The organism is Nocardioides jishulii (assembly GCF_006007965.1).
Lineage (GTDB): Bacteria > Actinomycetota > Actinomycetes > Propionibacteriales > Nocardioidaceae > Nocardioides > Nocardioides jishulii.
Window position 1 is genome coordinate 1,191,660 of sequence record NZ_CP040748.1, and the last position, 112,753, is coordinate 1,304,412.

Here is a 112,753-nt window from a genome sequence, read left to right on the forward strand (position 1 = left end):
GTGCCGATCGGGGTGTGGGTCCGCGGGCCGCGACTGCTTCCTGCGTGGCGCTCCTGCGTCGCCGTGGTCGGGGCGAGGTCAGCGACGACGTACGGCACCCGGGTGGCGGCGGAGCTGGGCGCCGAGCTCGCCTCGACGGGTCGCACCGTGGTCTCGGGGGCGGCCCTGGGCATCGACCTCGCCGCCCACCGCGGGGCACTGGCGGTGGAGGGGCCCACCCTCGCCGTGCTCGCCTGCGGCGTCGACCGGGTCTACCCGGCGGCCAACCGAGGCCTGGTCGAGCACCTGCGCGAGGTCGGGACGCTGGTCTCCGAAGCGCCCTTGGGTGGGGCTCCGATGCGGGTCAGGTTCCTCGCCCGCAACCGGCTGATCGCAGCGTTGTCCGGCGGCACGGTCGTGGTGGAGGCGGCGCTTCGCTCGGGAGCCCTGAGCTCCGCAGCGTGGGCCGAGCGACTGGGTCGCCCTGTCATGGGCGTACCGGGCCCCGTCACCAGCGCACAGTCCCAGGGAGTGCACGAACGGCTCCGCACCGGTGGGGCGCACCTGGTCACGTGCGCCGAGGACGTCGCCGAGCTGCTCGCCGAGGCGGGGGAGGGCCTGCTGGAGGACCGGCGGGAGGCCGCAACGCCCCGCGACCGCCTCACCCTGCGTCAACGGCAGGTGCTCGATGCCGTCGGCGTCTCGACGGCGCGGCGAGCCGACCGGATCGCCGCCGTCGCCGGCGTCGGGCTGCGTGAGGTCCAGTCGGCGCTGGACGCGCTGGAGTCCCGTGGCTGGGTGCGTCAGGACGGCGACGCGTGGGTGCTGGAACGCGCGTCGGTTCCCTGAGGTTGACCAGCTCGCGGCCTAGCATGGCGGCCATGTGCTCCCGTCCGTCCTCCCGTGCGGGCTGGCCCCGTGGGTGACCGGTCCGGGACCCCGTCCTCCGAGGAGGGGGCGGCGCCCGAGGAGCAGGCCCTGCTGCCCGAGGCGATGGCACGGGTGCTGGGGGAGTACGAGCGGCACCTGGTCAACGAGCGGAACCTGTCGCAGCACTCGGTCCGGGCCTACCTGGGCGACGTGGCCGGGATGCTCGAGCACGCGCGGCGCCTGGGCATGGTGTCGGTCGAGGAGATCGACCTGCGCACCCTGCGCAGCTGGCTCGCGCAGCTGCAGAGCCGGGGGAAGTCACGCGCGACGGTGGCGCGCCGGGCCAGTGCCGTGCGGGTCTTCACGACCTGGCTCGCCCGGACGGGGCGAACACCCACTGACGCCGGAGCCCTGCTGCTCTCGCCCAAGCTGGCGAAGACGCTGCCCTCGGTGCTGCGCGTCGAGGAGGCCAGCGACCTCATCGGCGCCGCGACCGCCAGGGCGCAGGACGGGAGCCCGGTCGGCCTGCGCGACGTGGCCATCCTCGAGCTCCTGTACGCGACGGGCGTCCGTGTCGGCGAGCTCGTCGGCCTCGACGTCGACGACGTGGACCGCGAACGACGCGTCGTACGAGTCCTGGGCAAGGGCCGCAAGGAGCGCAGCGTGCCGTTCGGCCTCCCTGCGGCCCGAGCCGTCGAGCAGTGGCTGCGGGAGGGGCGGCCCGCGGTCGCGACGGAGGCGTCGGGCCCCGCCCTCCTGCTCGGTGCTCGTGGTGGGCGGATCGATCCGCGGGTGGTGCGCGACATGGTGCACCGTCGCCTGGCCGAGGTGCCCGGTGCTCCGGACATGGGTCCGCACGGTCTTCGACACACCGCCGCCACGCACCTGCTGGAGGGCGGGGCGGACCTGCGCACCGTCCAGGAGCTGCTCGGTCACTCCTCCCTGTCGACCACTCAGCTCTACACGCACGTGAGCACCGACCGGCTCCGCGCCGCCTACCGCCAGGCCCACCCGCGGGCGTGAGTCGGCCGGGGCAGGAGGCCGAGGGGCGCCAACCCGTTCGCCACCCAGGTCGGCACCGACCAGCCACCGGGAGCGGGCTCCTCCCGCCAGAGCGGCAGCAGGCGTACCGGCCCGCCGCCCACGATCGTCAGCGGGTCGAGGTACTCCTCGCCGCGTCGCCATCCCCAGTGCAGGCAGGCGGCCGGGGCGCAGTGCGACCCCGTCGGGTGCAACCACCCGAGGAGCTCTCCGGCTGCGACCGTGTCACCCTTCGCCACCGCCGCGAGCACCGGCTCGTAGGTGGTGCGGGTCTCCCCGTGCGAGACGACGACGACGCCGCGACCGGCGATCCGACCGACGAAGGCCACCGTGCCCTCCAGCGCGGCCTTCACCTGTTGGGCCGGGGTGCCGGCCAGGTCGACGCCGCGGTGCCCGCGTCCCCAGCGTTCGTCGGGCGGCGTGAAGCCCTGGACCACCCGGGTCTCGCCGTCCAGGGGCCAGACGCCCCGGGGAGTGACGGCAGGACCCTCGATCGCGGCCTCGGCAGGAGCCGCCGGGAGAAGCGACAGGGCGACCGGCAGGAGGAGTGACAGGGCCAGCAGCCTCGTCGCCAGCCTCCTGGCACGAGGTCGTTCGGCGCTGGTGGCGGCGGGGGAGCAGGGGTGCTTCATCGCGCCACCTTCACGCCTGACGATCCTCGCTCGGGAGGCTCGCGGGCGGGGCTGTGGACCGCCGACGTACGACGCTCCCTGTGCACGCCGGAGGGCGTTGCTGCTGATTCGCCGGGGGCCCCGCAGGTGCCGTAGGGTGTCCGGAGCAGTCCTCACGGGCTGACTTCGCACGCCCACGTGCTGCGACGAGGTCGAGTCAGGCTTCGAACCATCGTGGGCGCGGCCCTCAGTTCCTCCTCGGAGGATCGGGTCGCGCGTGGGCGTCAGGGCTTCCGGCACCAGCCGGCGGCGACGAACTGAAAACCCGCGCAGGCCGCTCCGAGAGATCGGGGCGGATCGTCCTGCGTCCGACACAGGAGAATCATCATGGCAGTCGTGACCATGCGCCAGCTGCTCGAGAGCGGCGTCCACTTCGGACACCAGACCCGCCGCTGGAACCCGAAGATGAAGCGCTTCATCCTCACCGAGCGCAACGGCATCTACATCATCGACCTCCAGCAGTCGCTGGGCTACATCGACCGCTCGTACGCCTTCATCAAGGAGACCGTCGCCAAGGGCGGCACCGTGATGTTCGTCGGCACGAAGAAGCAGGCGCAGGAGGCGATCGCCGAGCAGGCGACCCGCGTGGGCATGCCCTACGTCAACCAGCGCTGGCTCGGCGGCATGCTGACCAACTTCCAGACGGTCCACCAGCGGATCAACCGTCTCAAGGAGCTCGACGAGATCAACTTCGACGAGTCCTCCAGCAGCCGCACCAAGAAGGAGCTGCTGCAGATGCGTCGCGAGCGCGACAAGCTCAACAAGTCGCTCGGCGGCATCCGCGAGATGACCCGCACCCCCTCGGCCATCTGGATCGTCGACACCAACAAGGAGCACCTCGCCGTCGAGGAGGCCCGCAAGCTGCGGATCCCGATCATCGGCATCCTGGACTCCAACTGCGACCCCGACCAGGTCGACTTCCCGATCCCGGGCAACGACGACGCGATCCGCGCCGTCGGCCTGCTGACCCGCGTGGTGGCCGACGCCGTGGCCGAGGGCCTCGTCGCCCGCTCCGGCGCCAAGTCGTCCGGTGGCACCGCCGAGCCGCTCGCCGAGTGGGAGCGCGAGATCCTCGCCGGTGACGCCGAGGCTGCTGCGACCGAGGCTCCCGCCGAGGCCGCCGCTGAGGCCCCCGCTGCTGAGGCTGCGACCGAGGCCCCCGCCGCTGAGGCTGCGACCGAGGCTCCCGCCGAGGCTGCTGCTGAGACCGAGGCGCCCGCCGCCGAGGCCGCCGCGGACGAGGCCCCCGCCGCCGAGACCAACTGACCTCCGTCAGTCTCAGCGAACCGACTACTTCGAGGAAGAGGATTCATGTCCAACTTCACCGCTGCCGACGTCAAGAAGCTCCGTGAGCTCACCAGCGCCGGCATGATGGACTGCAAGAAGGCGCTCACGGAGACGGACGGCGACTTCGACAAGGCCGTCGACCTGCTCCGCGTCAAGGGCACCGCCAAGGCTGCCGCCCGTGCCGCCGAGCGTGAGGCCTCCTCCGGCCTGGTCGTCACCTCCGGTGGCGCCCTGGTCGAGCTGAAGTCGGAGACCGACTTCGTCGCCAAGAACGCCGACTTCATCGCCACCGCCGAGAAGATCGCCGCGGCGGCCGACGCCAACAAGACCACCGACGCCGAGGCCCTCAAGGCCGTCGAGCTCGACGGCAAGACCGTCGGCGAGATCGTCGAGGGTCTGGCCGTCACCATCGGTGAGAAGATCGAGCTGGGCCAGGTCGCCTACTTCGACGGCAACACGGTCACCTACATGCACAAGCGTGCCGCTGACCTCCCCGCCGCCGTCGGCGTCCTCGTCGAGTACGAGGGTGACGAGGCTGCCGCCAAGGCTGCTGCCATGCAGGTGGCCGCCATGAAGGCGCAGTTCCTGACTCGCGACGAGGTCGACGCCGACGTCGTCGCCCGCGAGAAGGACGTCCTGACGGCCAAGACGCTGGAGGAGGGCAAGCCGGAGGCTGCCGTCGCCAAGATCGTCGAGGGTCGTCTGGGTGCCTTCTTCAAGGAGATCGTCCTGCTCGAGCAGGAGTCGATCGTCGAGTCGAAGAAGTCGGTCAAGCAGGTCCTGGACGCTGCCGGCACCACCGTGAAGCGCTTCGTCCGCTTCGAGGTCGGCGCCTGAGAACCTGACAGGTTCTGATCAAGCACCATCATTCGAGGAGGCCGGTTCGGTGGATCACACGATGACCATCGAGCCGGCCTTTCTCGCACCCGCACCACGCCTGCACGCCCAGCTGTTGTTCGAAAGGATCTGACGTGACCGCTTACACCCGCGTCCTGCTCAAGCTCTCCGGCGAGGTCTTCGGAGGCGGGAGCGTCGGCGTCGACCCCGACGTCGTCTCCAAGGTGGCCCGTCAGATCGCCGAGGTCGTCCGCGCCGGCGTGAACGTCAGCATCGTCGTCGGCGGTGGCAACTTCTTCCGCGGCGCCGAGATGCAGCAGCGGGGGATGGACCGGGCACGCGCCGACTACATGGGCATGCTCGGCACGGTCATGAACTGCCTCGCCCTCCAGGACTTCCTGGAGAAGGAGGGCATCGAGACCCGCGTGCAGACCGCCATCACCATGGGCCAGGTCGCCGAGCCCTACATCCCGCGCAAGGCGATCCGTCACATGGAGAAGGGCCGCGTCGTGATCTTCGGCGCCGGCGCCGGCATGCCGTTCTTCTCCACTGACACCGTCGCGGCCCAGCGTGCGCTCGAGACCCGCTCCGAGGTCGTGCTGATGGCGAAGCAGGGCGTCGACGGCGTCTACACCGCCGACCCGGCGAAGGACCCCACCGCCACCAAGCTCGACACCCTGACCTTCCAGGAGGCCCTGACCCGAGGCCTCAAGGTGGCCGACGCCACCGCCTTCGCGCTGTGCATGGAGAACGACATGCCCCTCATCGTCTTCGGCATGGAGGACGAGGGTGCGATCCTGCGGATCGTGCAGGGTGAGAAGATCGGGACGTTGGTCAGCTCGCACGGCTGACCGACCCGCGTACTCCGCCGCACTGCGGCGCCGCACCACCAGCAGGACACTGGCACCAACCCAGAGCATTCACGAACGAGAGAAGGCAGCCGTGATCAACGACATCCTCCGCGAAGCCGGTCAGAAGATGGACAAGTCGGTCGAGTCGACCCGTGAGGATTTCACCACCATCCGCGCCGGGCGCATCAGCCCGACGGTCTTCAACAAGATCGTGGTGGAGTACTACGGCACGCCGACCCCGCTCCAGCAGCTGGCGACCTTCACCTCGCAGGACGCTCGCACGATCCTGATCCAGCCCTTCGACCAGAGCGCGGTCGACAGCGTCGAGCGGGCCGTGCGTGACTCCGACCTGGGCGTGAACCCCTCGAGCGACGGTCGCGTGCTGCGGTGCGTCTTCCCCGAGCTCACCGAGGAGCGCCGCAAGGAGTACATCAAGCTCGCCCGCGGCAAGTCCGAGGACGGCCGCGTCTCGGTGCGCAACGTACGCCGCCAGGCCAAGCAGGCCCTCGAGAAGCTCGAGAAGGACGGCGAGGTCGGCAAGGACGACGTCACCGGTGCCGAGAAGAAGCTCGACGCCATGACCAAGGACCACACTGACGCCATCGACGAGATGCTGAAGAAGAAGGAAGCAGAGCTGCTCGAAGTCTGAGCAGCCAGCACACAGAGATGACGACCCCCTCACTCCCGGCGCCGGCGCCCAAGAAGGACCACGGCCGTGCCGGCCGCAACCTGCCCGCAGCCATCACGTCAGCGGTGGTGCTCCTGTCGGTGATCGCTGCGGCCCTGTACTTCTGGAAGACCGCGTTCATCGCGGTGGTCGCCGTCGCGGTGGTCATCGGCATCTGGGAGCTCGGACGTGGCCTGCGGGCCAAGGAGATCGACGTCCCCGAGCAGCCGCTGATGATCGGCGCCGTGGTGATGGTGGTCGTCGCCTACTTCTCCGGACCGGCGGCGCTGGTCACCGCCACGGCGGTGACCGCGCTGGTGACCATGCTCTGGTTGCTGCGCCGGGGGGTGGACGGTTTCGTCAAGAACGCGACCGCCTCCGTCTTCGTGCTCGTCTACCTGCCCTTCCTGGCCTCCTTCGTCAGCCTGATGCTCCGTGAGGGCGGGGCGACCGGGTTCGAGCGCCTCGACGACGGCGTACGCGGCATCGTCGTCTTCGTGCTGGTCACCGTCGCCTCCGACACCGGGGGCTACGTCGCAGGTGTGCTCTTCGGCAAGCACCCGATGGCTCCGGTCATCTCGCCCAAGAAGTCCTGGGAGGGCTTCGCCGGCTCGGCAGTCGCGTGCATCGCGGCTGGCTGGTTCCTGGTCACCACCCTGCTCGACGCCGAGCCCTGGGTGGGCGTGCTGCTCGGCATGATCGTCGTGGTGATGGCCACCCTGGGCGACCTCGTCGAGTCGGTCATCAAGCGCGACCTGGGCGTCAAGGACATGTCCCACGTGATCCCCGGCCACGGGGGCATCATGGACCGCCTCGACTCGCTGCTCGCCACCATCGCCCCGGTCTGGCTGCTGCTGCACTACCTCGCCTTCTGAGGTCCTTGCCGGGGCAGGACTTGCGGCGCGCCGACGGTCCCCTGGACGCGGGGCGCCCTCGTCCGCCTAGGATTCCCGCATGAGGGAGACTCAGGAGCAGGCCCAGGTCGAGGCGCAGCCTGCGCCGACGTCCGACGTCCCGACCACGGACTGGTGGCACCGGGACCACCCGACCTTCACCGCGCTGTCGGGGTTCTTCACCGGCATGCTCTTCGTCACGGCGGTGCCGGGTGGATTCGCCGGGCTGCTGCGCCTGCTGCTGTCCTACCAGAGCGCTGAGCGGTGGTTCCCGCTCGTGGCGCTCACCCTCGTCGTGCCGCTCGGCCTGCTGCTCGCCCCGCGTACGCGGCGCTTCGGGACCTACATGGTCATCGGCATGGTGCTGACCCTGCTGGTGGTGCTCGGCGTCGCCTCGTTGGTCCTCTGGTACATGGTCGAGTTCGACGCCTGAGGTTTTCGCGCCGTTGGCGCAACGGTGGGAGGATGGACCTGATGTCTGAGAATCCTGCCCTCCTGCCCCTGGTGTTCGACGAGCCTCGCGGCCGCAAGAAGCCGCCGCGCCACCTCGCCGACCTCGACGAGGCCGGCCGCAAGGAACTGCTCGTCGAGGCCGGCCTGCCCGGCTTCCGGGCCAAGCAGCTCTCGAACCACTACTTCGGCCGTCTCGTCACCGACCCCGACGAGATGACCGACCTCCCGGCGGGCCAGCGCGACGCGCTCGCCAACGCCCTCCTGCCCAAGCTGATGGACCCGATCCGCGTCCAGACCGCCGACAGGGGCACCACCGTGAAGACGCTGTGGAAGCTCTTCGACGGTGCCCTCGTCGAGTCCGTCCTGATGCGTTACAAGACGCGCGCCACGGTCTGCGTCTCCAGCCAGGCCGGGTGCGGCATGGCCTGCCCGTTCTGCGCCACCGGCCAGGGCGGCCTGCAGCGCAACATGTCGACCGCCGAGATCGTCGAGCAGGTCGTCTCCGCCAACCGCACCATCGGCAGCGGCGAGATCCCCGGAGGCCCCGGCCGCATCTCCAACGTGGTCTTCATGGGCATGGGCGAACCGCTCGCGAACTACAAGGCGGTCGTGGGTGCGGTCCGCCGCCTCACCGACCCCTCGCCGGCCGGCCTGGGCATGAGTGCCCGCGGCGTCACCGTCTCCACCGTCGGCCTGGTCCCGCGCATCAACCAGCTGGCCGAGGAGGGCATCCCCTGCACCCTCGCGCTGTCGTTGCACGCGCCCGACGACGAGCTGCGCAATGAGCTCGTCCCGATCAACAACCGCTTCTCGGTCGCCGAGACCGTCGAGGCCGCGTGGAACTACGCCCGAGTCACCAAGCGCCGGGTCTCCATCGAGTACGCGATGATGCGCGACATCAACGACCAGGCGCACCGTGCCGACCTGCTCGCCGACGTGCTGAACTCGTACGGCGACTGGGCGTGGGTCCACGTCAACCTGATCCCGCTCAACGAGGTCCCGGGCTCCAAGTACACGCGTTCGCGCGACGAGGACATGGCCGAGTTCGTCCGCCGGCTCGAGGCCAAGGGGATCAGCACCACCATCCGGGACACCCGTGGCGACGAGATCGACGCCGCCTGCGGCCAGCTCGCTGCCGCTGAGTGACCCCGGAGCGGTGACCTTCCGGGCCACCGTCGACCCTGCCTAGGCAGTGGGGCTGCGTACGAGCGCAGCGGCCTCCTCGATCGTGTCGACGAGGTGCACGTGTGGCTCCATGGCCCGCCCGCGCGCCAGGGTGGTGAGCAGCTGCCAGGCCGGGACCGTGTCGGTCCAGTGCTCGCGGCCGACCAGGATCATCGGGGCGATCGCGGACTCGTCGGCGTAGTAGTTCTCGCAGGCGTCCTGGAACACCTCCTGCAGGGTGCCGGCCGCGCCGGGCAGGAAGACGATGCCGCGCTCGCAGATCTCGAGCAGGATCGCCTCGCGGGTGGCGTTGCGGAAGTACTTGGCGATCCTGGTGGCGAACGGGTTGGGCGGCTCGTGGCCGTAGTGCCACGTGGGGATGCCCAGGGTGTCGGTGCCGTGCGGGTGCTCGCGCAGCACCGCGAAGGCCGCGTCGACCCAGGCCCCGACGTCCGGCGTGAACGACGGGACCCGCCCGAGCACCTCGAGGGCCTCGGTCAGGGCCTCCTCCGGCTCGTGGGCGAGGTACGCGCCGAGGTTGGCCGCCTCCATCGCGCCCGGTCCTCCGCCGGTGGTGACCACGTGCGTCCGGCCCAGCGCCCGGCCGAGCCGGGCCGCGTAGGCGTACTCCGCACCTCCCCGCTGCAGTGAGTGCCCACCCATGACGCCGACCAGGTGACGGCCCTTGACCCACTCGTCCAGCGCCTCGTCGATCGCGTGGTCGTGCAACGCCGCCGCGAGGTCGGGGTCGTTCCCCGAGCTCGCCCACGCGTAGGCACGGGCGTCGAGCGAGGTCTGGTAGTCGGCGGTGTCGTAGAGCTCCGGCGGCGTGTAGAGCCGGCTGCGGTAGACCTCCACCGGAACGTCCGGCAACCGGGGGAAGACGATGGCGCCGCGACGGCGTACGTCGTCGTCCCCGCCGTCGGCGAAGGTGCACCCCAGGAAGAGGGCGCCGGTGACGTCGGCGGCGGCCAGCTGCCGGGCACGACCCGAGAGGTCGAGGCCGCGCACCCGCCAGCCGTTGAGCGAGCCGGCGCCCCGGGCCAGGCGGCGGTCGAACTCGGTGAGGCGGTCAACCTCGACGATGCGTCCACGGGTGCGTTTCACGTCGAGAACCTAACGCAGGCGCCCGGGTCCACAGCTCCCACGCGGGATCACCAGGCGCGCGTCACCACGTCGGCGAAGAGTTCCTCGGCGTCCACCTCCAGACCTCGCGAGGTGAACCACGCGGCCATGTTCGTGCAGTCGCGGCGCAGGAACTCGCCTGCCCGGGAGTTCCCGGCGAGGTCGACGACCTGCGGCAGGTCGATGACCACCAGCCGATCGCCGGCAGCGAGCACGTTGTAGGGCGAGAGGTCGCCGTGGACGAGTCCCGCCCCGGCCAGGGTGTGGAGCACGTCGCGGACCTGGGCGTACCACTCGTCGAGCAACGTCCGGTCGGGCCGGAGCCCGGTCAGGCGCGGGGCGGTCTCCCCGTCGTGCTGGATCCACTCCATGAGGATCTCGGTCCCGTCGCACTGCACCGGGTAGGGCACCGGGAGGCCCAGCTCCCAGCACCGCAGGAGCGCGCTCCACTCCGAGACGGCCCACTCCGTAGCAGCGACGGTGCGCCCCCACGTGGACCTGCGGTCAAGGGCTCGCTGGTCGCGTGAGCGTTTGACCGAGCGTCCCTCGGTGTAGGCGGCGGCGCGGTGGAAGTTGCGGTGCCCAGAGGCGCGGTAGCGCTTGGCGGCCATCACCACGGCGTCGTCAGGGTGCAGCAGGTCCTGTCGTTCCAGGAGGAAGACGTCGGCCTCCTTGCCGCCCTTCAGGACGCCGAGGTCGGTGTCGACGGCACCCGACGCAGTCACCACCCAGTCGGGCAGCGGTGCGGGGCCGCGCATCAGGGGCTCCACCGCTGGCCAGGTGGACCAGCGTTGCCCGGCGTCGAGGTGGTCGGGCAGGGCCACGAAGTCGAAGGAGAAGTCAGGGGAGCCGTTCTCGGGCTCCTCGTCGGATGACGGGTGGTGGAAGGACATGCCAGCTCCGATGGGTCGGACGAACGATGCAGGGCGCGGTGGAACGGGTGGTCACCGTCATGGCTCCTCCTCACGTGCGTACGACCCCGGGACGTCGGGGTCCCTCCAGTCTGGCGACGAGCGAGGACGGCGCAACTGGTTTTCCTGCGTGGGCACGCGCCGCTTCGCCGCGCACACAGCGGCGGCCCAGAGGTACCTTCAGGGCATGAACGACGGGGGACATGGGGGTCGTGCGTCCCGACGTACGCGCGCGCGCCGGTGGCTGAGCGCGGTCATCACCGCCCTGGTGCTGGGCCTCGTCGCCGGCACGGCGGGCCTCGTCGCACCGACCGCGGGGGAGACCAGCCCCGCTGTGGGCAGCCGCGGCATCGGCGACGCCTACTTCCCGCTCGACGGCAACGGCGGCTACGACGTGCGCCACTACGACGTCCGGGTCCGCTATGACTTCGCTCGCCGCCACCTGGGTGGGACGGCGACGCTCATGCTGGTGCCGTCGGCCCCGCTGAAGAGGTTCAACCTCGACCTGCTGCTCAAGGCCTCCTCGGTGAAGGTCGACGGGGTGAAGGCGACGTTCCGCAAGGACGGCGCCCACGAGCTGGTCGTGACGCCGAGGAAGGTCCTGAAGGCAGGCCGTGCCGTCAAGGTCACCGTCCGCTACTCCGGCTTCCCCGACCGGCAGCGCTACCAGGGGCAGAGCAACTGGCTGGCCAGCCGTCACGAGGTCCTCACCATCAACCAGCCCCACATGGCTCCGTGGTGGTTCCCCGCCAACGACCACCCCAGCGACAAGGCCACCTTCCGGGTCGCCGTCACGGTGCCCAAGGGCAAGCGCGTCATCTCCAACGGCCGCCTGCTCAGCCGGGTGAAGAAGGGACGCACCCAGACGTGGCACTGGGCTGCGCGCGACCCGATGGCGACCTACCTGGCGTTCTTCGCCGCCGGTGACTTCGTGGTCGAGCGCGGCACCACCGACGGGTTGCCCTGGTACAACGCGGTCTCCGCGCGCCTCGGAAAGCGTGAGCAGCGCCGGTCGCTGACCCAGCTGCGGCGCAGCGCCCGCCTCGTGCGCCAGATGGAGCGTGACCTCGGCCCCTACCCGTTCGAGACGACCGGGGGAGTGGTGACCTCGCTGATGGCGGGCTTCGCCCTGGAGAACCAGACCCGGCCCACCTACTGGTCCCTCGACTCCAGCAGCACCTGGCTCCTCGTCCACGAGCTGGCCCACCAGTGGTTCGGTGACGCGGTCTCGGTCGACCGGTGGCGTGACATCTGGCTCAACGAGGGCGCCGCGACCTTCATGGAGGCGCGTCACGTCGAGCGGTCCGGGGGACCGACCGCGGCGCAGTGGCTGCGGGAGCAGTACGACGCGTTCGCGCCGCAGGACACCTTCTGGCAGGTCACGATCGGTCGACCCGGCGCCAAGCACCTGTTCGACGACGCGGTGTACCAGCGTGGAGGCATGACGATGCAGGCCCTGCGTCAGCGGATCGGCGAGGACGACTTCTGGGCGCTGCTGCGGCGCTGGCTCGCCACGCACGACGGCGGCACCGTCACCTCCGCGCAGTTCGAGGCCCTGGCGGCCGAGGTGAGCGGCGAGGACCTGCGGAGCTTCTTCACCGCGTGGCTGCGTACGCCCGGCAAGCCGGCCGCGAACCGCGACAACGGTCTGTGACGACGCGACCGCCGAGCGGCTGAATCCTGCCGCTCGTCGGCGCGACGAGCCGCTGCCGGGACCGGGGGTGTCGTGCGTCTCACGTCCACGGCACCATGTCTGTCATGAGCTACCGCGAGGCCCACCGGCAGTCCATCACCAGCCCTGAGGAGTTCTGGGGCGAGCAGGCCGCGCTCGTCGACTGGTTCCGCAAGCCGCGCCAGATCCTGGACTCATCCAGGGCGCCCTTCCACCGCTGGTACCCCGACGGCACGCTCAACACCTGCTACAACGCGCTCGACCGGCACGTCATCCGGGGCGGAGCCGAGCGCACGGCGCTGATCTACGACTCGCCGGTCACCGGTTCCAGGCGCACCTACTCCTACGCCGAGCTCCTCACCGAGGTCGCGGCCTTCGCCGGTGCGCTCCAGCAGCTCGGCGTCGAGAAGGGCGACCGGGTGGTCGTCTACATGCCGATGATCCCCGAGGCCGTCGTCGCGATGCTGGCCTGCGCCCGGATCGGGGCGGTGCACTCCGTCGTCTTCGGTGGCTTCGCCCCTGCGGAGCTGGCGATCCGCATCGACGACGCGACCCCGAAGGTCGTCGTCAGCGCGAGCTGCGGGATCGAGCCCTCACGCACGATCGCCTACAAGCCGATGCTGGACGAGGCGCTCCGGCTGGCCTCCCACGCCCCGGAGACGGTGATCGTCAAGCAGCGCCCCGAGCTGCCCGCCGACCTGGCGGAGGAGCGGGACCTGGACTGGGACGTGGCCATGACCGCCGGCCGCGTGCAGCCGGCAGGCTGCGTCGAGGTGGCGGCCACCGACCCGCTCTACGTGCTCTACACCTCCGGCACGACCGGCAGGCCCAAGGGCATCGTGCGCGACAACGGGGGTCACGCCGTGGCCATGGCGTGGTCCTTCCCGAACGTCTACGGCTGCGACGCGGGTGACGTGTGGTGGGCAGCCTCCGACGTGGGCTGGGTCGTGGGCCACTCCTACATCGTCTACGGGCCCCTGATCAGCGGTGCCACCACGGTCCTGTACGAGGGCAAGCCGGTCGGCACCCCCGACGCCGGCGCCTTCTGGCGCGTCGTCTCGGAGTACGGGGTGAAGGCACTCTTCACCGCTCCGACCGCCATCCGCGCCATCAAGAAGGAGGACCCCGAGGGGCGCCTGGTCAAGGAGTACGACCTCTCCACCCTCCAGACGCTCTTCCTCGCTGGCGAGCGCCTCGACCCCGACACCTGGGAGTGGGCCAGCGAGAAGCTCGGCGTCCCGGTGGTCGACAACTGGTGGCAGACCGAGACGGGGTGGGCGATCGCCTCCAACCTCCGCGGCCTCGAGCCGATGGAGATCAAGCCGGGCTCCCCGTCGGTGCCCGTCCCCGGCTTCGACGTACGGGTGCTCGACGGGTCGGGCCACGAGGTGCCGGCCGGGGCGGAGGGCGCCATCTGCCTCAAGCTCCCGCTGCCCCCGGGCACCCTCACCACCTTGTGGGGTGACGACCAGCGCTACGTCGACTCCTACCTGTCGGCCTTCGACGGCTACTACCTCTCCGGCGACGGCGGCCACGTCGACGAGGACGGCTACGTCTACGTGATGGGTCGCACCGACGACGTGATCAACGTGGCCGGCCACCGGCTCTCCACCGGCGCCATGGAGGAGGTCATCTCGCGCCACCCCGCGGTCGCCGAGTGCGCGGTCATCGGCGTCGCCGACCCGATGAAGGGCCAGCTGCCCCGCGGGTTCGTCGTGCTGAAGAGCGGCGTCGAGGCCGACCCCGACGAGATCCGTGACGAGCTCGTGGCTCGGGTCCGCGCCGAGATCGGCGCCGTGGCTGCCTTCAAGGAGGTGGTCGTCGTGGGTGGCCTGCCCAAGACCCGCAGCGGCAAGATCCTGCGACGCACGATGCGCGAGATTGCCGACGGCAAGGACGTCCCCGTGCCCAGCACCATCGAGGACGCCGACGTGCTCGACACGTTGCGGCCGGTGCTGCGCCAGGACTGACGATCGGGAGCGTCGGGGCCACCTGGTAGCCCCAGCGCTCCCCGACGACCCTGCAGGCGAAGTTCTCCACAGGAGCTGGGGCGGCGAGCCTTGAAGGTCCGCCATGCTGCATGGCATGGCATGGCGGGACGTGGCTCGGGCGCAGGACGGGATCGTCACCCGTGCTCAGCTCCGGAACGACGAACTCCAGCCGCACGACGTCAAGCGGCTCGTGCGAAGGCGTGACCTGGTCCCGGTGCACCGCGCGGTCTACGCCACCCACACGGGCGTCCTGACCTGGCGGCAACGCGCGTGGGCGGGTGCCCTCGCTCTCCGGCCAGCAGCGCTGTGGGGGCCTTCCGCGCTGGCTGTCCTGGAGTCTCGTGAGCCCATGAGCGATGCGCCCCTGCACCTGGCGGTCGACCATGACCGTCGTGTCACCCAGCTGCCCGGAGTGGTGCTGCATCGGGTCGTGGGCCTCGGACCAAGGGTGCGCTGGAGTGCTTCCCCGCCGCGGATGTACGTCGAGGAGGCCGCGCTGGACGTGGCCGCGACCGCCCCGGACGAGTTTGCAGCCGTCGCAGCGCTCGCCGACGTCGTACAACGACGGCTCACGACGGCCGCACGACTGTCCGCGGCCCTGGAGACCCGCGTACGCGCACCCCGGCGTCGTTGGCTGGCAGAGGTGCTCGACGATCTCGAGCAGGGGAGCGACTCCGTCCTCGAGCACCGGTACCTCGTTCGGGTGGAGCGGCGTCACGGACTCCCACGAGGTCGCCGTCAGGCGAGGTTGCCCGGAGCGACGGCGGTGCATGACGTGCTCTACGAGGCCGCCCGGGTGATCGTGGAGCTCGATGGTCGGGCGCACCATTCGCTCGTGCGCGACCGGTTCGCCGACCTCGACCGGGACGCCACAGCGCTGCTCGTGGGGCACGTGACCGTGCGGCTGGGGTGGGGGCAGGTGGTCGGTCAGCCGTGTCGTACGGCGACCCAGATTGCGGCTCTGCTCTCCCTGCGAGGGTGGGAGGGCGCGCTCCGCCCCTGCCCAGACTGCTGATCGGGGAGCGTTGGGGCCACCTGGTGGACCTAGGACTCCCGGGCGAGAATCAGAGCCGCGCCAACGCCTGCTCGAGGTCAGCGACGAGGTCGCGGGCGTCCTCGAGGCCGACGGAGAAGCGGACGGTGCCGTCGGTGATGCCGGCGGCAGCGCGACCCTCGGGGCCGATGCGGCGGTGGGTCGTGGTGGCGGGGTGGGTCACCAGTGACTTGGCGTCGCCGAGGTTGTTGGAGATGTCGAAGATCTCCAGCGCGTCCATGAACCGGAACGCCTCGTCCTGGCCGCCCTCGAGCTTGATCGCCACGACCGTGCCGCCACCCGTGAGCTGCTTGTCGGCCAGCTCCTTCTGCGGGAAGGAGTCGAGCGTCGGGTAGATCGTGGTGGCCACCTTGGGGTGCGACTCCAGGAAGCGCGCCACGGCCTCGGCGTTCTCGGCCATGCGTCGCACCCGCAGGTCCAACGTCTCCAGGCCCTTGAGCAGCACCCAGGCGTTGAAGGCCGACAGCGTCGGGCCGAGGTTGCGGAGCAGGGTGACGATCTCGGCGACGTAGTCGCTGCGGCCGAGCACGGCGCCGCCGAGCACGCGGCCCTGGCCGTCGATGTGCTTGGTGGCCGAGTAGACGACGACGTCGGCGCCCTGCTGCAGCGGCTTCGAGAAGACCGGGGTGGCAAAGACGTTGTCGACGATGACGGTGGCTCCGGCAGCGTGCGCGAGCGCGGAGACCTCCTCGATGTCGACCATGGCGAGCAGCGGGTTGGACGGGCTCTCGAAGAGCACCGCCTTGGTCGGCACCGACAGCGCCTCCGCCCAGGCGTCCAGGTCGGTCGGGTCGACGAGCACCGTCTCGACGCCCCACCGCGGGAAGAACTCGTTGACCACGTAGATGATGGCGCCGAACATCGACCGGGACGCCACGACCCGGTCACCGTTCTCGAGCAGCGCGGCCAGCGAGCAGAAGATCGCGGCCATTCCCGACGACGTGGCGGCGCACGCCTCGGCGCCCTCGAGGGAGGCCAGACGCTCCTCGAACATTCGCACCGTGGGGTTGGTGTAGCGCGAGTAGACGTCGTGGACGAGGTCGCCGGCGAAGGTGTCGGCGGCGTCCTGCGCGGAGGAGAAGACGTAGCCGCTGGTGAGGAAGAGAGCCTCGGAGGTCTCGTCGAACTCACTGCGCGCGAGGCCGGCGCGCACTGCCTGGGTCGCCGGGTGCCAGGAGGGGGAGTCGGGGGTCGTGCTCATGCAACGAGGTTGCCACACCGCAGCGGCGTGTCGTGGCGGCGGTCTCGGGGGTGAGAGTCACGCCACGCCCGGGCCGACGACGTACGCCTGACAGACTGACGGGCGTGAAGCGACGCGACGTGGTCATCCTCGGCAGCACCGGAAGCATCGGCACCCAGGCCCTCGACATCGTCCGGGCCAACCCCGACCGGTTCCGGGTCCTCGGCCTGACGGCCGGCGGCAGCAACCCGGAGCTCTTCGAGCAGCAGGTGGCGGAGTTCTCCCCGGCCCGCTCGGGCCTGGGGGAGGACGCCTCCGTCGAGGCCGCCGGGATGGAGGCCGACGTGGTCCTCAACGGGATCACCGGCGCCGTGGGCCTGCGCCCGACGCTCGCGGCCCTCGAGGCCGGGAGCGTCCTCGCGCTGGCCAACAAGGAGTCGCTGATCATGGGGGGCGAGGTCGTCACCCGCGCCGCCCGGCCCGGCCAGATCGTCCCGGTCGACTCCGAGCACTCGGCGCTCGCCCAGTGCCTGCGCTCGGGCAGCGAGGCCGAGGTGCGCCAGCTGGTCCTGACAGCCTCGGGCGGCCCGTTCCGCGGGCGTACGCGTGACGAGCTGTCGCAGGTGACGCCTGCCGAGGCGCTCAACCACCCGACCTGGGCCATGGGGCCGGTGATCACCATCAACTCGGCCACCCTGGTCAACAAGGGGCTCGAGGTGATCGAGGCCCACCTGCTCTTCGACATCCCCTTCGACCGCATCGAGGTCGTGGTGCACCCGACCAGCGTCGTGCACTCGATGGTGGAGTTCGTCGACGGTTCGACGCTCGCCCAGGCCAGCCCGCCCACCATGCACATCCCGATCGCGCTGGGCATGGCGTGGCCCGACCGGGTGCCCGACGCCGCCCCCGCGGTCGACTGGACCACGGCGCAGACCTGGGAGTTCTTCCCGCTCGACGACGAGGCGTTCCCGGCGGTCCGGCTCGCCCGCGAGGCCGGTGCGACCGGGCGTACCGCTCCTGCGGTCTACAACGCCGCCAACGAGGTGTGCGTGCAGGCGTTCCGCGAGGGACGACTGGGTTTCACCGACATCGTCGACGTAGTGGCTGCGACGGTGACCGCTCACGACGTAGGCTCGACGGCGCAGCCGCTCGAACTGGACGACGTGCTGGCTGCCGACGCGTGGGCCCGCCTCGAGGCCGAGCGACGTGTGACTGCCCTGAAGTCGTCCACCACACGGGGAACTGACCGCTCATGACCGTTCTGCTCTACACGCTCGGGGTGCTGCTCTTCGCCCTCGCCCTGGTGGTCTCCATCGCCCTGCACGAGGTCGGCCACATGACCTTCGCCAAGAAGTTCGGTGGCAAGGTCACGCAGTACTTCGTCGGGTTCGGCCCGACCGTGTGGAGCAAGCAGATCGGCGAGACCGAGTACGGTCTCAAGGCGATCCCGCTGGGTGGCTTCGTGAAGATCGTCGGCATGCTTCCGCCCGGCGCGGAGGAGATCACCGAGCCCGCCGGCGTGGACGAGCACGGCAACCCCGTGCACCGCATCCGCAAGTCGAACACCGGCATGTTCACCCAACTGGTCTCCGACGCCCGCGCGGCCGAGTGGGAGACCATCTCGGCCGAGGACGAGCCGCGGCTCTTCTACCGGATGGCCTGGTGGAAGAAGGTCACCGTGATGGCCGCCGGCCCGGCGGTCAACCTGCTCATCGCCTTCGCGATCTTCGTCCCGCTCTTCGCGACCTACGGCAACATGGCCGACGTCCGGATCACCCCGGTCGTCGCCGACGTCTCCGCCTGCGTGGTCCCGGCCAGCGAGGACCAGCGCCTGTGCACCGACAAGGACCCGGTGGCGCCGGCGAAGGCCGCCGGCATCGAGGTCGGCGACGAGATCGTCTCCTTCAACGGGGTCCCCGCCACCGACTGGGACACGGTGCAGAAGGCGATCCGTGAGAACTCCGACGGCCGCGCCGAGATCGTGGTGCGTCGCGACGGCGCCGAGCGCACCCTCGTCACCAACACCACCGTGACCGCCCGTCCGAGCGGCGACTCGAACGAGCCCCTGAAGCAGGTCGGCTTCCTCGGTGTCACGCCGACCGCGGCGCCGCAGACCGGCGGGGTGCTCTACACGCTCGACCAGATGGGCGACATGACCGTGCGCACGCTGGAGGCGTTGGTCCAGCTGCCCCAGAAGGTGTGGGGCGTGGCCATGGCGATCATCGGGGTGGAGGACCGTGATCCCCTCGGGCCGGTCTCGATCGTGGGCGGTGGCCGCCTGGCTGGCGAGACCGTCTCCCACGAGGTCATCCCCGGCGCCGACAAGGCCGCCTACCTGCTGATGCTGATCGCGGGCTTCAACTTCTTCATCGGGATGTTCAACTTCGTCCCGCTGCTCCCGCTCGACGGGGGCCACATCGCCGGCGCCCTGTACGAGGCGGTGCGCCGTGGCTTCGCGAAGGTGTTCCGCCGCCCCGACCCCGGCTACTTCGACGTGGCGAAGCTGCTCCCGGTGGCCTACGTCGTCGGACTGGCGATGCTCGTGATGGGCGTGGTGCTCATCGTGGGCGACCTGGTCGTCCCGGTCCGTCTGGCGGGCTGATCCGGCCCGGTCGGGACTCCGACCCACGGACCAGTAATCTTGCGAGCATGACTTCCATCGGTCTGGGCATGCCCGCACTTCCGCCCCCGGTCCTCGCGCCGCGCCGTCCGACCCGCCAGATCCAGGTCGGTTCCGTAGGGGTGGGCAGCGACCACCCGATCTCGGTCCAGTCGATGACCACCACGTTGACGTCCGACGTCAACTCGACGCTCCAGCAGATCGCCGAGCTCACCGCCGCCGGCTGTGACATCGTGCGCGTGGCCTGCCCCAGTGCCGACGACGCCGAGGCACTGCCGGGCATCGCGAAGAAGTCGCAGATCCCGGTGATCGCCGACATCCACTTCCAGCCCAAGTACGTCTTCGCGGCGATCGAGGCTGGCTGCGCGGCAGTCCGCGTCAACCCCGGCAACATCAAGAAGTTCGACGACCAGGTGAAGGAGATCGCCCGGGCGGCGGCCGACCACGGCACGTCGATCCGCATCGGTGTCAACGCCGGGTCGCTCGACAAGCGCCTGCTGGAGAAGTACGGCAAGGCCACCCCCGAGGCCCTCGTGGAGTCCGCGGTGTGGGAGGCCAGCCTCTTCGAGGAGCACGGCTTCCGCGACTTCAAGATCTCGGTCAAGCACAACGACCCCGTCGTCATGGTGCGTGCCTACGAGCTGCTGGCCGAGGCCGGCGACTGGCCGCTGCACCTCGGCGTCACCGAGGCCGGCCCCGCCTTCCAGGGCACGATCAAGTCCGCGACCGCGTTCGGTGCGCTGCTGAGCCGAGGGATCGGCGACACGATCCGCGTCTCGCTCTCCGCGCCGCCGGTCGAGGAGGTCAAGGTCGGCATCCAGATCCTCCAGTCGCTCAACCTGCGCGAGCGCAAGCTGGAGATCGTCTCGTGCCCCTCCTGCGGCCGCGCCCAGGTCGACGTCTACACGCTCGCCGAGCAGGTGACCGCCGGACTCGAGGGCATGGAGGTGCCGCTGCGCGTCGCCGTCATGGGGTGCGTCGTCAACGGTCCCGGCGAGGCCCGTGAGGCCGACCTCGGCGTCGCCTCGGGCAACGGCAAGGGCCAGATCTTCGTCAAGGGCGAGGTCATCAAGTCCGTGCCGGAGTCGATGATCGTGGAGACCCTCATCGAGGAGGCCATGCGGATCGCCGAGGGGATGGAGCCCGTGGAGGGCGCCACCGCGGAGGTCCAGGTCTCCTGAGGCCGCGACGGCGGCGAGGTCTGGCGTGAGCTCCGGCGGCGTACGCGTCCTGGGGCGCGACGACCTGCCTGCGTTCCTGGCCCTCTGCGCCCAGGACCCGGTCGTCAACGTCTTCGCCGAGCACCGCGCCCGCACCACGGGACTCGATCCCCGGTGGCTCGGCGGTGAGGTCTGGGGCCGGTTCGACGGCCGCACGCTGGTGTCCGCCTGCCACGTCGCGGCCAACGTCGTGCCCGTCGGGTGCGACGAGGACGACGTCCGGGTCTTCGCCCGTCATGCGCTGGCGCTCGGGCGACGGGCCAGCACGCTGGTGGGCCCCGCCCACCTCGTCGTGGCCTTCCGCGAGGAGCTCGGCTCCAGCTGGGGGAGTCCGCGGGAGGAACGCTGGTCCCAACCGCACCTGGAGTACGCCGGCCCGCCGTCCGTGCCGCCGGACCCGGCGGTGCGCGCCAGTGTGCTGACCGACGTCGACCGGCTCTACCCGGCCTGCGTGGCGATGTACACCGAGGAGGTCGGCGTCTCGCCCGAGGCCGGCGGGGGCGGTGAGCTCTACCGGGCACGCGTGGTGCAGCTCGTCGCGAGGGGCTGGTCCTTCGCCCGCTTCGACGGTGACGGCCGCGTGGAGTTCAAGGCCGAGGTCGCCTGCGCCTCGCCGTCCGCAGCCCAGGTGCAGGGCGTCTGGGTGCGCCCCGACCTGCGGGGGCAGGGGCTGGCCACGTCCGGGATGGCGGCCGTCGCCGAGAAGGTCCGCCAGGAGGTGGCGCCGGTGGTCTCCCTCTACGTCAACGACTGGAACGTGGGCGCCCGGGCGGTCTACGAGAAGGTGGGCTTCGTGGAGACCGCGCGTTTCGCCACCGTCATGTGGTGACCTCCTGTGACGGGTGAGTCACGCCTGCGGCCCGGCGGGGTCGCGCTTCACGGGTCGGGGCCGCTCGCCAGTAGCCTGCTCCCATGATCATGCGGATGTCCCAGCTCTTCGTACGCACGCTCCGTGACGACCCGGCCGACGCCGAGGTCCCGAGCCACAGGCTGCTGGTCCGGGCGGGCTACATCCGCCGCGCCGCTCCGGGCGTCTACACCTGGCTGCCGCTGGGCCTGAAGGTGCTGCGCAACATCGAGAGCATCATCCGCGAGGAGATGAACGCCATCGGTGCGCAGGAGATGCTCTTCCCGGCGCTGCTGCCCAAGGAGCCCTACGAGGCGACCGGTCGCTGGGAGGGCTACGGCGACAACATCTTCCGCCTCAAGGACCGCAAGGACGCCGACTACCTGCTCGGTCCCACGCACGAGGAGATGTTCACCCTCGTGGTCAAGGACCTGTACTCGTCCTACAAGGACCTGCCGCTGTCGATCTACCAGATCCAGACGAAGTACCGCGACGAGGCGCGTCCGCGCGCCGGCATCCTGCGTGGACGCGAGTTCACGATGAAGGACTCCTACTCCTTCGACATCGACCAGGCCGGCCTGCAGGCGAGCTACGACGCGCACCGCGCCGCGTACATCCGCATCTTCGACCGCCTCGGCTTCGAGTACGCGATCGTCCGTGCGACCGCCGGAGCCATGGGCGGCTCGGCGAGCGAGGAGTTCCTGGCCAAGGCCGACGTCGGCGAGGACACCTTCGTCCGCTGCTCGCACTGCGACTACGCCGCCAACGTGGAGGCCGTCACGACCCGACGGCCGGCCGAGGTCGACGCCGCAGGCGCGCCGGTCGCCCACGCCGAGGCCACCCCGGCCACCCCCACCATCGAGACGCTGGTGGCCCACCTCAACGCCGAGTTCCCGCGCAGTGACCGGCCCTGGGCTGCGGGCGACACCCTGAAGAACGTGCTCGTCATGCTGAAGCACCCCGACGGCACCCGCGAGCCGTTGGCCATCGGCGTGCCCGGCGACCGGGAGGTCGACGCGAAGCGCCTCGAGGGACAGCTCGAGCCGATCGAGGTCGAGCCCATGGACGAGGCCGAGCTGCGCAAGTACCCCGCGCTGGTGAAGGGCTACATCGGGCCCGCCGTGCTGGGCGAGGAGTCAGACTCCGGCATCCGCTACGTGGTCGATCCCCGCGTCGTCGCCGGCACCCGCTGGGTCACCGGCGCCAACGTCGAGGGCCAGCACGTCCTCGACCTCGTCGTCGGGCGGGACTTCACGCCCGACGGCACCATCGAGGCAGCAGAGGTCCGCGACGGGGACGAGTGCCCGAACTGCGCGGAGGGCTCGCTGAAGGCGGCCCGCGGCATCGAGATGGGGCACATCTTCCAGCTCGGCACCAAGTACGCCGAGGCGCTGGGCCTGCAGGTGCTCGACGAGAACGGCAAGCTGGTCACGGTGACCATGGGCTCGTACGGCATCGGTCCCTCCCGTGCCGTCGGCGCCATCGCCGAGAACACCCTCGACGAGATCGGTCTGTGCTGGCCGCGCGAGGTCGCTCCTGCCGACGTCCACATCGTGGCGGCGGGCAAGGACCCGGCTCTCTTCGCCGAGGCCGAGCGGATCGCTGGTGAGCTCGACGCCGCGGGCGTCGAGGTCCTCTACGACGACCGCGCCGGCAAGGTCAGCCCGGGAGTGAAGTTCAAGGACGCCGAGCTCATCGGCGTGCCCACCATCCTCACCGTCGGGCGCGGGCTCGCCGACGGCGTGGTGGAGGTCAAGGACCGGGCGACGGGGGAGAAGGTCGAGGTGCCCGTGGCGGACGCCGTGACCCACCTCATCGGGGTCGTGCGCGGCTGACTTCTCCACCTCGCGCCACGCGTTTCTCCGCAGCAGCCCGCCCTTTCTTGGGGCGGGCTGTCCTGCTTTGTGGCGCGGCCCTTGACGGCGCGCATGTTTGCGCGTTTGCGCACTGCAAGAATATGCAGTTGGGAAGTGCTTCCATCCGATCAGCCCGTGCTGCACACTCATGTCAGTGGCAGGAATCCTCGACCCAGGTTCTGACCACAGGGGTTGTTGCTGACCAACCCCGTTGCGGCCCGGCGGCCCACCCGCTGGGGGAGATCTCGGGACTCCCCCAGTAGGAAGTGGCCCCGGGCCGCCCTCCATTTCGGGTGGCCGCAGCGCGGTCAATGCGGGCAGCTGGCAGCGGGCAGCGGGCAGCTGGCAGCGGGCAGCGGGCAGCTGGCAGCTGGCAGCAGGCAGGCAGCAGGTGCCGTCGGTGGGCGGGCGTACGCCCGGCGCGTCAGTCCTGGAGCTCGGGAGCGCCGGGGAAGGCCGTCGGCGGGTTGCCCCAGCTCACCAGTGCCCCCGCCGACTCGGCGAGCGCCTCGATCGCCCAGGCGCGGAGCTCGGCGGTGCTGGCGGCGACCAGCGTGGCGTACCTCTGCAGACAGCGATCCTCCGTGCGGGCGCCCTCCTCGCGGACCACGACCGGATCGCCCAGGTCGTCGGGCAGGGCGTACGCCGCCGCGGCCGGCACCGGGGTCTCCCCGAGGCCGCGCAGGGTCACCGTGAGGAACTCGCGGCGCTCGCGGTGGCGCCGGTGACGAGCCACGAGGAGGAGGTGGAGTCCGGGGTCGGCGGTGGCCGAGAGGGCGCCTCCGAAGGCTCCGAGCAGCTGGACCGCGGCATGCTCGGCGGCCAAGGTGTCCTGGAGTGCCTCGACCTGGCTCGCGGAGGTGCTCATGCGTCGTCTCCCTCGACGAGCGCCGGCAGGTGCATGCCGACGCCGGCTGCCATGGAGGCCAGCAACCGGGCCAGGGCGCCGGACTCCGCGACGCCGGCCTCGGCGGTGAGCGTGGTGACGTGGGTCCGCTCGAGCGCCGCCAGGGACTTCACGCTGACGTCTGCACTGACGGTGGGGCTCGCGGTGGGGCTCGTGGCGGGGGAGGGCGTCGCCTCCACCTCGTCCGAGGGGCTGAGCACCGCGAGGTGGGCGCGGTGGCACTCCTCGAGGGCCGCCACGGCCGGGGACGGGTGGGCGAGGCCGACCGAGACGGTGAGCGCGACGAGCTCGCGCACCTGGGCCGTGACCGTCTCGACGCGGCGCAGGTCGGGGTCGACGCGGGGCGAGTCCGTCTCGTCGGAGGAGGGCACCGGGAGGAGGTCGCAGGCGCTGGTCGCGGCGGCCAACGTCAGCGCGCCACCCGCGGCGAGGACGCCGCGTCGCGTGAGACTGGTGGAAGAGCGCATGGCGCGAGCCTAGAGGCCCGACCGCCAATGGCCCCCACGGGTCTGCAGCGATAGGGTGGCCGCGACAACAGAACAGGAGGTCCACCCAGTGAGCAACGCCAGGACAGACGCCACCAGGGAGCGGGTCGAGGCAGCATTGATCGAACCCCTCAGTGAGCTGGGATTGGACGTGGAGGCCGTCGAGCTCTCCGCGGCCGGCAAGCGCCGGGTCCTCCGGGTCGCCGTCGACAAGGACGGTGGCGTGACCCTCGACGACGTCGCTGAGGCGACGCGCGCCGTCGACGGCGTGCTGGAGGACTCCGACGTCATGGGCGAGATGCCCTACCTCCTCGAGGTGACGTCACGAGGAGTCGACCGTCCCCTCACGCTGCCGCGCCACTGGCGCCGCAACGCCGGACGCCTGGTCAAGGTGGTCATGGTCGAGGGTGGCGAGGTGACCGGGCGGATCGGCGCCAGTGACGACGCGACCGTCACCCTCGAGGTGGACGGTCAGGACCACGAGGTGGTCTACACCGACGTCGCGAAGGCGCTGGTGCAGGTCGAGTTCAACCGCAGGACCAAGGACGAGGACGAGAACTGATGGACATCGACCTGAGCATCCTCCGGATGCTGGAGCGCGAGAAGGAGATCTCCTTCGACGTGCTCGTCGAGGCGATCGAGCAGGCCCTGCTGATGGCGTACCACAAGACGCCCGGCGCCCAGTCGCGTGCGCGCGTCGAGGTCAACCGCAAGAGCGGCCACGTCGCCGTCATGGTCCCCGAGCTGGACGACGACGGCACCCAGATCGGGGAGTACGACGACACCCCCGACGGCTTCGGGCGGATCGCGGCCACGACGGCCAAGCAGGTCATGCTGCAGCGCCTGCGCGACGCCGAGGACGAGCTGCGCTTCGGCGAGTTCTCCGGCAAGGAGGGCGACATCGTCTCGGGCGTGATCCAGCAGGGTCGCAACGCCGACGACGTGATGGTCGACCTGGGCAAGCTGGAGGGCGTGCTGCCCGTCAGCGAGCGCGTCCCCGGTGAGGACTACAGCCACGGCACGCGCATCAAGTGCCTGGTGGTCTCCGTCCGCAAGGGCATGCGCGGGCCGCAGATCACCCTCTCCCGCACGCACCCGAGCCTGGTGAAGAAGCTCTTCGCCCTCGAGGTGCCGGAGATCGCCGACGGAACGGTCGAGATCGCCGCCATCGCCCGCGAGGCCGGCCACCGGACGAAGATCGCCGTGCACTCCCGGGTCTCGGGCGTCAACGCCAAGGGCGCCTGCATCGGTCCGATGGGGTCGCGCGTGCGCAACGTCATGTCGGAGCTGAGCGGCGAGAAGATCGACATCGTGGACTTCTCCGAGGACCCGGCCGAGCTCGTCGCGCACGCGCTCTCGCCGGCGCGGGTGACGTCGGTCGAGATCCTCGACGCGGCAGCCAAGGCCTGTCGTGTCGTCGTGCCCGACTTCCAGCTCTCGCTGGCGATCGGCAAGGAGGGCCAGAACGCCCGCCTCGCTGCCCGCCTCACCGGTTGGCGCATCGACATCCGCTCCGACGAGGAGACCGACTCGCAGTGACGCGCTGAACGGGACCGCACCACGTCCGGGGCGCCCACCTCCTTCGGGAGGCGGGCGCCCCGGCGGCGTTCCCGAGGGGATGGGCGGGGCCCACGCGGGGGTGGTGCAGACAACCCAGTTCGGTTTCGTGGGCCCGACGCGGTAATGTGGCTCCGGTGGCTCGTGCAGCGATCAACCCGTACGTGGGTCCAGTCAGGACATGCGTCGGGTGTCGTCAGCGGGCCGCCAAGAGTGAGTTGTTGCGTGTGGTGGTCGGTCCCGGGTCCGACGGTCGACCGGCTGTCGTCCCCGATCCTGCCTCCACCGCACCTGGCCGTGGGGCGCACCTGCACCCGACAGTCGAGTGCTACGAGCTCGCCGTGCGCCGTCGGGCGTTCTCCCGGGCCCTCAGGGTCAAGGAAGGACTCCCAGCAGTTCCGGTGGGGGAGCACCTCACCACTCGTGCAACCGATCAGTAATCAACCGACCAGAAACTGGAGCAGCAGCTCATGAGCACTCGATGAGTACTTTCCGATGAGCCAGCACCACCACTAAACGGTCCGGGATCACCCCATTGACAGGGGCTCGGGCCAGAAGGAGCAACGTTCTACGTGGCCAAGACCCGAGTCCACGAACTCGCCAAGGAGTTCGGAGTCGAGAGCAAGTTTGTTCTCGAGAAGTTGAAGGAGATGGGGGAGTTCGTCAAGTCGGCATCGTCGACCGTCGAGCCTCCCGTCGAGATGCGTTTCAAGAAGCAGTTCGGCGCCGAGCTGCGCGCCGCTGGCGCCGCATCGCCCGCCGAGGCGGAGCAGAAGCCGGCCGCCAAGCCGTCCGCCCCAGGCCCCAGGCCCTCGGCCCCCAAGGCTGCTGAGCCTGCGCCGGCCGAGCCGGCCGCAGCCCCCAAGGCTGCTGAGCCTGCCGCCCCGGCAGCTCCCGCTGCTGAGCCTGCCGCTCCCGCGGCTCCGGCCGCTGAGCCGTCCGCACCGTCCGCTCCGCGTCCGGGCCCCAAGCCCGCGCCGAAGCCCGCCGCCAAGCCGGCTGCCGCCCAGGCTCCTGCCGAGGCTCCCGCCGAGGCAGCACCTGCCGCACCGGCGAAGCCGTCCGCCCCGGCCCCGAAGCCGAGTGGTGGCGCGCCGCGTCCGGGTGCCCCGAAGGCTCCCGCCCCGCGTCCCGTCGGCAAGCCGGGCGCCCCGCGTCCCGGCAACAACCCGTTCGCCCCGAGCCAGGGCATGGGACGCCGTTCGTCGGCGCCCGCCCCGGGCGGCAGCGACGAGAACCGTCCTCCGCGTCCCCCGTCCTCGCGTGACGGTGGCGCACCCGCGCCGCGTCCCGGCGGTGGCGGCGGCATGCCTCGCCCCAACCCGGCGATGATGCCGAAGTCCCCGGCTGCGTTCGGTCGTGGCCCCAGTGGTGCCCCCGCTCGCGGTGGTGCCCCCGGTCGCGGCGGCGCTCCGGGCCGTCCCGGTCCCGGTGGTCGTCCCGGCGGTCCCGGTGCTGGCGCTGGTGCCGGTCGTCCCGGTGGCGGTCCCGGTGGATTCGGTGGTGGCCCCGGCCGCCCCGGTGGCGGCGGCAACCGTCCCGGCCAGCGCGGCCAGACCCAGGGTGCCTTCGGTCGCCCCGGTGGTCCGTCGCGTCGCGGTCGCAAGTCGAAGCGGGCGCGTCGTCAGGAGTTCGAGGCCATGCAGGCCCCGACCATCGGCGGCGTGCGTGTCCGCAAGGGTGACGGCGAGACCATCCGCCTGGCCCGCGGCGCCTCGCTGACGGACTTCGCGGAGAAGATCAACGTCGACGCCGCTGCCCTCGTGCAGATGCTCTTCTCGCTCGGCGAGATGGTGACCGCCACCCAGTCCGTGGGTGACGAGACCCTGGAGCTCCTCGGTGACGAGCTGAACTACAACGTCCAGGTCGTCTCGCCCCGAGGACGAGGACCGCGAGCTGCTCGAGTCGTTCGACCTCGAGTTCGGTGCCGACGAGGGCGACGAGAGCGACCTGGTCGTCCGTCCCCCGGTCGTCACGGTCATGGGTCACGTCGACCACGGAAAGACCAAGCTCCTCGACGCCCTGCGCAACGCCAACGTGGGCGCCAAGGAGGCCGGTGGCATCACGCAGCACATCGGTGCCTACCAGGTCGCCACCGAGGTCGACGGCACCGAGCGTCGCATCACCTTCATCGACACCCCGGGTCACGAGGCGTTCACCGCCATGCGTGCCCGTGGTGCCCAGGCCACCGACATCGCGATCCTCGTGGTGGCGGCGGACGACGGCGTCATGCCGCAGACGGTCGAGGCGCTCAACCACGCCAAGGCCGCCGGCGTGCCGATCGTGGTCGCGGTCAACAAGATCGACAAGCCGGACGCCGACCCGACCAAGGTCCGTGGCCAGCTGACCGAGTACGGCCTGATCCCTGAGGAGTACGGCGGCGACGCGATGTTCGTCGACGTCTCGGCCAAGTCCGAGCTCAACCTCGACAAGCTGCTCGAGGCCGTGATCCTGACCGCGGACGCCTCGCTCGACCTGCGGGCCAACCCGACGCAGGACGCGCAGGGTCTCGTCGTGGAGGCGCACCTCGACCGCGGTCGCGGCCCGGTCGCCACGATCCTCGTCCAGCGTGGAACGCTCCACGTCGGCGACTCGATCGTCGCGGGCCCGGCCCACGGCCGTGTCCGGGCGATGCTCGACGAGTTCGGCAACGAGCTCACCGAGGCCACCCCGTCGCGTCCGGCGATGGTTCTGGGTCTGAGCGCCGTCCCCGGTGCCGGTCAGAACTTCATCGTGGTCGAGGACGACCGGATGGCTCGCCAGATCGCCGAGAAGCGCGAGGCGCGCGAGCGTGCGGCCATGCAGGCCAAGCGTCGCGTCCGTCGCACCCTCGAGGACTTCATGGCCTCCATGGAGAAGGGCGAGAGCCAGGAGCTCAACCTCATCCTCAAGGGCGACGTGTCCGGTTCGGTCGAGGCCCTCGAGGACTCGCTGGCCCAGATCGACGTCGGCGACGAGGTCACCCTCCGGGTCATCGACCGCGGCGTCGGTGCGATCACCGAGACCAACGTCGACCTGGCTGCTGCCTCCGACGCGATCATCATCGGCTTCAACGTCCGCCCCCAGGGCAAGGCTGCCCAGATGGCCGACAAGGAAGGCGTGGAGATCCGGTACTACTCGGTCATCTACCAGGCGATCGAGGAGATCGAGGCTGCCCTCAAGGGCATGCTCAAGCCGGAGTACGAAGAGGTCACCCTGGGCCAGGCGGAGATCCGCGAGATCTTCCGCTCGTCCAAGACCGGCAACATCGCCGGTTGCATGGTCACCTCGGGCACGGTTCGCCGCAACGCCAAGGTCCGTGTGCTCCGCGACAACAACATCGTCGCGGACAACCTCGACCTGGCCTCGCTGCGCCGCGAGAAGGACGACGCTTCCGAGGTCCGCGAGGGCTTCGAGTGTGGTCTGGTGCTGAAGAACTTCCAGGACATCAAGATCGGCGATGTCGTGGAGTCCTTCGAGATGCGCGAGATCCCGCGCGCCTGACACACCCCCAGTGGAGTCGGCGCCCGCCTCACGGCTGGCGCCGACTCCCATTTCCACCGAGAGTAGGAACCATGAGCAGCCCCCGAGTGCGCAAGATCGCCGACCGGATCCACGTGGTCGTGGCCGAGATGCTCGAGCGCCGGATCAAGGACCCGCGCCTGGGCTTCGTCACCGTGACGGACGTCCGCGTGACGGGCGACTCCCAGCACGCCAGCATCTTCTACACCGTCCTCGGCGAGGAGGACTCGTTGGCGGACACCGCCGCCGCACTCGAGTCGGCCAAGGGCCTCATTCGCTCCGAGGTCGGCAAGCAGCTCCAGATGCGGACGGTCCCGACGTTGGAGTTCTTCCACGACGCCCTGCCCGAGACCGCACGCCAGCTCGACGAGGTCCTGGCCAAGGCGCGGCAGCAGGACGAGGCCGTGGCCGCCCAGCGCCTGAACGCCACGTACGCCTCCGAGGAGGACCCGTACAAGAAGCCGCGCGAGGTCGGCCAGGACGACGAGGCGGACGACGAGGAGTGAGCTCCTCGTCCCCGGTCTCCGGGCTCGTCGTCGTCGACAAGCCCGGGGGCATCACCTCCCACGGGGTGGTCTCCCGGGTGCGCCGTCTGGCGGGTACCCGCAAGGTCGGCCACGCCGGCACGCTCGACCCGATGGCCACCGGCGTCCTCGTCCTGGGGACCAACCGGGCCACGCGCCTGCTGGGGCACCTGATGCTCACGCGCAAGGCGTACGACGCCACCATCGTGCTCGGGGTCTCCACGACCACTGACGACGCCGAGGGAGAAGTCACCGCGACCCGGTCGGCGGCCCACGTCGACGAGGCCCAGGTGCGCGAGGCGCTGAAGGCCTTCGTCGGTGACATCGAGCAGGTGCCCACGGCCGTCTCGGCCATCAAGGTCGACGGCAAGAGGGCCTACGCGCGGGTCCGCGACGGTGAGGAGGTCGTGCTCAAGGCGCGCCCCGTCACCATCGACTCCATCGACGTGCACCGCGTGGAGACCGTCGGCGAGACGGTCGAGGTCGACGTCTCGGTCCGCTGCTCCAGCGGGACCTACATCCGTGCCATCGCCCGGGACCTCGGCGCCGCCCTGGACGTCGGGGGACACCTGGGCGCCCTGCGTCGCACCGCGGTGGGTGGCTTTGACCTCGCCCGCGCGCGGACGTTGGAGCAGCTCGAGGAGTCGTTCGAGGTGGTCCCGTTGGAGGACGCCGCCCGGGCCACCTTCCCCACGCTCGACCTGGACGCCGAGCAGGCCGCCGACGTGCGGTTCGGTCGCCGCCTCTCGGTCGAGGTGGAGGCGATCACGGCCGTCTTCTCACCCGAGGGCGAGTTCCTGGCTCTCTACGAGCCCGCCGGCGCGGTGGCCAAGCCGCTCGCCGTCTTCGTCCAGTGATGCCACACGCCACCGATTCCTCCGGCGACCCGGCGGTTGCCGACGAGGGGTCGCGCAGGCCTGAGGAAGGGGCCGAGGTGCACGAGCACGACCGGAAGTGGCACAGTTCTCGCGTGCATGTCTGGCGTCAGTTCAACGAGGTTCCCAGCGACCTGGGCCCCACCGTGGTGAGCATCGGCAACTTCGACGGTGTCCATCGCGGCCACCAGCACGTCCTGCGTCAGGCGCGTACAGCGGCCGACGAGCTCGGGCTGGAGAAGGTCGTCGTGGTGACCTTCGACCCCCACCCGATCGCCGTGCTGCGCCCCGAGCACGCTCCGCCCACCTTGACCTCCATCGACACCCGGGTGGCACTGCTGGCCGAGCAGGGCGTCGACGCGGTGCTCGTGGTGCCCTTCGACCGCGAGATCGCCGCCTGGAGCCCCGACGAGTTCGTCGAGCGTGTCCTGGTGAGCTCGCTCGCCGCCAAGGCGGTCGTGGTCGGTGCCAACTTCCGCTACGGCAGCCGCGCCGCCGGTGACGTCGCCACGCTGCGCGAGTCCGGCGTCGAGCACGGGTTCGGCGTGGACGGCGTCCCCCTCGACGGTGGACCGCAGGTGTGGTCGTCGACCTACGTCCGCCAGTGCCTCGCCACGGGCGACGTGGCCGGTGCCGCTGAGGCACTGGGGCGCGCTTTCACCGTGCGCGGTGAGGTGGTCCGCGGTGACCAGCGCGGACGTGAGCTGGGCTACCCGACGGCCAACGTGCCCACCCCGCACGCCGAGGCTGCTCCCGCCGACGGCGTCTACGCCGGTTGGCTGACCCGCCGCGACACCGGCGAGCGCTATCCCGCCGGCATCTCGGTGGGCACGAACCCCACGTTCTCCGGTGAGCGCGCGCGACGCGTGGAGTCGTACGTCCTCGACCGCGACGACCTCGAGCTGTACGGCGTGGAGGTGGAGGTCGCCTTCGTCGACCGGTTGCGCGGGATGGTCCGCTTCGACAGCGTCGAGACGTTGGTCGAGCAGATGCACGACGACGTGGAGCGGGCCCGCCAGCTGCTGGCCTGACGTTCACCCCGGTCCCCACACGACCGGCACCACACGAACGAGGGCCCCGCGACCATCACGGTAGCGGGGCCCTCGTCGTGCGTCGGGTCGTCAGGCGTCGAGGTCCTGGGCCAGCAGGTCGGCGATCTGGGCCACGGCGGCCTCGTCGCTGCCGGCGACCTCGACGCTGTCGCCGCACTTGGCGCCCAGCGTCATCAGCATCAGCGACGAGGAGGCGTCGACACCGTTGACGGTGACGTCCGAGCCGAGCGCCTCGGCCGCCTCGGCGACGATCGCGGCAGGACGGGCGTGGAGGCCGACGGAGGATCCGATGGTCACGTTCTGGGTGGGCATGCGAGCTCCTTGAGGTGGGCGGGTGGTGACGGGTGGGCAGGTGGTGAGGGGTGTCAGACGGTGGCGCTGGTGGCGGGGGCAGGGGCGGGGGTGCGACGCCAGCTCTTCGCGAGCACGACCAGGACGGCGGAGAGCAGCGTCCCGGCCACCAGTGCGATCAGGAAGCCGACGACGTTGTCGACCGCGAAGAGGACGAAGATGCCTCCGTGCGGCGCGCGCAGCTGGACGTCGAGGCCCATGGCCAGTGCGCCGGTCAAGGCACTGCCGGCCATGATCGGGGGGATCACGCGCAGCGGGTCGGCGGCGGCGAAGGGGATCGCGCCCTCGGTGATGAACGAGGCGCCCATCAACCACGCGGCCTTGCCGTTCTCGCGCTCGGCGGGGCTGAAGAGGGTTGGTCGCACCAGCGTGGCCAGAGCCAGCGCCAGCGGGGGCACCATGCCGCTCAGCATCACGGCGGCCATCACCTTGAGCTCGGGAGCCTCGGTGGCGGTCGCGGCGGCGCCGAGGCCCGCGGTGGCGAAGGCGTACGCGGTCTTGTTGAGCGGACCGCCCATGTCGAAGGCCATCATCAGCCCGAGCAGGGCACCGAGCAGGACGGCCGAGCCGCCCGACATGCTGTTGAGGCCGTCGGTGAGCGAGCTCATCAGCAGCGACAGCGGCCGACCGAGCAGCACGATCATCACGAAGCCGGAGATGAGCGTGGCGAGCAGCGGGATGACCAGCACCGGCATCAGGCCACGGGTCCAGACCGGGACCTTCCACGACGACACCCAGTGCGCTGCCACGCCAGCCAGGACTCCGCCGACGATGCCGCCGAGGAAGCCCGAGTTGGTGAAGCCGGCGACGGCACCCATCACGAAGCCGGGAGCGATGCCGGGGCGGTCCGCGATGGCGTACGCGATGTAGCCCGCCAGGGCCGGCACCAGGAAGTCGAACGCGGTCGACCCGAGCATGAACATCAACGCACCGAGGTAGGCCATCAGGCCGGAGTCGAACGGGACGTGCTCGAGCTCCAACGCGGCCGGGTCAGGCAGGTTGAAGAGGGTGTTGCCGGTGACGATGTCCGCCGCCGGGCCGGTGATCTCGTAACCGCCGAGCAGGAATCCGAGGGCGATGAGCAGGCCGCCCGCCGCGACGAACGGGATCATGTAGGAGACGCCGGTCATCAGGACCCGGCGGGTCCGGGCACCCCACGACTCGGAGTCGGTCGCGGTGTCCTCGGCGGCGGCGCTGCCCTCGACGCGGGGTGAGGAGTCGGGCGCTGCCGCGTAGGCGAGCGCCTCGGAGATCATCGCGTCGGCCTCGTCGATCGGCCGCTTCACGCCCGAGACGACGACCGGCTTGCCCGCGAAGCGTCCGCGGTCGCGCACGCCCACGTCGGCGGCGAAGATGACCGCGCCCGCAGCAGCGATCTGCTCGCGGCGCAGGGGAGTGGACCCTGCGGATCCCTGGGTCTCCACGGCGATCTCGACGCCCGCGCGGGCGGCGGCCGCCTCCAGCGCCTCGGCGGCCATGTACGTGTGCGCGATGCCGGTGGGACACGAGGTGACCGCGACCAGTGAGGGCTTTGCGGCGCTGGCCTCCGGCGCGGCGGGCAGCTGCAGCCGAACGGGGCGGCAGCCGGGGCCGTTGGGGCCGCCGCCGGGGCCGCCGGGGCTGTCGGGGCATCGCCCTGGGGCGTCGCCGGGCCGAGCCCGAGTGCTTCGCGGACGATGCCTTCGGCCTCGGTGGGGCTGGCAGCCTCCCGCAGGGAAGTGGTGAACTCGGGACGGACCAGCGACCGAGCGAGCTGGGTGAGCAGCTCCAGGTGGGTGGCGTCGCCGCCGGCGGGAGCGGCGATCAGGAAGGCCAGGTCGGCGGGGCCGTCCTTCGCGCCGAAGTCGACCCGCGGAGCGAGCCGGGCGAAGGCCAGCGTGGGCTCCGCGACGCCGGTGGTGCGGCAGTGGGGGATGGCGATGCCACCCGGCAGCCCGGTCGAGGAGGTTGCCTCGCGGGCCAACGCGTCCTCGACCAGCTGGTCGACGTCCGTCGCCCGGCCATTGTCGGCGACGACACCGGCGAGCGCCCGGATGACGTCGTGCTTGTCCTCACCCCAGTCGACGTCCAGTCGTACGAGGTCAGCAGTGATCAGCTCTGACATGTCATCCTCCGAGCACGGTGACGGTGACCAGGTCGGGGTTGACCTGGTCGGGGGTGGGAACGGTGGTGCCGGGCAGAGCGGCGGCGGCGCTGCCGTAGGCGACGGCCATGGCGAGCCGGCCGGGTGCGTCGAGGCCCCGCTGGTCGGCCAGCAGGTAGCCGAAGAGGGACGAGTCGCCCGCGCCGACCGTGCTGACGACCGTGGTCGGTGGGGGAGTGGCGTGCCACGATCCCTCGGCCGTGGCCAGGACTGCCCCGTTCGCGCCGAGCGAGGCGAGCACGGCGCCGGCTCCGCGGCGTACGAGGGCCTGGGCGGCGGCGGCGACGGCGAGGGGGTCGGCCTCCAGCGCCACCGGGTCGACGCCGGTCAGGGAGGCGAGCTCCTCGCCGTTGGGCTTCATGAGGTCGGGGGCGGCGACCGGGAGGGCGGCGGCCAGTGAGGCCAGCGCGGCGCCGCTCGTGTCGACGGCGACCTTGGTGGGGGTCGGGTGGAGGCGCTGGGCCGCGTCTGCGTAGAAGGTCGACTCGGCACCGGGCGGCAGGGATCCGGCCAGCACGGTCCAGGCGCTGTGCGGCGCCAGGTCGGTCACGGCCCGCGCCATCGCCTCCGTGTGCTCGGGGGTGACCCGGGCGCCGGGGGTGTTCACCTTGGTCGTGGTGCCGTCGGGCTCGGTGATCGTGATGTTGGTGCGGATCGGGCCGGCCGGGGGGACGGGGCGGCACTCGACGCCGCTGTGGCGCAGGCCGACGACGAAGGGATCCTCCTCGTGGGCCGGCAGGACGGCGACGGTGGAGAGGCCGGCCGCGAGGCAGGCACGGGAGATGTTGACGCCCTTGCCGCCGTGCTGGTCACCCGTGGAGGTGGCCTTCTGGACGCCTCCGCGACGCAGCGGGCCGCCGAGGGTGATCGTCCGGTCGATGCTCGGGTTCGGGGTGAGGGTCACGATCATGCGACCACCACCTCCACCCCGGCGCGCTCGAGTGCTGTGCGCTCGTGCCTGTCGATCCCGTCGTCGGTGACGAGGGCGGAGACCTGGTCGAGGGTGGCGAAGCGTTGGGCCATCTCCACTCCGATCTTGCTCGAGTCGGCCAGGACGACCACGCGCCGGGCCGAGGCCACGATGGCCCGCTTGGTGGCCGCCTCGTCGCGGTCCGGCGTGGTGAGCCCGTGGTCGACGCTGAGGCCGTTGGTGGCGACGAAGGCGACGTCGGCCCGCAGGTCGGCCAGGGCTGCCACCGTGTCGGCGCCGACGGCGGCGTGGGTGGTGGCGCGCACGCGTCCGGGGAGCAGGTACAGGTCGATGTGGGGCGACCCGGCCAGTCGAGCGGCCACCGGCACGGCGTGGGTCACGACGTGCAGGCGGTGGTCGCGGGGCAGCGCCGTGGCCAGCCGGGTGGTGGTGGTGCCGGCGTCGAGCACGACCACCGAGTCGGGCGGGGGCAGGAAGATCAGGGCGGCCTGCGCGATCGCGTCCTTGGCGGCGGTGTTGGCCCGTTCGCGCTCGCCGACGACCGACTCCATGATCCGCAGTGAGCTGGCCGGGACGGCGCCGCCGTGCACCCGCTTCACCAGCCCCATCCGCTCCAGCGTCGAGAGGTCGCGCCGCACGGTCTCGGTGGTGACGGCGTACTCCTGCGCGAGGTCGGCGACCGCCAGCCGCCCTGTGCGGCTGATCAGCTGTGCCATCGACTGCTGCCGTTCCTCGGCGTACACCGGACCTCCTGGTGGGACGACCCCAAATGTGGATCTGCGTATCTGTTGTTTTAGTCCCGAATGTGTTGAGAGTCAAGAGATTCGTGGCATACGGTGTGACCATGACCACTGAGACCCCCTCCGGATCCGACCCGGGCGCCCACTCGCTCTCCGGTACGCCGGTCGTCGCGGGGATCGCGGCCGGCCCTGCCGTGCACGTGACCACGGACGTGTCGCCCGAGGCCGTCGCCCGCTTCGGCGACGGTGGCTTCGCGACCGAGGACGAGGCGCTCGCCGCCTACGACGAGGCGGTTGCCTTCGTTGCCGAGACCTTCACCGAGAAGGCCGCGGTGGCGCACGGGCCGGCCGCCGAGGTGTTGACGGCGAGCGCCGGGCTGGTGCGCGACAAGGGCCTGCGCTCAGCGGTCGCCAAGGCGCTGGGGTCCGGCGGGGGACCCGTCGCCGCGGTGCATGCGGCGGTCGAGCAGTTCGTCACCGTCTTCACCACCATGGGTGGGCTGATGGCCGAGCGGGCCACCGACCTGCGCGACATCGAGCGACGGCTGGTGGCCCGGCTCGTGGGCGAGCCCGCGCCCGGGGTCCCGACACCCCTGGTGCCCTCGGTGCTCGTCGCCTCCGACCTCGCTCCCAGCGACACCTCGGGTCTCGACGCCGACCAGGTCGTCGCGCTGGTCACCGAGCGCGGCGGCCCGACCAGCCACACCGCGATCATCGCCCGTCAGCTCGGGATCCCGTGCGTGGTCGGGGTCCCTGGGGTCACCGACGTGGTGGAGGGGGAGTACGTCCTCGTCGATGGTGAGGCCGGCACGGTCGTCCGCGGCGCCGACCCGGACGAGGCCCGGGGCCTGGTCGAGGCCAGCCGCGCCGAGCGTGAGCTGCTCCAGGCCTGGGCCGGTCCTGCGGCGACCGCTGACGGCGTACGCCTGCAGCTGCTCGCCAACGTCGCCGACGGGCGGTCGTCGCAGCGGGCCAGCGACGAGCCGGTCGATGGGGTGGGTCTCTTCCGTACCGAGCTCTGCTTCCTCGACCGGGCCGAGGAGCCTGGCGTCGACGAGCAGGCCGACATCTACGCGCAGGTCCTGAACCCGTTCCGGGACCGCGGCCACGTCGTGGTCCGCACCCTGGACGCGGGTTCGGACAAGCCGATCGCCTTCGCCACCCACGAGGGGGAGGAGAACCCGGCCCTCGGCGTGCGGGGCCTGCGCCTCGCCTTCGGCAACCCGGGGCTGCTGGAGCGACAGCTCGACGCGATCGCCCTGGCGGCCGGGCGCACCGGCGCCGACGCCTGGGTGATGGCGCCGATGGTGGCCACGGTCGCGGAGGCCGAGCAGTTCGCCGCCGTGGTGCGCAGTCGTGGGCTCAAGCCCGGGGTCATGGTGGAGGTGCCCAGTGCCGCGTTGCTCGCCCACCAGATGCTCGAGGTCGTCGACTTCCTCTCGATCGGCACCAACGACCTGACCCAGTACACGATGGCCGCCGATCGGACGGCCGCCGACCTGGCCCACCTCACCGACCCCTGGCAGCCGGCCGTGCTCCAGCTCATCGCGATCACCGCCCATGCAGGCGCCGAGGTCGGCAAGCCGGTGGGCGTCTGCGGGGAGGCAGCCGCCGACCCGTTGCTCGCGACCGCTCTGGTCGGGATGGGGGTGACCTCGTTGTCGATGGCCGCCCGGGCCGTCCGCAGCGTCGGCTCCCAGCTGTCCCGTGTCACCATGGGCGCGTGCGAGGCGGCCGCCGAGGCGGCCCTCTCCGCGCGCGACCCCCGGGCCGCCCGCGAGGCCGTACGCCGCGCGCTCGTCTGAGTCACGCCGGCGCTGGCGGACCCTGCTTCGCTGCACCCGCGTGCACGTTTTGGGTCCCTCCGCGCCGGTGGGGTAACTTTGTCCGGTTGCCGTGAAACGGCCGCGGATCCACAGTGCCCCGGTGAACAGGCCCGGGCGCGCCGCGCAACGAACCGAAGGGAGCCCCGCATGTCGATCGGAACTGACGCGGAGACCAAGAAGAAGATCATCGCCGAGTACGCCACGACCGAGGGTGACACCGGTTCGCCCGAGGTGCAGATCGCTCTCCTGAGCCACCGCATCTCGCACCTGACCGAGCACCTCAAGCAGCACAAGCACGACCACCACAGCCGTCGTGGTCTGCTCCTGCTCGTCGGCCAGCGCCGTCGTCTGCTCAACTACCTGCAGAAGACCGAGATCGCGCGCTACCGCTCGATCGTCGAGCGCCTCGGCCTCCGACGCTGAACGATGCGAAAGGGCTCACCCCGCGCGGGGTGGGCCCTTTCGCACATTTCTCGGTAGGATTCGATCGGTGAGTCGCGACATCAGCTCGCGCCCCCCGTACAACTGAAAAGACAACCATCAGGAGCGACCCGCGAATCGGCCCGGTCCTCGGTAGTGGCTTGCAGGCGACACACGTCGGCTGCGGGTCTCGATCGAAGACCGGCCCACGTCCCCGTCGGGGACAGGTCATCGCCGGGGCTCCGCGTACAGAAAGGGACCACCCCACACAGTGGAACCCATCATCTCTGCCGTCGAGACCACTCTCGACAACGGAAAGTTCGGCAAGCGCACCGTCAAGTTCGAGACCGGCCTGCTGGCCCGTCAGGCCGCCGGTGCCGTCACGGCCTACCTGGACGACGAGACCATGCTTCTCTCGGCCACCACGGTCGGCAAGCAGCCGAAGGACCACTTCGACTTCTTCCCCCTCACGATCGACGTCGAGGAGCGCATGTACGCCGTGGGTCAGATCCCCGGCTCGTTCTTCCGTTCCGAGGGTCGCCCGGGCGAGGACGCCATCCTCACCTGCCGCCTCATCGACCGCCCGCTGCGCCCGACCTTCAAGAAGGGTCTGCGCAACGAGGTCCAGGTCGTCATCACCGTCATGTCGCTCGACCCCAACCAGCCCTACGACGTGCTGGCCATCAACGCTGCGTCGATGTCGACCCAGCTCTCCGGCCTGCCCTTCTCCGGTCCCGTCGGCGCCACCCGCGTGGCCCTGATCGACGGCCAGTGGGTGGCCTTCCCGACCCACGCCCAGCTCGAGGACGCCGTCTTCGACATGGTCGTCGCCGGTCGTGTCACCGACACCGGTGACGTCGCGATCATGATGGTCGAGGCCGAGGCGACCGAGCGCACCTTCGAGCTCGTCGGCAACGGCGCCACCGCGCCCACCGAGGCCGTCGTGGCCGGTGGCCTCGAGGCGTCCAAGCCCTTCATCAAGCAGCTCGTCGAGGCCCAGGTCGAGCTCGCCAAGACCGCCGCCAAGCCGGTCCAGGAGTTCCCGATCTTCCTCGACTACGAGGACGACGTCTACGCAGCCGTCGAGGCCGCCGTCTCCGACGCCACCGCCCAGGCGCTCACCATCGCCGGCAAGCAGGAGCGCGAGGAGCGCCTCGACGAGATCAAGGCCGAGCTGCTGGAGAAGGTCGCCGGTGACTTCGAGGGTCGCGAGAAGGAGATCGGCGCGGCCTTCCGCGCGCTGAACAAGGCTCTCGTGCGCCAGCGCGTCCTGCGCGACAAGGTCCGCATCGACGGCCGTGGCCTGGCGGACATCCGCCCGCTGCACTCCGAGGTCGGCGTCGTCCCGCGCGTGCACGGCTCGGCGCTCTTCGAGCGCGGCGAGACCCAGATCCTGGGTGTCACGACGCTCGACATGCTCAAGATGGAGCAGCAGCTCGACACGCTCTCCCCGGAGAAGCACCGTCGCTACATGCACAAGTACGTCTTCGCCCCGTTCTCCACGGGTGAGACGGGCCGCGTCGGCTCGCCGAAGCGTCGCGAGGTCGGTCACGGTGCGCTCGCGCGCCGCGCCATCCTGCCGGTGCTCCCGAGCCGCGAGGAGTTCCCCTACGCGATCCGCCAGATCTCGGAGTGCATGGGCTCCAACGGCTCCACCTCGATGGGTTCGGTCTGCGCCTCGACGCTGGCCCTGCTCGCCGCCGGTGTGCCGCTGAAGGCTCCCGTGGCCGGCATCGCCATGGGTCTCATCTCCGACGAGGTCGACGGCAAGACCGAGTACGTCGCGCTGACCGACATCCTCGGTGCCGAGGACGCCTACGGCGACATGGACTTCAAGGTCGCCGGCACCTCGGAGTTCATCACCGCGCTCCAGCTCGACACCAAGCTCGACGGCATCCCGGCCGAGGTCCTCGGCAAGGCGCTCAACCAGGCCAAGGACGCCCGCTCGGCGATCCTGGAGGTCATGGCGGAGGCCATCGACGGTCCTGACGAGATGTCGGAGTTCGCTCCGCGCATCATCACCGTGAAGGTGCCGGTCGACAAGATCGGCGAGGTCATCGGTCCCAAGGGCAAGATCATCAACCAGCTCCAGGACGACACCGGCGCCTCGATCTCCATCGAGGACGACGGCACCGTCTACATCGGCGCCACCAGCGGTTCGGCTGCCGAGGCTGCGAAGGCCGCGATCAACGCGATCGCGAACCCGACCATGCCGGAGATCGGTGAGCGCTACCTGGGCACGGTCGTCAAGACGACCAACTTCGGTGCCTTCGTCTCGCTCATGCCGGGCAAGGACGGCCTGCTGCACATCACGAAGCTGAAGGCCCTCAACGGCGGCAAGCGCATCGAGAACGTCGAGGACGTCGTCTCGGTCGGCCAGAAGATCCAGGTGGCGATCGCCGAGATCGACGACCGCGGCAAGCTCTCGCTGGTCCCCGTCGTCGAGGGTGACGACGCGGCTGCCGAGGACGCCGAGGGATCCGACTCCGAGTGACCCACGCGAACCACCGACCGACCGGCCAGCAGGATTCTGCTGGCCGGTCGGCCGTTTCCAGTGACGCCCAGCCCGCCCCTGCGCCCCAGCAGGCGGGCACCACCGAGACCCTGCAGACCGTGCGTGACGCCGACGGCCAGGTGACCTCGGTCGTACGCCGCACGCTGCTCCCCGGCGGGCTGCGGATCCTCAGCGAGCAGATGGCCGGGGTGCGTTCGGCCAGCGTGGGTGTGTGGATCGCGGTCGGCTCGCGCGATGAGGAAGGGGCGCTGCACGGCGCCTCCCACTTCCTCGAGCACCTGCTCTTCAAGGGCACCCGGGAGCGCTCCGCCATGGACATCTCCGTGGCCCTCGACGAGGTCGGCGGTGAGTTCAACGCCTTCACCGCCAAGGAGTACACCTGCTTCCATGCACGGGTCCTGGACACCGACATGGCGCTCGCCGTCGACGTCATCGGCGACATGGTGACCAACTCGGTGATCACCGACGAGGACGTCGAGGCCGAGCGTGAGGTGATCCTCGACGAGATCGCCATGCACGACGACGACCCGGACGACGTCGTGCACAACCTCTTCGCCCTCCAGGCGTGGGGGGACTCGCCGTTGGGCCGCCCGATCGCCGGCTCGGTGGAGTCCATCGAGTCGATGACGCGCGAGCAGATCCTCGACTTCTACGAGACCCACTACCGGCCGGCCACCATGGTGGTCACGGTGGCGGGCAACGTCGACCACGACGCCGTGGTCCGGGCGGCCGAGGCGGCGTTCAACCGCAACGGCTTCCTGGAGCGAACCGGCACGCCCGTCCTTCCGACGATCACCGACGCCGCCGACCCGGTCACCCCGGGCAGCCGTACGGTCACCCGGTCGCTGGAGCAGGTCAACCTGGTGCTGGGCGTGCGCGGACTGACGCGCAACGACCCGCGGCGCTTCGTGCTGGGGGTGCTCAACACCGCCCTCGGTGGTGGCACCTCCTCCCGGCTCTTCCAGGAGGTGCGGGAGAAGCGCGGGCTCGCCTACTCGGTCTACTCGTTCTCCTCCCACCACGACGTGGCCGGCCTGGTCGGTGTCGGGGTCGCCTGCCTGCCTGCCAAGGTCGAGGACACCCTGACCGTGGTCCGAGCTGAGCTCGCCCGGCTGGCGGCCGAGGGGATCACCCCCGAGGAGCTGGCCCGCGGCAAGGGGCAGCTGCGCGGTGGGCTGGTGCTGGGCCTCGAGGACAGCGCCGCTCGGATGTCACGCCTCGGCAAGGCCGAGCTGGTCTACGACCGCCTGATGAGCATCGACGAGGTGCTCGAGGCCATCGACGCCGTGACCCTCGAGCAGGTCAACGCACTGGCCGCCGAGCTCTTCGTCCAGCCGGAGGTCCTGGCCACCGTCGGTCCCTGAGGCGGACGCGCAACCGCAGACGCACAACGTTAGGAGGGCCCCGACACCGTGGTGGTGTCGGGGCCCTCGTACGTCAGAGGGCCAGCAGGGCCAGTCCGGCGCAGGCACAGGCCCACAGGACGCTCACGAAGGTCCCGATCAGGAAGCGTTCGGCGATGCCCGTGCGCTCTTCGTTGCGCAGCTCGGGATAGCGCCCCAGCCCTTTGAGAGCAAGCGTGAGCGCCAGGCCTTCGGGCCACCCGCTGAGCAGGGCCGCGAAGATCGCGACCCGTTCGAGGGCCCCGATCCAGGCGCCGCCACGCAGCACCTCGGCGGCCCGGCGGGTCGACCCGGCGGCCGGGGCGCCGGGCCCGTCAACGAGGCGGAAGGTGGCTGCGGTCACGGGTCCGCCACCGAAGACGGCGAGCAGGCCCAGGGCCGCGACGACGGAGAGGTCGGCGAACCCGGAGCCGAGGTCGGGGTCGGCGCCCTGCAGGACGACAGCGAGCACTGCCACGACGGCGACGAGGCCACCGGCCACGAGTCGACTCCCGTGCAGGCGCCAGCCGCAGGCCGCGAGGACGAGGGCGGCGGCGAGCAGGGCGCTGGTGGTGAGGGCAGCGGCGGTCGTCATGCGGTCTCCAGGGCGTGGGCGGTCAGGAAGGTGGCCAGGTCGGCGGCGCGTCCAGCCTCCACCACACCTGCCGCGGCGGCCCGCTGACTCACCGCCGACTGGCTGATGCCCAGGGTCGCGCCGACGTGCTCGTACGTCGTGCCTGCGGCCAGGAGGTCGACGACTTCCCAGCCTTTGGGGGAGCGGCGTTCCAGCACGCCTGCCCAGAGCCACAGGGCCGACTCGAGGTGGCGGCACCACGCGTTGTCGCCCTCGACCCGGAGGTGGTGCGGGGCCGTGCGGGCGGCCCCGACGGCGGCGCGTGCGGCGACGTACGCCTCGCCGCGCCCGGCGCGCGTCGAGTCCGGGAGAGGGGCCTCGATCCCGCCGATCCCGACACCGACGTGCCAGCGTCCGTCGCGGACGAGCCTCTCGATCGCCGCCGTCACGGAGGCGGGGGAGTCGAGGACGGCCTGCATCTCGTCTCCTGCGGTCCGCTCCCAGGGGCGCAGGACCTCCACGTCCGCCAGCAGCGCGAGGGCGGCCGGCACGGCGTCGTCGGAGCGACGGCTTCCGCGCTGGTCGACGGTCAGCACGACCGCTCGGAGCGAAGCAGGACTCATGCCGACCAGTATTAGGTCAAACCCTTATGGACGCAAGGCATAAGGGAAAAACCTTCAGCGGCGGGCGATCAGGCCGATCACGGCCGGGGCCTTGTTCTCCACGATCGAGACCCGGAAGCCGCCGTCCACCAACGACTTGGACGCCTTCTTCACGATGTTGGGCACGAGCTCGGGGCGGTTGGCCTCGTAGAAGAGGTAGACCGCTCCGCCGGGCACCACGCGCTCGTGCAGCAGCGCCACCTCGTCGGGACAGTCGCGCACCCAGAAGAGGTTGACGTTGAAGGCGAAGACCTTCGTCAGCCGCTTCACGGGCACGCGCAGCGTGGCGAGGTCGATCTGGCGCACCGTCAGCCGCCCGGCCTCCACGTGCTGGACGTTGCGTCGCTTCGTGCGGTCGACGCCCGACTCGGACCGGTCGATCGCGAACAGCTTGCCGCCCTGGAGGCGCGAGCAGATGAGCTCGGCGCCGGCGCCGTTGCCGCAGCCGATCTCGAGCACCTGGTCGGTGGGCTGCACGTCCATCACGTCCACCGCCCACTTGATCCTGGGCGGAATCGTCTGCAGAGCCATGGGGTACAGCCTGCCACTACTGCGGAACCTAGTCAGGCACCGCCACCCGATGGAAACGCCGAGGACGCTAAGTTGTGCCTCGTGAACACCGCGACCCACGCTGCCACCTCTGAGCTCCGAGTCGCCGTCCTGGGGGCGCGCGGCAAGGTCGGCAGGGAGATCTGCCGAGCCGTCGAGGACGCCGAGGGGATGACCCTCGTGGCCGAGGTCGACGCGGGCGACAGCATCGAGGTCCTCGTCGAGGCCGGGGCGCAGGCAGTCGTGGACTTCACCCACCCCGACGTCGTCATGGGCAACCTGGAGTACTGCATCGACCACGGCATCCACGCCGTCGTCGGCACCACCGGCTTCGACGACGACCGCCTCGCGCAGCTGCGTACGTGGTTGGAGGGGGCGCCGAGCACGGGCGTGCTCATCGCTCCCAACTTCTCCATCGGCGCCATCCTCATGATGCGTTTCGCCGCCCAGGCGGCGCCCTTCTTCGACTCCGTCGAGATCGTCGAGCTCCACCACCCGACCAAGGCCGACGCGCCCTCCGGCACGGCCCGGCGCACCGCCGAGCTGGTGGCCGAGGCACGCCGCGCCGCAGGCTCCGCAGCGATGCCCGACGCCACCAGCACCGCCCTCGCCGGTGCCCGCGGAGCCGACGTCGAGGGGATCCCGGTCCACTCGGTGCGCGTCCGCGGCCTGGTCGCACACCAGGAGGTCATCCTCGGAGAGCTGGGGGAGACCCTCACGATCCGTCACGACTCGCTCGACCGCGCCGGGTTCGGCCCGGGCGTGCTCGCTGGCCTGCGCGCCATCGAGGACCACCCCGGCCTCACCGTGGGCCTCGAGCACTTCCTCGACCTGCCACGCTGAGCCCGCCGGCGTACGCAGCTCAGAGCAGGCGGACGAGCGCGGCGGTGAGCGCCGCGCCGAAGACCACGACCAGGAACGGCGCGCGGAGCACGAGCGCCACCACGGCGAAGGCGAGCCCGGCCAGGCGTGCGTCCAGCGTGAGCGTGCTGCCCGAGGTGAAGACCTGGACCGCGATCAGGGAGGCCAGCAGCGCCACCGGGATCAGGTCGGCCACCCGACGGACGACCGGGTGGGCGAGCACGGCCGGGGGCAGTGACATGCCGGCGAGCTTGAGCAGGTAGCAGGAGACGCCCGCGACTGCCACGGCGACCCAAGTCATCGCACCGCTCCGGGGCCGTCCGGGGCAGCCGGTCGCAGCAGGCCGGCGAGCAGGGCGACGCCTCCGGCTGCGAGCACGGGGACCCCAGCTCCTGTGAAGGGGGCCAGTCCGAGTGCCACGACGGCGGCGAGCAGGCCGATCGCCTGGTTGCTGCGTGAGGCGAGGCGCGGCCACAGCAGGGCGAGGAACGCCGCCCCCACCGCCGCATCGAGCCCGTAGACCCGTGGGTCACCGATGTGGTCGCCCGCGACCGCGCCGACGAGCGTGGCCAGGTTCCACAGCAGGAAGATGGAGCCGCCGGTGTGCCAGAACCCCACGCGGGCCTGCTCGGGGGTGTCGCGGGTCACCGCCATGGCGGTCGACTCGTCGATGACGAGGTGGGCTGCCAGCCAACGGCGCTGCCCCTTCAGGCCCAGGGTCGGGGCGAGCTTGAGTCCGTAGAGGGTGTTGCGCGTGCCGAGGAGGGTCGCGGTCAGAGCCGCTGACCACGGACTCGCGCCTGCCGCCACGACGCCGACGAAGGCGAACTGCGAGGCGCCCGTGAACATCACCAGCGACAGTGCGCAGGTCTGCAGGACCGACAGGCCGGCCGCGACCGAGATGGCGCCGAACGAGACGCCGTACACGCCGGTGGCGATGCCGACCCCCCACGAGTCACGCACCAGGGCGCTGCGCCACGGAGGCCCACCGTCGGTGGTCGGGCTGGGCGTCGGCACGCGCAGACCCTAGCCCACGTCCTTCGCGGGCCAGGAGTCAGCGACGGCGCTGCGTACGCAGGAGCGCCGCGCGCTCACGACGGCTCTCGTGCACCGTCAACCACGCCAGGGCAGCACCGACCACGATGCCGAGGACCACGCCGGCGGAGGTGACGACCGGCACCTGGGGGTTGGCCCCCACCCACACGCCGACCACGACGCTGACGGCGAGCAGGGTGCCGGCAATGACGAGACGGTGGAACCGCGGCAGGGGTCCGAACATGACGGCCGCTCCTTCGACGCTGGCACGTCGACAGTGACGTGCACCACTCCATGGTGCCGCGCGCGGCCAGGAAATCAAGAGGCCGTGCCGCCGCGTGAGGCGGGGCGCCGTCAGCCGATGGCGGTGTGCAGCCGCACCTGTCGTACGCCCGTGGCGGCGTCCTCGTCGAGTGCGAGCTCGCGGTGCGCGCCGTCGGCGTCCCATCCTGCGTCGGTGAGGAAGGTGCGCAGCGCGTCGTCGCGGCTCCCCACCCACGTGACGGCGGTGGTGAACTGGTCCGCCACGAGTGTGTCGACGGCGGCCTGCAGCAGCCGGGATCCGTGCCCTGCGCCGCGTTCGCCCGGCTCCACCGTCAGGTCCGTCATCTCGCCGACCACCACCTGGTCGCAGTCCGGGTCGGTGGCGGGACCGGTCAGCACGAACCCGACCAGGCGGTCGCGCTCGAGTGCCACCAGCACGCGTCGCCGGGCGTCGCCGGGGGAGACAAGTGCCGTGCGCCAGACGGGCTCCAGCACCCGAGGGTCGTCCGGCAGGCGGTCGGCGGGAACGGTCCCGGCCCAGTCGGACTGCCAGGCCCGGACCTGCACGGCAGCGATGGCCGGGGCGTCGTCGGCCCAGGCCACGCGAACGCTGACATCGGCGGAGGGAGCACTCATGCCCTCATCCTGCCGGGTCAGGCCCTCCCGCGGGTCAGCGGTAGGTGTCGGGAAGCTGCTCGCCGATCTTGCGGGTCGGCTTGGGCAGGCGCATGAACTTCATCTGCATGGCGCGCATCACCGCGTAGTAGGTCGTGCCCTTCAGGGGCTCGCCCGGGAAGCGCTGCGTGAGCTCGCGGCGCAGACGCATCCGCAGCCACACCATGTCCATGACGATGAAGACCATGGCGCCCAGCAGGACGACCTCGCTGAGGTTCATCAGGTAGGCGTTGCCGGTCCATCCCAGGATCAGGCTGATGACCATGATCGGGATCAGCAGCTCGATGAAGGAGAAGCGCACGTCGACGTAGTCGCGGATGAAGCGACGCACGGGACCACGGTCGCGTGCCGGGAGGAAGCGCTCGTCACCGGTCTTGAGCGCTTCGCGGGTGCGCTGGGTCGACTCGGCGCGGGCCGCGCGCTGGGCTGCGGCCATCTCCTTGCGGGTGCGCGGGGTCTTCGCGCGGGCCCTGGCTGCGGCCTCGGCCTCCTTGCGGCTGGGCGTCGGACGTCCCTTGCCACCGGGCTTGGGGGGAGCGGTGGTCTCCGGGGCGGAGGGGGCGGGCTGGTTGCGACGGAACAACGCGGACGACCTTCGTGACGACGTGGCGGGGACCCGCTGGCTCGGGCACTGCGATTCTACCGGGACGTGGGGGGGAGGACGTGCCTTGGTGAATGTCCTAGGGTTGGGACACCGTCGAAGCTCGCAGGACACCGACCCGCACGAGGAGGGGCACGCCCCCATGAGTCTCATGAAGCGCATCAGCCTGATCTTCCGTTCCAAGGCCAACCGAGCCCTGGACCGGGCCGAGGACCCCCGCGAGACCTTGGACTACAGCTACCAGCGTCAGCTCGAGCTGCTCAACAAGGTGCGGCGCGGCGTGGCCGACGTGGCCACGAGCCGCAAGCGGGTCGAGCTGCAGCTCAACCAGCTCGAGCAGCAGCAGGCCAAGCTGTCCGGCCAGGCGCAGAAGGCCATCGACATGGGCCGCGAGGACCTCGCCCGTGAGGCGCTGACCCGCAAGTCCGGCCTCTCCGCGCAGATCAACGACCTCACGGCGCAGCACGCCCAGCTCCAGGGTGAGGAGGAGAAGCTCGTCCTGGCGCAGCAGCGTCTGCAGGCGAAGGTCGAGGCCTTCCGCACCCGCAAGGAGACCATCAAGGCGAACTACTCCGCCGCCGAGGCCCAGACGCGCATCGGCGAGGCGATGTCCGGCATCGGCGAGGAGATGGGTGACGTGGGCATGGCCATCCAGCGCGCCGAGGACAAGACCGCCAACATGCAGGCGCGGGCGGGTGCCATCGACGACCTCCTGGCATCTGGCGCCCTCGACGACGTGACCGCGATCGGCGGAGGCGACGACATCACCCGCGAGCTCGACGCGATGAGCTCCGCCTCCGACGTCGAGGCAGAGCTCGCCGCGTTGAAGTCGGGCAAGTCCGGGACGCAGGCCATCGAGGCCCCGGAGGGCACCGACGTGCTCTCCACCGACGAGGCCCGTGAGCGCACGGAGGGGAACGCCTGATGATCATCCGTATCCTGGGCGAAGGTCAGTACGACGTCCCCGAGGCAGCGGTCGCCGAGCTCAACGCCCTCGACGCGGTCGTGGACAGTGCCGTCCGGGCGGGCAACGAAGCGGCCTTCGCCGACGCCTTGCGAGAGCTGCTGGCGGGCGTACGCCGCGTCGGCACGCTGCACGCGGTCGACAGCCTCGACGCCTCCGACCTGATCCTTCCCATGGAGGACGCCACGCTGCTGGAGGTCCAGGACCTGCTGGCCGACGACGGCCTCATCCCGGGCTGACCATGGCGCACTCCCGTTTCATCAAGGACACCGGGCTGACGGTCCGTATGACGTTGGTGCTCTTCCTGCTGGGCGCGCTCTTCGTCACGCTGGTGGGGGTGCTGATGGCGCTGTTCCCCAACTACGCGATCGTCATCGCCGTCATCGGCATCGGCATCGCCTTCTACCAGTGGTGGACCTCCGACAAGGTGGCGATGAGGGCGATGCGCGCCCGTGAGGTGAGCCCTGCTGAGGCGCCCGAGCTGCACGCCATGATCGACCGCCTCTGCGCGGTCGCCGACATGCCCAAGCCCCGCGTCGGCATTGCCGACATGGCGATCCCCAACGCCTTCGCGACGGGGCGTTCCCCGGACCGCTCCGTCGTCTGCGTCACCACCGGGATCCTCGGCATGCTCACCGCCGAGGAGCTCGAGGGCGTGCTCGCCCACGAGCTGGCCCACGTCGCCCACCGTGACGTGCTGGTGATGACGTTGGCCGCCTCCGCCGGCATCCTGGCTGGTCTGCTGACGCGCGGTGCCCAGTACGGCGGCCTGGCTCGGGGGCGCAGCAACAACAACAACGGCGGTGCTGCTGCAGCCTTCGTCCTCACGCTGGTGGTCAGCCTGGTCGTCTACGCGATCAGCTTCCTCCTCATCCGGCTGCTGTCGCGCTACCGCGAGCTCTCCGCCGACCGGGCCGGCGCCTACCTGACCATGAAGCCGGGAGCCCTGGGATCGGCGCTCCAGAAGATCAGCGGCGGCATGGCAGCCATCCCGGACCGTGACCTGCGCAGCGCGCAGGCCATGAACGCGTTCTTCATCACCCCGGCGGCCAAGGGCTCGGGGATGGCTGGCCTCGCGAGCACCCACCCGCCCCTGGAGCAGCGGCTGGCCCAGCTCGCGCGTATCCAGACCGAGCTCGGACGGACGGCCGGCTGACCGTGGGCTTCTTCGACGCGATCATGGGGCGCTCGCGTCCTGCCCCGCCGCGCCTCGACGCCCTCTTCAGCATTCCCAGCGCCGCGCTGACGTTGGAGTCGTCGCTGGGTCTGCGTCCGACCGGCCTCGGGTCGGTCTGCTACCGCGCAGCTGACGGGGCCGCCTTCGCCGAGATCTCCCAGGAGATCGACACGCTCATCGAGTCGGGTGCGGACGCCCCCGACGTCTCGACCAGCGTGGACGGCTACGGCTACACGTGGCTGACCGTTCGGGGCGAGGCGTCCGACCTCTCCTCCCTCTGCACCAACCTCCACGTCGTCAACAGCACGCTGGAGGCCCAGGGGTTCGGGTACGGCCTGCTCTGCACGATGGTGCCCTTCGAGGGGCACGACGGTCGCCGAGTGGGACTGGTCTACCTCTACAAGCAGGGCACCTTCTACCCGTTCGCGCCCATGCGCGGGGAGCAGAAGCGTGACAACGTGCTCGAGCTCCAGGTGCGTGACCAGTTGGTGGGCGAGCTCAGCATGGAGAAAGATCTGCAGCGCTGGCTCGCGCTGTGGAATGCTCCCGGACTGTGAGCGAGCACACCTCAGGCGACCCCTCCGTGTCCGACGCCGCGGCTCTTCTCGAGCGCTACGGGATCGTGCCCGGCGTCCCCTCCGGGCCACTGGTGGCGCAGTGCCGCCTGGCCCGGGTGGCCACCGGTGCCGCCGCTGTCGCGGTGCACCTGGACGGTCTCGCTGAACCGGTCGCCTCCGACGGCGACCCGGCACAGGCGCCTGCGGTGGCCTCCGCCGGCCTGCTCGACGAGGACGGCGGTGTGCTCGGCCGCCTCGTCGCGTACGCCGACCGGCCGGTCGACGCCGGCCTGCTGGAGGTGGCCGCCGGGGGTGTCGCCGCTCTGCTGGAGGCGGAGGTCGCCCGAGACCGGATCTTCGACCTGGAGGAGGCGGTGGCACGCTCCGACGACCAGCTGGCCCAGGCGTCAGGTCAGATCGTGCACGACCTCAACAATCCGCTGGCAGCGATCGCCATGTGCCTGGAGATCGCGCGGGAGCAGGTGCCCGACGGCGACCTGCTCGCGTCGCTGCTCGACCGCGCCGCGGGCAGCGCTGCCCGGATGAAGCGGATGACCGTGGCGCTCAATGACTACGGGCAACGCATCACCCAGGGCTCCACCGACCTGGCCGTCGAGGTCCCTGCGCTGCTGAGGGAGTTCGAGCCGCTGCTCGACGAGGTCGTCGAGGTGGTGGAACCCTTGCCGGTCGTGGCGATGTCGCCCGGCGACGTACGCACCGTGCTCACCGCCCTGTGGGAGAACGCCACCAAGTTCCGCGACGACGAGGTCGACCTCGAGGTCGTCGTCGACGCCGAGCAGGTGGGCGAGGCCTGGCGCGTCCGGGTCACGGACAACGGGCGCGGCATCGGCCAGGCGGAGCTCGAACGGATCTTCGCCCCCACCGTGCGGCTCGACAAGCGCATCCCCGGCATGGGCCTGGGGCTGGCCACCGTGCGCCGCATCGTCGCCGCTGCCGGTGGCCGGGTCGGCGCTGAGCAGGCGCACGGGGGTGGCACGCGGATCTGGTTCGAGGTGCCGGCTGCGGGTCCGTCAGGGCACGCAGGGGCCGGGCGGCAGGTCAGCCCCGACTAGGATCTCGGGCATGACGACGATCGACCTGCCGCTGCTGCCCCTGGGCAAGGGCCGTGACCTCGACTCCGAGCGTGGGGTGGAGTGCCCCGGGGACCTGCCCGCTGCCTCCGACCCGGACCTGGTGGCGCGGGCGCTGGCGGCCAAGGAGGCGCTGGGTGAGCGGCTCTTCGTCCTGGGGCACCACTACCAGCGTGACGAGGTCATCCAGTTCGCCGACGTCACCGGAGACTCCTTCAAGCTCGCCCGTGAGGCGGCTGCCCGTCCGGCCGCCGAGTTCATCGTCTTCTGCGGCGTCCACTTCATGGCGGAGTCGGCTGACATCCTGACGGCCGACACGCAGAAGGTCGTCCTGCCCGACCTGGCCGCCGGTTGCTCGATGGCCGACATGGCCCGTCTGGGTCAGGTCGAGGACGCCTGGGACGCGCTCGCCGAGGCCGGCATCCAGGACGCCGTCGTCCCGATCACCTACATGAACTCGTCGGCCGACATCAAGGCCTTCTGCGGTCGCAACGGCGGCGCGGTCTGCACCTCGTCCAACGCCGAGGTCGCCCTGGAGTGGGCCTTCGCCCAGAAGCCCGAGGTCGAGGGCGGTGCGAAGGTCTTCTTCTTCCCCGACCAGCACCTCGGACGCAACACCGCCGTCCTGCAGATGGGCTACTCCCTCGAGGACTGCGTGGTCTGGAACCCGCACCTGCCCAACGGAGGCCTCACGGTGCAGCAGCTGCGTGACGCCAAGATGATCCTCTGGCGCGGGCACTGCTCCGTCCACGGCCGTTTCCGTCCCGAGGTCATCGACGAGCTGCGCGCTGCGCACCCCGGCCTCAACGTCATCGTCCACCCGGAGTGCACCCACGAGGTGGTCACCAAGGCCGACCTCGTCGGATCGACCGAGTTCATCATCAAGACCATCGAAGCGGCCGCCCCCGGGACCACGTGGGCGATCGGCACCGAGCTCAACCTGGTCAAGCGTCTGGCCGATGCCCACCCCGACAAGAACATCGTCTTCCTCGACCGCAACGTCTGCTACTGCTCGACGATGAACCGGATCGACCTCCCGCACCTCGTCTGGGCGCTGGAGAACCTCGTGGCCGGCAACGTCGTCAACCAGATCTCCGTGGACCCCGCCACCGAGGAGTGGGCCCAGGTCGCGCTCCAGCGCATGCTCGACCTGCCGGGGCGCACGGCCAAGGACTGACCCCGGCGCTGCGTCACAGCCCCTGCGCGGTCACGACGCTGCCCGTGACGACGCTGCCCGTCACAACAACGCGCGGTGGTGCAGGTAGGGCGACGGGGGCTTCATCCCGGCCAGGCACAGGTAGCCCTGGGCCCGTAGGGAGAGACCGGCCGCCATCCCCACGTCGATCGCCCACTGGTTGGCCGCGGTCACGTGCGCCTGGCGTACGTCGGCCCCCACCGCGCCGCTGAGGGCGTCGGTGAGCAGGTCCGTGGCCGTACGCCGGTCACTGGCCGCGAGCAGCTCCACGGTCGAGTCCGGGGCCAGGTAGGCGTACCCACGCCGGTGGGGCCGGTCGATGACGCGCAGCGGGTGCAACGCCGAGAGGAGGGTGTGGTCCTCCCCGCGCCCCGCACCGCGCAGGCCCCGGTCGAGGGAGTCCATCCACTCGTGGTCGCTCGGACGTCCGTCGCGCACGTGGAGCGGCAGCTCCATGGCGGTGGCGCCGACCGTGCCCTCCAGGACCATCGTCGGGTGCAGGTCGAGCCCTGCCGACCGGTAGCGGCGCAACGCCTTGGGATCGGTGGTGGCACCGACCATGCGGCGCAGGGCCCCGCGGCCGTGGTGGGCCGCGGCGTCGAGCAGCGCGCGCCCGATGCCGCGCGCCTGCCAGGACGGGTGCACGGCGTACGTCGCCAGGATCCACAGGCCCTCGCGTCGCAACGAGGTGGCGAAGCCGACCATCGTGCCGTCGGCGTCTGCCACCCAGCAGCCGGCGCCGTCACGGCTGACCAGGTGGGCGGTGCGCACCTGCCAGGCGGCGGCGCGTTCGGGTGGCCGGGTGAGGTCGCTGTTTCCCTCGAGCACCGCGAAGGCGAGGGCGGAGAGGCGCTCGGCCTCGGCGACGTCGTCCACCCTCATCGGGCGCAGGATCACCGCGCCTGAGCGTCCCACGGCTGTCGGATCCATGGCGTCACCCTAGGTGAGGGTCTGCCGTCGTCCTGCCGAGTCCTGCTGCCGTGCCTGCTCGCGCCCGACGCCGGGCGCTCCACCGGCACACGGCAGGATGTGCGCCATGCGCGTCCTCCTCGCCCCCGACAAGTTCGCCGGCACCCTCACCGCGGTCGAGGCAGCCGAGGCCATGGCGACGGGGTGGCGACGCCACGACCCGCGGGTGGAGTTCGACCTCGCGCCCATGGCTGACGGCGGCCCCGGCTTCGTCGACGTCCTGCACACCTCGTTGGGGGGCGAGGTCGTGGAGACGATGGTCTCCGGCCCGCACGGCCGCCCGACGCCCGGGCGTGTGCTGGTGGTCTCCGACGTCGCGTACGTCGAGTCGGCGCAGGCCTGCGGGCTGCACCTGTCGGGGGAGGGGGAGCCTCGGAGCGCCACGACGTACGGGGTGGGGGAGCTGGTCCGGGTTGCCCTCGCCGCCGGCGTGCGCCGCATCGTCCTCGGCGCCGGCGGCTCTGGCACGACTGACGGGGGAGCGGGCCTGCTGGCTGCCCTCGGTGCCACGGCCGACGTCCCGCTCGAACGTGGCCCGGCAGGACTCGAGGGAGTCAGTCGCGTGGACCTCGCGCCGGCTCGTACGGCGCTCGGTGACGTGGAGCTCGTGCTGGCCAGCGACGTCGACAACCCCCTCACCGGTCTCTTCGGTGCCGCCAAGGTCTACGGTCCCCAGAAGGGCCTGGGCGAGGAAGAGCTGCCTGAGGTCGACCGGCTCCTCGAGGCGTTCGCGGTGGCCTGTGACCGCCGTACGTCACTCGAGAAGGGTGCAGGCGCCGCGGGCGGACTGGGTTTCGCCGCCCTGCTCCTGGGGGCGCAGCGCCGTCCGGGACTGGACGTCGTCGCCGAGGCCGTGAGCCTGGCGGAGCGTCTGCGTGCCGCCGACCTGGTGGTCACCGGCGAGGGCGCCTTCGACTTCTCCAGCCGTTCGGGCAAGGTCCCCTACGGCGTCGCCCAGTGGGCAGGGGAGGCGTTGCGCCCCTGCATCACCCTGGCCGGGCAGGTGCTCGTGGGTGCACGGGAGATGCGGGCCCTGGGGATGGATGCCGCCTACTCGATGGTCGAGATGGTGGGGGAGGAGCGTTCGTTCGCCGATCCGGCCGGTGCGCTGGCGGACCTCGCCGAGCGGGTCGCCCGTAGTTGGACGGTCGGGGAATAACCCTCGGTGTGAGACGATTGAGGTCGGTAACAACCACGAGCCACCCATGGGAGTTCAGATGACCGACCAGGTCGAGACCACCGAAGAGCGCCGCACCGACCAGATCAACCTGAGCGGGGTCGCTGCTGCCAAGGTGAAGAGCCTCCTGGAGCAGGAAGGTCGCGATGACCTCGCGCTCCGCATCTCGGTGCAGCCGGGTGGCTGCTCGGGCCTGCGTTACCAGCTGTTCTTCGACGAGCGCACCCTTGACGGTGACGTCGTCACCGACTTCGACGGCGTGAGCGTCGTCGTCGACCGCATGAGCGTCCCCTACCTGAACGGTGCGCAGATCGACTTCGTCGACTCCATCGAGAAGCAGGGCTTCACCATCGACAACCCCAACGCCACCGGCTCCTGCGCCTGCGGCGACTCGTTCCACTGAGCCTGCGGCGACCCCGGCCGGCGTGAGCCCGGCGGCGAGGTCCGCGCCGGGCCCCCGGAACAAGGAAGAAGCCCCCACCTGAGCAATGGGGGCTTCTCCATGTCCGCACGGTGGCGGACGGGCCGGTGTCAGTCCATGTGCAGGTGCAGAGCGTTGGCGATCCGGGCGGCTGCCGCGCTCACCCGGATCTCGTTCTTCACCACCTCGCGGGGGTAGTCCTCGAAGCGGATGCTCGGCGCCTCCTGGCTGACGGCCTTGACCACGCGCTCCAAGCGGAGGGAGGACACGACCTCGCGGCAGTCGGCGACCAGTTCAGGAGTGGCCGACAACTCGTCGTGGGTCAGGTGTGAGCTTGCAGTGCTGATGGTCATGTCAAGGACCGTAGGCGTTACCGATTGGTACCGAAAGCGGTACTCGCAGGTAGTGTGTCGGAACATGTCGCTGCTCATCGCCGGGTCCATCGCCACTGACCACCTGATGTCCTTCGGCGGTCGTTTTGCCGACTCGCTCGTGGTGGACCAGCTGGACAAGCTGTCCGTCTCGTTCCTCGTCGACGACCTCGAGGTCAGGCGTGGGGGCTGCGCCGCCAACATCTGCTTCGGCCTCGGCAGCCTGGGGCTCAACCCGGTGCTGGTGGGCGCCGTGGGCGAGGACTTCGCCGACTACCGTGCCTGGCTGGAGCGCCACAACGTGGACTGCGACTCCATCCACGTCTCCGAGACCCGGCACACGGCCCGTTTCGTGTGCACCAACGACACCTCGATGGCACAGATCGCCTCGTTCTACCCGGGCGCCATGAGTGAGTCCCGCGAGATCGAGCTCAAGCCGATCGTCGACCGCGTCGGCGGCCCCGACTTCGTGCTCGTCGGTCCGGACGACCCCGAGGGCATGCTCCGCCACACCGAGGAGTGTCGCCAGCGCGGCTACCGCTTCGTGGCCGACCCCTCCCAGCAGCTCGCCTTCGGCGACGGCGACCTGATCCGTCAGCTGGTTGACGGGGCCGACATCCTCTTCTCCAACGAGTACGAAGCCTCCCTGATCACCCAGAAGACCGGGTGGAGCGACCAGGACGTCCTCGACCGGGTCGGCACCTGGGTCATCACCCTGGGGGCAGCCGGCGTGAAGGTCGTCGCCAACGGTGCCGAGACCATCGAGGTCGCGGCCCTGTCGGAGGTGGTGGCCGTCGAGCCCACCGGCGTGGGGGACGCCTTCCGTGCCGGCTTCCTCGCAGCGCTGGCCTGGGGCCTGGAGCACCGCCACGCTGCAGAGCTCGGGTGCCTGCTCGCCGCCCACGTCGTGGAGCAGGTCGGCACCCAGGAGTACACGCTCAACCGGGAGAAGTTCCTGGCGCGGTGCGAGACGGCGTACGGCCCGGAGTCGGCGGCCGTCCTCGCGCCGCACCTGCACACCCTGCGCTGACGGGCTCGGTCGCGGCGTCCTGCCCCGATCTGCTCTTTCGCGAGGCCAGGGGCGGCGTCAGGAGAGACGGCGTACGAGGTGGCGCGGCGCCCCGTCGTCAGCCGCGTCCTCGCCGACGTACTCCTGCCCGCGCATCCGGCACCAGGCCGGGACGTCGGTGCGTGCGGCGACGTCGTGCGTCACGACGCCCACCACTTCTCCCAGCGGGACCCGGTCGAAGGCTTTCGCCAGCTCGATCACGGGCAGGGGGCAGAGCATGGCCCGACAGTCGAGCTCGAGGTCCGGGGTCACCAGCCGATCCTCTCGCGCAACGAGGTGACGACGCCGGGAAGCGCCGCCAGGAAGGCGTCGACGTCCGCCTCGGTCGTGGTGCGCTGCAGGGACAGCCGTACGTTGCCGTGCGTGAGCGCGCCCATCGCCGCGAGGACGTGCGACGGGGTCAGCGTCGACGACGTGCAGGCTGACCCGCTGGCGACGCCGAAGCCGAGCCGGTCGAGCTCGGTCACCAGCGCCTCGCCGTCCAGGTAGAGGCACGAGAAGGTCACCAGGTGGGGGAGTCGTCGTTCGGCGTCGCCCACCACCTCCACGTCCGGCAGCGTCGCGACCTCGCGCCGGATCCGGTCGACGAGGGCGTGCTGACGACGAGCGAGCTCCTCGGCCTCGTCGCCCACGGCCTGGAGGGCCGCAGCGGCGGCCAGCGCGGCGGGGACGTTCTCGAAGCCGGTGGCGCGCTCGTCGCCGCGGTCGTCGCCCGGGAAGGGCTGGCGCCAGCGGACGCCCTTGCGCACGAGCAGGAGGCCGACGCCCGCCGGGCCTCCCCACTTGTGGGCGGAGGCGGCGGCGGCGCTCCAGCCCGGGGGGAGGGGGAGACGTCCGGCGCTGGCGCAGGCGTCCATGAAGAGCGGTACGTCGCCGGCAGCGCGGGCGATCGCTGCGACGTCGTGGAGGGTGCCGACCTCGTGGTTGGCACTCTGCACGGCCAGCACCGAGACCGAGCCCTCCGCCGTTGCGACTGCCCGGGCCGCGGCTTCCGGCAGCACCTCGCCGGTGGGCGTCACGGGCACCTCGACGACCGTCTCCCCGGTCCACCTGGCGGCGTGCAGCACGGAGGAGTGCTCCACCGCGGACACGACGACGGTGCGCCCCGCGCGTGACCGGGCGCCATGGAGGCCCAGGAGCCCTCGGTGGACGGCGTCGGTGCCCGACGGCGTGAAGGTGACCTCGTCGGGGCGTACGGCCAGCTGGTCCGCGACCACCTCGCGCGCGTTGTCGAGGAGCAGTCGCGCGCGACGGCCCTCGTGGTGCAGCCGACGCGGGTCGGCCCACCCGGCGTCGAGAGCGGCAAGGAGGACCTCACGGGCCCGCGGGTGGAGGGCCTCGGAGGAGGCGGCGTCGAGCGGGCGTCGCGCGTCCGGAGGGTGCGGTGTCACGCCCCAGAACCTAGCCCGTGGAGCCGTGGAGCCGCCCTCTGGACTCGGACAGCGACCCAGAACAGGGCGCCCGGTTCGACCCTCCCTGCACCATCGGGAGCCGTTCGGATACTGTTGTGGCCTATACGTGACTGCCCAAGAGAGAGAGGCTCGTTCGTGGGTCTGCAACTCCCCTCGCGCGCAGCGGCACACCTGAAGAAGGGTGTGCGAGGCGCTGTGCTGGGTCTCGGCCTGCTCGCCCTCGGTGCGTGCTCTGCTGAGGACAAAGATCAGCTCGGACGACTTGCCATGCCGGCACCGGCATCGGACAGGGCGCCCGCCATCTTCGAACTGTGGAAGGGGGCCTGGATCGCCGCCGCGGCTGTTGGCGTGCTCACCTGGGGCCTCATGTTCTACGCCGCGTGGCGATACCGCCGTCGCAGCACGAACCTTGTCCCGGTCCAGACGCGCTACAACCTGCCGCTCGAGATCTTCTACACGATCGCTCCCATCCTGATGGTGATCGTCTTCTTCTTCCACACGGTCAACACGCAGAACACCGTGCTGGAGACGAAGGACGACCCTGACCTGGTGATCGACGTGGTCGGCCAGCAGTGGTCCTGGACGTTCAACTACTCGGAGCAGGGCGAGGGCGGCACCACGCCGTACGTCGTCGGCACGACGAACGAGCTGCCCAAGCTGGTCCTCCCGGTCGACCGCACGGTGGAGTTCCGACTCCACTCGCCGGACGTCATCCACTCCTTCCAGGTCGACGCGTTCCTCATGAAGATGGACGTGATCCCCGGCCGTGTGAACGAGTTCCAGGTGACGCCGACCAAGATCGGTGACTTCCGCGGCAAGTGCTTCGAGCTCTGCGGCGTGTACCACTCGCGCATGCTCTTCGACGTCGAGGTGGTCTCGGGTGCTGACTACGACGCCTACCTGGCGGAGCTCCAGCAGGACCCCGACAACGTCGCCAAGGCTCCGGTTCTCGGTGGCTCGAACGTCAACACGCAGCCGGGTCTCGACCCCTTCACTCCCGAAGGAGAAAACCAGTGAGCGCCACGGTGACCACCGACCGGGGCGCGCAGCCCCTCGGTGACCAGACGGTGACCCCCAACCCGGGCGCCAAGCCGCTCGGCGAGCAGGTGGTACGCCTGCTCACCACCACTGACCACAAGCTCATCGGCAAGATGTACCTGGTCACGTCGTTCGTCTGGTTCATCCTGGGCGGCCTGATGGCCATGCTGATCCGTGCGGAGCTCGCGTTCCCCGGTCAGCAGGTCGTCAACGACGAGCTCTACAACCAGCTCTTCACGATGCACGGCACGATCATGCTGCTGCTCTTCGCGACGCCGCTGTTCTTCGGGTTCGCCAACGTGATCATGCCGGTGCAGATCGGTGCGCCCGACGTGGCGTTCCCGCGACTGAACATGTTCAGCTACTGGCTGTACCTCTTCGGCGGCCTGATCGCCGCTTCCGGCTTCCTCACCCCCACGGGTGCGGCCGACTTCGGTTGGTTCGCCTACACCCCGCTCTCCGACGCGATCCGTTCGCCCGGAGTGGGTGGAGACCTGTGGATCATGGGTCTGTGGATGGCCGGTCTGGGAACGATCCTCGGTGCGGTCAACTTCATCACCACGATCATCTGCCTGCGTGCCCCCGGCATGACGATGTTCCGGATGTCGATCTTCACCTGGAACACGCTCATCACGTCGATCCTGGTGCTGCTTGCCTTCCCGATCCTGGCTGGCGCGCTGCTCTCGCTCGAGGCCGACCGCCTGCTGGGCGCCCACATCTTCGACCCGTCGCACGGCGGACCGATCCTGTGGCAGCACCTGTTCTGGTTCTTCGGGCACCCAGAGGTGTACATCATCGCGCTGCCGTTCTTCGGCATCGTGTCGGAGATCCTGCCGGTCTTCTCGCGCAAGCCGATCTTCGGCTACGTGGGTCTGGTCGGCGCGACGCTGGCCATCGCGATCCTGTCGATCGCCGTGTGGGCCCACCACATGTTCGTCACCGGCGCGGTCAACCTGCCGTTCTTCTCCGGAATGACGTTCTTGATCGCGGTGCCAACAGGAGTGAAGTTCTTCAACTGGATCGGCACCATGTGGGGTGGGTCCGTCTCGATGGACACCCCGATGCTGTGGACCATGGGTTTCCTCACCACCTTCCTGTTCGGTGGTCTGACCGGTGTCATCCTGGCCAGCCCCCCGCTGGACTTCCACGTGTCGGACTCCTACTTCGTGGTGGCTCACTTCCACTACGTGGTCTTCGGAACCGTCGTCTTCGCCATGTTCGCCGGCTTCCACTTCTGGTGGCCGAAGTTCACCGGGCGGATGCTCGACGAGCGACTGGGCAAGATCCACTTCTGGCTCCTGTTCTTCGGCTTCCACACCACGTTCCTGGTCCAGCACTGGCTGGGCGTCGAGGGCATGCCGCGTCGCTACGCCGACTACCTGCCCGACGACGGCTTCACCACGCTGAACCAGATCTCCACGGTGGGTGCCTTCCTGACGGCGATCTCCACGCTTCCGTTCCTCTGGAACGTCTACAAGACGTCCAAGACGGAGCCGGTCAACGTCGACGACCCGTGGGGCTGGGGCCGCTCGCTCGAGTGGGCGACCTCCTCCCCGCCGCCGCGTCAGAACTTCCACTCCCTGCCGCGCATCCGCTCCGAGTCCCCGGCCTTCGACCTCCACCACCCGGAGCTCGCAGCCAACGACGACGAGCCCGTCGCACAGACCACCGCAACTACGAAGAAGGGTTGACGCCTGATGAAGATCGAAGCTTGGCTCTTCGGCGTGTGTGGCATCTTCTTCGCCCTGGTCACGCCTGCCTACTGGGTCATCACGCATGACTGGACCGGCACCTCGGCCCTCACCATGTCGACCTTCCTGGCCCTCATGGTCGCGGCCTACCTGGGCTTCCACGCGAGCCGCATGGACGCCCGACTGGAGGACCGCAAGGAGGCCGAGATCGCGGAAGGCGCCGGCGAGTACGGCTTCTTCCCGCCCTACTCGTGGTGGCCCCTGTGGTGCTCCCTGCCGATGGGTCTGGGTGTCTACGGCATCGCGATCGGTGCATGGTGGCTCTTCATCATGGCCTTCGCGCTGGGCATGATCGCCGCCTGCGGTTGGATCTACGAGTACTACCGCGGGGAGCACGCCCACTGAGGGTGTGACACCGCCAGGACGGGCGGGGAGAACTTCGGTTCTCTCCGCCCGTCCTGCATTTCACGGGTTCGTCGTTTCGGGCGGCACGCTGTGCCCGCAGGCTGGGCGTAGCCACCCCGGGCCATGGGTCTCAGTCGTCGGCGAGCAGACGCCGTACGCGGGGTGCCACCTCTTCGCCGTAGAGGCGTACGCACTCCATCAGCTGGGAGTGTGGCAGGGGACCGTTGCTGTACTTCAGGTCGAAGCGCTGGAGACCCAGAGCCCTGACCGTGTCCGCAATCTTGTGCGCGACCGTGTCGGGCGAGCCGACGTACAGGGCGCCGTGGCGGACCTCCTGGTCGAACTCGATCCGGCTGGTGGGGGGCCATCCCCGTTCGGCGCCGATGCGGTCCCTGTTGGCCTTGAAGTGGGGGAAGAGCAGTTCCTGGGCGTCGGAGTCAGTCGCGGCCACGAACCCCGGCGAGTGCACGCCGACGGCGAGGTCGCCGGTCCCGAACTGGGTCGTGGCCCTGCGGTAGAGGTCGACGAACGGGGCGAAGCGCTGGGCCTGCCCGCCGATGATGGCCAGCATCATCGGGAAGCCGTGCCGCGCAGCTCGGACCACGGACTCCGGGGAGCCGCCGACGCCCACCCAGGCCGGCAGGGAGCCAGCAGCCGTGTGCGGATGCACCTGGGTGGGCTGGAGCGGTGCCCGGGTGGTCCCGGAGAAGCTGACCGGTCCCTCGCGGCGCAGCGCGGCGAAGAGCTCGAGCTTCTCCTCGAAGAGGACCTCGTAGTCGGCCAGGTCCAGGCCGAACAGGGGGAAGGACTCGGTGAAGGAACCTCGGCCCAGCGTCACCTCGGCGCGCCCGTTCGAGAGGGCGTCGAGCGTGGCGAACCGCTGGTAGACCCGGATCGGGTCGTCACTGCTCAGCACGGTCACGGCAGTCCCCAGCTTGATCCGCGCGGTGCGTGAGGCCGCAGCGGCCAGCACGATGTCCGGTGCTGCGATGGCGAAGTCGTCGCGGTGGTGCTCGCCGACGTTGAACACGTCCACACCGACCTGGTCGGCGAGCACGGCCTCCTCCAGCACGTCGCGGATGACCTGGTGGTGGGGCAGGGGAGTACCGGACTCGTCGACCGTCACGTCGCCGAAGGTGTCGAGGCCGAGCTCAGGCGTCACGTTCGTCATGGACGCATCCTCTCAGGCGACGCCGGTGGCGTCGGCCATCCGGAGGTAGGGGAGTGCATCCTCGGCGTGGCCGGCGCGCTCGAGGCTACGACCGAGCAGCAGCAGGAGGTAGGTGTTGCCCGGGTCGGCCGCCAGCGCGGCCCTCGCAGCCTCGGCAGCCTTGCCGAGGCGGGCCGAGTGGTAGTAGGCCCGCACCAGGAGCTCACGGACCTGGGCGAGGTCGCGCTCGTCCACCTCGGGGTGGACCAGAAGACTCTCGAGCGTCGTGGCTGCCCCGAGGTAGTCGCGGGTGGAGAAGAGCTCCTCCGCCCAGCGCCACAGGTCGTAGGGGGAGCGGGGGAGCAGGCGAATCGCCGTCATGGGAACTCCTTGATTGGGTCACACCCCAACCACGGCGGGTCGCCGAGTGTTCCCGGGTACGCAGAAGGCCCGGCCCCGTGAGGGGACCGGGCCTTCAGCACGTCAGGTGCTGACCGAGGTCAGTGCAGCTCCTTGGAGCTCTCACCCTCCACCGCGTGGTCGTCACCGTGGTGGTGTGCCTGCTCGAAGTCCTCGACCGTGGGCTTCTGCACGTTGTGGCCGTACCACCACTTGCGCAGCTTGAGCCGCAGCTTGCTGGCCCGACCGTCGGGAGCCGGCACGCCGTTGGCGTCCTCGGCACTGGCCAGGGGCAGGATCTCGTCGCGGTCGCGAGCGGTGAGGGTGTACTGCTTCTCCTCCGAGTAGGGGAGGTGCAGCTCGGAGAAACCACCCTCGGCCGAACGGCTCACCACGCCGGTCTCGTAGCCGTGCAGCAGACGCTCGTTGTCGTGACGCTGGAGCGAGATGCACCAGCGGCGCGTGATGATGAACGCGACCAGCGGGCCGATGAACACAGCGCCACGCATGAAGTACGTGATGGCGTTGATGCTCATGTCGAACCGGATGGCGATGATGTCGTTGCCACCAGCGGCCCAGAGCAGGCCGTAGAAGGTCATGAAGGAGACCATCAGGGCGGTGCGGGTCGGGGCGTTGCGCGGACGCTGGAGCAGGTGGTGCTCCCGCTTGTCTCCGGTGATCCAGGCCTCGATGAACGGCAGCATCATGACGAGCAGCCAGAAGGCGATCGGCAGGATCAGGATCGGGAGGAGGATGTTCCACGACAGGGTGACGCCCCAGAAGGACGACTCCCAGCCGGGGATGATGCGCAGGGCGCCGTCCGGCCAACCCATGTACCAGTCGGGCTGGGAGCCCGCAGTCACCTTGGACGGGTCGTACGGTCCGTACTTCCACACCGGGTTGATGGTCATCAGACCACCCATGAGCGCCGTGGCGCCGAAGACGATGAAGAAGAAGCCGCCGGCCTTGGCCGCGTAGACGGGGAGCATCGGGTAGCCCACGACGTTGCCCTCGGTGCGACCGGGGCCAGGCCACTGCGTGTGCTTGTGGTAGACGACCAGCATCATGTGCGCCGCGATCAGGGCGAGAAGCAGGCCCGGGATCAGCAGCACGTGGATGATGTAGAGGCGGGGGATGATCGCCTCGCCGGGGAACTCGCCTCCGAAGAGGAAGAACGACATGTAGGTGCCCACGACCGGGGCGGCCTTCATGAAGCCGTCGGCCGCACGGACGCCGGTGCCGGAGAGCAGGTCGTCAGGCAGCGAGTAGCCGGTGAAGCCCTCGAGGGTGCCGAGGAGCAGCAGCAGCGAGCCGATGACCCAGTTGACCTCGCGGGGCTTGCGGAACGCGCCGGTGAAGTAGACGCGCATCAGGTGGATCATCATCGAGCCGATGAAGAGCATCGCGGCCCAGTGGTGCATCTGGCGCAGCAGCAGGCCGCCGCGGATGTCGAACGAGATGTTCAGCGACGACACCATCGCCTCGGACATGTAGATGCCGCGGAGCTGGTCGTACGAACCCTGGTACTGGACCTCGGACATGCTGGGCACGAACCACAGGGTCAGCAGGACGCCCGTGATCAGCAGGACCACGAAGCTCCACAGGGCGATCTCGCCCAGCATGAAGGACCAGTGGTCGGGGAACACCTTGCGGATGTTCTTCTTCAGCACGCCGCCGAGGCCCAGGCGCTCGTCCGCCCACGTGGCAGCGCCAGCGAGCTTGGAGGGCTTGGCCGGGGAAGCGGCCGTCGTGGCATTGGTCTTCGCCACCTTGGTGGTGTCGACACTCACTTCGAGTCACGCTCCCAGTAGCTCGGACCGACGGGTTCGGTGAAGTCGCTCTGCGCGATGAGGTAACCCTCGGAGTCCACTGCGATGGGCAGCTGGGGGAGGGCACGGGCCGCCGGACCGAAGACGACGCGACCGGAGTCGGCGAGGTCGAAGGTCGACTGGTGGCACGGGCAGAGCAGGTGGTGGGTGGTTCGCTCGTTGAGCGAGATCGGGCAACCGACGTGGGTGCAGATCTTGGAGTAGGCGACGATGCCGTCGACGCTCCAGTTCTCGCGGCCCTTGCCGGGCTTGATGTCCTCGGGCTCCATGCGGAGCAGGATCAGCGAGGCCTTCGCCTTGCCGACCTGGACGTCGACGCCGTGCAGGACGTGGTTGCCGTTCTCGTCGGTGGCCAGGAGGATCTCGGGCTGGCAGTTCACCAGGTCACCGACCTCGAGGTCGGAGACCAGGATCGGGGTACCGACGACGTCGCGGACGATGCGCTCGCCCTTCTTCCACAAGGTGTGCTCCAGGCCCTTGCCGTTCTCCGGGTCGACGACCTGGCTCGGCAGCGGACCGAGGTCGCGCAGGAGCAGGATGGGGAGCAGGGTGAAGGCACCCACGGCGCCGAGCAGCGTGTTGCGGACGAGGGGACGGCGGGCGATGCCCGAGTCCTCCAGACCCTGCTGCAACGCCTCGACGGCGACGGCGCGGTCCTCCTCGGAGGAGGCGATGGGGTGACGCTGCTCGACGAGCTCGACGTCACTCATCAGCTTGCGGGCCCAGTGGATGATGCCGATGCCGATGAAGAGGAGGCAGAGGCCCATGGTGACGCCGAGGGCGACGTTGGACGCGCCCATGTTGCCGATGGTGTCCCAGTCCTCGCCGATGTCGAACACGAAGTACGACACGACGAACAGGATGGCCATCACGATGGAGGCGATGAAGAAGCCGGCGACCTGGCGCTCGGCGCGCTTCTCGGCCTTCTCGTCGACGTCGGTGGGACGCCACGTGTGGGCCGGGAGGCCCGGGTCGGCGATGGGTTCCGCCGCCGGGAGGGCCTCGTGGGGGTTGGTCTCGATGCTCACGCTTCCACCTTGTCCTTCTTGGAGCGCGTCGTGTGAGCCGCGATCCACACTGCGAATCCGACCATGCCGCCGATGCCGATGATCCAGGCGTACATGCCTTCGGAGACGGGGCCGAGACCGCCGAGCGTGAAGCCGCCGTACTCCGGCTGCTCCTCGATCGAGCGCAGGTACGCGATCACGTCGCGCTTCTGGTCGGGGGAGATGTTGCCGTCGGAGAAGACGTCCATCGTCTGGGGGCCGGTCAGCATGGCCTCGTAGATGTGCTTGGAGTCGACACCCTTCAGCGACGGGGCGTAGCCGCCGTGGGGCATGGCGCCACCCTGGCCGTTGAAGTTGTGGCAGGCGGTGCAGTTGGTCAGGAAGATCTGGCCACCGCGGACGATCGCAGCCTCACGCTCGGCCTCGGTCATGCCGTCGACGCTGTAGTCGGTCTCGTTGGGGATCGCCGGGCCGGGGCCGAGGCTCGCGACGAAGGCCGACAGAGCAGCGGTCTCCTGCTCGTCGAACGCACGCTCCTTGCGCTTGGCCTGCTGGCCGGGCTGCGACATGGGCATGCGACCGGTGCCGACCTGGAAGTCGACGGCGGCGGCGCCCACACCGATGAGCGACGGGCCGTACACGTTGCCGTCACGCTGGGTGGGGATGCCCTCGCCATTGAGGCCGTGGCACGACGAACAGCCCACGAGGAAGAGCTCGCGCCCCTGCTCGATCAGCTCCGCGTCGGTCTTGGTGTCCTGCGCGGTGGCAGGTGAGAACGCCGCGTACAGCCCGCCGGTCATCAGGAGACCGATCAGGAGCACGGAAAGTCCCGCGAGCGGACCCCGGCGATGCCGGGAGAGCCGACCAGCGGTTCGGTTCAGGAAACGCAATTGTCTAAATCCTCTTCAGATCCGGATCGGGACTTCACTGGATGAGGTAGATCGCCGCGAAGAGCGCGATCCACACGACGTCGACGAAGTGCCAGTAGTAGGACACGACGATCGCGCTGACCGCCTGCTCGTGCGTGAAGCGCCTTGCCATGTAGGTCCGTCCGAGGACGAACAGGAAGGCGATCAGGCCGCCGATCACATGGATTCCGTGGAAACCGGTGGCCAGGTAGAAGGCCGAACCGTAGGCGGAGTCCTGGAGCGTCACGCCGTGGTGCACGAGCTCGACGTACTCCAACGCCTGGCCGGCGACGAAGATGGCACCCATGATGTAGGTCAGGATGAACCACTCGCGCAGGCCCCAGGCCTTGATGTTGAAGAGTGAGCCCGTGCGGCCAACCTGGCCGCGCTCAGCCGCGAAGACACCCATCTGGCACGCCACGGACGACAACACGAGGATGGTCGTGTTGGTCGCCGCGAACGGCACGTTGAGTAGTGCTGTCTCCTGGGCCCAGAGCTCGGGGCTCACCGCGCGAATCGTGAAGTACGCCGCGAACAGAGCCGCGAAGAACATCAACTCGCTGGAGAGCCAGACGATCGTGCCCACGCTGACCATGCTGGGTCGGTCGTGATGCCCGTGAAGTCGGGATGCCGGAATAGCCGTCGTTGCTGTCGCCACGCACTCATTATGGACGTAGCCGGGGGCGAGGGCACCCCCACCCCCGGAGTTTGGGCGTTCGGGGTCTCGGGGCGTGTGTTTCCGCGGCGCTCGCACGCCTGCGCGAGGGCAGGTGAATGCGAGGGCGTACTGATCGGTGGACGCCTCGCCGACCCGCGCGCCCGGGTCGGCGGTAGAGTCGCGAGCGTGACTGACACGACTGCCTCGAAGCCCTCCTCGCTGAAGGTCCTCGTCTACTCGGACGACATCGACATCCGTCAGCAGGTCATCCTGGCCCTGGGCCGGCGCCCGCACCCGGACCTCCCCGAGCTCGAGTACGTCGAGGTGGCGACCGAGCCGGTCGTGGTCCAGCACATGGACGCCGGAGGCATCGACCTCGCCATCCTCGACGGCGAGGCCGTCCCCGCGGGTGGCATGGGGATCGCGAAGCAGCTCAAGGACGAGGTGCACCAGTGCCCGCCGATCCTCGTGCTGACCGGACGCCCCCAGGACGCCTGGCTCGCGACGTGGTCCCGGGCCGACGCCGCGGTCTCGCACCCGCTGGACCCGATCGAGCTTGCCGAGACGGTCACCGCGCTCCTCGCGGCGCGCGTTCCCGCGACCGCCTGAGCGCGTGTCCAGCACCTGGCCCGAGGTCCTCACCACGCTCGTCGGCCGCTCCGACCTGTCCGTGGCGCAGGCCTCGTGGGCGATGAACGAAATCCTGGAGGGTCTTGCCACGCCGGCACAGATCGCCGGGTTCGCCGTGGCGTTGCGCGCCAAGGGGGAGAGCGTCGACGAGGTCCAAGGGCTCTCCGACGCCATGCTCGCGGCTGGCAACCCGATCTCTGTGGAGGGGCGCCTCCTCGACATCGTCGGTACCGGTGGCGACCGGTCGATGTCGGTCAACATCTCGACGATGTCGGCCATCGTCGCCGCGGCCGCGGGCGCCAAGGTCGTCAAGCACGGCAGCCGTTCGGCCTCCTCGGAGTGCGGTTCGGCAGACGTCCTCGAGGCTCTTGGCATCCGGTTGGACCTGCCCATCGAGCGGGTGGCGCAGGTCGCCGACGAGGTCGGCATCACCTTCTGCTTCGCCGCGGCCTTCCATCCCGCCATGCGCCACGCCGCCGTGCCGCGGCGCGAGCTGGGGATCGGCACCACCTTCAACTTCCTCGGACCGCTCTCGAACCCGGCGCGGCCTGCAGCCCAGGCGATCGGGTGCGCCGACGCCCGGATGGCCCCGGTCATGGCCGAGATCTTCGCCCGTCGGGGTCTCGACGCCTGGGTCTTCCGCGGTGACGACGGCCTCGACGAGCTGACGACCACCACGACCTCGTCGCTGTGGGCAGCGCGTGACGGCGTCGTCACCCAGCACGTGGTCGACCCCCGTGAGCACGGCATCGACTACAGCCCGGCGGAGGCGCTTCGCGGTGGCAGCCCTGCCTTCAACGCCGACGTCGTACGCCGTCTGCTCGCCGGGGAGCGGGGGCCCGTGCGTGACGCCGTCGTCCTGAACGCCGGTGCGGCGCTGGCGGTGCACGCCCCCTCGGAGGCGCCGCTCGACGAGCGTCTGGCTGGCGGCATCGTCCGGGCCTCGGACGTGCTCGACGACGGCAGCGGGGCTGCGTTGCTCGAGCGTTGGGTTGCCGCGACGGCCTGAGGCTGCGCGGCGACCCGGGACGCGCTGGGCGGCCAGGGAGTCCCGGGGCGCTCCACGGTCGAGGTGCCGTTCGCCACACCTCAGCGTTTGTCCCGCCGAACCGCCGTCCGGGGAAGCAGGCACGCACGGTGCACCGATCTAGGCTGTCGTCGTGGTTCAGCACCCCGACATCGACCAGACGCCGCCCGCGTACCCCGAGCCGGGCACCGTTCCTCGGGACATCCCCGCGGGCGTCACCGGGCCCCAGGCCCCGTCGGCCAGCGACGACGTGACCTCGGCTGCGCCGAAGCGCGGCGCGGTCGCGCGCCAGGTCGTCGCCCGGATCCTCTTCGTGCTGGGGGCGTCCTTCGCGCTCACGGCGGTCGTGACCGGCATGCTGGAGGCCTCGCTCCGCGCCAAGTCGGACGAGCCGACGCTGGTCGGCCCCGCGTTGCTCGGCTTCGCCATCCTGTGGATCCTGGTGCTCGGCGTCGTCGGCCTCCTGGGCAGCCTGAGGGCCGCCACGGTGGTCGTGGTGACCCTCGGCCTCGTGCTGGCGGCGGTCAACGTCGTCCGCATGGACATCCTGCGGCTCCCGCTGTCGTTCCGCGACGTGGTCTTCCTCAAGGACCCGGCCTTCCTGGTCGAGATGGTGCCCGTGCGGGACCTCGTGAAGGGCGCCGTGGCCGTGCTGGCCGTGGCAGCGGCCCTCACCTGGCTGGTCTCCCGGGCCGGGCGCCGCCGTCCGCGCTGGCGCCGTGGGCGCCCCGGCTGGTGGGGATGGATGGCCTTCCGTGGGGTCGCGGTGGCGCTGGCGGTCACGCTCGTCCTGCTGGCCGCGGGCTTCAACACGCCGGGCAACGTCGTGCGCGACGCGTACGACCGCAACGGCGCTGACTGGCGGCCCTGGGCGCAGTCGCGCAACTACCTGCTGAACGGCTTCGTGGGTGGAGTCCTCTCCAACCTCCCCACGGACCCGATGAATGTGCCCCCCGGCTATGACGAGGCCACCATGGAGGAGGTCGCCCAGCGGTGGACGAAGGTGGCTGCCGTGCGCAACCGCGGCACTGACCCGTCGCTGCTGGAGAAGACCAACGTCGTCATCGTGCTGAGTGAGTCGATGGGGGACACCGCCGCCCTCGAGCACGCCACCTTCGCCGAGGATCCGATGCCTGAGATCCACGGCCTGATGCGCGCCGGCGGCGCCCGGATGGTCTCGAACTTCTACGGCACCGGCACCTCGTCGATGGAGTTCGCGGTCCTGACCGGGCAGAACACGACGCTCTTCAAGCCGCAGATCTCCTCGCCCTACCAACAGTTCGTCACCGACTACCCCGGCTACCCGAACGCCGTGGGGTGGCTGAAGCAGATGGGTCACGGCGCGGTCGCGATCCACCCCTACACGCCGCACATGTACCAGCGCCCCGACGTCTACAAGAACTTCGGCTTCGACGAGTTCATCGACCGTGACTCGATGACGGAGCGCGCGCGTCTCGGCAACGGAGGCTTCATCTCCGACCGGTCGGGCTACCGCGAGGTGCTGAGGGAGCTGCGCGAGAACGACGACCCGATGGTGGTCCAGCTGGTCTCCATGCAGAACCACCTGCCCTACCAGGGGCGCTACGACGACCCGATCGAGGTGACGAGCGACAAGCCCCTGCGCCAGGCCGTGGGCCAGTGGGCGCGCGGCGTCAAGGGCACCGACGAGGCCGTCGCCGAGTTCCTGCGTGAGCTCAGCACCCAGGGGGAGAGGACCATCGTCATCCAGTACGGCGACCACTTCCCGGGCATCTTCTCCGACGCGCAGGTGAAGGCCGAGGGCCTGAACATCTTCCGTACGCCCTTCTTCGTCTGGGACAGCGCGAACCCGGAGGGGACCGGTCCGAAGAACGGGGGCCTCGTGGGCAACCCGTCCGGCGGCGACGTCGCGCCCAACGCCGCCATGCAGCTCGCGCTCCAGCAGGTCGGCGCCCCCCTGCCTCCGTACTTCACCCTGCTGGCCGAGGTGCAGGAGAAGGTCGGCGTCGTCCGGGGCCGCAAGATCCTGACTCCTGACGGTGAGGAGATCACCGTGCAGGACCTGTCGGCCGATCAGAAGGCACTGCTGCGTGACCTGCGGTTGGTGCAGTACGACTTCTCCATCGGTGAGCGGTACGCACTCGAGGAGATGTGGTACCCGTCGGGGGAGTGACTCCTCGGGTCACCGCTGACGAGTGCCCGTGGCCACGTGCCAAGCACGTGACCAGACGGGCCAAGGACGACGAAGGCCCCACTCCTCGACCAGGAGTGGGGCCTTCGCGTCAGGTAGGGGTCAGGTGATCTTCAGGACGATGACCTTCGACCGGGAGGCCGCGACCTGACCGGTGCCCTTGTAGCGCAGCTGGATCTTGTGCTTGCCCTTCTTCCACTTCTTCGGCAGCACGAAGGTCACCTTGCCCTTCTTGCTCACGGCGAGCTTGATGGTCTTGATCGTCTTCCCGTTGCGGTGGACGGTGACCGCACCGGTCGGAGCAGTGACGCCGCTGACCTGGACCGTGCCGGAGAGCGTGACCTTGGCGCCACGCTTCACCTTCGTCTTCGACAGGGCCATCGACGTGGTCGAGGACGCCTTCGGGACGCTGACGGACGATGAGGTGCTCGTGCCGTCGCGCATGCCCGGCAGCGTGCCGGTCACGCGCAGTGAGATCAGCTTCGCGACATCAGCCATGGTGACGGTGTAGGTCTTGCCTGTCGCCCCGGCGATGGGGGAGCCGTTGCGCAGCCACTGGTAGGACAGCTTGGCCTTCGCCGGCCAGCTGCCGGGGGTGGAGCCCAGCTTCTGTCCCACTGCTGCCTTGCCGGTCACGGTGGGTGGGGCGGTGGCGATGACGGCGCCTCCGGCACCGATCGTGACCGCCTGGCTCGTGACTGCAGTGGAGGTGTATGAGGGCAGGGAGCCGGTGACGCGCACAGTGATCGACCGGTTGTAGTCAGCGGTCGTGGCGAGGTACTTGTTCGTCGTCGCACCCTTGATGGTCGCTCCGTCGCGCAGCCACTGGTAGGACTCCGTGACACCGTCGCGGTTCCACGCCAGCGGGGCGACGGAGAGCTCGCTGCCCACCTCGGGCCGCTCGGTGTCGTAGCCCACGACCGGCGTCGCCCCGGGGACCAGGCTCGTGTCGACGGTGAAGACGTCCGAGCTGGGCGGGGCCATGGTGGCGCCGTCGTTGCTCCTGGCGGTGACCGACCATGTGTGGCGGCCGGCCGCAAGAGACCCGAAGAGGGTGTAGGCGGTCGCGGGGGTGGAGCGGGACTCGATCACCTTGCCGCTGGAGTCCTTGACCTCGAAGAGGTAGGTGGCCGCGCCCCTGACCGGCTCCCACGAGAACGAGGGACCGTTCGGGAGCTGGAGGCTGCCCGTGCCCGGTCCGATGAGACGGACCGAGTCGGAGACGACACGGAAGGGCACGGGGGTGCTCCAGGCGCCCTGGTTGCCCGACGAGTCGATGCGGCGCACCCGGTAGTAGTACGGGTCGGCACTCACCGGGATCGGTTTGGTCCAGGTGTAGGCCGTGGTCCACACCTTGGTGAGGAAGAGTCGGTTCGTCGACGAGAACAGCGCGTCGTTGCGCGAGACCTCGAGCTCGTACTGGCCGCTGTAGGCCTGCGGGGACCAGCGGAAGGGCGTCGTACCCAGCACCGAGGCGTTGGCGCGCGGCGAGATGGTCTCGACGGCCGGGCTCGTCTTCGTGAACGTGCGCGTCTCCGAGGAGCTCAACTCGTTGCCGTTGGTGTCGAGAGCAGACACACGCCAGTAGACGGGGCCTTCGGGGTACAGCTTGCCCGTGGCGGTGAACGTGGTCTGGTCGACCGTGGCTGTCTCGATCACGTCCGCGAACAACGGGTCCTTCGCGATGCGGACCCGGTAGCGGGCTGCGCTCTGGTTGCTGAGGTCGCTGGGGTTGATGGGTCCGTTCCGCGGGCCGTCGCTGCGGTAGGTGGCGGTCCACGACGGGGCACCGTCGCGGGTGACGAGATGGGTCTGGTTCGTGTCGTGGTAGTCGCGCCACGTGAAGGTGACCTCGCTGGTGGAGACCACGTCGTCGGTGGGGTGCGTCTCCACGCGCGGCGAGACCTTCTTGAAGGCGTGCTTGGCGAGTCCGGTCGCGGAGGAGACAGGATCTGGTGCGCAGATGCCGGCGGCCTTGCAGGGCCGGATGTGCCAGTAGTAGGGCACGCCGGATGTGTTGTCAGCCAGCGTCAGCATGTCGTAGGCGTACATGGTGCCGAGTGAGGCCGGGATGTTGGTCTCGGTCAGGTTCGTGAAGTTCTGGTCGTAGGAGACGTAGACGCCGTAGAAGGCGATGCCCTCCTGCGGCTCCCAGGAGAGCACCGGAGTCGTGGGCACCTCCGGGCAGGTGGAGACGTTGCTGACCAGGTCCATGGGCAGGGCACAGCCACCTCCGGCAGCGAGCTTCGCGCCGTCGAGAGCGATGGTCTGCCCGGTGACCTCCTCGAACCCTGCCACCGTGGCGATGTTCGAGGCGGAGGTCGCGACCAGCTGGCCGTCGTCGCTGAAGGCGCGGACGCGCCAGCGGTAACGGCCCGGCGTCATGATGCGGGTGCCGGTGTCGGTGAAGGTGGTGTACGCAGTCTCCTTGCCGAACGACTCGCCGCCGGCCGGCACCAGCCAGCTCGTGAGGTCGGCGTGGCCGAAGTCCACGACGTAGTGGCTGGCCCTGGGGTGGGGCGTCCAGGACATCGTGGGTGCGCGCATGGTGGGCGAGTCGGACTCACGCGCGGACAGCGCGGTCAAGGGGGGCAGGGAATCGGTGCCGGGATCGACCGCGGGGGTCGGGGTGAGATCGAATGATCGGTTGCGGATGAGCGACGGGGTGCCGTCGGCCGAGAAGGCCGTGATCTCCCACGTGAACGGACCCTTGGTGCGATCAATCTCGTTGCCGACCGGCGTCCAGGTGTTGGCACGAGTGGTGCCGGAAGCGACCCGGCTGCCGGTGTTGTCGTAGACGACGATGCGGTACTCATCGGCGGCCACGGCCGACTTCCAGCTGAAGATGGGCTGGGAGATGGTGGCGTTGTGGGCCGGCTTCAGCTCGGTGAACCACTCCGGCTCCCAGACGAACTTCTGGGTCGGGGAGTAGATGCCCTCCACGGTGAAGGGACGGTCCATGGGCCGCACGCGCCAGTAGTAGCGAGTACCTTCCTTGACCTGGCAGCCGTGGTCGAGGCCGCCCTTCGGGAAGCTGGCGTTGGTCGGCGTGAAGGTGGTGCCAGCGATGCTGCACGTCTTCGTGTTCGTCGAGACGAAGGCAGGGGTGCTGGAGAGCTGGAGCTCGTAGTGGCTCGCGTGCTGGACCGGTGTCCACTGCAGGTAGGGGGACCGGTCGGTCAGTGTCGCGATCGGCAGGTCCTCCGGGTCGTGGTTCTTGACGTACGCCCCGTAGAAGGGGTGGTCCTTGTGCGAGGGGGCACTGGTGTCGAAGTCTGCGGGATAGGCAGGGAAACCGGGCTGGACGGGAGCGACCGGCCAGGGGCGGTCGGGCCAGTGACGCTTGAAGTTGTTGGGCGACTCCGACCAGGCGGACGGGGAGCCAGCTGCGTCGACGGCACGCACGCGCCAGTAGTACTGGTCGTTGTCGTAACCACCGGGCGGCGAGTAGCTCGTCCCGGTGATGCCCTTGAGGTCGGTGATCAGGTCGCCGGCCTCGAAGCCGTCGTTGGTCGCCACCTGGAGGGCGTAGGTCTTGGCGCCGCGTACGGGGGCCCAGTCCAGGACGACGTCCTCGACCTCCTCGTCCGGACTGTTGACGGGGGAGACCAGCTCGGGAGCCGGAAGTGCCGCGATCGTGAAGGCGGACGGGGCCGAAGGGACGCTGACCTGGCCGCTTGCGTCAGTGGCCGTGACGCGCCAGAACCAGGCGCCCAGCGGGAGGGGGGCGCTGGGGGTGACTGACGTGGTGCTGGTGGTGAGGCGTGATGACCCGATGAAGTCCGGGGCGTCGTCGACCTCGACGGTGTAGGACTTGGCTCCCGGCACCTCCGACCACTCGAGGAGCGGGGGCTCGTCGGGCTGGGCCAGGGTCGCGCCGTCCACGGGAGAGACCGCCGAGGGCACCATCGGGTTGGGCCGGTTGAACGTGGAGGTCGTCCACTCGCTGTTGACGTTGGACGCCGAGATCGAGCGCACCCGCCAGTGGTTGAGCCCTGCCTTCAGCGCGGTGTGGGGGACGGCTGACACGTTCGTGGTGACCTGGTTGAACTCAGGACTCCCGAACGACTCGTCGTTGTCCACCTGCACCGTGTACTTCGCAGCCTGGGGCTCGCGGTCCCAGGACAGCACCGTGGTGGTGGTGTTGGGCGACGAGACCTCCAGCCCGTAGGGCGCCGGCGTCGACGCCGAGGCCGCGGGCAGGACCGTGGCCGTGGCGGCGAGGACCGCGAGGGCGGCTCCCGCGCTGGCGGTGGCGGTTCGTACTCCGGTCGGTGGCATGCGAGTCTCCCTAGTCAGCCCACTGAACATGCCGAGGCTAGGCACGCGCGCTGGTCGGCACGGGTGAATCAGGACGAGATGGTCCGTTGTGACTAGGTGGGGCAGCCGAACAGACGAGGGGGCGCCGAACGAGGTGGCGCGCAGCCCGGTTCGCTAGCGTGTCCCCATGATCACCGCCATCGTCTTCGTGAAGGCCGACGTCGCCCGTATCCCCGAGGTCGCCCAGTCGATCGCGGCCCTGGAGGGCGTGAGCGAGGTGTATTCCGTCACCGGACAGATCGACCTGATCGCGCTCGTCCGTGTGCGCAGCCACGACGAGGTGGCCGAGGTCGTCGCCGACCGCCTCAACAAGGTCTCCGGGGTGACCGAGACCGAGACGCACATCGCGTTCCGGGCGTACTCACAGCACGACCTGGAGTCGGCGTTCTCCCTCGGCCTGGACTGACGCCCACGCCGACCCGTCGCTGCGGGGTCAGTCCTCCGCGTCGGCGCCGGTGGCCCAGTCGGCCGGTGCGCGCAGGTGCACCAGTGGAGCTTCCTCGACGACGACCTCCCAGCCCAGCGCCTCGCGCAGGGCGTAGGCGATCTTGCCGTCAGCGTCAACGAGGGCCTCGGTGACCTCCAGCTCGCGCAAGGTGTCGATCCAACCCGGCTCGAGTCGGACGAAGTCGTAGTTCCGCTGGATCTCGGTCGCGGTGAACATGTCGCCGTAGCCGTGCATGACGGGGTCGAGATGCGGGTGGCGCCACAGCAAGTGGCCTCCGTCCTTCCACTCGTTGAGCACTCCTGTGCCGTCCGCCAGCGTGTGTACCGACGCCTCGGCGCGGTTGTCCGGGTTGATCGGGTCGGCCGATGTCTGCGCGACGATCAGGGCGAGGCTGACCAGCGCCAGGACGAAGCCGCCCAGGATCACCGGCAGCTCCAGCCGCCACCCGGCACGACGAGGCACGACGCGGCCGAGCCGCGCGGCCAGCAGCGGGACCAGCATGGTGACCGCCACCGGCACCGTGCGGACGGAGTAGACCAGCCATGCTCCCGCCAGGAGGAGCAGCATGAACTCCAGCCACGGCACCGGGCCGGAGCGCAGGGCGAGGCCCAGCACCGCCACCAGCATCAAGGCGGCGACGGCGGCGTGCGGGAGGGTGAACTGCGTCGGCCCCCACTCGGCGAAGTACTTCGAGATCGCGCCGACGCGCGCCGACGAGGTGAAGATCCCCAGCCCCATGGGGGTCAGGCTGGCGGCCACCACGGACCCGACCGGCACCACAAGCATGCGCAGCACGGCGCCTCGAGGCGTACGCCGCTCAAGAGCGATTCCCAGCACCGCGATCAGGCTGATCAGCACCCCGATGGACCACATGCCGTGGACCATCGCCCACAGCCAGGTCACCGGGATGATCCACCACGGCACCCGGCCGTTGCGCCCGGCCGCCATCCAGGCTGCCGTGACCAGCGCGATGATGAGGTAGCTCGCCACCTGTGGGCGGCCGGACAGGTTGGGAGAGGCAGCGACCACGGCAACGGGCACGATGAACGACGCAACCACCAAGGAGCTCCGGCGCCGCGCCACCAGGAAGAGCACGAGGGCGAACGTGAGCACCATGGCTCCTGAGAGCCAGACGGCACCGGGCAGGCCGAACCACTCCTCGAACTTGGCCAACCCCATCTGCCCCAGCCACTGCGTGGGCAGCCAGTCCGCGGTGGCGAAGCGGGTGACACTCCCCGGGTCGCGCGGTGACCAGCCCTCGAGGAACTCGCGACCCAGCCTCAGGTGGAAGTAGGTGTCGGCGTTGTCGATCGGTTTCGCCATCTTCTGGACGATGACCGCGAAGGCACCCAGCACGAGGATCAACGGCAGGGCGACCAGCCCGAAGGGGGCAGGGGCCGCAGCGGCAGGGGATTCCGGTGCGGGAGATGCCGGGACCGGCGTCTCGGGTGCGCGTGCTGCGGTGGCGGGCATGGTGTGGTCGACGGGAAAAGGCACCCCCGGAGCCTCCCATGATCCGAGGCGACGGGAGGCCTGAATCGACAACCTCGACCGCGACGGAGTTGGTGATTCTCCGGGCCGCCCGCACCCGACTCCCGTAGCCTCGCGGGCGTGAGTGCCACGTCCATCCCGGCAGACGGAACCGTTGCCACGAAAGATGACGCTGGCCCGACGGTCACCGCCACTGGTGCCGCACAGCGAGGGGTCGGCAACCGGATCGCGTGGGCGTTGGTCGTGACCGCGGCCTCCGCGGTTCTGTGCGACCTGGCCCTGGCGATGTCGTTGCGCCTCGGGGGGCAGGCGCCGCTCAAGCCCGGTCCGGCCCTGGTGGGGATGGCCCTGCTCTGGGTACTGCTCCTGGGCCTCGTGGGGCTGACCGGTCGCGTACGTCGCGGCCTCCAGGTCGGTTTCCTCGTCGTCGCCTTCCTCGCTGCCGTCAACGCGGCGCGGATGGACGTGCTCCAGTCCCCGCTCGTCCCGTCCGACGTGGCCTACCTGCGCGCGCCGGCCTTCCTCATCGACATGGTCGGTGTCCCGGCACTCCTGCTCGGGGTGTGCGCTCTGGGGGCCCTCCTGCTGCTCCTCCTCTGGCTGGGCCGGGTGGCTGGGCGATCGCGGCCGGCGCCACCGCGGCGTGGCCAGAGAGGCTGGGAGGCCTGGATCCTGTTCCGTGCCGTCGGTGTCGGCACCGCCATCACGCTCGCCTGGCTCTCGGCAGGGTTCAACACGCCGGGCAACCCTGTACGAGCGATCTACGACGCCGCCGGGGCGCAGTGGCTGGCGTGGTCGCCGACGACCAACTACCAGGGCAACGGATTCGTCGGTGGGACGCTCTTCAGCCTGCCGGCAGAACCGATGGAGCAACCGCCCTCCTACTCAGCCGACCGGATGGCAGAGATCAGCAAGAAGTGGGTGAGGCTGGCGGCCGAGCGCAACCGGGGCGCCGACGCGGACGTGTTGGCCAGGACCAACGTCGTCGTGGTGCTGAGCGAGTCGATGGGTGATCCCTCGGCACTGGAACGCACCCGCCTCGCGGAGGACGCCCTCCCCGGTGTCCGCCGGCTCATGGCGCAGGGCGGGGGGCACATGTTTGCCGCCCACTACGGCACCGGAACTTCGCTCATGGAGTTCGGTGTGCTCACCGGCCAGAGCCCCGGGCTCTTCGGCCCGCACATCGTGTCGCCCTACCAGCAGTTCGTCGCGGACCAGGAGGACTATCCCTCCGCCGTCGGCTGGCTGGGCACGGTCGGACACCGTGTCGTCGCCCTCCATCCCTTCCGGCCGGAGCTGTACGCCCGCACCGAGGTCTATGACCGGCTGGGCTTTGACGAGTTCGTCGACGAGGCGCACATGGCGAACGCCTCCGCCGTCGTCCCGGGCGGCTTCGTCTCGGATGCGTCCGCCTACGCCGAGGTCGTGCAGCAGCTCGAGGAGAGTGACTCCCCGGCCCTGGTCCACCTGGTCTCCATGCAGAACCACGTCCCCTTCTCGGGGCTGTACGACGACCCCGTGGAGGTCGAGAGTGCCGCGTGCTGCGAGGAGGAGATCGGACAGTGGGCACGTGGCCTCGCGATCTCCGACGCCGCGGTGCAAGGGTTCCTCGCCTCCCTCGAGGAGCTGGACGAGCCGACCGTGGTGCTGCACTTCGGGGACCACTTCCCGGGGATCTTCGACGCTTCCGACACGCGGGCCGAGGGACTCAACCTGCACCGAACGCCGTGGTTCGTCTGGTCGAACGTGGAGGGTGCCGTCGGGGGCGCCCCTGAGCTCCTCTCACCGACGGCGGCACTGCCGATGGTGCTGGAACGCATCGGCGCACCGCTCCCGCCCTACCTGCTGCTCGTCAAGGCGCTGCAGGACGAGGTCGGCACCGTGCGCGGTGACACGGTGGTCACGCCCGAGGGCGACGAGGTGGCGCTGGCATCGCTCGACGAGGCCCAGCGGGAACTTCTCGAGGAGGCCAGGCTCGTGCAGTACGACTTCTCCGTCGGTCAGCGCCACGCCCTCGAGGCACTCTGGTACTCCGCCGACAACTGATCTGTCAGCGCGTGGGACGCGCCACCGTGCGAGGCAACCCCCGCTCGTCGGACGGCACGCCGGCGTCGCGGGCCTTGTCGATGGCACTGATGAGTGCCAGTCGACCCTCGGCGCCCCGCGTCGGGCACGTCCACTCGCCCTGGGCACGGACGAGGCGTACGCCGGGCTGCTCCAACCAGCGCAGGACCAGGTCGCACTCCTCGGCGGAGGATGCGGGCAGCGCGCCGCGGGAGTCGACCACCGTCTCTGCGCTGGCCACGAGGTTGTCCACCCAGGTGTTGGCATCGGCGCGTGGCGGGATGACGCCCGCGGCGCTGAGCCGACCGTGCCGCAGCACGTGGACCGCCCAGCGACCGTCGTCCTCGCGCCGGGCAGCCACCAGCTCGGCGCAGTCCACGAGCGCACGGAGGCGCTGTGAGCGGGCGGCGGACCTGACGAAGACGCCGAGCCTGTCGCGGTGGGTGCCTGCCTCCTCGAACCTCTCGTCCTCAGCGCAGACGCGCATCCGCTGCTCCAGCGCCTCGACCACATCGGTGGGGTCTGCAACGAGCGTGCTGGCCAGCGATTCGACCACGGCGGCGTACGTCGTGGCGTCGGCCGAGCCGTCGCACGGTGAGAGGCAGCGCCCCATCTCGGCCAGGGCGCACGGCGTGCCGGTGGGCTGACGTCCTAGGCGCTGCGTGCACTGCCGGATCGGGTACGCCTCGTGGAGCGCCGCCAGTGCCCGCTCCGCGGTGCGTCGGGACGAGAACGGGCCGAGGTGGGCCATCGTGCGGTCCTTGACGGACCGGACGAGGGAGAGCCGCGGCCACGGCTCGGCGGTCAGCGTGAGGAAGTGGTGCTTGTCCGGGAATTTCGAGCGCCGGTTGTAGTGGGGACGATGGCTCGCGATGAGCCGCAGCTCGCGCACCTGTGCCTCCAGCGCCGTGCTGCACTCGACCGCCTGCACCCGTTCGGCAAGGGTGACCATCTCGCTCATCCGGCTGCGGGTCTCGGAGGCCGTGAAGTACGTCCGGACGCGCTTGCGGACGTGGCGCGAGGTGCCGACGTACAGCACTTCGTCGCGCGCCCCGCGGAACAGGTAGACCCCTGGTCCGGTGGGCAGGTCCTCGGCGAGGTGTCGCTTGCGGCGCTGGGCGTCGGTGACCTTGCCGTTGAGGCTCTGGACGTCCTCGAGCGTCTGAAGGCCCTGTCCGCCGAGACGGGCGAACAGGCCGTGCATCACGTCGACCGTGGCCCGCGCGTCGGACAGGGCCCGGTGGTCGGGAGTGACGGAGGCGCGGAAGAGGGTGGCCAGGCTCGACAGCTTGCAGTTGGGGGTCTCGTCGCGGGTCACCACGCGCCTGGCCAACTTGACCGTGTCGAGGACCTCGAAGGAAGGCCACGGCCGCTGCTGCTGCTCGGCGAAGTGCTTGAGGAAACCGACGTCGAAGGGGGCGTTGTGGGCCACGAGGACGCTTCCTGCGGCGAACTCGAGGAACGCCGGGAGCGCCGACTCGATCGGCGGGGCGGTGGCGACCATTGCGTCGGTGATGCCGGTGAGCACAGCGATGAAGGGAGGGATCGCGGCGTGGGGGTTGACAAGGGTCTGGAACTCCCCGAGCACCTCGCCGCCGCGCACCTTCACGGCGCCGATCTCGGTGATCATCGAACCACCGGCGGGCGACCCACCGGTGGTCTCGAGGTCCACCACCGTGAAGGTCACCTCGCTCAACGGCCGGCCGAGGTCGTCCAGGCCCAGTTGCTGCTCCCAGCGCCGCTCCGAGGTCGTCCCGGAGGTGTTTCCGGAGGAGGGAGCGGGGCTTCCAGGGTGGAGCAGTGCGTCGGTGGTCGAACTCATGGGCTCAACCTAGAGCGCTGCGCCGACGCTTTCGCGTCTTCGTCGACGAGCCTCGCCGAACGGCCTACGCGGGGGCTTCTTCGCTGCCACACTGTGTGTGCTCTAGATGATCCCAGGAGGACAGTGCAGTGGTGTGGGTGGTTGTTCCGGCGCTCGACGAGGCCGAGAACCTTGCGGTCCTCGTCCCCAGGATCAGGACGGCTCTGGCCGCGGTGGCAGTGGACGGACAGGTGCTCGTCGTCGACGACGGGTCCACCGACGGGACCTCTGAGGTCGTCCGGGCCATGACACAGACCTTCGGCAACGTCCACCTCGAGACCCTGCGGCGCAACCTGGGCAAGGCGGCTGCCCTGCAGCGCGGCTTCGATCGAGCGCTGGAGGGCGGCGCCGAGATCATCGTGATGATGGACGCCGACGGTCAGGATGACCCCGCCGAGCTGGCGCGACTGCTGGAGCCGATCAGGCAGGGGCGTTCCGACCTCGTGACCGGCGCCCGGACCGTGCGCCGCGACCGCTTCGTCAAGCGGCACACCTCGCGGCTCTACAACGCCACCACCAGGTGGATCGCGGCGACGCCGGGGCGGGACTTCAACTCGGGTTACAAGGCCATGCGTGCCGAGGTCGCCCAGGACGTGCTGCCGATGATGTACGGCGAGATGCACCGCTACCTGACCGTGCTGGCACACCACTCCGGCTACCGCGTCAGCGAGGAGACGGTGGAGCACCATCCCCGGATGAACGGCGACAGCAAGTACGGACTCGCGCGCTTCTGGCGCGGGATGTCGGACCTCGTCACGGTCCGCTTCCTCCTCTCCTACGAGCACCGGCCCTCCCACCTCTTCGGTGGGATCGGCATGGTCCTCTTCCTGCTGGGCAGCGTCGTGCTGGGCTACCTCACCGCCATCAAGCTGCTGGGTGAGCCCATCGGTGGCCGGCCGCTGCTGATCGCCGGCGTGCTGGCGGTCCTGATGGGGTTGCAGTTCGTGATCTTCGGCCTGCTCGCCGAGCTCGTGGTGAATGCGCGCAACCGCTCGGTGGGTCAGGTCCGAAGCAGCGTCCATGTCGGCTGAGGTCCGCCCGACCCCGTCATCCCCGTCACACGTCCCCGAGCCGCCCCGGCTCCTGCTGGCGGCTGCGTCCGCGGCGCTCCTGGGGAGCCTGGTCATCCTCTTCTGGGGCGCGGTCACCATCGGCGTGACCTACGACGAGCCCTACCACGTGATGCGGCTGCAGCACTGGTTCGACCACGGCTGGTACCTCCTCAACGACGACCTGGTGAACGGTGAGGTGGGGGAGTGGGTCGACGACTCCTTCGTCTACGGACCGGTGGCGACGCTGCTGCTTCACCTGGTCAACGTCGCCCTGGGCAACGAGACGTGGGGCACGGTGGGCGGTGGCAGCGATTCCTACGCGGTGCGCCACCTCGCCGTCGCCGCGATGTCCTTCGTGGCTGTGCTCGCCACCGCGGCGCTGGGACGGGTGCTGCTGCGCAGCTGGCGCTGGGGCGTGGTCTGCGCCGCCGCGCTGGTGGTGGTGCCGCTGTGGACCGGCATGGCCATGGTCAACGTCAAGGACACACCCGTGGCCGTCGGCTACACCCTCGTGACGCTCGGCCTCGTGCTGCTCGTGGGCGAGACGCCGGCGCGGTGGCGGCTCCCAGTGGCAGGGCTGCTGACCTGGGCAGGTGGGCTCCTGGCTGTGGGCGTACGACCGGGCATCTGGCCCGGCATCGCCGCGGCGTACGGCCTGGTCGCCCTCCTCCTGCTGGTGCGCCGCCCCGGAGGAACGCGTCCAGCGCTGGCGCGGTTGGCCGTGGCCACGACCGCTGGGGTGGCGACGTTGGTCGTTCTGGCGTTCGTCTACCCGGCCGTCTTCGCCGACCCCGACTGGGTGCTGCGCTCCGTCTTCTCCTCCGCCAACTACCGCGGTGAGTCCACCCCGCGCCACACCGCCCCGGTCCAGGTGTTCGGCGTCGTCCCGACCCTGCTCCTCGTCCTCAGCCTCGCTGCCTGGGGACGGCTGGCTCGTCGGGCGCGTCCGAGGTCGTGGCGTCTCGACGTCCCCTCCACCCGCTGGTTGCTCGTGGGTCTGCAGGCACTGCTCATCGCTTCCCTGGCGATCGCCAAGGGGTCTCAGCTGCACGGGCTTCGCCAGATGCTCTTCGCGATGCCCGCGGTCGCCGTCCTTGCCGTGTGGGGTCTGAGTCGGTGGATCGCGGCGACTCAGTCTCCACACGCCTCACGGGCAGGCTCGCAGGCCGCGTCCGACGAGCCCATGGCACCGAGCCGATGGCCGGCGAGGGTGCTGGTGGCAGCGGTGGCGGTCTCGCTCCTGACCCCCACGCTCGTGCAGGCTCGGCTCTTCCCGTACAGCTACGGATACTCCAGCGCCATGGTCGACCTCAGTGGCGCCATCACCTCCAACGACTACTGGCGAGGGAGCTACCGCGAGCTGGCGCCGTTGCTCACCGACGACGAGTTCCTCGTCTGCTCCGGAGAGATGATCTCGGGCCAGCAGACCTACGCGCGCCTGACCCGCGACGGGGGAAGATCGCCGGTCGAGCGCAGCCGGGACTGTCGTACCGACTACCTGAGTCCCTTCGGGCCCTACCGCTCCTTCGACGTCGCGGTCGACGAGCCGGTGGGGACGACCTTCCTGATGGCCTCGTCCGGCAGCACAGACCCGGGGCGGCTCTGCACCGACCTCGCCCAGGTCGAGCGCCACCGACACCTGCGGGTGCACCGGATGAGCGTGTTGCGCCGGTGTCAGCTGGTGCTCCTCGACCTGCCTGACGCCCGGATGACGTTCACGCCGGAGGGCCACGGGTCGGAGTTCCTCATGGGCGGCTGGACGGGTAACAGGTCCGACCCCGGTGTCGAGCTGCTCGACCGCCGGGGGGACCTCGGCTTCGCCCTTCCGGACCTGGATGACGCACGCCCCGTGGAGGTGGCGCTCTCCCTCGAGCACGACGTCACCGTCGAGGTGCTGGTGGACAACGTCCGCCTCGGACGGTGGGCACCCGGGGCGGGCGTTCGACGACTGACCGTGCCGGCCGGGTGGGGCCGGGTGGTCGAGGGTGGTCTGGTGATCACGGTGAGGGCGGCCGAGGGCGGAGAAGTCAGGATGTTGACGGTGCAGGTGGACGAGGCGAAGGAGGCACGACGATGAAGGGTGCGTACGTCGGCGTCGTGAGGGCCCTGCGGCGGCTGCTGCGGGTGACAGGTCTCCTTGCGCTGCTGGACCACGCCGCCAAGAGGTCGCGCACTGCGCTGTGGGTGCGGTCGTGGTTTGCCATCTACGACTTGGACGACATGCTGCGCATCGGTCTGCCCTGGTGGACCTTCGAGGCCGTCGACCTCGTCGAAGCACACCTGGCCGCGACGCCTCGCGCGCGGATCCTCGAGTGGGGCTCGGGCGCCTCAACGGTGTGGCTGGCCGCCAGGGCTGCCACCGTCGTCGCCGTCGAGCACGACCCGGAGTGGGCCGCGTCGATGCGTCCGCGGCTGCCTGACCACGCCCAGGTGCAGACCGTGCCCTCGGTGGCCACGGGCACGCCGGCGGTGGCCTCACGCAAGCCCGGGTTCGAGGGCCAGGACTTCACCGCCTACGTGGCGGCCATCGACGACGAGCCCGGAGCGTTCGACCTCGTCGTCGTCGACGGCAGGGCGCGCGAGGCGTGCCTGGCGGCCGCGTTGCCGCGACTGGCCCCGGGTGGCATGGTCGTCTTCGACAACGTCGATCGTCGCCGTTACCGCGACGCGATCGCCGAGCACCCGGAACTGGAGGTCCTGTGGACCCGAGGTCGGACGCCGTCGTTGCCCTACCCGACACGCACGGCCCTCCTGCGGCTCCGGGAGGAGCGTCAGGGGTGAAGGAGCCACGGAGGCTGCTGGGGCACCTGGCCCGTGTCCTCTTCCTGGTCGCGGTCGTGGCCGGGGCGTGGTGGAGCCTCCGCGAGGAGGGCGACGAGGTTGCCGCCGCGCTCGCAACCACCACGGTGGGCAGCCTGGCGCTCAGCCTGGTCCTCGTCCTCGTGGGTCTCGGGGTGACCGGGGCGCTGTGGGGACGGATCTTCCGCCTGCACGGTGCCCGGGTGCCCGCGCGTGACGTTGCTGCGATCTTCTTCGTGGGGCAGCTGGGCAAGTACGTCCCCGGTTCGGTCTGGAGCATCGGCGTGCAGGCCCGCATGGCCCACGGCCACGCGGTCGGAGCGCGCGCCACGGTCTCCACCTCCCTCATCTTTCTCTGGGTGCACCTGGCGACGGGCTCCCTCGCGGCGGGGCTGGCCCTGCCGTGGGTGCCCGGCGCCGACGAGCTGCCCGGCGGCCGGTGGGTGGCGTCCGGGGCGTGCGTCCTGACAGGTCTCGCGGCGTTGCTGCCCACGGTGGTGCACGGGGTGACCCGATGGCTCGCACGGAGCGAGGACGCGGCGTGGGGCGTGGTTGACACGTGGAGCGCCGTGGCGCTGATGACGCCTGTCTGGACGGCCTACGCCTTGGCGATGGTGCTCCTGGCGCCCGAGGGCGGCCTCCGATGGTCAGTCGAGTCGTACGCAGCCCTGATGGCCGCCTTCGCCCTGGGCTACGTCGCAGGCGTGGCCGTCCCCGTCGCCCCTGCTGGGCTGGGGGCACGTGAGGGCGTCGTCGTCCTGCTGCTGGCCCCCACGCTGGGGTTGGCCCCAGCGGCCGCCGTGGCGGTGCTCGCCCGGGTCGTGCACACGGTGGCCGACTTCCTGATCGCGCTCCTGGCCTGGCTCGCGCGCCCGACGCGGACCTCGGCGACGGTGCACCAAGGGCGAGACTGACGGAGCCGTCGCCTCGACACGCCGCTTGCGGCACTGCCGAGGCGAATTGTCGGAGGCCGCTGTTTGAGTGCCCCACATGACGACACGAATCGACTGTGACTCCTGCGAGGTCCGTGGCCTGCACTGCCACGACTGCGTGGTGACCGTGCTCCTGGGGCCGCCCGCGGAGCTCTCCTTCGAGGACGACGAGCGCGCGGCGCTCGATGCCCTGGCCTGCGGAGGGCTGGTGCCTCCGTTGAGGATGGTCCGGCCGCTCGCGGGACCGACGATGGAATCCGCCTAGGACACCTCGTCGAGGTGTGGTCTGCATCACTGAATGTGGACTTCCTTTTGGTGGGTCGTCCCAGTGCGGCTAGCCTGACCGAGCAAGTTCTCGCGGCGCGCGTCAGCACCGTGCGCGAGCACGGTCATCGGGGCTGCCCCGGCGGCGCAAAGAAGCAGAGGAGACAGACCGATCGTGAATCACGGCCGGAACCGACGTGCCAAGGCGGTCGCTCTCCTGAGCGTCCTCGCAGTGACGGGAGTCGTCTCCGCAGTCCCTGCCCAGGCCGAGCCTGACGTCGAGGACGTGCGAGTGAAGGTCGATCGGCTGTACCACCAGGCCGAGCAGGCGCAGGAGCGTTACAACGACTCCGCGCTCCGCCTCAAGGGCCTGAACGCCGAGCTCTCCTCCCTGCAGGCCGACGAGAAGCGCCAGGGGCGTCGTCTCGGCGAGGTGCGTGAGCAGGTCCAGGACCTGATCGTGCGTCAGTACATGGGCGAGGGCGTCAACACCGTCGGCCAGGTCGTCGTCTCCGACGACCCCTCCAGCTTCCTCGGTCAGCTGACCACCATGCAGGCCTTCGGCGACCTCCAGGACGACCTGCTCGACGACTACTCCGCCGAGGTGGAGGCGCTCGACCTGCGGCAGAGCACCGCCCGTGAGCGTCGCGCGGAGATTGCGAAGACCACTGCCGACCTGAAGGCCGACAAGGCCGCGGTCGAGGCCAAGCTGGTCGAGGCCAAGAAGCTGTTGTCGCGGCTCGAGGCGGAGGAGCGCGAGGAGCTCACCGTGTCGCGTGACCACGGTCGTCTCCCGGCCAGCGTCCCGGCCAGTGGTCGTGCGGCTGCGGCGGTCAAGGCTGCCCTGGCCCAGGTGGGCGACGCCTACGTCTACGGCGCCGTGGGCCCCAACGCCTACGACTGCTCCGGGCTCACCATGATGGCGTGGGGTGCTGCGGGTGTCGGTCTTCCGCACTCGTCCTCCGCGCAGTTCGGCTCTGGCGCGCGCGTCGGCCAGGGCGACCTCAAGCCGGGCGACCTGGTGTTCTACTACAGCCCGATCAGCCACGTCGGCATGTACATCGGCAACGGCCAGATCGTGCACGCGGCCAACCCCAGCTCCGGTGTGCGCATCGACAGCGTCTTCTCCATGCCCTACGTGGGCGCCGTGCGCCCCGGCTGATCCAGCCCGCTCCTCCGGCCCCGCTCGGGGCCGTCCGCCGACCCTCGGTGCTCGATGTTCTGACAGGATTCTCCCGTGCGGAGAAATGTCGTGAGCAACGCGTTCGATGCCACCCCGTCGCGCATCGCGGTGGTCCAGACCCTCGTCGGTGGCGCCGTCTTCCTCGCCCTTGCGTGGTGGTTGGTGCCGTGGGCGTCCCGTCCCCGGGGGCCTCGGCCCCCTCGTCGACGCCGGTGCGGTCTTCACCCCTGACGAGCTCGCACGCACCGAGTCGTACTCGCGCGCCGCCAGGGCGTGGAGCTGGAGCTCGCTGGCGGTGTCACTCCTCCTGGCCGCTCTCCTCGGCTTCACGCGGTGGGGTGCCCGTCTCGTGGACCGGCTTCCCGGGCCGTGGTGGAGTCGCGCAGCGCTCGCGGCGGGCGGGTTCGTGCTCGTCCAGGCCACCGTGGGATTCGGTTTCCGGGTGGGCTCGTGGCGGTTGCGCCGTGACTACGGCCTCAGCAACCAGGACCTGGGCGGCTTCCTGCGTGACGTCGCCGTGGGGCTGGCTGTGGACGCCGCTGTGACCTGCCTGGCGGTCGTGGTGGCTGTGGGGCTGGCTCGGCGACTGACCCGCTCCTGGCCGCTGGTGCTGGGGCTCCTGGGAGCAGCCACGGTCATTCTCGGCTCTTACATCTACCCGGTCGTGGTCGAGCCGCTCTCGCACGACTTCGCACCGTTGGCGGGCGGTGAGCTGCGGGACCGCATCACCGGGGTCGCCGAGGCCGAGGGCGTCCACATCGATGACGTCGTGGTCGCGGACGCGTCGCGCCGCACGACGACGCTGAACGCGTGGGTCTCGGGCTTCGGACCCACGCGGCGGGTCGTCCTCTACGACAACCTGGTCGACGAGACGTCACCCGACGAGCTGATGGTCGTCGTGGCGCACGAGCTGGCGCATGCGCGGGAGCAGGACGTCGTGGTGGGGACGGCGTTGGGTGCCGTGGGCGCCTTCGTGGTCGTCGGCTTGCTGGCCCTGGTCGTGATCCGCGTACGCGGAGAGGGCGCGATGGCGCAGCCGCGGACGGTGCCGTTCGTGCTGGCCGCCGTGACGATCGCCACCCAGCTGGTGGCACCCGTGCAGAACGGGATCAGTCGTCAGGTCGAGACGCGTGCGGACGTCGAGGCGCTGTGCCTGGTGGAGGATCCCAAGGCGTTCGTGGCGGTCCAGTCCGAGCTGGCACGCAGGTCGCTCAGCGACCCGACACCACCGGCGTGGTCACAGTGGTGGTGGGGCAGCCACCCGCGGGTGTTGGACCGGGTGACCCTGGCCCGGGAGTGGGAGGAGCGGGGGAACGACGAGTGGTGCGACTGAGCCGCTGGGACCAGCGCTCAGGAGGGGTGCGTCAGCACTCGGCGTTCTTGGTGACCCACGTGGTGATGGTGCCGCAGGAGTCGCCCATGAGCTCGTTCATGAACCCACCGAAGAGGAAGACGATCGCCACGATCATCCCCGCGATGCCGGCAACCAGGAGGCCGTACTCGACGGCGGAGGCGCCCCGCTCGGAGGCGCGTCCGGCGAGCAGGTGCCGGACGTGAGTGAGGAACTGCATCTCGGTGCTCCTGGTGTGATGTGGGTGGTGCGGCGAAAAGGGCGACGCGGCCCCGGAGAGACCTCCGGGGCCGCGCCAGAGAGGCAAGAGCCTCAGATCACATGGAACCCTCGATGGAGTCCTTGGTGTTGGTGAAGATGCCCGAGACCAGTCCACCGAAGAGGAAGACGGCGGCGACGATGAGGGCCGCGATGCCGGCGACGAGGAGGCCGTACTCGACGGCGGAGGCGCCGCGCTCGTCCATCTTGGCCTTCTTGGCGTCCAGCATGATGGTGAGGAACTGAAGCATGGTGGTGATTCCTTCCGGAGAATGCTTGCTGTGGTGTGGTCCGGCAGGCATTCGCCTGATCCGTTGACACCAATCCTGTGCCACTTGTCCGGAAGCTGCGCTCAGAGGAACAGGCAGGCTCACCTAGTCATTTCTGACTATGTCAGGCATGGTATTTATGGGCGCCTCAGTAGCCACTAGGGCCCATGGAGGAGAGCAGCCCGCTCCTCATGGCCGTGACCAGTGCCTGAGCGCGGTTCGTGGCGCCGAGCTTCTGGTAGATCCGCGTGATGTGGGACTTGGCCGTTGACTCGCTCATGAAGAGCGTGCTGGCGATCTGCGTGGCTCCCAGGCCGTCGGCGAGCAGCACGAGGACCTCGTGCTCGCGATCGGTGAGACGGTTGGTCTCACCACTCATCCGACGGATCATGGCGGCTGACAGGCTGGCGCAGAGGAACGTCCGAGGAGACACCGCGGCGTGCTTGGCGGCCTTGACCACCTCGGTCGACGGGGCGTCCTTGCCGACGAAGGCCGAGGCTCCGGCTTCCATGGCCGCGAAGATCTGTTCGTCGCCCGAGTGCATGGTCAGTACCACGAGGCCGGTGTCGGGGAAGTCCCGCCGGATGGCTCGCACGATGTCCAGCCCGGTGCCGTCGGGAAGTTGGAGGTCGGTGACCACCACGGCCGGCGCGTGGTCGGCGAACGCCTCCATCGCCTCGGTGACCGACCCCGCCTGGGCAACCACCTCCGTCTGGGGGTCGAGCGAGAACGCTGTCGCCAGACCGTGCCGGATCAGTTCGTGGTCGTCGACCAGCAGGACGCGCGTCGGGGCGCCCGGTGACTTTGCATCGGTCAGGTTCATGAGCTCTCCTGTCACGCGCCCCGAGACGGGGGACTGGTGGGTTCTGCTGAGCGGTGGATTCGGGCCCCCGGGACGGGGACGTTCTGCAGGGAGGGGTTGCCGCCCTGGTCGGGGGAGCTGCCCACGCGGACGCTCACGGTCGTGCCTCGCGCGGGGCTGGAACGCACCTCGATGATGCCCCCGATGAGGGCCGCACGCTCCCGCATGATCGAGAGGCCGTGCGAGTCGCGGCGGCCGGCCTGGAGCCCCAGCCCGTCGTCGGAGACCACGATCTCGGCGTACGGCGCCTGGACCCGGCAGCGCACGTCGATGAGCGCAGCCTGCGAGTGCTTGACGGCGTTGTTCATCGCCTCCTGGGCGATGCGCAGCAGCTCTGCCTCGACCTCGTGGCGCAGCCGCGAGGTGCGTTCGTCGACGGTGACCTTGATGGGGGTGCCGGAGACGTCGCTGAGGTGGCGCGCCAACGTGGCGATGGCAGCGCCGAGGCTCTCGCTCGAGCCCGCCTGCGTACGCAGCGTCATCACGGACCTGCGCACCTCCGCGACGACGCGCGAAATCATGTCGCGGAGCTGGACCAGCGCCTGCTCCTGCTGGGGTGTGGCGGTCGAGATGAGTGCGTCGACGACGTAGCCCATGGAGGCGATGTCCTGGGCGACGCCGTCGTGCATCTCGCGGGCCAGACGACGCCGTTCCTCCGACATCGCGGCGTCACGGAACGAGACGAAGAGTTGAGCGGTGTCCAGCTGCAGTGCCTCTGGCCCCAGCTGGGTCGCCACCCGGTTCAGCTCCGCGACCAGCTGGTCGCGGTCCACGTGCAGTCCCGGCGCGAGTCGCCCGCTCACCACGGCGACGGTCGCGCCGGAGCTCACGACCGGAAAGGCGAAGTCGTGGCCGATCACGCGTGTGAGTTGATCACGCCACACGTCCTCGGCGAGCTCGCCGTCGCAGTCGCCCTCCTCGTTCGTCGCGGAGCGGCTCACCAGCGGCAGCAGGACGCCGTCGCGTTGCACGTGAAGCACCACCGAGGCCAACGGGAGCTCGGCTCCTATCTGGTCGAGGAGGGCTCCACCCATGCTCATCGGGTCGAGTCCTCCTGCCAGCTGTCCGGAGAGCGCGTTGAGCTCGCTGATGAGGGCGCGGGCCTCGTGGTAGGCAGCGCTGCCGTCGTCCGGTGCAGCCGAGAAGACGAAGAAGCTGGCGAGCAGCCCCAACCCGAGGCCCGTCACCAGCCAGGTGAAGAGGTCGGCAACCTCGGTGGGATCGGGGAAGGAGTCACGCAGTGCCACCAGGGAACTGAGGACGAGGATCTGCACCGCGAACGTCTCCGCGACGCCGCGGATCCCGCGGACCAGTCCATGGACGAAGGGCGGGACCACCAGAGCTGCCAGCAGGGCCGGCGCGACGTCCAGGTAGAGCCCCGCGACGACCGAGACGAGCGCCGACTCGACGATCGAGGCAAGGAGGGGAGAGGCCGGGCTTCGCATGGCCCACGAGATGGCGACCCAGATCGTGGCGAGGGTCAGGAGTCCGGACACGGCTTCGCCGTCGCGGCTCCAGACGACGGCGGCCGCGACGGCGAGCAGGACGAAAGCACGTGAGCCCTCGATGAGACCCGCATGCTGCAGGTCGGGCCCGCGGGTCATCAACCGAAGGAGGACATGATCGACAGCGCGGCGGGGCCGAGGACGATGACGAACAGGGTCGGGAGGATGCAGAAGATCAGCGGGACGGTCATCTTCACGGGGACCTGCTGGGCCTTCTCCTCCGCCTTCTGGCGGCGCTTGGTGCGCATCTCCGAGGACTGGACGCGCAGCACCTGGGCGATCGGGATACCGAACGCGTCAGCCTGCACCATGGCGCTCACGAAGGAGCGGAGGTCATCGAGGTTGGTGCGGTCGGCCAGCGCGCGCAGGGCAGCGCTGCGACCGTTACCGATCTGCATCTCCTGCAGGACCCGGGTGAACTCCTCGGACAGCGGGCCGGTGGTGTTCCTGGAGACCTGCTGGACGGCGGCGTCGAAGGCCAGACCAGACTCCACCGAGATGGTGAGCAGGTCGATCGCGTCAGGAAGCTCCCGGGCCAGTTGCGCCTGACGGTCGTAGGCCTTCTGGTACAGGTACATGTTTGGGCTCATGTAGCCGACCAGCCCACCGCCGACGGTGAAGATCAGGCGGGTGAAGAGACTCAGGTCCAGCATGAAGGAGAACAGCAGGAAGGCGACGAGCCCGCCCACGGCGCCGATGACCTTCATGGAGACGACCCGGTCCACGGACCACCCGACCGGGTTTCCCGCGAGCTCCAGCTTGCGGTAGAGGCGCTCGGCATTGTCCGCGCCGGAGAGCCGACGACCGATGGCGAGGGCTCGCTCCTGGAAGGGCTCCAGGACTCGTTCGCTGAACGGGCGGTTCAGCTCAGAGGTCAGGTCGGGTGTGGCCGAGTGCCCCATGGCTTCGAGCGCCTTGATGGCACGTCCGACCCCGCCGGACTGCGCCGCCTCGGCCTTCGGGAACGCCAGGAAGGTCAGCACGACGGCGGACACGATGAACAGGAATCCCAGAAGCAGCACCATGTCAGACCTCCACCTTGATGAGGCGGCTCATCCAGAACGCGCCCACTGCGAGCATGAGCACCGCTCCGCCCAGCATGGCCCAGCCGAGAGGGCTCTCGAACATGGGGTTGATGTAGCCCGGCTGCGTGAGGAACAGGTACAGGCCGAACAGTGGGGGCAGGCCACCCAGCACGTAGGCCGAGATCTTGCCTTCGGCGGCCAGCGCGTCCACCTGGCGTCGCATGTACTCACGCTCGCGGATCGTGCCGGCGACGGTGTCCAGGAGCTCACCGAGATTTCCACCGACCTGGCGCTGGATCTTGATGGCCATGACGATCCAGGCAAAGTCCTTGCTGTCGAAGCGCTCGGTGATGCCCTCCATGGCGTCCTCGAGGGGCACCCCCAGGCGGGTCTCGACCAGGACTCGCTTGAACTCTCCTGCGATCGGCTCGCTGCCCTCCCGGACGATGGTGTCGATGGACTGGGCGAGCGACAGGCCGGCGGAGAGCGAGCCGGACATCAGCTGGAGCGTGTCGGGCAGCAGGGAGTTGAACTTCTTTGCCCGGCGCTTCTTCAGGAAACCCAGGTAGAACCAAGGGCCGATGATGCCCAGGACGAGGAAGAGGATGCCGACGATGATGTTGCCGCCGCCGACGAAGAGCCCGACCATGCCGGCGACGATGACGACACCGATGTGCAGGAGCAGCCACTCCGGCGCCTTGAAGCCGCTTCCGGCGGCGTCGAGCCGTGCCCCGATCCGGGCCTCCAGCGACGTGTTGCGCTTGAGCACCGACTCGGCAGCGCCCTTGAACTGGGCGAGCTGGTCGGTCGTCGGCGCAGCGTGGGCGCCAGCACCCTCGGCGGCGCCGCCACCGGAGGCATACAGGGTGACGCGTTCCTCGAGGGTGAGCTCGGCCCGCTTCGGCTTGAGGAAGAGCCCTACGACGAGGAGGAGCACGGCAAGCGCGACGAGGCCCATGGCCACGTACTTGCCCCACTCGGCCAGGAAGAGGCCGTCGGGGGCGCTGGGCAGGCCCTCGGCCGCGTACGCACCGGAGGCGGCGCTGAGCACCACACCGGCGACGACGGCCGTGGCCCCACCCACGGTCAGGAGTCGACGCATCAGAAGCCTCCTGCAGTGAAGATCCGCGGGTCGACGGTGACGTTGTTGTACGACATCTTCTCGAGGAACTTGGGGCGCAGGCCGGTGGACTTGAGCCCACCCAGCGTCCTGCCCTCGGAGTCGAAACCGGCGGAGTGGTCGTAGACGAACACGTCCTGGAGGGTGATGATGTCGCCCTCCATCCGCTCCACCTCGGTGACGTGGGTGATGTGGCGCGACCCGTCCTTGAAACGGGCCTGGTGGACGATCAGGTCGACCGCGGAGGCGACCTGCTCGCGGATGGCCTTGATCGGCAGGTCCATGCCGGCCATCAGCACCATCGTCTCCATGCGGGACAGTGTGTCTCGCGGACCGTTGGAGTGCAGGGAACAGATGGAGCCGTCGTGACCGGTGTTCATCGCCTGCAGCATGTCGAGCGCGCTGGCGTCTCGGACCTCACCGACGATGATGCGGTCGGGGCGCATACGCAGGGAGTTCTTCACCAGGTCGCGGATGGTCACCGCGCCCTTGCCCTCGATGTTGGAGGGGCGGGACTCGAGGCGTACGACGTGCTCCTGCTTGAGCTGGAGCTCGGCGGCGTCCTCGATGGTGACGATGCGCTCGTCGGCGGGGATGAAGGACGAGAGCACGTTGAGGGTGGTCGTCTTTCCCGCACCGGTGGAACCGGAGACGATGATGTTGAGGCGACCACGCACGCAGGCGTCGAGGAAGGCCTTGGTCTTCTCCGTGAACGAACCGAACCGGACGAGGTCATCGGCGGTGAGCGGGTCTGCCGCGAACTTACGGATCGTGAGGCAGGAGCCGTCGATCGCCAGGGGCGGGACCACCGCGTTGACACGGGAACCGTCGGGGAGACGGGCGTCCACCATGGGGCTCGACTCGTCGACGCGGCGGCCGACGCGCGAGACGATCTTGTCGATCGTGCGCCGCAGGTGGGCCTCGTCCGCGAAGACCGCGTCAGCCGCGACGAGGCGGCCCTTGCGCTCCAGCCAGATGTTGTGCGCTCCGTTGACCATGACCTCGGAGACGTCGGGGTCGCGCAGGTAGGGCTCGATCGGGCCGTACCCCAGGATGTCGTCAGTGATCTCGCTGGTGACCTGCTGGCGCTCGCTCGCACTGATCGGGCGGTCCTGCTTGGAGAGCACGTCCGCCAGGGCGGCACGCACCTTCTGGTCCAGCTCGCTCTGCTCCAGGTTGGAGTCGTAGAGCTGGGGGCCGAGCTGGCGCAGCAGCTCGGCGTGCACCGATGCCTTGATCTCCTCGATGCGGTCCGCGCCCTTCGCGGGCAGGGCCCGCTTGCCGCCGGCATCGGTGCCACCGGCGGCCGGGGCACGCCGGTCCTGCAGCGGTGACGACGATGCCTTGGCCGCCGGCGCGGCCGGGGCAGCTGCCTTGGGGGCGACGGGGGGGAGCGGGGGCAACGTCATGGTGCCGGGATCGGTGCCCCCGGGGATCGGGGCCGCCGGCGCTGCGGGGGCTGCGGGAGCCCCGGCCGCGGCCGCGGCCGCCTCGGCCTGGCGGCGTGCGGCAAGACGCTCGGAGAGGTTGCTCATGAATTCATCTCCTGCTGATGCGGAAGCGCTTCGGGTTGTCCTCGCGCTTGTCGGAGGCGGCCGGGGCGGTGGCGGATGCGGAGCTCGTCCTCGGGGCCGGGGGAGTCGCGGAGAACTCGCTGTCGATGCCCATCAACCTGTCGGCCAGCGACCGGAGGGCCTGGGACGACGGGTGCGAGGGCGAGGACAGCATCAGGGGCCGTCCCGCGTTGGTCGCCTTGGCGATGTCGAGAGACGTGGCCACCTGGACGGCGACGTTCATGCCGAGGATGCCCTCGACCTTGTCCGCACCGATGCCGACCTGCTCGTCGGCACGGTTGAGCAGCAGGTGGCGGTGCCCTTCGGCGACGCCGAGCACGTCCAGCGTCTCGAGGGCGACCTTGACGTTCTTCAGCGTCGGGACGTCGAGGGTGGCCACGATGATGCACTCGTCGGTCTCGTCGAGGGCGGTCAGCGTCTGCTCGTCGAACGCCGGGGCCGTGTCCAGCACGATGTAGTCGTACTGCTCGCGCAGCGTCTGGAGCAGGCGTGCGATCAGGACGCCGCTGACCCGCTCACGCGCATCCGGGGCGCTGGGCGCCGCGAGGATCATGAGCCCACTCTCGTGCGGCGTCATGAGCTGCTGGATGAACTGTTCGTCCATGTAGGTCTCGCCACCGATCGCGTGCTCGATCGAGTGCGTCGGGAAGAGCTGCAGCGTGATCGCGATGTCACCGAAGGCGAGGTCGAGGTCGACGACGCAGACCTTGTTCTCGCCACCGCGCATCAGGGCGATGCCCAGGTTGACCGACATGGTCGTCTTGCCGACCCCACCCTTCGGGGAGAAGATCGTGACGACCCGTCCACCCTCGTGCCCACGCCCGCCCGCCTGGTTGCCGCGCAGCGCGACCGCCAGCCCGTGGGCCCGCTGGATGGCCTGTCCCACCTGGGCCAGGTCTTGGGCAGCGACGACCTCGCGGACACCGGCGTGCATGGCCTGCGTCAGCGTTGCGGTGTCGACCGCCTGGCGCAGGAGCACCACGGTCGTGGTCGGCATCGTCGTGCGCATGCGCTCCGCCAAGGCCATGGCGTCGGGCAGCCCGACGCTGGGGCCGATCAGCACCGCGTACTCGTCGGGGTGGCCGTTGAGCCAGCCGAAGAGACGCTCGGCGGAGTCCACGACCTGGCTCCCCTGAGGAAGGACGGTCAGGACGTGGGCGGCGGTCTGCGGGTCAGCTCCGAGAAGGATGGGCATCGTGTCGTCCTCAGTTGAAGAGGTTCTTGGCGGTCACACCGTTGCTCCGCTGGACCTTGCTGTCCTCGGACAGCAGGCCGAAGGAGAGCTCACCGTTGGCGGCGGCGTACTTGATGCGCTCGGCCTGGTCCTGGTCGACGGCCAGGGTCAGCAGCGTGCGGGGCAGCTGCTCGGTGGTCGCGGTGCCGTCGGCCTCCGTGGAGGTCTGGGCCACCAAGGTGGTGGAACCGGCAGCCAGGACCGTCACCTTGGGCAGCAGCAGGCGGGTGAACGGGATGGGATCGACGTTCGGGTCCTCGAAGATGGCGTCGGCCGTGACCCACACGGCGACCTCGGATCCCGCCTCGACGAAGCCGGCGACGCGGGCGGTGTCGCTCAGCTCGACGGAGACGGCGACCGTACCCTTGGGGATCGGCAGGCGCGAGGCCTCCGCGACGCCACCGAACTTCTCCGGCACGATCTGCTCGCCGGCGTAGATGTTCGTGTTGGCGGCGAGTCCCTTGAGCGAGTCCACCGTGGAGACCGCGGTGGGCAGCAGCACGTTGCGCGGGATGCGCGAGCGCTGGAGCTTGCCGGCCTCGGCCGCCTCGCTGATGCTCTCGCCGGTCAGGATCGGCTGGACGGCGGTCAGTACCTCGACCGTCTCGTACTGGCTGGCCGCGCGCTTGTCGGCCCCCTGCACGTAGACGAAGACGAAGGCCGCGCCGATCGCCGCCACCACGACAGCCACGACGAGGAGGAGCTTGCGTCGATCCATGAGTTCTTGACCCTCTCGGTCCAAGGCAGGTCGATCCACCGTGGACCGAGCGCCGGGTTCTTTACATCAGCCGTCACCCTGCCGAATGCATGGGGCAGGTGTGACGGAAACGTCGATTCGAACGCTAGTTGTCTGGACCGGTCCTTGTTCGCGTTTTGGAGGAACCTCCTCCCCGAAATAGGGGAAGGGCCGCCGGGAGGTGGTGATCCTCCCGACGGCCCGTGGTCCTCGTGCCCGATCAGGGCAGGTAGAGCGCCTCCACGTCCTCGCGGAACTCGCGCATCACGACGTTGCGACGCAGCTTGAGGCTCGGCGTCAGCTGGCCGCCCTCCTCGGACCACGAGGAGGGCAGGATCGTGTACTTGCGGATGGACTCCGCGCGGGAGACCGCCTTGTTGGCCTCCTCGACTGCCGCGTCGATCTCGGCACGCAGGTCGTCGTCGAACATCAGCTCGGCCACGCTGCCGGACTTGCCGTTCAGCTCGGCCCAGCCCGGGAGGGTCTCCTCGTCGAGCGTGATCAGTGCGCCGATGAAGGGCTGGCCGTCGCCGACGACCATGCACTGGTCGATCAGCAGGTGGCCACGCAGGCGGTCCTCCAGGACGGCCGGGGCGACGTTCTTGCCTCCTGCGGTCACCAGGATCTCCTTCTTGCGCCCGGTGATCCGGACGAAGCCCTCCTCGTCGATCTCGCCGACGTCGCCGGTGTGGAACCAGCCGTCGCGGTCGACGGCCTCGGCGGTGGCCTTCTCGTTCTTCCAGTAGCCGGCGAAGACCTGGCCACCCTTGAAGAGGAGCTCGCCGTCGTCGGCGACCCGCACGCTGGTGCCCGCGAACGGACGACCGACCGTGCCGATCTTGTTGGCGGAGACCTGGTTGACCGCCAGCGCCGCCGTGGTCTCGGTCAGGCCGTAGCCCTCGAGGACGACCAGACCGATGCCGCGGTAGAAGTGGCCGAGACGCTCGCCGAGCGGGGCGCCGCCGGAGACGGCGTACTCGCAACGGCCGCCCAGGGCGGTGCGCAGCTTGCCGTAGACCAGCTTGCCGAAGAGCGCGTGCTGGAGCTTGAGGCTCAGCGGGACGCGACCCTTGTCGACGGCGCGCGACCAGGCGATCGCCACGTCGGCGGCACGGTTGAAGATCTTGCCCTTGCCCTCGGCTGCGGCCTTCTGCGAGGCGGAGTTGAAGACCTTCTCGAAGACGCGCGGCACGGCGAGGATGAACGTCGGCTTGAAGACGCCGAGGTCAGCCACCAGGTTCTTGATGTCGGCGCTGTGGCCCAGGGTGCTGCGGGACTTGATGGCGCCGATCTGGATGATGCGCGCGAAGACGTGGGCCAGCGGCAGGAAGAGCAGCGTCGAGGCACCCTCGGCGAAGAGCTCCTTGATCTCGACCTCGACGGCCACACCGAGCTCGAACATGAAGTTGCCGTGGGTGAGCATGCAGCCCTTCGGCACCCCAGTGGTGCCGGAGGTGTAGATGAGGGTCGCCAGGTCGAGCGGCGTGGCGGACGTACGCCGCGCCTCCAGCTCGTCGTCGGACACGTCGGTGCCGGCGCTCGAGAGGGCGCTGACGGCGTCGGCGTCGATCGACCAGACCTCGCGCAGTTCAGGCAGGGCGTCACGCACCTCGGCCACGCGGGCCACGTGCTCGGGCGTCTCGGCCACCACCGCGACGGCTCCGGAGTCGGTCAGGATGTGCTGGACCTGCTCGGTGGAGGACGTCTCGTAGACGGGCACGGTGACGGCGCCCGCGAACCAGATCGCGTAGTCGAAGAGCGTCCACTCGTAGCGGGTCCTGGAGATCAGCGCGACCCGGTCACCCACGCCCACTCCTGCGGCGACGAGGCCCTTCGCGACAGCCTGCACCTCGGCGAGGAACTGTGCAGCCGTGACGTCGACCCACTCCTGGCCGGTGTTGCGGCGGAAGGCAATCGACTCGGGAGCTTCCTGCGCGTTCCTCACGATGTCGTCGGTCAGGTTCCCGGTCTTCGGGATCTCGATGGTCAGGGGTGAGGAGTACTCACGCATCGTCAGGGCCTCCAGTCAACGGTTGTTACCCGCAGGTTACCTCCGCGGGATGGGGGTCACCGATCCGGTAGTCTCCACGAACACACCAGACGGGAGCGGGCGGGGCACGCCCGCCTGCGAGCGAGCGGAGAACAAGATGGCCGAGCAGACCACGTCGTCGATCGTCATCGGCGCCCCTGCCGCGGCGATCATGGACGTCATCGCCGACTTCGAGGCCTACCCGGCCTGGGCGACGGGGGTGCGCGAGGTCAAGGTCGTCGACCCGGGTGAGGCTGGCCGTGCCCGCTCGGTCTTCTTCGCCCTTGACGTCTCCCCGATCAAGGACGAGTACACCCTCGTCTACGACTGGGACGGCGACCGTGCAGTCACCTGGACGCTGGCCGAGGGGCGGATGCTCAAGGCGCTCGACGGGGCGTACGTCCTCGCTGAGCGGGGGGACGGGACCACCGAGGTCACCTACCGCCTGGCCCTCGACGTGGCCATCCCGCTGATCGGCATGCTCAAGCGCAAGGGCGAGAAGATCTTGATCGACACCGCTCTCAAGGGTCTGAAGAAGCGCGTCGAGTCCCTCTGACGTCGTCAGGCCTGCCCACCGGAACACCCCAGGACCCCGCCCAGGAGTGACGATCGTGAGACTGCTCCTCTTCACCGGCAAGGGAGGCGTGGGCAAGTCCACGGTCGCTGCAGGCACCGCGGCCCTCGCTGCCGCACGCGGCCTGCGCACCCTGGTGGTCTCCACCGACACCGCCCACTCCCTCGGGGACGCCTTCGCCGCAGGGGTGGGGTCGGGACCCACGGAGGTCGCTCCCTCGCTGTTCGTGCAGCAGGTGGACGCACAGCGCCAGTTCGAACGTTCCTGGACCGAGATCCAGCGCTACCTGCGTGACGTCCTCGACGCCGCCGGCGTCGACCCGCTGGCGGCCGAGGAGCTGACCGTCCTTCCCGGAGCGGAGGAGGTGCTCGCGTTGCTGGAGCTGCGTACGCAGGCTCGCAGCGGCGAGTGGGACGTCATCGTCGTCGACTGCGCCCCCACCGCCGAGACGCTGCGGTTGCTCGCGCTGCCCGAGGCGCTGAACTGGTACATGCGCCGGCTCTTTCCGGTGGAGCGGCGCATGGTGAAGGCGTTGCGGCCCGTGCTCGCCAAGGCGGCCGGGGTCCCGATGCCGCAGGAGGCCGTCTTCGACGCCGTCGAGCGGTTGTACGACGAGCTCGCCGAGGTGCAGGAGCTGCTCAGCGGCGAGCAGTCCAGCGTACGGATCGTCCTCACTCCGGAGCGCATGGTCCTGGCCGAGGCGCGTCGGGCCTGGACGACCCTCTCGCTCTACGGCTACCCGGTCGACGGGGTCGTGGTGAACCGTGTCTTTCCCAGCGAGGGGGCCGACAGCTGGCGCGCCGGGTGGGTCGAGGCCCAGGCCGAGGTGCTCGCCGACGTGCACGACTCGTTCGCGTCGTTGACCGTCTGGACGTCGGCCTACCGCAGCCGTGAGCCGCTCGGTCTCGAGCAGCTCCGGGAGGTCGCCGCCACTCTCTACGGCGACAGCGACCCGTTCGCGCCTGCCGCCGGAAGCGGACCCTTCCGGGTGGAGCAGGCCGACGGGGTCGCGGTGCTCCACCTGGCCCTGCCGGAGGCAGAGAGCGCCGACGTGGATCTCGCCAGGAGTGCGGACGTCCTCGTCATCACCTACGGCCCGTATCGTCGCGTGCTCACGCTTCCGGCGTCGCTCGACCGCATGCAGGTGGCTGGCGCGCAGGTGGCCGAAGGGGAGCTGCGCGTGAGATTCACGGAGGAGGGCGCATGACCAGCGAGGACGAGGGCCGGGACGAGGGCACGGGCACCGGTTCCGGCCCAGCTTCTGGTCCGGGCCCTGGTTCCGGTTCTGGGCACCACCACGACGTCGGGTCCCTCGGGGAGGAGGCGGTGCGGCTCCTCGGCGCCCTCTCCGGGTGGGCCACCCAGCACGGAGCAGAGGCCCAGCGCGGAGCCGAGGAGGTCGTGCGCCAGGCCGCCGAAGGAGTGCGCGCGGCCGCCCACGGCTTCGAGGAGCACCTGGCCACCGGTGCCGCCGAGTGCACGTGGTGCCCGGTCTGCCGCACGGTCCACGCGGTGCGCACCCTCAGCCCCGAGGTCACCGTGCACCTGGGCGCCGCCGCCACCTCGCTCGTGAGGGCGGCCGCCGCCCTGATGGCGACCACGGTGCCCGACAGCGCTGCCGAGAAGCGGCCCACCGCGGCCGACGGTGCCGCAGACCCCCAGCCGTCCGGCGACCGGGTGCAGCGGATCCCGCTCGACGACAGGCCCACTCCGTGACCGACCCGTTCTGGGTCGGGATCGATGTCGGTGGTACGAAGGTCCTGGCCGGCCGGGTGGACGCGGCGGGCCGCGTGGCCCGCGTCGTACGTCTCCCCTCCGGAGGGCCGAGCGCCCCGGTCGAGCTCCTCGAGCAGACCCTGACCGAGGCCCTCGCCCGGGTCTGCGCGGGAGCCACGCCGACCGGCGTCGGAGTCGCCGCGGCTGGCCTGGTGGACGCTGTGGGTGAGGTGGTCAGCTTCGCGCCGCACCTGCCCTGGCGTGACGCCGACGTGCGGACCCGGCTCTCGGCGCGGTGGGGCGTTCCGGTCGCCCTCGAGAACGACGCGACGTGCGCGGTGTGGGCCGAGGTCGAGCACGGCGCGCTGGTCGGGGTCTCCGACGCACTGATGGTCGCGCTCGGGACCGGCATCGGCGGCGGACTCGTGGTCGGAGGCCACGTGGTGCGAGGAGCCGGCGGCATGGCCGGGGAGTTCGGCCACATGCAGGTGGTGCCCGACGGTCGCCCCTGCCCGTGCGGGTTGACGGGCTGCTGGGAGCGGTACTGCTCGGGCAGCGCCCTGGCGATGGCCGCCGGACCGCGGTTCGGCTCGGGGCCGGCGATCACCGACGCTGCCCGAGCCGACGACGAGGGTGCCCTCGCGGCGTTCGACGAGGTGGGTCGTTGGCTGGGCGTCGGCGTGGCCAACCTGGTGGCCGCCGTCGACCCGTCCGTCGTCGTCATCGGGGGAGGGGTCTCCGCGGCGGACGACCTGCTGCTGGTGCCGGCCGCGCGTGCCTTGCGTACGCACCTCGTCGCTGCCGCTGACCGCCGCCTGCCCGAGCTGGTGGTCGCCCACCATGCCGAGAACGCCGGGGTGGTGGGCGCCGCCGTGCTCGCGCGGCGCCTCACCCAGCGGTGATCAGACCCGGGAGCCGTCGTCCCAGGGATCCGGTGGGTCCTTGGGCATCGTCAGCACGAGGTAGCCGAAGCCGGTGACCAGGCCGACGAGCAGCACCGTGACAGCCCACCTCGGCAGATGGAGGTTGGTCATGGTCGCGAGCATGAAGACCAGCGGTGCGGCGAAGACTCCCACCCACGCGGCGCGGCGCCGCCACGGCATGGGGGGTGCGGGGGGAGGAGACGGCGGGACGAAGCGCTCCTCCCGGTCGGGGTCGCGTGGTGCCGGAGGCGGGGTGGTCTCGTCGTACGCCGGCCCCAGGAACGGTCCCGGGTCGGGGAGCGGCCCGGGGTCGGGGAACGGGTCGCCGTGGCGCTCGTCGGGGACGGCTCCACCCGCCGGGTCCTGCGGCGGCACGTCCAGCTGAGGCACGTCCGGCGGACGTTCGTCGGCCTCGTACGCCTCCTCCTGAGGCTCGTCGCCGGCCCCCTCGCCGGACCCGTCATCGGACCCGTCATCGGGAACCGAGGAGGCTGGTGGGTCGGTCTCGCGGCGCGCGGTCTCGCCGTAGTTGTCGACGATGAGGCGCCAGGCCTCGTCCTCGTCCGGAGTGGTCATGGCCGGGTGCCGTCGGCCTCGGCCCGGGCGCCGGTCACGCGGGCCACGAAGGCAGCCGACTCGGCGTGGATCATCTCCGCGTCGTGGTCGAGCGTGGCGACGTGGAAGCTGCGGGGGAGCACCAGCTCGGTGACGTCGTCGGAGGAGACGCCGGCACGGATGATCCGGGCTGACGAGGGGTCGACGACGTGGTCGACGGCCGACCTCATCAGGAGCACCGGCGCGGTGACCTGGGGCAGGGCGTCACGCAGCGGTCGCCAGTTCTGCATCATCGAGTGGGCCGCCTTCAGTGGGCTCCGGTCGTAGCCGTGCTCCAGGACGCCCGGCTTCGCGATGTCGTTGGTGATGCCGGGCAGCGAGCCGAGCACGTGCTTGACGACCGGGAGGGCCAGCACGTCCTTGCGGGTGGTGGCGACTGCGGGGTTGACCAGGATGACTCCGGCGACCGAGTCGCCGAGGTCGGCCGCCAGGCGCAGGACGAGGGCACCGCCCATCGAGAGTCCGGCGAGCACGACGACGTCGTTCTCGGCGGCGAGCTTGTCGTGGGCCTCGCGCACACCGGCGTACCAGTCCTCCCAGCGCCGGGTGTTGAGGTCCTGCCACGAGGTCCCGTGACCGGGCAGCAGGGGAACCTCGACCGCACAGCCGACGTCGGCCAAGGACCGGGCCCAGGGCTTGACCGAGGCAGGCGAGCCGGTGAATCCGTGGCTGACCAGCACGCCGACCCGGCGACCGCCCGTGAGGTCGGGGCGGGCGGGGACGCTCAGGGGCGCGACGAGGTCGGCATCGGTCATGCCGACGATTGTGCCGCAGTACCGGATACGGGGACAGGGAATGGGCCGTCTCACGGCGACACGTGGGAGGGTCGTACGGGCCTGATCGGGCGCGGCAGGGGCTAGGCTCACGTCGTGCTCTACTGGTTCCTCAAGTGGATCGCCCTCGGGCCTTTCCTCCGGATCATCTTCCGTCCCCAAGCGCAGGGGCTCGAGAACGTCCCCGCAGAGGGGCCGGCGATCTTGGCGTGCAACCACCTGTCGTACGCCGACTGGCTCTTCATGCCGCTCACGCTTCCTCGCCGTGTCACCTTCGTGGCGAAGGCGGAGTACTTCACCACGCCGGGGGTCAAGGGCTTCTTCCAGAAGATGTTCTTCTCGGGCGTCGGGCAGGTCCCGATCGACCGCGCCAGCGGCAGCGCGGCGGCGGGCGCCATGGCCTCGGCCGCCAAGATCCTGGAGGCCGGTGACCTCTTCGGCATCTTCCCCGAGGGCACCCGCTCCCACGACGGCAAGCTCTACCGGGGCAAGACCGGGGTGGCGCGCCTGGCCCTGACGACCGGCGTCCCGGTGATCCCGGTCGCCGTGGTGGGCACCGACGTGGTCGCACCCCCCGGCAAGACGTTCGGCTCCTTCACACGGCCCAAGGTGCGTTTCGGCGAGCCGCTCGACTTCTCCCGTTACGAGGGCATGGAGAACGACCGCTACGTGCTGCGCTCGGTCACCGACGAGATCATGTACGAGATCATGCGCCTCTCCGGCCAGGAGTACGTCGACAAGTACGCGGCCGTGGCCAAGGAGGAGTCCAAGAAGGCGGCTGCTGCGGCGAAGGCTGCTGCGGCGGCCCGCGAGCAGCTCGCCGTCGAGGACGAGCTCCAGGGCCACGGCGACGAGAAGGCTTCCTGAGCCCGGCCGTGCCGACTCTCGAAGCAGCCGCGCGGCTCGCGGTCGAGGACCGCCTGCACCGCGCCCTGGCCGTCTTCAGGCTGGTCGTCACGCTCAACATGCTGGCCCTCACGGCCTGGCGGTGGGGCAACTTCGACCGCCCCGGCTGGACGCTCGTGGCCGTCGCGGCCATCCTCGTCTGGACGGTGACCGTCCACCTGCTCTACCGCCGCGCGGAAGGGCGTACGACCCTGGTCCACGTCGTCGACCTGCTGGTGACCGTCCTCGCCCTGGCGGTGACGCCGTTCCTCAAGGGTTCGGACTTCAACGCCTCGTTGCCCGGCTTCTGGGTGATGTGCGCGGTGCTGGCGTGGGCGGTGCACTGGAACTGGCGCGGCGGTGTCTTCGCCGCCGCAGTCGTCTCGACGGTGGACCTGGCGATCCGCCCGCACATCACGCAGACCAACTACGGCAACGTCTTCCTGCTGCTCCTGGGCGGGGCCCTGATCGGCTACATGTGCCAGAGCCTGCAGGCGATGGCGAGCGAGCGCGCGGTGGCCGAGCGGCGCGCAGCGGTGGCCGGCGAACGGGCCCGCCTGGCCAGGGCGGTGCACGACGGCGTGCTGCAGGTGCTGGCGCTCGTGCAGCGCAAGGGCGCGGCCGAGGCCGACTCCGACTGGGGCGAGCTCGCCGGCCTGGCAGGGGAGCAGGAGGCGGCGCTCCGGGCGCTGATCCATGCCCAGGAGGCGTGGACCGTTGCCTCTGTCCCCGGCCCGGTAGGGCTCGCGGACGGCGCCAGCGCCCCCTCGCCGCCCGACGCCCCCCGCGATCTTGCCGGTGCCTTGGAGCAGGGAGTGGGACCGACGGTCACCGTCGCGACCCCGGGACGGGCGGTGCTCCTCCCCGGACGCGTCGTGGAGGTTCTGCTCGGAGCGGTGGGGGCGTGCCTCGACAACGTACGCCTGCACGTCGGCCTCACCGCGCCGGCGTGGGTGCTGCTGGAGGACCACGGCGACAGCGTCGTGGTCTCGGTGCGTGACGAGGGACCCGGCATCGCGGCGGGCCGCCTGGTCGAGGCCCGCCAGCAGGGACGCCTCGGCGTGCAGTCCTCCATCTGCGGACGCCTGGAGGAGGTCGGCGGCAGCGCAGAGGTGCACACCGGCGACTGGGGTACCGAGTGGGAGCTGACGGTCCGGGTGCCCGACCGGGAGGCAGCCTCGTGAAGGGCGCAGCATGACGAGCGCAGCAGCATGACGAGCGCCATCGTGACGAAGGGGCGACACGCGTGACCATCCATGGCGAGCACCCCTTCACGGGGCACGAGCCCACTGACGAGGTACGCCGGTTGCGGGCGCGCCTGGGGGGAGTGGTGACCCTCTGGACTGCCAGCACGGGCGAGGACGAGGGCGGGGCTGACCGTCTCCAGCGTCATGGTGGCGCGAGGGGACGAGGGCAGGATCCTGGCCCTGGTCGACCCGCTGTCGGACTTCGCGGAGACCTTCGAGCACACCGGACGCGCCGTGGTCCAGCTCCTGCGCTGGCACCACCGCGACCTGGCCGACGCCTTCGCGGGACTCACGCCCGCTCCGGGCGGACCTTTCCGGCTCGCCGACTTCGCCGCGACCGACCACGGTCCTCGGCTGCTGTCGGCCGGGACCTGGGCCCTGGTCGAGAAGGAGTCGGAGGCCGACGTCGGGTGGTCGCGGCTCTACACCGCCCGGATCGTCGAGCTGCACGTCGCGGAGGAGACCGACCCGCTGGTCCACCGACGTGGCCGTTACCGGCGCGCGGCCGACGCGCAGGACGCCGACGAGCAGTAACCTCGGGCGCGTGACTCAGAAGCCACGCAGCGACCAGCCGACCCGGGTGATGGTGGTCGACGACCACCCGATGTGGCGCAACGCCGTCGAACGCGACCTGGCCGAGGCAGGGTTCGAGGTCGTCGCCGTGGCCGCCAGTGGCGACGAGGCGATCACGCGGTTCAGCGCCTCCCGGCCGCACGTGGTCGTGCTGGACCTGCAGATCCCCGCCCCGAACGGGGTCGAGGTCACGCGGGCCGTGCTCAGCCAGGACCCGTCGGCCCGCGTCCTGATCCTCTCCGCCAGCGGTGAGCAGGTCGACGTCCTCGAGGCACTCAAGGCAGGCGCCACCGGCTACCTCGTCAAGTCCGCCTCCAGCGCCGACCTGATCGCTGCCGTCGGCCGCGTCGCAGCTGGTGGGACGGTCTTCACCCCGGGTCTCGCCGGCCTGGTGCTCGGTGAGTTCCGGCGCCTCTCCGACCCCAAGGAGCAGCAGTCCGAAGCCTCCCAGCTCACTGAGCGGGAGACCGAGGTGCTGCGGATGGTGGCGAAGGGGTGGGGGTCGAAGCAGATCGCGGAACGGCTCGTCATCTCCCATCGCACCGTGCAGAACCACGTGCAGAACACGCTGCGCAAGCTCCAGATGCACAATCGGGTGGAGCTGACCCGGTGGGCCATCGAGCAGGGCCTGGACGACGACGAGGAGTGAGCGTGGCGCACGACGGGTTGACGGAGCGGTTGCTCGGCGCAGCCGACGACCTCTATGCGCTCGCCGTCACCGACTTCACGCTCGCGCGCGACGCCCTCGCCGCGTCGTTGAAGAGTGAGGACAAGGAGCTCGCCGCTGCGGTCAAGGCGCTTCGCAAGCCCACCGTCGCGGGCTGGGCGGTCAACCTCTTCGTACGCCGCGAGTCCGAGCAGGTCGACCAGCTGCTCGACCTCGGTGCCGCGCTCCGTGATGCGCAGAGCGCCCTCGACGGCGAGGAGCTGCGTGCTCTGAGCCGACAGCGACGCCAGGTGACCGCGGCGATGGCGACTCGCGCTCGTGCCGTCGCCGCCGACGAGGGCCAGCGGCTGACCCAGGCCGTCCTCGACCAGGTCGAGGCCACCTTCACCGCGGCGCTGCTCGACGAGGGGGCGGCCGTCGCCGTGCGCTCGGGGATGCTCGTCCAGGCCATCACGGTGACGGGCGTGGGACCCGCCGACCTCACCGGCGTGGTCGCCCTGCCGGACGCCCTCGGCTTCACCGCGCCGCCCCGCGAGGCCCCGGAGCGGGAGGAGGAACCACGTCCCGTCCTGAGACTGGTGCCGGACCCGGAACGGCGTACGAAGGAGCGCCGCGCGGCCAAGGAGGAGGTCGCCGCCGCCGAGCGCGCCGTCACCCGGGCCGCCCGGGCCCAGCGCTCAGCACAGCGTCGCGTCGATGACCTCGAGGCCCGGCTGCTGCGCCTTCGGTCGGAGGCGGACGAGCTGCGGCGTCGGGTGGCCCAGCTCGAGGCGGAGGCCGAGGAGGTCGACGACGAGCTGGTCGAGGCCGAAAGCACCCGCGACGAGTTCGACGCGGAGCTCACCACGGCTGAGGAGGAGCGCGACGACGCCGCCGAGGCCTTGGCGCGTCTGGAGCGCGGCTGAGACCGCGAGGGCCGGATGGGCCTCAGGCCCAGCCCTTGGACCGCTCGACGGCCTCCTGCCACCGGGCGTACCGGGCGTCGGCGTCGCCCCGGTCGCCGGCGGGCTCGAAGCGCGCGTCCAGCTGCCACGTCTTCTTCAGGTCGTCGGTCGAGGACCACACGCCAGTGCCCAGCCCTGCCAGGAAGGCTGCGCCGAGGGCCGTGGTCTCGACGATGCGCGGGCGCTCCACCGGCACGTTGACCTGGTCGGCCTGCGCCTGGCAGAGGAGCCCGTTGGCGGCCGCGCCACCGTCGACCCTGATCGAGGCGAGGTCGGGCATGGTCTCCAGCACGTCGCGGACCTCGTAGGCGATCGCCTCCAGGGTCGCGCGGACGACGTGGGCCCGGGTGGTGCCGCGGGTGATGCCGATCAGCAGGCCACGCGCGTGCGGGTCCCAGTGAGGCGCCCCGAGGCCGGTCAGGGCCGGGACGAAGACGACGCCGTCGGTGTCGTCGACGGTGCGTGCCACTGCCTCCGCCTCGGCGGCCGAGCCGATGATCTGCAGCCCGTCGCGCAACCACTGGACGGCCGCTCCGGTCACGAAGATCGCACCCTCGAGCGCGTACGTCGTCGTCCCCTCCGGAGAGCGCCACGCCGCCGTGGTCAGCAGGCCCGCCTCGGAGCGTACGGGCGTGGTCCCGGTGTTCGTGAGGATGAAGGAACCGGTCCCGTAGGTGCACTTGGTCTCGCCCTCCGCGAAGCAGGTCTGCCCGAAGAGGGCCGACTGCTGGTCGCCGGCGATGCCGGCGATCGGGAGGGTGAGTCCGCAGAAGGAGGCGGGGTCGGTGTCGTCGATGACGCCCCAGCTCGGCACGATCTCGGGCAGCGCGTCGCGCGGAACCCCGAAGAGCTCGCACAGCTCGTCGGACCAGTCGCCGGCGTCCAGGTCGAAGAGGAGCGTGCGCGAGGCGTTGGAGACGTCGGTGACGTGCCAGGTGCCGCGGGTCATGCGGGCGACGAGGTAGGAGTCGACGGTGCCCACGGCGTAGCGACCCGACTCCACCAGCGCCCAGGTGTGCGGTTCGTTCTCCCGCAGCCACACGAGCTTGGTGCCGGAGAAGTAGGGGTCCAGGCGCAGGCCGGTGAGCTCGGTGACCCGCTGCTCGTGGCCCTCCTCGCGCATCCGGCTGCAGATGTCGGCGGTGCGACGGTCCTGCCACACGATGGCGCGGCGCGGGGAGCCGAGGGTCTCGCGGTCCCACAGCACGACGGTCTCGCGCTGGTTGGTGATCCCCAGGGCCGTGAGGTCGCTCGCGTCGACCTGCCCGAGCACCTCGCGGGTGGCGGCGAGCGTGGCCTGCCAGATCTCCTCGGGCGCGTGCTCGACCCATCCCGGCCGGGGGAAGTGCTGGGTGAACTCCTGGTAGCCCTTGGCCACGATGCTGCCGTCGGTGGCGACCACCACGGCGGTCACGCCGGTCGTGCCTGCGTCGATCGCGAGAACGCTCATGGGGGCGACCCTAGTGGGAGCGGCCGCGGCCGTGGCGCAGGCCTCAGGGAGTCGTCTGGCCGATCTCGCGCAGCATCTCGGTGAACCACGGCTGGGTGGCGTCGAAGGGCTTGTGCCCGGCGATCCGCTCGAACTCGATCGCCCGCAGGACGTCGCCGCGCTCCTCGTCGTGACCGATGACGCCGGGCACCCCGTCGAGGGCGCTCTCCACGGCCAGCTCGCACATCTCACGCACCAGCGCCACGTCGGTCGCGTTGGCGGGTGCCGAGCGAGAGAAGTAGCCGGACTTCTGCACCATCTTCTTCTGGGCGCCGATCCGTTGGGCGAACTGCTTGGCGAAGTAGCGACCCGGGTTGATCGTGTCGAGCATGACGTGGCCGAAGGGGTCGCGCTTGACCGGCGTGCCGGCCTCCTCGAGCTCGCGGACGATGTCGGCGACGCCGGCTCCCTCGCTCAGGAAGATGTTGACGCACCCGATCTCGTCCATGACGCCGCGGAGGCGGGTGGCCTCGGCCTCGATGTCGATCGGCACCTCGGGCACGTAGAGGCCGTGGATCGCCCACCGCTCGGGAGTGAGCCCGATGCTGGGCAGCCACTCCTGCTCGCCGTGCCAGCGCATGTAGTCCCGTCCGGCCGCAGCGGTCAGCCACCCCGACCCGCGGCCCATGACCTCGTGGACGATGAGCATCCGCGGGTTGGCGCCGTGCTCGGCGAGAATGTTGCGCGCGAACAGCGCCGCCTGCTCGGCGGCCGTCTGGGCGCCGAGCGTCTGCTTGATCGGGACCACGTCGTTGTCGATGGTCTTGGGCAGTCCCACGACGGTGAGGTCGATCTGTTGACGGGCCAGGTGCGCGGCGAGGTCGGCGGCCGCGGTGTTGGTGTCGTCGCCGCCGATGGTGTGCAGCACCTCGACACCGTCGGCCACCAGTTGGCGGGCCGCCACGTCAAGGGCGGTCTCGTCCGGCCCGACGAGGCCACGGCGCCGGCAGTCCTCGTCGTTGGTCAGCTTGACCCGGCTGTTGCCGATCGGGCTGCCGCCGAAGCGGTGCAGCAGGGCGGCCCCGCGGCGGGCCGCGTCGTCGACGACGATGCTGTCGCCGCGCAGGAGACCTTCGTAGCCGTGTCGGTAGGCCACGATCTCGGTCTCGGGGGAGCGGCTCGTCCAGGTCTCGATCAGGGCGCCGACGGCCGAGGAGAGGCAGGGGGCGTATCCACCGGCGGTCAACAGGGCAACGCGTGTGGGGGCCATAGGGCGATGATAGGCCGAGGGTCATGGTGGGGGAGCCCCGCGCGTGGCAACCGTCACCTCGTGCGGTGCTCCGGGCGGAGTGGGGCGTACGCCTGTCTCACCCAGCGACGAGAACTGTGGGCGAGGCAGGGAAGCGCGCGGCGCGCACGTACCCTTGGGACGTGACCATCCCGAGCCTCGAAGAACTGAACGCCCTCGGCCGGGTCCAGCAGCCCACCTACCCGGACGCTGCTGCGCTCGACAGTGCGGTCGCCCGCCTGCGCAACTCGCCCCCGCTGGTCTTTGCCGGCGAGTGCGACGACCTCACGGAGAAGCTTGCCGCGGTCACCCGCGGCGAGGCCTTTCTGCTCCAGGGCGGTGACTGCGCGGAGACCTTTGACGGCGTGACGGCCGACAACGTGCGCAACAAGCTGCGCGTGCTGCTGCAGATGGCGGTCGTGCTCACGTATGCCGCCTCCGTGCCCGTGGTCAAGGTCGGACGTCTGGCTGGCCAGTACGCCAAGCCCCGCTCGTCCGACACCGAGACCCGTGACGGGGTCACGCTGCCGGCCTTCCGCGGTGACGCGGTCAACGGCTTCGACTTCACCCCCGAGGCCCGCATCCCCGACCCGCAACGCCTGGTCGAGATGTACAACGCCTCCGCGGCCACGCTCAACCTGGTGCGCGCCTTCACGACCGGTGGTTACGCCGACCTGCGCCAGGTGCACGCCTGGAACACGGACTTCGTCCGTGACTCCGTCGCGGGCCTGCGCTACGAGAAGGTCGCGAGCGAGATCGACCGCGCCCTCACCTTCATGCAGGCGATCGGCGCCGACCCCGACGAGTTCCACCGGGTCGACTTCTACTCCAGCCACGAGGCCCTGCTTCTCGAGTACGAGCACTCCTTGACGCGCATCGACTCCCGCACCGACAAGCCGTACGACGTCTCGGCCCACATGGTCTGGATCGGCGAGCGCACCCGTCAGCTCGACGGTGCCCACGTCGAGCTGCTGAGCCGGATCAGCAACCCGATCGGCGTGAAGCTCGGCCCCACGACCACCGCCGACGACGCGCTGGCCCTGGCCGACAAGCTGAACCCCGACAACATCCCGGGCCGGCTCACCTTCATCACCCGCTTCGGCGCCCAGAAGATCCGCGACGGCCTGCCGACGCTGGTCGAGAAGGTCAAGGCCGCCGGCACCCAGGTGGCGTGGGTCTGCGACCCGATGCACGGCAACACGTTCGAGGCCTCCTCCGGCTACAAGACCCGTCGCTTCGACGACGTCATCGACGAGGTCCAGGGCTTCTTCGACGTGCACCGCTCGCTCGGCACCTGGCCCGGTGGCCTGCACGTCGAGCTCACCGGTGACGACGTCACCGAGTGCGTCGGTGGCGGCGAGCTGATCGACGAGGCCGGCCTCGCCAACCGTTACGAGTCGGTCTGCGACCCGCGCCTGAGCCGCGTGCAGTCGCTCGAGATGTCCTTCCTCGTCGCGGAGATGCTGCGCAAGGCCTGAGCCTGACGTCAGGGCGGTGCGGACCACCAGGTCCGCACCGCCCTTCGTCATTTCCGCCGACGCGCGCCCGTAGGCTCGCAGGGTGAGCGACCTCGTGGACCTGCGTTCCGACACCCTGACCCAGCCGACCGGGGCGATGCGCCGTGCCATGGCTGATGCGCCCGTGGGCGACGACGTCTACGGGGAGGACCCGACGGTCCTCGAGCTGCAGGAGCGGGTGGCCGAGCTCTTCGGCCACGAGGCCGCCCTCTTCACCCCGACCGGATCCATGGCCAACGTCCTGGCTGTGCGCAGCGTCGTGGCTCCCGGGCAGGAGGTGCTCTGCGAGAG

The 112,753-nt window shown here is 70.3% G+C and carries 108 protein-coding genes and 3 pseudogenes (2 of these 111 only partly in view); 65 read left to right on the plus strand and 46 right to left on the minus strand.

Going from position 1 to position 112,753, the window contains the following annotated elements; all coding sequences use genetic code 11:
• Positions 1-828 carry the 3' portion of a DNA-processing protein DprA gene (gene dprA / locus FCL41_RS05610; protein WP_239021798.1) on the plus strand. 303 nt of this gene lie to the left of the window's left edge, so only the last 828 of its 1,131 coding nucleotides appear in the window; the start codon falls outside the window, past its left edge; the stop codon is at positions 826-828.
• A 144-nt stretch (positions 829-972) separates the two neighbouring features.
• Positions 973-1,872, plus strand: a complete 900-nt coding sequence (locus FCL41_RS05615; protein WP_137066880.1) for a tyrosine recombinase XerC — start codon at positions 973-975, stop codon at positions 1,870-1,872.
• On the opposite strand, the gene FCL41_RS05620 is transcribed toward FCL41_RS05615, so the two are convergent.
• Positions 1,845-2,522: a M23 family metallopeptidase gene (locus FCL41_RS05620; RefSeq protein WP_137066528.1), complete on the minus strand. Its 678-nt coding sequence runs from the start codon at positions 2,520-2,522 to the stop codon at positions 1,845-1,847. The two genes, FCL41_RS05615 and FCL41_RS05620, sit on opposite strands and share 28 nt — an antisense overlap.
• Positions 2,523-2,888: 366 nt before the next feature.
• On the opposite strand from FCL41_RS05620, the gene rpsB reads away from it, so the two are divergent.
• From rpsB to rlmN, 7 genes are all read left to right on the plus strand, one after another.
• Positions 2,889-3,827, plus strand: coding sequence for a 30S ribosomal protein S2 (gene rpsB, locus FCL41_RS05625; RefSeq protein WP_137066530.1), 939 nt, complete (start codon positions 2,889-2,891; stop codon positions 3,825-3,827).
• A gap of 45 nt (positions 3,828-3,872) precedes the next feature.
• Entirely contained in the window at positions 3,873-4,685 is an 813-nt protein-coding gene (tsf, locus tag FCL41_RS05630) for a translation elongation factor Ts (protein ID WP_137066532.1), read from the plus strand.
• Positions 4,686-4,819: 134 nt separating this feature from the next.
• Positions 4,820-5,536, plus strand: a complete 717-nt coding sequence (pyrH, locus tag FCL41_RS05635) for a UMP kinase (RefSeq protein WP_137066534.1) — start codon at positions 4,820-4,822, stop codon at positions 5,534-5,536.
• Positions 5,537-5,630: 94 nt separating this feature from the next.
• Positions 5,631-6,185 carry a ribosome recycling factor gene (gene frr / locus FCL41_RS05640; protein WP_212723184.1) on the plus strand — a complete coding sequence of 185 codons (555 nt, stop codon included), beginning with the start codon at positions 5,631-5,633 and terminating at the stop codon, positions 6,183-6,185.
• A 17-nt stretch (positions 6,186-6,202) separates the two neighbouring features.
• Positions 6,203-7,078, plus strand: a complete 876-nt coding sequence (locus tag FCL41_RS05645) for a phosphatidate cytidylyltransferase (protein ID WP_137066538.1) — start codon at positions 6,203-6,205, stop codon at positions 7,076-7,078.
• Between the two features lie 79 nt (positions 7,079-7,157).
• The gene (locus tag FCL41_RS05650) at positions 7,158-7,529 is read left to right on the plus strand and encodes a hypothetical protein (protein ID WP_175422344.1); all 372 of its coding nucleotides are present in this window, start codon (positions 7,158-7,160) and stop codon (positions 7,527-7,529) included.
• Positions 7,530-7,570: 41 nt separating this feature from the next.
• The gene (gene rlmN / locus FCL41_RS05655; protein WP_137066540.1) at positions 7,571-8,695 is read left to right on the plus strand and encodes a dual-specificity RNA methyltransferase RlmN; all 1,125 of its coding nucleotides are present in this window, start codon (positions 7,571-7,573) and stop codon (positions 8,693-8,695) included.
• A gap of 39 nt (positions 8,696-8,734) precedes the next feature.
• Here rlmN and FCL41_RS05660 read toward each other — a convergent pair whose 3' ends face one another.
• Complete coding sequence (locus FCL41_RS05660) at positions 8,735-9,820, minus strand: LOG family protein (protein WP_137066542.1); 1,086 nt, start codon at positions 9,818-9,820, stop codon at positions 8,735-8,737.
• A gap of 47 nt (positions 9,821-9,867) precedes the next feature.
• Positions 9,868-10,731 carry a serine protein kinase RIO gene (locus FCL41_RS05665; RefSeq protein ID WP_137066544.1) on the minus strand — a complete coding sequence of 288 codons (864 nt, stop codon included), beginning with the start codon at positions 10,729-10,731 and terminating at the stop codon, positions 9,868-9,870.
• Positions 10,732-10,936: 205 nt separating this feature from the next.
• Between FCL41_RS05665 and FCL41_RS05670 the strand changes: the two genes are divergently transcribed.
• From FCL41_RS05670 to FCL41_RS05680, 3 genes are all read left to right on the plus strand, one after another.
• Complete coding sequence (locus tag FCL41_RS05670) at positions 10,937-12,403, plus strand: M1 family metallopeptidase (RefSeq protein WP_170970293.1); 1,467 nt, start codon at positions 10,937-10,939, stop codon at positions 12,401-12,403.
• 104 nt (positions 12,404-12,507) lie between these two features.
• A complete protein-coding gene (locus tag FCL41_RS05675; protein ID WP_239021799.1) occupies positions 12,508-14,391 on the plus strand; it encodes a propionyl-CoA synthetase in 1,884 nt (627 codons plus the stop codon).
• Between the two features lie 115 nt (positions 14,392-14,506).
• Complete coding sequence (locus FCL41_RS05680; RefSeq protein ID WP_137066550.1) at positions 14,507-15,427, plus strand: hypothetical protein; 921 nt, start codon at positions 14,507-14,509, stop codon at positions 15,425-15,427.
• 49 nt (positions 15,428-15,476) lie between these two features.
• Here FCL41_RS05680 and metZ read toward each other — a convergent pair whose 3' ends face one another.
• Complete coding sequence (metZ, locus tag FCL41_RS05685; protein WP_137066552.1) at positions 15,477-16,667, minus strand: O-succinylhomoserine sulfhydrylase; 1,191 nt, start codon at positions 16,665-16,667, stop codon at positions 15,477-15,479.
• 104 nt (positions 16,668-16,771) lie between these two features.
• Between metZ and dxr the strand changes: the two genes are divergently transcribed.
• From dxr to FCL41_RS17780, 6 genes and pseudogenes are all read left to right on the plus strand, one after another.
• Positions 16,772-17,902 (plus strand): 1-deoxy-D-xylulose-5-phosphate reductoisomerase, encoded by a 1,131-nt coding sequence (gene dxr / locus FCL41_RS05690; protein ID WP_239021800.1) that lies wholly within the window; start codon positions 16,772-16,774, stop codon positions 17,900-17,902.
• A complete protein-coding gene (locus tag FCL41_RS05695) occupies positions 17,899-19,248 on the plus strand; it encodes a M50 family metallopeptidase (protein WP_137066554.1) in 1,350 nt (449 codons plus the stop codon). Before dxr ends, FCL41_RS05695 begins: the two co-directional genes overlap by 4 nt.
• A 47-nt stretch (positions 19,249-19,295) precedes the next feature.
• Positions 19,296-20,447, plus strand: coding sequence for a flavodoxin-dependent (E)-4-hydroxy-3-methylbut-2-enyl-diphosphate synthase (gene ispG / locus FCL41_RS05700; RefSeq protein ID WP_137066556.1), 1,152 nt, complete (start codon positions 19,296-19,298; stop codon positions 20,445-20,447).
• A gap of 25 nt (positions 20,448-20,472) precedes the next feature.
• Complete coding sequence (locus FCL41_RS05705) at positions 20,473-21,315, plus strand: GNAT family N-acetyltransferase (RefSeq protein ID WP_137066558.1); 843 nt, start codon at positions 20,473-20,475, stop codon at positions 21,313-21,315.
• A gap of 83 nt (positions 21,316-21,398) precedes the next feature.
• Positions 21,399-23,168 carry a proline--tRNA ligase gene (locus FCL41_RS05710; RefSeq protein WP_137066560.1) on the plus strand — a complete coding sequence of 590 codons (1,770 nt, stop codon included), beginning with the start codon at positions 21,399-21,401 and terminating at the stop codon, positions 23,166-23,168.
• Between the two features lie 216 nt (positions 23,169-23,384).
• Positions 23,385-23,570: pseudogene (locus FCL41_RS17780) on the plus strand (hypothetical protein); the annotation flags it as partial.
• A gap of 43 nt (positions 23,571-23,613) precedes the next feature.
• On the opposite strand, the gene FCL41_RS05720 reads toward FCL41_RS17780, so the two are convergent.
• Both FCL41_RS05720 and FCL41_RS16980 read right to left on the minus strand, forming a co-directional pair.
• A complete protein-coding gene (locus FCL41_RS05720) occupies positions 23,614-24,057 on the minus strand; it encodes a DUF4439 domain-containing protein (RefSeq protein WP_137066562.1) in 444 nt (147 codons plus the stop codon).
• Positions 24,054-24,563 carry a hypothetical protein gene (locus FCL41_RS16980; RefSeq protein WP_170970294.1) on the minus strand — a complete coding sequence of 170 codons (510 nt, stop codon included), beginning with the start codon at positions 24,561-24,563 and terminating at the stop codon, positions 24,054-24,056. The genes FCL41_RS05720 and FCL41_RS16980 overlap by 4 nt, the downstream gene beginning before the upstream one ends.
• An 88-nt stretch (positions 24,564-24,651) precedes the next feature.
• On the opposite strand from FCL41_RS16980, the gene rimP reads away from it, so the two are divergent.
• From rimP to FCL41_RS05760, 7 genes and pseudogenes are all read left to right on the plus strand, one after another.
• Positions 24,652-25,143 carry a ribosome maturation factor RimP gene (rimP, locus tag FCL41_RS05730; protein ID WP_137066564.1) on the plus strand — a complete coding sequence of 164 codons (492 nt, stop codon included), beginning with the start codon at positions 24,652-24,654 and terminating at the stop codon, positions 25,141-25,143.
• Positions 25,143-26,120 carry a transcription termination factor NusA gene (gene nusA / locus FCL41_RS05735; RefSeq protein ID WP_137066566.1) on the plus strand — a complete coding sequence of 326 codons (978 nt, stop codon included), beginning with the start codon at positions 25,143-25,145 and terminating at the stop codon, positions 26,118-26,120. The genes rimP and nusA overlap by 1 nt, the downstream gene beginning before the upstream one ends.
• A gap of 182 nt (positions 26,121-26,302) precedes the next feature.
• Complete coding sequence (locus FCL41_RS05740) at positions 26,303-26,578, plus strand: YlxR family protein (RefSeq protein ID WP_275403779.1); 276 nt, start codon at positions 26,303-26,305, stop codon at positions 26,576-26,578.
• A gap of 132 nt (positions 26,579-26,710) precedes the next feature.
• Positions 26,711-29,621: pseudogene (infB, locus tag FCL41_RS05745) on the plus strand (translation initiation factor IF-2).
• Between the two features lie 71 nt (positions 29,622-29,692).
• A complete protein-coding gene (rbfA, locus tag FCL41_RS05750; RefSeq protein ID WP_137066570.1) occupies positions 29,693-30,145 on the plus strand; it encodes a 30S ribosome-binding factor RbfA in 453 nt (150 codons plus the stop codon).
• Positions 30,142-31,020 (plus strand): tRNA pseudouridine(55) synthase TruB, encoded by an 879-nt coding sequence (gene truB / locus FCL41_RS05755; RefSeq protein ID WP_137066571.1) that lies wholly within the window; start codon positions 30,142-30,144, stop codon positions 31,018-31,020. Before rbfA ends, truB begins: the two co-directional genes overlap by 4 nt.
• A 113-nt stretch (positions 31,021-31,133) precedes the next feature.
• Positions 31,134-32,069 (plus strand): bifunctional riboflavin kinase/FAD synthetase, encoded by a 936-nt coding sequence (locus FCL41_RS05760; protein WP_239021801.1) that lies wholly within the window; start codon positions 31,134-31,136, stop codon positions 32,067-32,069.
• A gap of 90 nt (positions 32,070-32,159) precedes the next feature.
• On the opposite strand, the gene FCL41_RS05765 is transcribed toward FCL41_RS05760, so the two are convergent.
• From FCL41_RS05765 to FCL41_RS05780, 5 genes and pseudogenes are all read right to left on the minus strand, one after another.
• Complete coding sequence (locus FCL41_RS05765; RefSeq protein WP_137066574.1) at positions 32,160-32,402, minus strand: HPr family phosphocarrier protein; 243 nt, start codon at positions 32,400-32,402, stop codon at positions 32,160-32,162.
• Positions 32,403-32,455: 53 nt separating this feature from the next.
• Positions 32,456-33,919 carry a PTS fructose transporter subunit IIC gene (locus tag FCL41_RS05770; RefSeq protein ID WP_239021802.1) on the minus strand — a complete coding sequence of 488 codons (1,464 nt, stop codon included), beginning with the start codon at positions 33,917-33,919 and terminating at the stop codon, positions 32,456-32,458.
• Positions 33,920-34,179: 260 nt separating this feature from the next.
• Positions 34,180-34,545 (minus strand): annotated as a pseudogene (locus FCL41_RS17785) (PTS sugar transporter subunit IIA); the annotation flags it as partial.
• Between the two features lies 1 nt (position 34,546).
• Positions 34,547-35,494, minus strand: coding sequence for a 1-phosphofructokinase family hexose kinase (locus FCL41_RS05775; protein ID WP_137066576.1), 948 nt, complete (start codon positions 35,492-35,494; stop codon positions 34,547-34,549).
• Positions 35,491-36,258, minus strand: a complete 768-nt coding sequence (locus FCL41_RS05780; protein ID WP_137066577.1) for a DeoR/GlpR family DNA-binding transcription regulator — start codon at positions 36,256-36,258, stop codon at positions 35,491-35,493. The genes FCL41_RS05775 and FCL41_RS05780 overlap by 4 nt, the downstream gene beginning before the upstream one ends.
• A 101-nt stretch (positions 36,259-36,359) precedes the next feature.
• On the opposite strand from FCL41_RS05780, the gene ptsP reads away from it, so the two are divergent.
• From ptsP to FCL41_RS05800, 4 genes are all read left to right on the plus strand, one after another.
• Positions 36,360-38,060 (plus strand): phosphoenolpyruvate--protein phosphotransferase, encoded by a 1,701-nt coding sequence (ptsP, locus tag FCL41_RS05785; protein ID WP_137066578.1) that lies wholly within the window; start codon positions 36,360-36,362, stop codon positions 38,058-38,060.
• 168 nt (positions 38,061-38,228) lie between these two features.
• A complete protein-coding gene (rpsO, locus tag FCL41_RS05790) occupies positions 38,229-38,504 on the plus strand; it encodes a 30S ribosomal protein S15 (RefSeq protein ID WP_056862426.1) in 276 nt (91 codons plus the stop codon).
• Between the two features lie 268 nt (positions 38,505-38,772).
• On the plus strand, positions 38,773-40,995 hold the full coding sequence (locus FCL41_RS05795; protein WP_137066580.1) for a polyribonucleotide nucleotidyltransferase: 2,223 nt from the start codon (positions 38,773-38,775) through the stop codon (positions 40,993-40,995).
• Entirely contained in the window at positions 40,992-42,380 is a 1,389-nt protein-coding gene (locus tag FCL41_RS05800; protein WP_239021803.1) for a M16 family metallopeptidase, read from the plus strand. The genes FCL41_RS05795 and FCL41_RS05800 overlap by 4 nt, the downstream gene beginning before the upstream one ends.
• A 73-nt stretch (positions 42,381-42,453) precedes the next feature.
• On the opposite strand, the gene FCL41_RS05805 is transcribed toward FCL41_RS05800, so the two are convergent.
• Genes FCL41_RS05805 through FCL41_RS05815 form a run of 3 tightly spaced genes read right to left on the minus strand, consistent with a single transcriptional unit; the run spans position 42,454 to position 44,165 of the window.
• A complete protein-coding gene (locus tag FCL41_RS05805) occupies positions 42,454-42,993 on the minus strand; it encodes a hypothetical protein (RefSeq protein WP_137066584.1) in 540 nt (179 codons plus the stop codon).
• Positions 42,990-43,595: a transposase gene (locus FCL41_RS05810; RefSeq protein ID WP_137066586.1), complete on the minus strand. Its 606-nt coding sequence runs from the start codon at positions 43,593-43,595 to the stop codon at positions 42,990-42,992. Before FCL41_RS05810 ends, FCL41_RS05805 begins: the two co-directional genes overlap by 4 nt.
• 54 nt (positions 43,596-43,649) lie before the next feature.
• On the minus strand, positions 43,650-44,165 hold the full coding sequence (locus tag FCL41_RS05815; protein ID WP_137066587.1) for a class I SAM-dependent methyltransferase: 516 nt from the start codon (positions 44,163-44,165) through the stop codon (positions 43,650-43,652).
• Between the two features lie 81 nt (positions 44,166-44,246).
• On the opposite strand from FCL41_RS05815, the gene dapB reads away from it, so the two are divergent.
• Positions 44,247-45,026 (plus strand): 4-hydroxy-tetrahydrodipicolinate reductase, encoded by a 780-nt coding sequence (dapB, locus tag FCL41_RS05820; RefSeq protein WP_137066589.1) that lies wholly within the window; start codon positions 44,247-44,249, stop codon positions 45,024-45,026.
• A 19-nt stretch (positions 45,027-45,045) separates the two neighbouring features.
• Here the strand turns inward: dapB and FCL41_RS05825 are convergent, their stop codons facing one another.
• From FCL41_RS05825 to FCL41_RS05845, 5 genes are all read right to left on the minus strand, one after another.
• On the minus strand, positions 45,046-45,345 hold the full coding sequence (locus FCL41_RS05825) for an AzlD domain-containing protein (protein WP_137066590.1): 300 nt from the start codon (positions 45,343-45,345) through the stop codon (positions 45,046-45,048).
• Positions 45,342-46,061 (minus strand): AzlC family ABC transporter permease, encoded by a 720-nt coding sequence (locus FCL41_RS05830; protein ID WP_137066591.1) that lies wholly within the window; start codon positions 46,059-46,061, stop codon positions 45,342-45,344. Before FCL41_RS05830 ends, FCL41_RS05825 begins: the two co-directional genes overlap by 4 nt.
• 37 nt (positions 46,062-46,098) lie before the next feature.
• Positions 46,099-46,323: a hypothetical protein gene (locus FCL41_RS05835; protein WP_137066592.1), complete on the minus strand. Its 225-nt coding sequence runs from the start codon at positions 46,321-46,323 to the stop codon at positions 46,099-46,101.
• Between the two features lie 110 nt (positions 46,324-46,433).
• Positions 46,434-46,979: a GNAT family N-acetyltransferase gene (locus FCL41_RS05840; protein WP_137066593.1), complete on the minus strand. Its 546-nt coding sequence runs from the start codon at positions 46,977-46,979 to the stop codon at positions 46,434-46,436.
• A gap of 34 nt (positions 46,980-47,013) precedes the next feature.
• Positions 47,014-47,601 carry a DUF3043 domain-containing protein gene (locus FCL41_RS05845; RefSeq protein WP_137066594.1) on the minus strand — a complete coding sequence of 196 codons (588 nt, stop codon included), beginning with the start codon at positions 47,599-47,601 and terminating at the stop codon, positions 47,014-47,016.
• Positions 47,602-47,761: 160 nt separating this feature from the next.
• Here FCL41_RS05845 and FCL41_RS05850 point away from each other — a divergent pair, with 160 nt between their 5' ends.
• The 6 genes from FCL41_RS05850 to nadA are packed head-to-tail and all read left to right on the plus strand — an operon-like array spanning position 47,762 to position 52,585.
• Complete coding sequence (locus FCL41_RS05850; protein ID WP_170970295.1) at positions 47,762-48,544, plus strand: PspA/IM30 family protein; 783 nt, start codon at positions 47,762-47,764, stop codon at positions 48,542-48,544.
• A complete protein-coding gene (gene pspAA, locus FCL41_RS05855; protein WP_137066595.1) occupies positions 48,544-48,822 on the plus strand; it encodes a PspA-associated protein PspAA in 279 nt (92 codons plus the stop codon). Before FCL41_RS05850 ends, pspAA begins: the two co-directional genes overlap by 1 nt.
• A 2-nt stretch (positions 48,823-48,824) precedes the next feature.
• Positions 48,825-49,739: a zinc metalloprotease HtpX gene (gene htpX / locus FCL41_RS05860; RefSeq protein WP_137066596.1), complete on the plus strand. Its 915-nt coding sequence runs from the start codon at positions 48,825-48,827 to the stop codon at positions 49,737-49,739.
• Between the two features lie 2 nt (positions 49,740-49,741).
• Complete coding sequence (gene pspAB / locus FCL41_RS05865) at positions 49,742-50,317, plus strand: PspA-associated protein PspAB (protein ID WP_137066597.1); 576 nt, start codon at positions 49,742-49,744, stop codon at positions 50,315-50,317.
• Entirely contained in the window at positions 50,314-51,390 is a 1,077-nt protein-coding gene (locus FCL41_RS05870; RefSeq protein ID WP_137066598.1) for a sensor histidine kinase, read from the plus strand. The genes pspAB and FCL41_RS05870 overlap by 4 nt, the downstream gene beginning before the upstream one ends.
• A 10-nt stretch (positions 51,391-51,400) precedes the next feature.
• Positions 51,401-52,585 (plus strand): quinolinate synthase NadA, encoded by a 1,185-nt coding sequence (gene nadA / locus FCL41_RS05875; RefSeq protein ID WP_137066599.1) that lies wholly within the window; start codon positions 51,401-51,403, stop codon positions 52,583-52,585.
• A gap of 60 nt (positions 52,586-52,645) precedes the next feature.
• Here the strand turns inward: nadA and FCL41_RS05880 are convergent, their stop codons facing one another.
• Positions 52,646-53,533: a GNAT family N-acetyltransferase gene (locus FCL41_RS05880; RefSeq protein WP_137066600.1), complete on the minus strand. Its 888-nt coding sequence runs from the start codon at positions 53,531-53,533 to the stop codon at positions 52,646-52,648.
• A 106-nt stretch (positions 53,534-53,639) separates the two neighbouring features.
• On the opposite strand from FCL41_RS05880, the gene FCL41_RS05885 reads away from it, so the two are divergent.
• Together FCL41_RS05885 and erpA are read left to right on the plus strand one after the other, a co-directional pair.
• Positions 53,640-54,731 (plus strand): glycerate kinase family protein, encoded by a 1,092-nt coding sequence (locus tag FCL41_RS05885; RefSeq protein ID WP_137066601.1) that lies wholly within the window; start codon positions 53,640-53,642, stop codon positions 54,729-54,731.
• Between the two features lie 58 nt (positions 54,732-54,789).
• Complete coding sequence (gene erpA / locus FCL41_RS05890) at positions 54,790-55,152, plus strand: iron-sulfur cluster insertion protein ErpA (protein ID WP_137066602.1); 363 nt, start codon at positions 54,790-54,792, stop codon at positions 55,150-55,152.
• Between the two features lie 128 nt (positions 55,153-55,280).
• On the opposite strand, the gene FCL41_RS05895 is transcribed toward erpA, so the two are convergent.
• Positions 55,281-55,523, minus strand: coding sequence for a hypothetical protein (locus FCL41_RS05895; protein ID WP_137066603.1), 243 nt, complete (start codon positions 55,521-55,523; stop codon positions 55,281-55,283).
• Positions 55,524-55,587: 64 nt separating this feature from the next.
• Here FCL41_RS05895 and FCL41_RS05900 point away from each other — a divergent pair, with 64 nt between their 5' ends.
• Positions 55,588-56,571, plus strand: coding sequence for a carbohydrate kinase family protein (locus tag FCL41_RS05900; protein WP_137066604.1), 984 nt, complete (start codon positions 55,588-55,590; stop codon positions 56,569-56,571).
• Between the two features lie 57 nt (positions 56,572-56,628).
• Here FCL41_RS05900 and FCL41_RS17240 read toward each other — a convergent pair whose 3' ends face one another.
• Both FCL41_RS17240 and FCL41_RS05905 read right to left on the minus strand, forming a co-directional pair.
• Entirely contained in the window at positions 56,629-56,862 is a 234-nt protein-coding gene (locus FCL41_RS17240) for a sulfurtransferase TusA family protein (RefSeq protein ID WP_239021804.1), read from the minus strand.
• Complete coding sequence (locus FCL41_RS05905) at positions 56,859-58,001, minus strand: cysteine desulfurase family protein (RefSeq protein ID WP_212723167.1); 1,143 nt, start codon at positions 57,999-58,001, stop codon at positions 56,859-56,861. Before FCL41_RS05905 ends, FCL41_RS17240 begins: the two co-directional genes overlap by 4 nt.
• Before the next feature lie 216 nt (positions 58,002-58,217).
• Between FCL41_RS05905 and ctaC the strand changes: the two genes are divergently transcribed.
• Genes ctaC through FCL41_RS05920 form a run of 3 tightly spaced genes read left to right on the plus strand, consistent with a single transcriptional unit; the run spans position 58,218 to position 61,156 of the window.
• The gene (gene ctaC, locus FCL41_RS05910; protein WP_476739138.1) at positions 58,218-59,039 is read left to right on the plus strand and encodes an aa3-type cytochrome oxidase subunit II; all 822 of its coding nucleotides are present in this window, start codon (positions 58,218-58,220) and stop codon (positions 59,037-59,039) included.
• A gap of 50 nt (positions 59,040-59,089) precedes the next feature.
• Positions 59,090-60,751 carry an aa3-type cytochrome oxidase subunit I gene (gene ctaD / locus FCL41_RS05915; RefSeq protein ID WP_137066884.1) on the plus strand — a complete coding sequence of 554 codons (1,662 nt, stop codon included), beginning with the start codon at positions 59,090-59,092 and terminating at the stop codon, positions 60,749-60,751.
• A gap of 6 nt (positions 60,752-60,757) precedes the next feature.
• Complete coding sequence (locus FCL41_RS05920; protein WP_137066606.1) at positions 60,758-61,156, plus strand: cytochrome c oxidase subunit 4; 399 nt, start codon at positions 60,758-60,760, stop codon at positions 61,154-61,156.
• A gap of 130 nt (positions 61,157-61,286) precedes the next feature.
• Here FCL41_RS05920 and FCL41_RS05925 read toward each other — a convergent pair whose 3' ends face one another.
• The 6 genes from FCL41_RS05925 to ctaE all read right to left on the minus strand — a co-directional run bounded on the left by FCL41_RS05925 (position 61,287) and on the right by ctaE (position 67,107).
• Positions 61,287-62,327: an LLM class flavin-dependent oxidoreductase gene (locus tag FCL41_RS05925; protein ID WP_137066607.1), complete on the minus strand. Its 1,041-nt coding sequence runs from the start codon at positions 62,325-62,327 to the stop codon at positions 61,287-61,289.
• A 12-nt stretch (positions 62,328-62,339) separates the two neighbouring features.
• A complete protein-coding gene (locus tag FCL41_RS05930; protein WP_137066608.1) occupies positions 62,340-62,687 on the minus strand; it encodes a hypothetical protein in 348 nt (115 codons plus the stop codon).
• A 119-nt stretch (positions 62,688-62,806) separates the two neighbouring features.
• Positions 62,807-64,495 carry a cytochrome bc1 complex cytochrome b subunit gene (gene qcrB / locus FCL41_RS05935; RefSeq protein ID WP_137066609.1) on the minus strand — a complete coding sequence of 563 codons (1,689 nt, stop codon included), beginning with the start codon at positions 64,493-64,495 and terminating at the stop codon, positions 62,807-62,809.
• On the minus strand, positions 64,492-65,562 hold the full coding sequence (gene qcrA, locus FCL41_RS05940; protein ID WP_170970296.1) for a cytochrome bc1 complex Rieske iron-sulfur subunit: 1,071 nt from the start codon (positions 65,560-65,562) through the stop codon (positions 64,492-64,494). Before qcrA ends, qcrB begins: the two co-directional genes overlap by 4 nt.
• A complete protein-coding gene (gene qcrC, locus FCL41_RS05945) occupies positions 65,559-66,431 on the minus strand; it encodes a cytochrome bc1 complex diheme cytochrome c subunit (protein ID WP_137066611.1) in 873 nt (290 codons plus the stop codon). Before qcrC ends, qcrA begins: the two co-directional genes overlap by 4 nt.
• Positions 66,432-66,465: 34 nt before the next feature.
• The gene (ctaE, locus tag FCL41_RS05950; protein WP_137066612.1) at positions 66,466-67,107 is read right to left on the minus strand and encodes an aa3-type cytochrome oxidase subunit III; all 642 of its coding nucleotides are present in this window, start codon (positions 67,105-67,107) and stop codon (positions 66,466-66,468) included.
• A 186-nt stretch (positions 67,108-67,293) separates the two neighbouring features.
• On the opposite strand from ctaE, the gene FCL41_RS05955 reads away from it, so the two are divergent.
• From FCL41_RS05955 to FCL41_RS05965, 3 genes are all read left to right on the plus strand, one after another.
• Positions 67,294-67,716 (plus strand): Rv3143 family two-component system response regulator, encoded by a 423-nt coding sequence (locus FCL41_RS05955; protein WP_137066613.1) that lies wholly within the window; start codon positions 67,294-67,296, stop codon positions 67,714-67,716.
• A gap of 4 nt (positions 67,717-67,720) precedes the next feature.
• The gene (trpD, locus tag FCL41_RS05960) at positions 67,721-68,746 is read left to right on the plus strand and encodes an anthranilate phosphoribosyltransferase (protein ID WP_137066614.1); all 1,026 of its coding nucleotides are present in this window, start codon (positions 67,721-67,723) and stop codon (positions 68,744-68,746) included.
• A gap of 151 nt (positions 68,747-68,897) precedes the next feature.
• Entirely contained in the window at positions 68,898-70,916 is a 2,019-nt protein-coding gene (locus tag FCL41_RS05965; protein ID WP_137066615.1) for an LTA synthase family protein, read from the plus strand.
• Positions 70,917-71,036: 120 nt separating this feature from the next.
• Here the strand turns inward: FCL41_RS05965 and FCL41_RS05970 are convergent, their stop codons facing one another.
• A complete protein-coding gene (locus FCL41_RS05970; RefSeq protein WP_170970297.1) occupies positions 71,037-75,215 on the minus strand; it encodes an Ig-like domain repeat protein in 4,179 nt (1,392 codons plus the stop codon).
• A 166-nt stretch (positions 75,216-75,381) separates the two neighbouring features.
• On the opposite strand from FCL41_RS05970, the gene FCL41_RS05975 reads away from it, so the two are divergent.
• Positions 75,382-75,660, plus strand: a complete 279-nt coding sequence (locus FCL41_RS05975; RefSeq protein WP_137066617.1) for an Lrp/AsnC family transcriptional regulator — start codon at positions 75,382-75,384, stop codon at positions 75,658-75,660.
• A gap of 27 nt (positions 75,661-75,687) precedes the next feature.
• Here the strand turns inward: FCL41_RS05975 and FCL41_RS05980 are convergent, their stop codons facing one another.
• A complete protein-coding gene (locus tag FCL41_RS05980; RefSeq protein WP_137066618.1) occupies positions 75,688-77,199 on the minus strand; it encodes a hypothetical protein in 1,512 nt (503 codons plus the stop codon).
• Positions 77,200-77,313: 114 nt separating this feature from the next.
• On the opposite strand from FCL41_RS05980, the gene FCL41_RS05985 reads away from it, so the two are divergent.
• Positions 77,314-79,239 carry an LTA synthase family protein gene (locus FCL41_RS05985; RefSeq protein WP_137066619.1) on the plus strand — a complete coding sequence of 642 codons (1,926 nt, stop codon included), beginning with the start codon at positions 77,314-77,316 and terminating at the stop codon, positions 79,237-79,239.
• Between the two features lie 4 nt (positions 79,240-79,243).
• Here the strand turns inward: FCL41_RS05985 and FCL41_RS05990 are convergent, their stop codons facing one another.
• Positions 79,244-81,079 (minus strand): DEDD exonuclease domain-containing protein, encoded by a 1,836-nt coding sequence (locus FCL41_RS05990; RefSeq protein ID WP_137066620.1) that lies wholly within the window; start codon positions 81,077-81,079, stop codon positions 79,244-79,246.
• A gap of 128 nt (positions 81,080-81,207) precedes the next feature.
• Here FCL41_RS05990 and FCL41_RS05995 point away from each other — a divergent pair, with 128 nt between their 5' ends.
• The 7 genes from FCL41_RS05995 (at position 81,208) to FCL41_RS06025 (ending at position 88,681) form a co-directional block, all read left to right on the plus strand.
• Complete coding sequence (locus tag FCL41_RS05995; protein ID WP_137066621.1) at positions 81,208-82,149, plus strand: glycosyltransferase family 2 protein; 942 nt, start codon at positions 81,208-81,210, stop codon at positions 82,147-82,149.
• Positions 82,139-84,247, plus strand: a complete 2,109-nt coding sequence (locus tag FCL41_RS06000; RefSeq protein WP_137066622.1) for a hypothetical protein — start codon at positions 82,139-82,141, stop codon at positions 84,245-84,247. Before FCL41_RS05995 ends, FCL41_RS06000 begins: the two co-directional genes overlap by 11 nt.
• Positions 84,244-84,951, plus strand: a complete 708-nt coding sequence (locus FCL41_RS06005; protein WP_137066623.1) for a class I SAM-dependent methyltransferase — start codon at positions 84,244-84,246, stop codon at positions 84,949-84,951. The genes FCL41_RS06000 and FCL41_RS06005 overlap by 4 nt, the downstream gene beginning before the upstream one ends.
• Complete coding sequence (locus FCL41_RS06010; RefSeq protein WP_170970298.1) at positions 84,948-85,883, plus strand: lysylphosphatidylglycerol synthase domain-containing protein; 936 nt, start codon at positions 84,948-84,950, stop codon at positions 85,881-85,883. The genes FCL41_RS06005 and FCL41_RS06010 overlap by 4 nt, the downstream gene beginning before the upstream one ends.
• 76 nt (positions 85,884-85,959) lie before the next feature.
• A complete protein-coding gene (locus FCL41_RS06015) occupies positions 85,960-86,166 on the plus strand; it encodes a hypothetical protein (protein ID WP_137066625.1) in 207 nt (68 codons plus the stop codon).
• Between the two features lie 174 nt (positions 86,167-86,340).
• Positions 86,341-87,327: a C40 family peptidase gene (locus tag FCL41_RS06020; protein ID WP_137066626.1), complete on the plus strand. Its 987-nt coding sequence runs from the start codon at positions 86,341-86,343 to the stop codon at positions 87,325-87,327.
• A gap of 148 nt (positions 87,328-87,475) precedes the next feature.
• Positions 87,476-88,681, plus strand: a complete 1,206-nt coding sequence (locus FCL41_RS06025; protein WP_175422345.1) for a M48 family metalloprotease — start codon at positions 87,476-87,478, stop codon at positions 88,679-88,681.
• Positions 88,682-88,712: 31 nt separating this feature from the next.
• On the opposite strand, the gene FCL41_RS06030 is transcribed toward FCL41_RS06025, so the two are convergent.
• The 10 genes from FCL41_RS06030 to FCL41_RS06075 all read right to left on the minus strand — a co-directional run bounded on the left by FCL41_RS06030 (position 88,713) and on the right by FCL41_RS06075 (position 99,293).
• A complete protein-coding gene (locus tag FCL41_RS06030; RefSeq protein ID WP_137066628.1) occupies positions 88,713-88,919 on the minus strand; it encodes a Flp family type IVb pilin in 207 nt (68 codons plus the stop codon).
• Positions 88,920-89,016: 97 nt separating this feature from the next.
• Positions 89,017-89,208, minus strand: a complete 192-nt coding sequence (locus tag FCL41_RS06035) for a Flp family type IVb pilin (protein ID WP_137066629.1) — start codon at positions 89,206-89,208, stop codon at positions 89,017-89,019.
• A gap of 166 nt (positions 89,209-89,374) precedes the next feature.
• Positions 89,375-90,049 carry a response regulator transcription factor gene (locus FCL41_RS06040; protein WP_170970299.1) on the minus strand — a complete coding sequence of 225 codons (675 nt, stop codon included), beginning with the start codon at positions 90,047-90,049 and terminating at the stop codon, positions 89,375-89,377.
• Positions 90,050-90,060: 11 nt separating this feature from the next.
• On the minus strand, positions 90,061-91,692 hold the full coding sequence (locus tag FCL41_RS06045; RefSeq protein ID WP_137066630.1) for a sensor histidine kinase: 1,632 nt from the start codon (positions 91,690-91,692) through the stop codon (positions 90,061-90,063).
• The gene (locus tag FCL41_RS06050) at positions 91,692-92,618 is read right to left on the minus strand and encodes a type II secretion system F family protein (RefSeq protein ID WP_137066631.1); all 927 of its coding nucleotides are present in this window, start codon (positions 92,616-92,618) and stop codon (positions 91,692-91,694) included. Before FCL41_RS06050 ends, FCL41_RS06045 begins: the two co-directional genes overlap by 1 nt.
• Before the next feature lies 1 nt (position 92,619).
• Positions 92,620-93,720, minus strand: coding sequence for a type II secretion system F family protein (locus tag FCL41_RS06055; RefSeq protein ID WP_137066632.1), 1,101 nt, complete (start codon positions 93,718-93,720; stop codon positions 92,620-92,622).
• On the minus strand, positions 93,720-95,273 hold the full coding sequence (locus FCL41_RS06060) for a TadA family conjugal transfer-associated ATPase (RefSeq protein WP_137066633.1): 1,554 nt from the start codon (positions 95,271-95,273) through the stop codon (positions 93,720-93,722). Before FCL41_RS06060 ends, FCL41_RS06055 begins: the two co-directional genes overlap by 1 nt.
• A gap of 4 nt (positions 95,274-95,277) precedes the next feature.
• Positions 95,278-96,507 (minus strand): CpaE/TadZ family protein, encoded by a 1,230-nt coding sequence (locus FCL41_RS06065; protein WP_137066634.1) that lies wholly within the window; start codon positions 96,505-96,507, stop codon positions 95,278-95,280.
• Between the two features lie 10 nt (positions 96,508-96,517).
• Positions 96,518-97,264: a Flp pilus assembly protein CpaB gene (gene cpaB, locus FCL41_RS06070; RefSeq protein WP_137066635.1), complete on the minus strand. Its 747-nt coding sequence runs from the start codon at positions 97,262-97,264 to the stop codon at positions 96,518-96,520.
• A gap of 238 nt (positions 97,265-97,502) precedes the next feature.
• Entirely contained in the window at positions 97,503-99,293 is a 1,791-nt protein-coding gene (locus FCL41_RS06075; protein WP_137066636.1) for an AMP-dependent synthetase/ligase, read from the minus strand.
• A 136-nt stretch (positions 99,294-99,429) separates the two neighbouring features.
• On the opposite strand from FCL41_RS06075, the gene FCL41_RS06080 reads away from it, so the two are divergent.
• From FCL41_RS06080 to FCL41_RS06095, 4 genes are read left to right on the plus strand one after another with little or no spacing between them, the layout of a single operon-like run.
• Positions 99,430-99,867, plus strand: coding sequence for an SRPBCC family protein (locus FCL41_RS06080; RefSeq protein WP_137066637.1), 438 nt, complete (start codon positions 99,430-99,432; stop codon positions 99,865-99,867).
• A gap of 55 nt (positions 99,868-99,922) precedes the next feature.
• Entirely contained in the window at positions 99,923-101,092 is a 1,170-nt protein-coding gene (locus tag FCL41_RS06085; RefSeq protein WP_137066638.1) for an ArsA family ATPase, read from the plus strand.
• Positions 101,089-101,601, plus strand: coding sequence for a hypothetical protein (locus FCL41_RS06090; protein WP_137066639.1), 513 nt, complete (start codon positions 101,089-101,091; stop codon positions 101,599-101,601). Before FCL41_RS06085 ends, FCL41_RS06090 begins: the two co-directional genes overlap by 4 nt.
• Positions 101,598-102,503, plus strand: a complete 906-nt coding sequence (locus tag FCL41_RS06095; RefSeq protein ID WP_137066640.1) for an ROK family protein — start codon at positions 101,598-101,600, stop codon at positions 102,501-102,503. The genes FCL41_RS06090 and FCL41_RS06095 overlap by 4 nt, the downstream gene beginning before the upstream one ends.
• Here the strand turns inward: FCL41_RS06095 and FCL41_RS06100 are convergent, their stop codons facing one another.
• Together FCL41_RS06100 and FCL41_RS06105 are read right to left on the minus strand one after the other, a co-directional pair.
• A complete protein-coding gene (locus FCL41_RS06100) occupies positions 102,504-103,100 on the minus strand; it encodes a hypothetical protein (protein WP_137066641.1) in 597 nt (198 codons plus the stop codon).
• Positions 103,097-103,894, minus strand: a complete 798-nt coding sequence (locus FCL41_RS06105) for an alpha/beta hydrolase (protein WP_137066642.1) — start codon at positions 103,892-103,894, stop codon at positions 103,097-103,099. Before FCL41_RS06105 ends, FCL41_RS06100 begins: the two co-directional genes overlap by 4 nt.
• Positions 103,895-104,008: 114 nt before the next feature.
• On the opposite strand from FCL41_RS06105, the gene FCL41_RS06110 reads away from it, so the two are divergent.
• The 5 genes from FCL41_RS06110 (at position 104,009) to FCL41_RS06130 (ending at position 108,189) form a co-directional block, all read left to right on the plus strand.
• Positions 104,009-104,779 (plus strand): lysophospholipid acyltransferase family protein, encoded by a 771-nt coding sequence (locus tag FCL41_RS06110; RefSeq protein WP_137066643.1) that lies wholly within the window; start codon positions 104,009-104,011, stop codon positions 104,777-104,779.
• A gap of 8 nt (positions 104,780-104,787) precedes the next feature.
• Positions 104,788-105,981 (plus strand): MacS family sensor histidine kinase, encoded by a 1,194-nt coding sequence (gene macS, locus FCL41_RS06115; protein WP_137066644.1) that lies wholly within the window; start codon positions 104,788-104,790, stop codon positions 105,979-105,981.
• A gap of 207 nt (positions 105,982-106,188) precedes the next feature.
• On the plus strand, positions 106,189-106,578 hold the full coding sequence (locus FCL41_RS06120) for a flavin reductase family protein (RefSeq protein WP_239021806.1): 390 nt from the start codon (positions 106,189-106,191) through the stop codon (positions 106,576-106,578).
• Between the two features lie 10 nt (positions 106,579-106,588).
• Positions 106,589-107,266, plus strand: coding sequence for a response regulator (locus FCL41_RS06125; protein WP_425325793.1), 678 nt, complete (start codon positions 106,589-106,591; stop codon positions 107,264-107,266).
• A gap of 2 nt (positions 107,267-107,268) precedes the next feature.
• Positions 107,269-108,189 carry a hypothetical protein gene (locus tag FCL41_RS06130; protein WP_239021807.1) on the plus strand — a complete coding sequence of 307 codons (921 nt, stop codon included), beginning with the start codon at positions 107,269-107,271 and terminating at the stop codon, positions 108,187-108,189.
• A gap of 22 nt (positions 108,190-108,211) precedes the next feature.
• Here FCL41_RS06130 and glpK read toward each other — a convergent pair whose 3' ends face one another.
• Together glpK and FCL41_RS06140 are read right to left on the minus strand one after the other, a co-directional pair.
• Positions 108,212-109,678, minus strand: a complete 1,467-nt coding sequence (gene glpK / locus FCL41_RS06135) for a glycerol kinase GlpK (RefSeq protein WP_137066646.1) — start codon at positions 109,676-109,678, stop codon at positions 108,212-108,214.
• 43 nt (positions 109,679-109,721) lie between these two features.
• Complete coding sequence (locus FCL41_RS06140) at positions 109,722-110,927, minus strand: pyrophosphate--fructose-6-phosphate 1-phosphotransferase (RefSeq protein WP_137066647.1); 1,206 nt, start codon at positions 110,925-110,927, stop codon at positions 109,722-109,724.
• Positions 110,928-111,088: 161 nt separating this feature from the next.
• Here FCL41_RS06140 and FCL41_RS06145 point away from each other — a divergent pair, with 161 nt between their 5' ends.
• Both FCL41_RS06145 and FCL41_RS06150 read left to right on the plus strand, forming a co-directional pair.
• Positions 111,089-112,423 carry a class II 3-deoxy-7-phosphoheptulonate synthase gene (locus tag FCL41_RS06145; RefSeq protein ID WP_137066648.1) on the plus strand — a complete coding sequence of 445 codons (1,335 nt, stop codon included), beginning with the start codon at positions 111,089-111,091 and terminating at the stop codon, positions 112,421-112,423.
• An 82-nt stretch (positions 112,424-112,505) separates the two neighbouring features.
• On the plus strand, positions 112,506-112,753 hold the 5' portion of the coding sequence (locus tag FCL41_RS06150; RefSeq protein WP_275403767.1) for a threonine aldolase family protein. It continues 766 nt past the right edge of the window; 248 of the gene's 1,014 nt are visible here — the first part of the coding sequence; it begins with the start codon at positions 112,506-112,508; its stop codon lies off the right edge, out of view.

Bases quoted from the DNA above. Each gene is read 5' to 3' on its own strand.
- FCL41_RS05615 (WP_137066880.1), top strand. From the start codon at position 973: ATGGCACGGGTGCTGGGGGAGTACGAGCGGCACCTGGTCAACGAGCGG.
- FCL41_RS05620 (WP_137066528.1), bottom strand. From the start codon at position 2,522: ATGAAGCACCCCTGCTCCCCCGCCGCCACCAGCGCCGAACGACCTCGT.
- rpsB (WP_137066530.1), top strand. From the start codon at position 2,889: ATGGCAGTCGTGACCATGCGCCAGCTGCTCGAGAGCGGCGTCCACTTC.
- tsf (WP_137066532.1), top strand. From the start codon at position 3,873: ATGTCCAACTTCACCGCTGCCGACGTCAAGAAGCTCCGTGAGCTCACC.
- FCL41_RS05645 (WP_137066538.1), top strand. From the start codon at position 6,203: ATGACGACCCCCTCACTCCCGGCGCCGGCGCCCAAGAAGGACCACGGC.
- FCL41_RS05650 (WP_175422344.1), top strand. From the start codon at position 7,158: ATGAGGGAGACTCAGGAGCAGGCCCAGGTCGAGGCGCAGCCTGCGCCG.
- rlmN (WP_137066540.1), top strand. From the start codon at position 7,571: ATGTCTGAGAATCCTGCCCTCCTGCCCCTGGTGTTCGACGAGCCTCGC.
- FCL41_RS05665 (WP_137066544.1), bottom strand. From the start codon at position 10,731: ATGTCCTTCCACCACCCGTCATCCGACGAGGAGCCCGAGAACGGCTCC.
- FCL41_RS05670 (WP_170970293.1), top strand. From the start codon at position 10,937: ATGAACGACGGGGGACATGGGGGTCGTGCGTCCCGACGTACGCGCGCG.
- FCL41_RS05675 (WP_239021799.1), top strand. From the start codon at position 12,508: ATGAGCTACCGCGAGGCCCACCGGCAGTCCATCACCAGCCCTGAGGAG.
- FCL41_RS05680 (WP_137066550.1), top strand. From the start codon at position 14,507: ATGGCATGGCGGGACGTGGCTCGGGCGCAGGACGGGATCGTCACCCGT.
- metZ (WP_137066552.1), bottom strand. From the start codon at position 16,667: ATGAGCACGACCCCCGACTCCCCCTCCTGGCACCCGGCGACCCAGGCA.
- FCL41_RS05695 (WP_137066554.1), top strand. From the start codon at position 17,899: ATGACCGTTCTGCTCTACACGCTCGGGGTGCTGCTCTTCGCCCTCGCC.
- ispG (WP_137066556.1), top strand. From the start codon at position 19,296: ATGACTTCCATCGGTCTGGGCATGCCCGCACTTCCGCCCCCGGTCCTC.
- FCL41_RS05710 (WP_137066560.1), top strand. From the start codon at position 21,399: ATGATCATGCGGATGTCCCAGCTCTTCGTACGCACGCTCCGTGACGAC.
- FCL41_RS05720 (WP_137066562.1), bottom strand. From the start codon at position 24,057: ATGAGCACCTCCGCGAGCCAGGTCGAGGCACTCCAGGACACCTTGGCC.
- FCL41_RS16980 (WP_170970294.1), bottom strand. From the start codon at position 24,563: ATGCGCTCTTCCACCAGTCTCACGCGACGCGGCGTCCTCGCCGCGGGT.
- nusA (WP_137066566.1), top strand. From the start codon at position 25,143: ATGGACATCGACCTGAGCATCCTCCGGATGCTGGAGCGCGAGAAGGAG.
- rbfA (WP_137066570.1), top strand. From the start codon at position 29,693: ATGAGCAGCCCCCGAGTGCGCAAGATCGCCGACCGGATCCACGTGGTC.
- FCL41_RS05765 (WP_137066574.1), bottom strand. From the start codon at position 32,402: ATGCCCACCCAGAACGTGACCATCGGATCCTCCGTCGGCCTCCACGCC.
- FCL41_RS05770 (WP_239021802.1), bottom strand. From the start codon at position 33,919: ATGGCCGCCGAGGCGCTGGAGGCGGCCGCCGCCCGCGCGGGCGTCGAG.
- FCL41_RS05775 (WP_137066576.1), bottom strand. From the start codon at position 35,494: ATGATCGTGACCCTCACCCCGAACCCGAGCATCGACCGGACGATCACC.
- ptsP (WP_137066578.1), top strand. From the start codon at position 36,360: ATGACCACTGAGACCCCCTCCGGATCCGACCCGGGCGCCCACTCGCTC.
- rpsO (WP_056862426.1), top strand. From the start codon at position 38,229: ATGTCGATCGGAACTGACGCGGAGACCAAGAAGAAGATCATCGCCGAG.
- FCL41_RS05805 (WP_137066584.1), bottom strand. From the start codon at position 42,993: ATGACGACCGCCGCTGCCCTCACCACCAGCGCCCTGCTCGCCGCCGCC.
- FCL41_RS05810 (WP_137066586.1), bottom strand. From the start codon at position 43,595: ATGAGTCCTGCTTCGCTCCGAGCGGTCGTGCTGACCGTCGACCAGCGC.
- FCL41_RS05815 (WP_137066587.1), bottom strand. From the start codon at position 44,165: ATGGCTCTGCAGACGATTCCGCCCAGGATCAAGTGGGCGGTGGACGTG.
- FCL41_RS05825 (WP_137066590.1), bottom strand. From the start codon at position 45,345: ATGACTTGGGTCGCCGTGGCAGTCGCGGGCGTCTCCTGCTACCTGCTC.
- FCL41_RS05835 (WP_137066592.1), bottom strand. From the start codon at position 46,323: ATGTTCGGACCCCTGCCGCGGTTCCACCGTCTCGTCATTGCCGGCACC.
- FCL41_RS05840 (WP_137066593.1), bottom strand. From the start codon at position 46,979: ATGAGTGCTCCCTCCGCCGATGTCAGCGTTCGCGTGGCCTGGGCCGAC.
- FCL41_RS05850 (WP_170970295.1), top strand. From the start codon at position 47,762: ATGAGTCTCATGAAGCGCATCAGCCTGATCTTCCGTTCCAAGGCCAAC.
- pspAA (WP_137066595.1), top strand. From the start codon at position 48,544: ATGATCATCCGTATCCTGGGCGAAGGTCAGTACGACGTCCCCGAGGCA.
- htpX (WP_137066596.1), top strand. From the start codon at position 48,825: ATGGCGCACTCCCGTTTCATCAAGGACACCGGGCTGACGGTCCGTATG.
- nadA (WP_137066599.1), top strand. From the start codon at position 51,401: ATGACGACGATCGACCTGCCGCTGCTGCCCCTGGGCAAGGGCCGTGAC.
- FCL41_RS05880 (WP_137066600.1), bottom strand. From the start codon at position 53,533: ATGGATCCGACAGCCGTGGGACGCTCAGGCGCGGTGATCCTGCGCCCG.
- FCL41_RS05885 (WP_137066601.1), top strand. From the start codon at position 53,640: ATGCGCGTCCTCCTCGCCCCCGACAAGTTCGCCGGCACCCTCACCGCG.
- erpA (WP_137066602.1), top strand. From the start codon at position 54,790: ATGACCGACCAGGTCGAGACCACCGAAGAGCGCCGCACCGACCAGATC.
- FCL41_RS05895 (WP_137066603.1), bottom strand. From the start codon at position 55,523: ATGACCATCAGCACTGCAAGCTCACACCTGACCCACGACGAGTTGTCG.
- FCL41_RS05900 (WP_137066604.1), top strand. From the start codon at position 55,588: ATGTCGCTGCTCATCGCCGGGTCCATCGCCACTGACCACCTGATGTCC.
- FCL41_RS05920 (WP_137066606.1), top strand. From the start codon at position 60,758: ATGAAGATCGAAGCTTGGCTCTTCGGCGTGTGTGGCATCTTCTTCGCC.
- FCL41_RS05925 (WP_137066607.1), bottom strand. From the start codon at position 62,327: ATGACGAACGTGACGCCTGAGCTCGGCCTCGACACCTTCGGCGACGTG.
- FCL41_RS05930 (WP_137066608.1), bottom strand. From the start codon at position 62,687: ATGACGGCGATTCGCCTGCTCCCCCGCTCCCCCTACGACCTGTGGCGC.
- FCL41_RS05970 (WP_170970297.1), bottom strand. From the start codon at position 75,215: ATGCCACCGACCGGAGTACGAACCGCCACCGCCAGCGCGGGAGCCGCC.
- FCL41_RS05975 (WP_137066617.1), top strand. From the start codon at position 75,382: ATGATCACCGCCATCGTCTTCGTGAAGGCCGACGTCGCCCGTATCCCC.
- FCL41_RS05990 (WP_137066620.1), bottom strand. From the start codon at position 81,079: ATGAGTTCGACCACCGACGCACTGCTCCACCCTGGAAGCCCCGCTCCC.
- FCL41_RS06000 (WP_137066622.1), top strand. From the start codon at position 82,139: ATGTCGGCTGAGGTCCGCCCGACCCCGTCATCCCCGTCACACGTCCCC.
- FCL41_RS06005 (WP_137066623.1), top strand. From the start codon at position 84,244: ATGAAGGGTGCGTACGTCGGCGTCGTGAGGGCCCTGCGGCGGCTGCTG.
- FCL41_RS06015 (WP_137066625.1), top strand. From the start codon at position 85,960: ATGACGACACGAATCGACTGTGACTCCTGCGAGGTCCGTGGCCTGCAC.
- FCL41_RS06030 (WP_137066628.1), bottom strand. From the start codon at position 88,919: ATGCAGTTCCTCACTCACGTCCGGCACCTGCTCGCCGGACGCGCCTCC.
- FCL41_RS06035 (WP_137066629.1), bottom strand. From the start codon at position 89,208: ATGCTTCAGTTCCTCACCATCATGCTGGACGCCAAGAAGGCCAAGATG.
- FCL41_RS06040 (WP_170970299.1), bottom strand. From the start codon at position 90,049: ATGAACCTGACCGATGCAAAGTCACCGGGCGCCCCGACGCGCGTCCTG.
- FCL41_RS06045 (WP_137066630.1), bottom strand. From the start codon at position 91,692: ATGACCCGCGGGCCCGACCTGCAGCATGCGGGTCTCATCGAGGGCTCA.
- FCL41_RS06050 (WP_137066631.1), bottom strand. From the start codon at position 92,618: ATGGTGCTGCTTCTGGGATTCCTGTTCATCGTGTCCGCCGTCGTGCTG.
- FCL41_RS06055 (WP_137066632.1), bottom strand. From the start codon at position 93,720: ATGCGTCGACTCCTGACCGTGGGTGGGGCCACGGCCGTCGTCGCCGGT.
- FCL41_RS06060 (WP_137066633.1), bottom strand. From the start codon at position 95,273: ATGAGCAACCTCTCCGAGCGTCTTGCCGCACGCCGCCAGGCCGAGGCG.
- FCL41_RS06065 (WP_137066634.1), bottom strand. From the start codon at position 96,507: ATGCCCATCCTTCTCGGAGCTGACCCGCAGACCGCCGCCCACGTCCTG.
- cpaB (WP_137066635.1), bottom strand. From the start codon at position 97,264: ATGGATCGACGCAAGCTCCTCCTCGTCGTGGCTGTCGTGGTGGCGGCG.
- FCL41_RS06075 (WP_137066636.1), bottom strand. From the start codon at position 99,293: ATGCGTGAGTACTCCTCACCCCTGACCATCGAGATCCCGAAGACCGGG.
- FCL41_RS06080 (WP_137066637.1), top strand. From the start codon at position 99,430: ATGGCCGAGCAGACCACGTCGTCGATCGTCATCGGCGCCCCTGCCGCG.
- FCL41_RS06090 (WP_137066639.1), top strand. From the start codon at position 101,089: ATGACCAGCGAGGACGAGGGCCGGGACGAGGGCACGGGCACCGGTTCC.
- FCL41_RS06100 (WP_137066641.1), bottom strand. From the start codon at position 103,100: ATGACCACTCCGGACGAGGACGAGGCCTGGCGCCTCATCGTCGACAAC.
- FCL41_RS06105 (WP_137066642.1), bottom strand. From the start codon at position 103,894: ATGACCGATGCCGACCTCGTCGCGCCCCTGAGCGTCCCCGCCCGCCCC.
- FCL41_RS06120 (WP_239021806.1), top strand. From the start codon at position 106,189: ATGGTGGCGCGAGGGGACGAGGGCAGGATCCTGGCCCTGGTCGACCCG.
- glpK (WP_137066646.1), bottom strand. From the start codon at position 109,678: ATGAGCGTTCTCGCGATCGACGCAGGCACGACCGGCGTGACCGCCGTG.
- FCL41_RS06140 (WP_137066647.1), bottom strand. From the start codon at position 110,927: ATGGCCCCCACACGCGTTGCCCTGTTGACCGCCGGTGGATACGCCCCC.